The 85,130-nt window shown below is 71.5% G+C and carries 75 protein-coding genes and 3 pseudogenes (1 of these 78 only partly in view); 39 read left to right on the top strand and 39 right to left on the bottom strand.

Annotation, left to right across the window (positions count from 1 at the left end; genetic code table 11):
* Positions 1-134: 134 nt before the first annotated feature.
* On the top strand, positions 135-1,058 hold the full coding sequence (locus ABZ876_RS29030) for a permease (protein WP_361787447.1): 924 nt from the start codon (positions 135-137) through the stop codon (positions 1,056-1,058).
* Entirely contained in the window at positions 1,055-1,897 is an 843-nt protein-coding gene (locus tag ABZ876_RS29025) for a TIGR03943 family protein (protein WP_361787427.1), read from the top strand. The genes ABZ876_RS29030 and ABZ876_RS29025 overlap by 4 nt, the downstream gene beginning before the upstream one ends.
* A gap of 43 nt (positions 1,898-1,940) precedes the next feature.
* Here ABZ876_RS29025 and ABZ876_RS29020 read toward each other — a convergent pair whose 3' ends face one another.
* On the bottom strand, positions 1,941-2,522 hold the full coding sequence (locus tag ABZ876_RS29020) for a helix-turn-helix domain-containing protein (protein ID WP_361787425.1): 582 nt from the start codon (positions 2,520-2,522) through the stop codon (positions 1,941-1,943).
* 302 nt (positions 2,523-2,824) lie between these two features.
* On the opposite strand from ABZ876_RS29020, the gene ABZ876_RS29015 reads away from it, so the two are divergent.
* Positions 2,825-4,276 (top strand): MFS transporter, encoded by a 1,452-nt coding sequence (locus tag ABZ876_RS29015; RefSeq protein WP_361787423.1) that lies wholly within the window; start codon positions 2,825-2,827, stop codon positions 4,274-4,276.
* 144 nt (positions 4,277-4,420) lie between these two features.
* On the opposite strand, the gene ABZ876_RS29010 is transcribed toward ABZ876_RS29015, so the two are convergent.
* Positions 4,421-5,035, bottom strand: a complete 615-nt coding sequence (locus tag ABZ876_RS29010) for a DNA polymerase ligase N-terminal domain-containing protein (protein WP_361787421.1) — start codon at positions 5,033-5,035, stop codon at positions 4,421-4,423.
* A gap of 190 nt (positions 5,036-5,225) precedes the next feature.
* Between ABZ876_RS29010 and ABZ876_RS29005 the strand changes: the two genes are divergently transcribed.
* Positions 5,226-5,681 (top strand): RpiB/LacA/LacB family sugar-phosphate isomerase, encoded by a 456-nt coding sequence (locus tag ABZ876_RS29005; protein WP_361787419.1) that lies wholly within the window; start codon positions 5,226-5,228, stop codon positions 5,679-5,681.
* A 128-nt stretch (positions 5,682-5,809) separates the two neighbouring features.
* Here ABZ876_RS29005 and ABZ876_RS29000 read toward each other — a convergent pair whose 3' ends face one another.
* Together ABZ876_RS29000 and ABZ876_RS28995 are read right to left on the bottom strand one after the other, a co-directional pair.
* The gene (locus tag ABZ876_RS29000) at positions 5,810-6,334 is read right to left on the bottom strand and encodes a hypothetical protein (RefSeq protein ID WP_361787417.1); all 525 of its coding nucleotides are present in this window, start codon (positions 6,332-6,334) and stop codon (positions 5,810-5,812) included.
* 171 nt (positions 6,335-6,505) lie between these two features.
* A complete protein-coding gene (locus ABZ876_RS28995) occupies positions 6,506-7,300 on the bottom strand; it encodes a CDP-alcohol phosphatidyltransferase family protein (RefSeq protein WP_361787415.1) in 795 nt (264 codons plus the stop codon).
* Positions 7,301-7,409: 109 nt separating this feature from the next.
* On the opposite strand from ABZ876_RS28995, the gene ABZ876_RS28990 reads away from it, so the two are divergent.
* From ABZ876_RS28990 to ABZ876_RS28970, 5 genes and pseudogenes are all read left to right on the top strand, one after another.
* Positions 7,410-8,390 (top strand): FAD-dependent oxidoreductase, encoded by a 981-nt coding sequence (locus ABZ876_RS28990; protein ID WP_361787412.1) that lies wholly within the window; start codon positions 7,410-7,412, stop codon positions 8,388-8,390.
* 174 nt (positions 8,391-8,564) lie between these two features.
* Positions 8,565-8,963: a 6-carboxytetrahydropterin synthase gene (locus ABZ876_RS28985; RefSeq protein ID WP_234515841.1), complete on the top strand. Its 399-nt coding sequence runs from the start codon at positions 8,565-8,567 to the stop codon at positions 8,961-8,963.
* Positions 8,960-10,174, top strand: coding sequence for a glycosyltransferase family 4 protein (locus ABZ876_RS28980; protein ID WP_361787409.1), 1,215 nt, complete (start codon positions 8,960-8,962; stop codon positions 10,172-10,174). The genes ABZ876_RS28985 and ABZ876_RS28980 overlap by 4 nt, the downstream gene beginning before the upstream one ends.
* Entirely contained in the window at positions 10,171-11,112 is a 942-nt protein-coding gene (locus ABZ876_RS28975; RefSeq protein ID WP_361787406.1) for a class I SAM-dependent methyltransferase, read from the top strand. Before ABZ876_RS28980 ends, ABZ876_RS28975 begins: the two co-directional genes overlap by 4 nt.
* Positions 11,109-12,170: pseudogene (locus tag ABZ876_RS28970) on the top strand (lysylphosphatidylglycerol synthase transmembrane domain-containing protein); the annotation flags it as partial. The gene ABZ876_RS28975 and the pseudogene ABZ876_RS28970, both read left to right, overlap by 4 nt.
* 278 nt (positions 12,171-12,448) lie before the next feature.
* Here the strand turns inward: ABZ876_RS28970 and ABZ876_RS28965 are convergent.
* Complete coding sequence (locus ABZ876_RS28965; protein ID WP_361787403.1) at positions 12,449-13,240, bottom strand: creatininase family protein; 792 nt, start codon at positions 13,238-13,240, stop codon at positions 12,449-12,451.
* A 122-nt stretch (positions 13,241-13,362) separates the two neighbouring features.
* Between ABZ876_RS28965 and ribA the strand changes: the two genes are divergently transcribed.
* The 5 genes from ribA to ABZ876_RS28940 all read left to right on the top strand — a co-directional run bounded on the left by ribA (position 13,363) and on the right by ABZ876_RS28940 (position 18,526).
* Complete coding sequence (ribA, locus tag ABZ876_RS28960) at positions 13,363-14,052, top strand: GTP cyclohydrolase II (protein WP_361787400.1); 690 nt, start codon at positions 13,363-13,365, stop codon at positions 14,050-14,052.
* A gap of 131 nt (positions 14,053-14,183) precedes the next feature.
* Positions 14,184-15,161 (top strand): ornithine cyclodeaminase family protein, encoded by a 978-nt coding sequence (locus ABZ876_RS28955; protein ID WP_361787397.1) that lies wholly within the window; start codon positions 14,184-14,186, stop codon positions 15,159-15,161.
* Positions 15,158-16,315 (top strand): FAD-binding oxidoreductase, encoded by a 1,158-nt coding sequence (locus tag ABZ876_RS28950; protein ID WP_361787394.1) that lies wholly within the window; start codon positions 15,158-15,160, stop codon positions 16,313-16,315. Before ABZ876_RS28955 ends, ABZ876_RS28950 begins: the two co-directional genes overlap by 4 nt.
* On the top strand, positions 16,312-17,367 hold the full coding sequence (locus ABZ876_RS28945) for a saccharopine dehydrogenase (RefSeq protein WP_361787391.1): 1,056 nt from the start codon (positions 16,312-16,314) through the stop codon (positions 17,365-17,367). Before ABZ876_RS28950 ends, ABZ876_RS28945 begins: the two co-directional genes overlap by 4 nt.
* Complete coding sequence (locus ABZ876_RS28940; protein WP_361787388.1) at positions 17,360-18,526, top strand: saccharopine dehydrogenase family protein; 1,167 nt, start codon at positions 17,360-17,362, stop codon at positions 18,524-18,526. Before ABZ876_RS28945 ends, ABZ876_RS28940 begins: the two co-directional genes overlap by 8 nt.
* Before the next feature lie 75 nt (positions 18,527-18,601).
* Here ABZ876_RS28940 and ABZ876_RS28935 read toward each other — a convergent pair whose 3' ends face one another.
* Positions 18,602-19,828 (bottom strand): serine hydrolase domain-containing protein, encoded by a 1,227-nt coding sequence (locus tag ABZ876_RS28935; protein WP_361787385.1) that lies wholly within the window; start codon positions 19,826-19,828, stop codon positions 18,602-18,604.
* 149 nt (positions 19,829-19,977) lie between these two features.
* Here ABZ876_RS28935 and ABZ876_RS28930 point away from each other — a divergent pair, with 149 nt between their 5' ends.
* A complete protein-coding gene (locus tag ABZ876_RS28930; RefSeq protein WP_361787382.1) occupies positions 19,978-20,415 on the top strand; it encodes a PPOX class F420-dependent oxidoreductase in 438 nt (145 codons plus the stop codon).
* 865 nt (positions 20,416-21,280) lie between these two features.
* On the top strand, positions 21,281-21,688 hold the full coding sequence (locus ABZ876_RS28925) for a preprotein translocase subunit TatB (RefSeq protein ID WP_361787379.1): 408 nt from the start codon (positions 21,281-21,283) through the stop codon (positions 21,686-21,688).
* Positions 21,689-21,789: 101 nt separating this feature from the next.
* On the opposite strand, the pseudogene ABZ876_RS28920 reads toward ABZ876_RS28925, so the two are convergent.
* A pseudogene (locus ABZ876_RS28920) lies at positions 21,790-22,001 on the bottom strand (IS5/IS1182 family transposase); the annotation flags it as partial.
* Between the two features lie 163 nt (positions 22,002-22,164).
* Entirely contained in the window at positions 22,165-23,085 is a 921-nt protein-coding gene (locus ABZ876_RS28915) for an NAD(P)-dependent oxidoreductase (RefSeq protein WP_361787445.1), read from the bottom strand.
* Between the two features lie 115 nt (positions 23,086-23,200).
* Between ABZ876_RS28915 and ABZ876_RS28910 the strand changes: the two genes are divergently transcribed.
* From ABZ876_RS28910 to ABZ876_RS28900, 3 genes are all read left to right on the top strand, one after another.
* Entirely contained in the window at positions 23,201-23,806 is a 606-nt protein-coding gene (locus tag ABZ876_RS28910) for a TetR/AcrR family transcriptional regulator (RefSeq protein WP_361787376.1), read from the top strand.
* 114 nt (positions 23,807-23,920) lie between these two features.
* Positions 23,921-24,331 carry a VOC family protein gene (locus tag ABZ876_RS28905; RefSeq protein WP_361787373.1) on the top strand — a complete coding sequence of 137 codons (411 nt, stop codon included), beginning with the start codon at positions 23,921-23,923 and terminating at the stop codon, positions 24,329-24,331.
* 50 nt (positions 24,332-24,381) lie between these two features.
* Positions 24,382-24,732, top strand: coding sequence for a VOC family protein (locus ABZ876_RS28900; protein ID WP_361787370.1), 351 nt, complete (start codon positions 24,382-24,384; stop codon positions 24,730-24,732).
* On the opposite strand, the gene ABZ876_RS28895 is transcribed toward ABZ876_RS28900, so the two are convergent.
* The 14 genes from ABZ876_RS28895 to tkt form a co-directional block, all read right to left on the bottom strand.
* Positions 24,689-26,800 carry an NACHT domain-containing protein gene (locus tag ABZ876_RS28895; protein ID WP_361787367.1) on the bottom strand — a complete coding sequence of 704 codons (2,112 nt, stop codon included), beginning with the start codon at positions 26,798-26,800 and terminating at the stop codon, positions 24,689-24,691. The two genes, ABZ876_RS28900 and ABZ876_RS28895, sit on opposite strands and share 44 nt — an antisense overlap.
* A gap of 9 nt (positions 26,801-26,809) precedes the next feature.
* Positions 26,810-27,277: a hypothetical protein gene (locus ABZ876_RS28890; protein ID WP_361787443.1), complete on the bottom strand. Its 468-nt coding sequence runs from the start codon at positions 27,275-27,277 to the stop codon at positions 26,810-26,812.
* A 64-nt stretch (positions 27,278-27,341) separates the two neighbouring features.
* On the bottom strand, positions 27,342-28,007 hold the full coding sequence (locus tag ABZ876_RS28885) for a TetR/AcrR family transcriptional regulator (protein WP_361787365.1): 666 nt from the start codon (positions 28,005-28,007) through the stop codon (positions 27,342-27,344).
* Between the two features lie 117 nt (positions 28,008-28,124).
* Positions 28,125-29,588, bottom strand: a complete 1,464-nt coding sequence (locus ABZ876_RS28880; RefSeq protein ID WP_361787362.1) for a membrane-associated oxidoreductase — start codon at positions 29,586-29,588, stop codon at positions 28,125-28,127.
* A 333-nt stretch (positions 29,589-29,921) separates the two neighbouring features.
* On the bottom strand, positions 29,922-31,298 hold the full coding sequence (locus tag ABZ876_RS28875) for a hypothetical protein (protein WP_361787359.1): 1,377 nt from the start codon (positions 31,296-31,298) through the stop codon (positions 29,922-29,924).
* A complete protein-coding gene (locus ABZ876_RS28870; protein ID WP_361787356.1) occupies positions 31,291-34,158 on the bottom strand; it encodes a peroxidase family protein in 2,868 nt (955 codons plus the stop codon). The genes ABZ876_RS28875 and ABZ876_RS28870 overlap by 8 nt, the downstream gene beginning before the upstream one ends.
* Positions 34,159-34,504: 346 nt before the next feature.
* Complete coding sequence (locus ABZ876_RS28865) at positions 34,505-34,960, bottom strand: TerB family tellurite resistance protein (protein WP_361787353.1); 456 nt, start codon at positions 34,958-34,960, stop codon at positions 34,505-34,507.
* 61 nt (positions 34,961-35,021) lie between these two features.
* Positions 35,022-35,648, bottom strand: a complete 627-nt coding sequence (locus tag ABZ876_RS28860; RefSeq protein WP_361787350.1) for a histidine phosphatase family protein — start codon at positions 35,646-35,648, stop codon at positions 35,022-35,024.
* A 6-nt stretch (positions 35,649-35,654) separates the two neighbouring features.
* Positions 35,655-36,536 carry a phosphogluconate dehydrogenase (NAD(+)-dependent, decarboxylating) gene (gnd, locus tag ABZ876_RS28855; RefSeq protein ID WP_361787441.1) on the bottom strand — a complete coding sequence of 294 codons (882 nt, stop codon included), beginning with the start codon at positions 36,534-36,536 and terminating at the stop codon, positions 35,655-35,657.
* Positions 36,537-36,552: 16 nt separating this feature from the next.
* The gene (gene pgi / locus ABZ876_RS28850; RefSeq protein ID WP_361787347.1) at positions 36,553-38,202 is read right to left on the bottom strand and encodes a glucose-6-phosphate isomerase; all 1,650 of its coding nucleotides are present in this window, start codon (positions 38,200-38,202) and stop codon (positions 36,553-36,555) included.
* Positions 38,195-39,130 carry a glucose-6-phosphate dehydrogenase assembly protein OpcA gene (opcA, locus tag ABZ876_RS28845; RefSeq protein WP_361787344.1) on the bottom strand — a complete coding sequence of 312 codons (936 nt, stop codon included), beginning with the start codon at positions 39,128-39,130 and terminating at the stop codon, positions 38,195-38,197. Before opcA ends, pgi begins: the two co-directional genes overlap by 8 nt.
* Entirely contained in the window at positions 39,127-40,830 is a 1,704-nt protein-coding gene (zwf, locus tag ABZ876_RS28840) for a glucose-6-phosphate dehydrogenase (protein ID WP_361787341.1), read from the bottom strand. Before zwf ends, opcA begins: the two co-directional genes overlap by 4 nt.
* Positions 40,827-41,972 carry a transaldolase gene (tal, locus tag ABZ876_RS28835; RefSeq protein ID WP_361787338.1) on the bottom strand — a complete coding sequence of 382 codons (1,146 nt, stop codon included), beginning with the start codon at positions 41,970-41,972 and terminating at the stop codon, positions 40,827-40,829. The genes zwf and tal overlap by 4 nt, the downstream gene beginning before the upstream one ends.
* A gap of 19 nt (positions 41,973-41,991) precedes the next feature.
* Positions 41,992-44,067, bottom strand: a complete 2,076-nt coding sequence (tkt, locus tag ABZ876_RS28830; protein ID WP_361787335.1) for a transketolase — start codon at positions 44,065-44,067, stop codon at positions 41,992-41,994.
* A 146-nt stretch (positions 44,068-44,213) separates the two neighbouring features.
* Between tkt and ABZ876_RS28825 the strand changes: the two genes are divergently transcribed.
* Complete coding sequence (locus ABZ876_RS28825) at positions 44,214-45,101, top strand: AraC family transcriptional regulator (RefSeq protein WP_361787332.1); 888 nt, start codon at positions 44,214-44,216, stop codon at positions 45,099-45,101.
* Positions 45,102-45,179: 78 nt separating this feature from the next.
* Here the strand turns inward: ABZ876_RS28825 and ABZ876_RS28820 are convergent, their stop codons facing one another.
* Complete coding sequence (locus ABZ876_RS28820; protein WP_361787329.1) at positions 45,180-46,583, bottom strand: glycoside hydrolase family 16 protein; 1,404 nt, start codon at positions 46,581-46,583, stop codon at positions 45,180-45,182.
* A 253-nt stretch (positions 46,584-46,836) separates the two neighbouring features.
* A pseudogene (locus ABZ876_RS28815) lies at positions 46,837-47,197 on the bottom strand (histidinol-phosphatase); the annotation flags it as partial.
* A gap of 344 nt (positions 47,198-47,541) precedes the next feature.
* On the opposite strand from ABZ876_RS28815, the gene ABZ876_RS28810 reads away from it, so the two are divergent.
* Positions 47,542-48,882, top strand: coding sequence for a 6-phospho-beta-glucosidase (locus ABZ876_RS28810; protein WP_361787326.1), 1,341 nt, complete (start codon positions 47,542-47,544; stop codon positions 48,880-48,882).
* Positions 48,883-48,928: 46 nt separating this feature from the next.
* Here ABZ876_RS28810 and ABZ876_RS28805 read toward each other — a convergent pair whose 3' ends face one another.
* Positions 48,929-50,614, bottom strand: coding sequence for a carbohydrate binding domain-containing protein (locus ABZ876_RS28805; protein WP_361787323.1), 1,686 nt, complete (start codon positions 50,612-50,614; stop codon positions 48,929-48,931).
* A gap of 146 nt (positions 50,615-50,760) precedes the next feature.
* Positions 50,761-51,888 carry an ATP-grasp domain-containing protein gene (locus tag ABZ876_RS28800; protein WP_361787320.1) on the bottom strand — a complete coding sequence of 376 codons (1,128 nt, stop codon included), beginning with the start codon at positions 51,886-51,888 and terminating at the stop codon, positions 50,761-50,763.
* 338 nt (positions 51,889-52,226) lie between these two features.
* Between ABZ876_RS28800 and ABZ876_RS28795 the strand changes: the two genes are divergently transcribed.
* Both ABZ876_RS28795 and ABZ876_RS28790 read left to right on the top strand, forming a co-directional pair.
* Entirely contained in the window at positions 52,227-53,135 is a 909-nt protein-coding gene (locus tag ABZ876_RS28795) for a metallophosphoesterase (RefSeq protein ID WP_361787318.1), read from the top strand.
* Positions 53,080-53,763 (top strand): 4'-phosphopantetheinyl transferase superfamily protein, encoded by a 684-nt coding sequence (locus ABZ876_RS28790; protein WP_361787315.1) that lies wholly within the window; start codon positions 53,080-53,082, stop codon positions 53,761-53,763. The genes ABZ876_RS28795 and ABZ876_RS28790 overlap by 56 nt, the downstream gene beginning before the upstream one ends.
* A gap of 10 nt (positions 53,764-53,773) precedes the next feature.
* On the opposite strand, the gene ABZ876_RS28785 is transcribed toward ABZ876_RS28790, so the two are convergent.
* Both ABZ876_RS28785 and ABZ876_RS28780 read right to left on the bottom strand, forming a co-directional pair.
* Positions 53,774-54,868 (bottom strand): glutamate--cysteine ligase, encoded by a 1,095-nt coding sequence (locus ABZ876_RS28785; RefSeq protein WP_361787312.1) that lies wholly within the window; start codon positions 54,866-54,868, stop codon positions 53,774-53,776.
* A gap of 143 nt (positions 54,869-55,011) precedes the next feature.
* Positions 55,012-56,475, bottom strand: coding sequence for an ornithine decarboxylase (locus ABZ876_RS28780; protein ID WP_361787309.1), 1,464 nt, complete (start codon positions 56,473-56,475; stop codon positions 55,012-55,014).
* A 181-nt stretch (positions 56,476-56,656) separates the two neighbouring features.
* Here ABZ876_RS28780 and ABZ876_RS28775 point away from each other — a divergent pair, with 181 nt between their 5' ends.
* The gene (locus ABZ876_RS28775) at positions 56,657-57,847 is read left to right on the top strand and encodes an amidohydrolase (protein WP_361787306.1); all 1,191 of its coding nucleotides are present in this window, start codon (positions 56,657-56,659) and stop codon (positions 57,845-57,847) included.
* Between the two features lie 26 nt (positions 57,848-57,873).
* On the opposite strand, the gene ABZ876_RS28770 is transcribed toward ABZ876_RS28775, so the two are convergent.
* Complete coding sequence (locus tag ABZ876_RS28770) at positions 57,874-58,095, bottom strand: hypothetical protein (RefSeq protein WP_361787303.1); 222 nt, start codon at positions 58,093-58,095, stop codon at positions 57,874-57,876.
* A gap of 448 nt (positions 58,096-58,543) precedes the next feature.
* Here ABZ876_RS28770 and ABZ876_RS28765 point away from each other — a divergent pair, with 448 nt between their 5' ends.
* From ABZ876_RS28765 to ABZ876_RS28755, 3 genes are read left to right on the top strand one after another with little or no spacing between them, the layout of a single operon-like run.
* Positions 58,544-59,122: a toxin-antitoxin system, toxin component gene (locus ABZ876_RS28765; protein ID WP_361787300.1), complete on the top strand. Its 579-nt coding sequence runs from the start codon at positions 58,544-58,546 to the stop codon at positions 59,120-59,122.
* Positions 59,123-59,125: 3 nt separating this feature from the next.
* Positions 59,126-60,157: a DUF6545 domain-containing protein gene (locus tag ABZ876_RS28760; protein ID WP_361787297.1), complete on the top strand. Its 1,032-nt coding sequence runs from the start codon at positions 59,126-59,128 to the stop codon at positions 60,155-60,157.
* A 55-nt stretch (positions 60,158-60,212) separates the two neighbouring features.
* Positions 60,213-61,406, top strand: a complete 1,194-nt coding sequence (locus ABZ876_RS28755) for a DUF6545 domain-containing protein (protein ID WP_361787294.1) — start codon at positions 60,213-60,215, stop codon at positions 61,404-61,406.
* A gap of 7 nt (positions 61,407-61,413) precedes the next feature.
* Here the strand turns inward: ABZ876_RS28755 and ABZ876_RS28750 are convergent, their stop codons facing one another.
* Together ABZ876_RS28750 and ABZ876_RS28745 are read right to left on the bottom strand one after the other, a co-directional pair.
* Positions 61,414-61,671, bottom strand: coding sequence for a hypothetical protein (locus ABZ876_RS28750; protein ID WP_361787291.1), 258 nt, complete (start codon positions 61,669-61,671; stop codon positions 61,414-61,416).
* 266 nt (positions 61,672-61,937) lie between these two features.
* Positions 61,938-62,594 (bottom strand): helix-turn-helix transcriptional regulator, encoded by a 657-nt coding sequence (locus tag ABZ876_RS28745; protein ID WP_361787289.1) that lies wholly within the window; start codon positions 62,592-62,594, stop codon positions 61,938-61,940.
* 222 nt (positions 62,595-62,816) lie between these two features.
* Here ABZ876_RS28745 and ABZ876_RS28740 point away from each other — a divergent pair, with 222 nt between their 5' ends.
* Positions 62,817-63,485, top strand: coding sequence for a hypothetical protein (locus ABZ876_RS28740; RefSeq protein ID WP_361787286.1), 669 nt, complete (start codon positions 62,817-62,819; stop codon positions 63,483-63,485).
* 73 nt (positions 63,486-63,558) lie between these two features.
* On the opposite strand, the gene ABZ876_RS28735 is transcribed toward ABZ876_RS28740, so the two are convergent.
* Together ABZ876_RS28735 and ABZ876_RS28730 are read right to left on the bottom strand one after the other, a co-directional pair.
* Positions 63,559-64,308 (bottom strand): cache domain-containing protein, encoded by a 750-nt coding sequence (locus ABZ876_RS28735; RefSeq protein ID WP_361787283.1) that lies wholly within the window; start codon positions 64,306-64,308, stop codon positions 63,559-63,561.
* 40 nt (positions 64,309-64,348) lie between these two features.
* Positions 64,349-65,095 (bottom strand): GntR family transcriptional regulator, encoded by a 747-nt coding sequence (locus tag ABZ876_RS28730; RefSeq protein ID WP_361787280.1) that lies wholly within the window; start codon positions 65,093-65,095, stop codon positions 64,349-64,351.
* Positions 65,096-65,209: 114 nt separating this feature from the next.
* Between ABZ876_RS28730 and ABZ876_RS28725 the strand changes: the two genes are divergently transcribed.
* From ABZ876_RS28725 to ABZ876_RS28690, 8 genes are all read left to right on the top strand, one after another.
* Entirely contained in the window at positions 65,210-66,247 is a 1,038-nt protein-coding gene (locus tag ABZ876_RS28725) for an ABC transporter ATP-binding protein (protein WP_361787277.1), read from the top strand.
* Positions 66,248-66,287: 40 nt separating this feature from the next.
* Complete coding sequence (locus ABZ876_RS28720; protein ID WP_361787274.1) at positions 66,288-67,487, top strand: ABC transporter substrate-binding protein; 1,200 nt, start codon at positions 66,288-66,290, stop codon at positions 67,485-67,487.
* 10 nt (positions 67,488-67,497) lie between these two features.
* On the top strand, positions 67,498-68,388 hold the full coding sequence (locus ABZ876_RS28715) for an ABC transporter permease (protein ID WP_361787271.1): 891 nt from the start codon (positions 67,498-67,500) through the stop codon (positions 68,386-68,388).
* A 32-nt stretch (positions 68,389-68,420) separates the two neighbouring features.
* Positions 68,421-69,236 (top strand): ABC transporter permease, encoded by an 816-nt coding sequence (locus tag ABZ876_RS28710; protein ID WP_361787268.1) that lies wholly within the window; start codon positions 68,421-68,423, stop codon positions 69,234-69,236.
* A gap of 207 nt (positions 69,237-69,443) precedes the next feature.
* Entirely contained in the window at positions 69,444-69,599 is a 156-nt protein-coding gene (locus ABZ876_RS28705) for a DUF6131 family protein (protein WP_361787439.1), read from the top strand.
* A gap of 48 nt (positions 69,600-69,647) precedes the next feature.
* A complete protein-coding gene (locus ABZ876_RS28700; RefSeq protein ID WP_361787265.1) occupies positions 69,648-71,180 on the top strand; it encodes a CYTH and CHAD domain-containing protein in 1,533 nt (510 codons plus the stop codon).
* A 221-nt stretch (positions 71,181-71,401) separates the two neighbouring features.
* Complete coding sequence (locus ABZ876_RS28695) at positions 71,402-73,453, top strand: phosphocholine-specific phospholipase C (protein ID WP_361787262.1); 2,052 nt, start codon at positions 71,402-71,404, stop codon at positions 73,451-73,453.
* Between the two features lie 66 nt (positions 73,454-73,519).
* Complete coding sequence (locus tag ABZ876_RS28690; protein WP_361787259.1) at positions 73,520-74,311, top strand: phospholipid scramblase-related protein; 792 nt, start codon at positions 73,520-73,522, stop codon at positions 74,309-74,311.
* A 157-nt stretch (positions 74,312-74,468) separates the two neighbouring features.
* On the opposite strand, the gene ABZ876_RS28685 is transcribed toward ABZ876_RS28690, so the two are convergent.
* From ABZ876_RS28685 to ABZ876_RS28675, 3 genes are all read right to left on the bottom strand, one after another.
* Complete coding sequence (locus ABZ876_RS28685; protein WP_361787256.1) at positions 74,469-75,446, bottom strand: hypothetical protein; 978 nt, start codon at positions 75,444-75,446, stop codon at positions 74,469-74,471.
* Positions 75,447-75,542: 96 nt separating this feature from the next.
* Positions 75,543-76,571, bottom strand: a complete 1,029-nt coding sequence (locus ABZ876_RS28680) for a NucA/NucB deoxyribonuclease domain-containing protein (RefSeq protein ID WP_361787253.1) — start codon at positions 76,569-76,571, stop codon at positions 75,543-75,545.
* Between the two features lie 98 nt (positions 76,572-76,669).
* The gene (locus tag ABZ876_RS28675) at positions 76,670-77,386 is read right to left on the bottom strand and encodes a hypothetical protein (protein WP_361787250.1); all 717 of its coding nucleotides are present in this window, start codon (positions 77,384-77,386) and stop codon (positions 76,670-76,672) included.
* Positions 77,387-77,659: 273 nt separating this feature from the next.
* Between ABZ876_RS28675 and ABZ876_RS28670 the strand changes: the two genes are divergently transcribed.
* Positions 77,660-78,007: a LuxR C-terminal-related transcriptional regulator gene (locus ABZ876_RS28670; protein ID WP_361787247.1), complete on the top strand. Its 348-nt coding sequence runs from the start codon at positions 77,660-77,662 to the stop codon at positions 78,005-78,007.
* 251 nt (positions 78,008-78,258) lie between these two features.
* On the opposite strand, the gene ABZ876_RS28665 is transcribed toward ABZ876_RS28670, so the two are convergent.
* Both ABZ876_RS28665 and ABZ876_RS28660 read right to left on the bottom strand, forming a co-directional pair.
* The gene (locus tag ABZ876_RS28665; RefSeq protein WP_361787244.1) at positions 78,259-79,197 is read right to left on the bottom strand and encodes a DMT family transporter; all 939 of its coding nucleotides are present in this window, start codon (positions 79,195-79,197) and stop codon (positions 78,259-78,261) included.
* A complete protein-coding gene (locus ABZ876_RS28660; protein ID WP_361787241.1) occupies positions 79,194-80,111 on the bottom strand; it encodes a phosphatase PAP2 family protein in 918 nt (305 codons plus the stop codon). Before ABZ876_RS28660 ends, ABZ876_RS28665 begins: the two co-directional genes overlap by 4 nt.
* Before the next feature lie 206 nt (positions 80,112-80,317).
* Here ABZ876_RS28660 and ABZ876_RS28655 point away from each other — a divergent pair, with 206 nt between their 5' ends.
* A complete protein-coding gene (locus ABZ876_RS28655; RefSeq protein WP_361787238.1) occupies positions 80,318-80,932 on the top strand; it encodes a TetR/AcrR family transcriptional regulator in 615 nt (204 codons plus the stop codon).
* A 159-nt stretch (positions 80,933-81,091) separates the two neighbouring features.
* Here ABZ876_RS28655 and ABZ876_RS28650 read toward each other — a convergent pair whose 3' ends face one another.
* Positions 81,092-82,105, bottom strand: a complete 1,014-nt coding sequence (locus ABZ876_RS28650) for a DUF2510 domain-containing protein (RefSeq protein ID WP_361787235.1) — start codon at positions 82,103-82,105, stop codon at positions 81,092-81,094.
* 345 nt (positions 82,106-82,450) lie between these two features.
* Between ABZ876_RS28650 and ABZ876_RS28645 the strand changes: the two genes are divergently transcribed.
* A protein-coding gene (locus ABZ876_RS28645; RefSeq protein WP_361787233.1) for an AAA family ATPase crosses the window boundary here: on the top strand, positions 82,451-85,130 show its 5' portion. The gene runs 8 nt beyond the window's last position; only the first 2,680 of its 2,688 coding nucleotides appear in the window; it begins with the start codon at positions 82,451-82,453; the stop codon falls past the right edge of the window.

The following is an 85,130-nucleotide window of genomic DNA, read 5'->3' as shown; positions in this document are numbered from 1 at the left end:
AGAAAGTCGCGCAGGGAGGCGGTCTCCAGCAGCCAGTCCACCATCGGCATCACCCGGTGGTTCTCGGCCCCCTGAGGGCGCATCGCCACGACGAGGAGCCTTCGCAGGGCTGGCAGTTCACCTCCTCCCACGGACTGGTCCTGCTGCTTCTTCTGCTGGTCGTCGGGCAGGGCCCGATCCGGCGGGTGCTGGCGGCGCCCGTGATGCAGAGCTGGATGACCGTGTTCCTCGCGGTGGTCGTCCAGGCCCTGCCCTTCCTCGTCCTCGGGGTCCTGCTGTCGGCGGCCCTCGCGGTGTTCGTCCCGCCCTCGTTCTTCGCCCGCGCCCTGCCGAAGCGGCCCGCCCTCGCCGTGCCGGTCGCCGGGATGGCCGGGGCGGTCCTGCCCGGCTGCGAATGCGCCTCGGTGCCGGTCGCGGGGGCGCTGGTGCGCCGGGGTGTCACGCCCGCCGCGGCGCTGGCCTTCCTGCTGTCCGCCCCCGCGATCAACCCGATCGTGCTGACCGCCACCGCCGTGGCGTTCCCGCGCAACCCCGAGATGGTCCTCGCCCGGTTCGCGGCGAGCCTGCTGGTGGCGTGCGCGATGGGCTGGATATGGCAGCGGCTGGGTCGCACCGACTGGCTGAAGCCGCCGGTCCGCGCGTCCTACGAGGGGCGGAGCAAGGGAGCCGCGTTCTGGGGGTCCGTACGGCACGACGTGATGCACGCGGGCGGCTTCCTGGTCGTCGGCGCCATGGCCGCGGCCACCCTCAAGGCCGTGGCGCCGGCGAGCTGGCTGCGGACGGCGGCGGGCAACCCGGTGGTGGCGATCCTGGCGCTCTCGGTCCTGGCGGTGCTGCTGTCGATCTGTTCCGAGGCGGACGCGTTCGTCGCCGCGTCGCTGTCCCAGTTCTCGCTCACCGCCCGGCTGGCGTTCCTCGTGGTGGGACCGATGATCGACCTGAAGCTGTTCGCGATGCAGGCGGGCACCTTCGGACGCTCCTTCGCCCTGCGGTTCGCGCCCGCCACCTTCGCGCTGGCGATCCTGGTGTCGGTGCCGGCCGGGGCGGTGCTGCTGTGAACCGTCAGGCGCAAGCGGCCGTGCTGTTCCTGGTCGGCGGGGCCATGCTGCACGCCGGCACGACCTCCCTGTACCTGCGTTACGTCAAGGCGGGGCTCCAGCCGTTGCTGCTCGCCGCCGGGGCCGTCCTGATCGTGGCCGCGCTCGCGACGGTCTGGTACGAACTGCGCCGGCCGCGGCCGGTCCCGCGCCCTCGGGACGGGGGAGAGCCGCACGACCCCGTCCTCGGCGGTCCCGACAGCGGCCACGATGACCCCGACGGCGGCCCCGACGGCCGCCCCGACGGCGGCCACGGCCACGGCGACGGCCAGGATCACGGCCACGGCCACCGCGAGCCGCGGATCTCCTGGCTGCTCGTACTGCCGCTGTTCGCTCTGATCCTGGTCGCCCCGCCCGCACTCGGCTCGTACAGCGCCCTGCGCGCCGGAACCGCGCTCCAGCCTCCGCTGGCCTCCCCGGCTCTGCCGTCCGGTGGTGACCCGGTCCCGCTCAGTCTGGTGGACTACGCGGGCCGCGCGGCGTACGGCCACGGACACTCCCTCGGCAACCGCAAGGTGGAGATCACCGGGTTTGTGGCGCTCGACCACGGCGGTGCCCCGTATCTCGTCCGCATGGCCCTCAACTGCTGCGCCGCCGACGCCCAGCCGGTCAAGGTCGGCCTGTCCGGAAAGCTGCCGCCCGTCCTCCAGCCCGACTCCTGGCTCCAGGTCACCGGCACCTACACCGCCCGGCGCGCCAAAGACCCCGTCAACGGCGGCATCATCCCGTTCCTCGACGTCATCGAGGCCAAGCCGGTCCCGACGCCGAAGGACCCCTACGACGAGAGCTGGAACCAGTGAGGCCGGCGGCCGTGGCGCCCGGTCCTTGAGGTGAGCGGCCGGTTCAGGCCGCGGATGTCCGTACTCCGTCCAGGGCCACGGTCAGGACCCGGCCCCGCTGGGCGTCGTCCACGAAGTTCGTCGCGGTGATCCCGGCGACCATCCGGAGCAGGTCGTCGAAGCTCAGGTCCGTGCGGGCCTCGCCCGCTTTCTGAGCCCGCTCGAACAACGGGCCGCCCGCCTGGTACATGGACTCCCGGCAGGCGAGGAAGATGTCCGACTCGTCGTCCATCGCCTCGCGGATGGCCCGCTTGGTGACGGTGTAGTCCACGAACCGGCGCAGCCAGGAGGTGAGCGCCTCCCACGGTTCGCGGTCCGCCACCTGTCTGGCCAACCGGCACAGGTCGTTCACCTCGCCCGCGTACACGCTCTCGAAGAGATGCCGGCGGGTCGGGAAGTTGCGGTAGAGCGTGCCGATGCCGACGCCGGCGCGGCGGGCGATGTCCTCCAGTGACGCCTCCGCGCCGTTCTCCGCGAACGCCTCGCGTGCGGCGGTGATCAGGGCGTCGTAGTTGCGGGCGGCGTCTTTCCGGTGCGGCCGCTGGGCCGCCACGATCTCGCTGACGGGGAACGGCTGAGCCGTCACTGCGGCCTCCCTGTACGGAACCGGGTTGAAGCGGAGGAGTGCCTCCGTTACAGTGGAGGCGTACCTCCACTTTAGCAGTCGGGGAGCGTTCGGCCTGGACGCGTGCGGCCGCACGCGTCGCCGACGCCCTCGTATCCCTCGATCCGACGCCGGGCCCGCTCAGCCCGCGGCCGCCCGGCCCCCGTCCGCTCGCGACCGCACCCGCGGTCGTCGGCGTGCCCCGCGCCGCCCCGCGGCGCGACCGAGTCCGTACGACCGCGGCCCGACGACCTCGGCCGCACCCTGCCCGGAGAGGCTTTTCGATGCCACGGAAGTCCACCCGTCTCACCTTCGCCGTCCTGGCGACCGGTGCGGGCGTGTTCTCCATGTTGCAGTCCCTGATCGCACCGGCCCTGCCGACCGTTCAGCACGCGCTGCACGCCTCACAGTCCACCGCCACCTGGGTGATGACGGCGTATCTGCTGTCCGCCTCGGTGTTCACGCCGATCCTCGGCCGGATCGGCGACCTCGTCGGCAGGAAGCGCACGCTCGTCGCCGTGCTGCTGACCGTGCTGGCCGGGTGTCTGCTGGCCGCGCTCGCGCCGAACATCGGCGTACTGATCGTCGCCCGGGTGGTCCAGGGCGCCGGCGGCGCCCTGTTCCCGCTGTCCTTCGGCATCATCCGCGACGAGTTCGCCCCGCACGAGGTCAGCGGCAGCATCAGCAACCTGTCCGCCGTCATCGCCGCCGGAGGCGGCGTGGGCATCGTGGCGGCGGGCCCCATCGTCTCCGCGCTCGACTACCGCTGGCTGTTCTGGATACCGGTCGCCGTCGTCGCCGTCACCACCATGATCGCCCTGCGCTATGTGCCCGAGTCGCCGCGCCGGAGCGAGGGCCGCGTCAACTGGTCCGCCGCCGCGCTGCTTTCGGCCTGGCTGGTGTCCCTGCTGCTGCCGATCAGCCAGGCCGGCCAGTGGGGCTGGGGCTCGGCCCGGGTGATCGGTCTGCTCCTAGCGGCGGTGGTGCTCTTCGCGCTGTGGCTGTTCTCCGAGGCACGCTCCCGCGGCCCGCTGATCGACCTGCGCGTCATGAGGCTGCCCGCCGTGTGGACCACGAACGCCGCCGCACTGCTGTTCGGCGCGGGAATGTACTCGATCTGGACCTTCCTGCCCGGCTTCGTCCAGACGCCGTCCTCCGCCGGATACGGCTTCGGTGCGTCCGTCACCGCGTCCGGGCTGCTCATGCTGCCGATGCTGGTCGCCATGTTCCTCTCGGGTGTGCTGAGCGGCCGCCTGGAGCCGGTGCTCGGAGCCAAGACGCTGCTCACGACCGGTGCCGCTCTGGGCGCCGTCGCCTGCGGCTTCCTCGCCCTGTGGCACGACCGGCAGTGGCAGGTGGCCCTCGTGGCGGGTGTGTTCGGATTCGGTATCGGACTGGCCTTCGCGTCGATGGCCAACCTGATCGTCGGCAGCGTGCCGATCGAGCAGACCGGCGCCGCGACCGGTATGAACGCGAACATCCGGACGATCGGCGGCTCCCTGGGCGCCGCCGTCACCAGCGTCCTGGTGACCGGTCGCCTCCAGCCCTCGGGACTGCCCTACGCCTCCGGCTACACCCACGGCTTCGGCCTGCTGGCCCTGCTCTGCCTCACCGCGGCACTGGCCGCGCTGCTGGTACCGGCCCGGCGCGCCGCCCGGGTCACCGGTGCCCCGCGCGCGTCCGAACAGCACGGCCGCACGGAGCCGGAGCCCGCCGCGCAGGGTGCGCGCGGCTGACCCCTCCGGTCCGGTGACGCCTTCCATACGGCGTTCCGGTCCGCCGGGACCAGCGGGACGAACAGGATGCCCGGCAAGCAGGAGATCCCTTCGTCACGGCCCGGGGCGAGTGCTCCGGGCCGTGACGGCTCGGGCCGAGGCCGGTCACTTCGTCCGGCTGTCAGCGGCGACCTGGGCGAGCGTGCGGTTGCTGCACGCCGAGCGGGCGCGCCGGGGATCCGGCGTGCCGTGCCCGCCGGAGCGGGCGTGGCCCGTCCGCACCAGGAGCCAGGAGGCGTCCGCGTCGCCGCCCTTGCCGCCCCGGAAGCGGGTGAGGGCGTACTCGCCGTTCAGTTTCGCCCCGTTCAGCCGGAACGTGGCGTGGCCGCGTTCCAGCGCCTCGGCGAAGGGGACGGGCCGCCCGCGGCGGTCGTGGCTCGACGGCCGGTATGTGCCCCGGTCCCAGACGATCACGGTGCCGCCGCCGTACTCGCCCGCCGGGATGACGCCCTCGAACTCCTCGTACTCCAGGGGGTGATCCTCGGTGGGTATGGCGAGCCGCTTGTCCCCGGGATCCGTGGAGGGTCCCTTGGGGACGGACCAGGATCGCAGTACGTCGCCGACCTGGAGCCGGAAGTCGAAGTGCAGGGTGCTCGCGTCATGGATCTGCACCACGAAACGGGGTTCCGCATCGGAGGACGCGTCGCCGCCCCGGGGCTCACCGGACCGGCCGAGGTCCCGTTTGCCGCGGTACTCCCGCAGCCGATCGCCGCCGCTCACGTCCCGCTCCTCTCCGCCCACCGGCCGGCACGGCCGGATCGGCCGCGCCGGGCTGTGCCGTCTCCCGGCCCGAGTACCCCGTCGGCCGTCCTGGGCACATGCACCTGCGAAGCCGCGTCCGGGCCGTGACATGACGGCCTCCTGAGCCGCACCTGCGGGCCGTCGCCGCCGAGCGGGTAGTCTCCGGAGCATGCGGATCTCCGTTTCCTCGGACATGGACGAACCCGTGGCCCGCAGCCTGGTCGGGGAGTTGCGCGGCCGTGGCCACGAGGTACTGGTCCACGGCGCACTGCGCCCCGGCGACGACGCCCGGTGGGCGTCGTGCTCGCAGGCGGCGGCCCGCGAGGTCGCCGACGGAACGGCGGACCAGGCCGTCGTGTGCTGCTGGACCGGCACCGGGGCGTCGATCGCCGCGAACAAGGTGCCGGGGGTACGGGCGGCGCTGTGCACGGACGCCTACACGGCCGACGGCGCACGACGCTGGAACGACGCCAACGTCCTCGCACTCAGCCTGCGGCTGACATCCGAGGCGCTGCTCAAGGAGATCCTCGACGCCTGGTTCGCGGCCGAGGCGAGCGAGGACGCCGACGACCGGGAGAACGTGGCCCGGATCGGACGGCTCGACCTCGGCAGGCCGACGCCGTAGCCAACCGCGGCGGGACGAGTGCCGAAACGGACCGCCACGGGGTCCGGTGCCGTGACGGACGGCCTGCGGACCCCGCCGGGCCTGCGGTGGCGGCGCGCGACGACGGCCGGCTCCCGCCACCGCCCGGGTCAGCGGCTGCCGTTGAAGTAGGTGACGTCCCAGTGCGAACCCTCACGGGCGTAGACGTTGCCCGCGGGTGACTTGTACTGCTTCGCGTGGTCGCCGGGCCGCAGCCCGGCGTAGCGGAGCTTCCCGGTGACGTAGGCGTCCACGCACGACGTCACCTTGACGTCGACCTTGTACCCGTTGCGGTGGCTGTACGTGCCGCCGGCGTGCCCGGTCTCCGTGCCACCGGTGAGGGTCACCGCGCATCCGCTCGCCCGCCTGAAGGCGATCACGCCGGCGACGGTCGACTCGTTGATCTGCTCGAAGGAGGTGCACCTGGGGTTGTTCCGGTTGCTGCACCCGCCCGACGAGGTCCAGCCGATGCCCGCCTGCCGTAACCGCTGGGCGGCGGCCGCATGGGTGTATTTCGCGGGCGTGGCGGCCGCGGAGGGCACGGTGGCCGCGAGCAGTCCCCCGGCCAGCAGGAGGGCCGAGGCGGCGAGTGCGGCGAGGCGGCCGTGGCGTCGGTTGTCGAGGCGTCGGTTCATGGCGGTCGTTCCTCTCGTGAACGGCTCGGTGACTACGACCGCAACACTGCCCCCAGGTGCATAGCGGGCGAACTCGCACAACGGGGGCGTGAGGGAGTACCCACAGCACTCCGCATCCGCTCGCGCGCGGTCGTGCGCGCCACCACGGCGGGCGCCGGCCCGGGCGCCGGATCAGCCGCCCGCCACCAGTTCGGGCACCGGCTGCACCCTCGTCTCCCCGGCCGCAGCCGCCGCCCCCGCCAGGTCCTCGCCCCGGTCCCGTACGCTCCACAGCCACAGCACATCCCGCCCGAACGACCACACCAGGGACGCCAGCGCGCACACGACGATCCCCGCGGTCGCCGCGTACGGCAGATACCCGGACCCGGCCACCAGCAGCGCGACACCCTGCAACGCCGCCACCGTCTTGCGCGCCATGCTCGGCGGCAGCTCGCCGTTCAGCCACGGCAGCACCCGGGCCGCCGCCACGAACACGTACCGCATTCCTCCGATCAGCAGCACCCACGGGCCCAGCGACATCGACACATAGACGCTCAGCACCAGGATCAGAAACGCGTCCACCTCCATGTCGAACCGCGCGCCCAGTGCCGTCGACGTGCCCGTGCGACGGGCCACCTTGCCGTCCACGCCGTCCAGTATCAGCGCCACCGCGGTCAGGCCCACCAGCAGCGTCACCGGCGGCGAGCTCTCGAAGGAGTCCGCCACCAGCGCCGTGACACCGCCCACCAGGGTCGCCCGGCCCAGCGTGACCCGGTTGGCCGGTCCGAAGGAGCGCAGCCGGGAGCGGACCACGGCCCGGGTGAGCACGGCCCAGGTGGCGAGTGCGAACACCAGGCCCGTCAGCCAGCCGGCCGGGCCCAAGCCGATCGCCGTGCCCAGCAAGGCCAGCAGCAGCAACTGCACGGCCGCCCCCACGGTCGTCTCCTGCTGCAACAGCCTCGCGTCGTACATGTGGTTCAGGGCCACCGCTCACCTTCCGGCCAAGTGACAGATTCGATCTTCGCCGCGTACCTTGTGCGCGACTTCTCGTAATTGCGGTACGTGAAGAGTCGGCGGATCGTTCAGGAGGACGCACATGGACCTCACAGCTCGGGCCTTCTGGCTGCGCTCACCGGGGCACGGGGAGGTGCGGGACGTCGAGCTGCCGGAGCCCGCTGACGGCGACGTGCTGGTGCGCGCGCTGTACTCGGGCGTCAGCCGTGGCACCGAGACCCTGGTCTTCCGCGGCGGCGTGCCGGAGAGCCAGCACGCCGCCATGCGCGCCCCGTTCCAGGAGGGCGACTTCCCGGCCCCCGTGAAATACGGCTATCTCAGCGTCGGGCAGGTGGAGCTGGGCCCGGCCGACCTGGTCGGGCGCACGGTGTTCTGCCTGTATCCGCACCAGAGCCGGTACGTCGTCCCGGTCTCGGCCGTCACCGTCGTACCGGACGCCGTGCCCGCCCACCGCGCCGTCCTCGCCGGCACCGTGGAAACCGCCGTCAACGCGGTCTGGGACGCGGGTCCCCTCGTCGGAGACCGGATCGCCGTGGTCGGCGGCGGCATGGTCGGCTGCTCCGTCGCCGCCCTGCTGGCGCGCCACCCCGGTGTCCGCGTCCAGCTCGTCGACGCCGATCCCGCCCGCGCCGAGACGGCCCGCGCGCTCGGAGTGGGCTTCGCGCCGCCCGAGGACGCGCTCGGGGAGTGCGACCTCGTCGTCCACGCCAGCGCCACCGAACAGGGGCTTGTGAGCTCCCTGGAGCTGCTCGCCCCGGAGGGCACCGTCGTCGAACTCAGCTGGTACGGCGACCGGCGCGTCACGCTGCCGCTCGGCGAGGCCTTCCACTCGCGCCGCCTCACCCTGCGCAGCAGCCAAGTCGGCACCGTCTCGCCGCGCGCGCGGTCCGGACGCACCTACGCCGACCGCATCGCCCTCGCCCTCGAGCTGCTCGCCGACCCGGCCTTCGACGCGCTCATCACCGGCGAGTCCGCCTTCGAAGACCTCCCCGGCGTGCTGTCACGCCTCACGCGGGGCGAACTCAAGGGGTTGTGCCACCGAGTCCGGTACGCCACGGACTGAGTTCCCGCAGAGCCTTGCCGTCCGAGTTGTCCGGACTCCTGCGAAACCTTGAGGGAATTCACAGAGAACCTCTCAACAAGGAGAACGGGCAGCTGAACAACGCGCCGGGACCGGCCGTACTACACGACATGCCCCGGCAGGGGGCCAGACGCACCGCACCTGGAGGGTCGTCCGTTGTTCAGCATCACCGTCCGCGATCACCTGATGATCGCCCACAGCTTCCGCGGCGAGGTCTTCGGACCCGCGCAGCGCCTGCACGGAGCGACGTTCCTCGTGGACGCCACCTTCCGCCGCGCCGAGCTGGACGACGACAACATCGTCGTCGACATCGGGCTGGCCACACAGGAGCTGGGCGCCGTGGTGAGCGAGCTCAACTACCGCAACCTCGACAACGAGCCCGACTTCGCGAACACCAACACCTCGACGGAGTTCCTGGCCAAGGTGATCGCCGACCGCCTCGCCGAGCGGATCCACAAGGGGGCGCTGGGCGAGAGCGCCCGGGACATCGCCGGTATCACCGTCACGCTCCACGAGTCCCACATCGCCTGGGCGAGTTACGAGCGTGCCCTGTGACCGACACCACCATCGACCACGCGTCCCCGGGCTCCTTCGGCCGGACGCCCCAACCCCGGCTGAGCTACGTGCCCGCGCAGAACGCGGCCCTGAGCAACGCCGACATCATCCCCATGTCCCTGCGCACCGTGCACTTCGTCATGCCGGGTGGCGTCGACGACCCGGCCACCCCCAGCGGCGGCAACGCCTACGACCGCCGTATCTGCCTCGACCTGCCCGGCTTCGGCTGGCAGGTCGACCGGCACACCGTCGACGGCTCCTGGCCCCGGCCCGGGGCGGCCGCCCGCGCGGAACTCGCCCGGACGCTGCGGGAACTGCCCGACGGCACGGTCGTCCTCATCGACGGCCTGGTCGCCTGCGGCGTCCCCGAGATCGTCACACCCGAGGCCGAACGCCTGTGCCTCGCCGTCCTGGTGCACCTGCCGCTCGGTGACGAGACGGGCCTCGACCCGCAGACCGCGGCCGAACTCGATGCCAAGGAGCGCGTCACGCTTCGGGCCGTGCCCGCCGTCGTCGCCACCAGCGACTGGGCCGTGCGCCGGCTCGTCTCCCACCACGGACTCGCCCCCGAGCGCGTCCACGCCGCCTCGCCCGGCGCCGACATCGCGCCCCTGGCCCCCGGCACCGACGGCGTCTCCCGGCTGCTGTGCGTCGCGGCGATCACCCCGCGCAAGGGCCAGCACCGGCTGATCGAGGCCCTCGCGGCCGTCAAGGACCTGCCCTGGAGCTGCCATTGCGTCGGCGGTCTCGGCCACGACCCCGAGTACGTCGCACGGCTGCGCGCCCTCATCGACGAACACGGCCTCGCCGACCGGCTGCACCTGGTCGGGCCCCAGTCCGGCGCCGCGCTGGACGCGAGTTATGCCGCCGCCGACCTCATGGTCCTGACCTCGTACGCGGAGACGTACGGCATGGCCGTCACCGAGGCACTCGCCCGCGGCATCCCGGTCCTCGCCACCGACGTCGGCGGCCTGCCGGAGGCGGTCGGCCGCGCACCCGACGGCGGGGTGCCCGGCATCCTCGTACCGCCGGAGGACCCCGCCGCGCTGGCCGCGGAGCTGCGCGGCTGGTTCGGCGAGGCGGATGTACGGCGCCGGCTCAAGGCCGCCGCGCGCGGCCGCCGGGCCGCACTGGACGGATGGGCGACCACGGCCCGCAGCCTGGCCGCTGTGCTGGCAAGCCTGCGTAACGAGCCCCGGAGGGCGGCATGAGCACGAATACGACTCCCACCGGGCCCCAGGCGCACACGCCGCCCACGGATGCCTCCGTGCCGACGGCCCTGCCCGGCATACCGTCGCCCGGCGGCACGGAGCCCGAAGTCCCCCGGTACGCCCCGCAGTGGCTCCAGTTGCGTGAACCCGCGGACGCGGCGGCCCGGGCGCACGACCTGCTCGACCCGCTGCGGATCCGGCTCGCCAACCGGTCCGGGCGCCCCGGCGACATCGTCGTGCACGACCTGGGCTGCGGCACCGGTTCGATGGGCCGCTGGCTCGCCCCGCTCCTCGACGGCGCCCAGCACTGGATCCTGCACGACCGGGATCCGTATCTGCTGCATTTCGCCACCGTGGGCGCCCCCAAGGCGGCCGCCGACGGCAGCCGGGTCACCGTGACCACCCAGCGCGGCGACATCGGCCGGCTCACCCGGGATGCCCTGGCGGGGGCGTCGCTGGTGACCGCGTCCGCGCTGCTCGACGTCCTCACCGCCGACGAGATGGAGACGCTCGCCGCGGCCTGCGTCGGCGCCGGCTGCCCGGCGCTGCTGACGCTGTCCGTCGTCGGACGCGTGGAACTCACGCCCGAGCATCCCCTGGACGAGGAGATCGGCGAAGCCTTCAACGCCCACCAGCGGCGCGGTGACCTTCTCGGCCCGGACGCGATGCGTGCGGCCTGCGAGGTCTTCGGGCGGCTGGGCGCGAGCGTACGGGTGCGTCCGAGCCCCTGGCGGCTCGGCGCCGAGCAGGCGGAACTCACCGGGGAATGGCTGCGCGGCTGGGTCGGTGCGGCCGTGGAGCAGCGCCCCGAGCTCGCGGCGCCCGCCAAGACGTATCTCCAAGGCCGTCTGGCGGACTGCGCGGCGGGCCGACTGCGGGTCGTGGTCCATCACAGCGACGTTCTGGTCCTGCCGCAACCGACAGGAGGGGCGGGATGACGGTGCGGACGCTCGCCCCGGGGAATGCCGGGCAGGCCCGGGTCGCCGGGGAGGCGGGGCCGGCGGAGGAGGGGGCGCGCGCGGGCTCGGCCACCGCGGTCCTGCCCGCGAACGCCGCTCCGCCCGCGTCCGCCACGCCGGACGCAGGACCGGTCACGGACGAGGCGCCGTCGACCCGGCGCCGCTCCCTCATACGCGTCCTGCGCTCACACCTCGGCACGGTCGCCGGAGCCGCCATCCTCGGTGTGCTCCTGTGGCGGCTCGGCACCGGCGTCTTCCTCGACGGGCTGCGGCGGATCGACGCCCCGACCCTGCTCGCCGGGCTCGGGATCGGCGTGCTGACCACCGTGTTCAGCGCCTGGCGCTGGTGCCGTGTCGCCCGTGCCCTGGACATCGGGCTGCCGTTCGGCGCCGCCGTCGCCGACTACTACCGCGCCCTGTTCCTCAACTCGGCGCTCCCCGGCGGCGTGCTCGGCGATGTGCACCGCGCGGTGCGGCACGGGCAGAGCGCCGGTGACGTCGGTCGCGGCGTGCGCGCCGTGGTCCTGGAGCGCACCGCCGGCCAGGTGGCCCTCGTGGCGGTCGGCGTGCCGGTCCTGCTCACGATGGACTCGCCGGTGCTCGCCCAGGCCCGCCATTTCGCCGGTCTGACGATGCTGGGCGCCCTCGGCGCGCTCGCCGTGGTGGCGGCGATGCGGATGGGCCGGGCGCCCCGCCCGTCGCGCCGGACCCGGGCGCTCGGGGCCGCGCTCGCCGAGGCCCGTACCGTCCTGCTGGCCCGCGGCAGCCTGTCCGCCGTCCTGCTCTCGTCCGCCATCGTGCTCGCCGGGCATCTGCTGATGTTCCTGGTGGCCGCGCGGGCCGCCGGATCGCACGCGTCCCCGGCCACGCTCCTGCCCCTGGCGCTGCTCGCCCTCATCGCCATGGGGCTCCCGCTGAACGTCGGCGGCTGGGGCCCCCGCGAGGGCGTCACCGCCTGGGCGTTCGGCGCGGCCGGGCTCGGCGCGGACACGGGGCTGGGCGTCGCGGTGGTGTACGGCGTCCTCAGCTTCGTCGCGAGCCTGCCCGGCATCGTCGTACTCCTCGCCAGGTGGTACGCGGGACTTCGGGGTCCGCGTGCGACGACGGCGGGCGCGCAGCCGGCCGGGGACGACGCGCAGGGCCTCTCCGAGGCGCCGGAAGCACCCTCCCAGGCGCCGAAAGGACCCTCCGAGGCATCGAAGGGATCCCGAGCTCGGGGCCCGGAGCGTACCCCACACACGCTCCGTGCCCCGGTACCGTACGCTCCCTACCCGCGCTCACCTCCCGGGCCGCGCGCCCCGCTGCTGAAGCGGCGTCATACCCGCCGCGGCGCCTCGGGAGCCGCGGCTCCCGGCAGGCCGCCGGCGGGCACCTCCGAGGCGACGAGGCTGAAGTACGCCGCGAAGGAGTCGGCGAGCGTCGCGAGCAGCCGCTTCCCCTTCTCCGCGGAAGCCAGCGAAGGGCGCCCGATGACACCGGACTCCGTATAGGCCGACATGCCGAGGGTGAGGAGATGCCTGCGGTCGTCGGCGATGAAATCCGTGGTCTCGTAACCGGGCCTGACCAATTCGGGATGGCAGTGCAGAAGAATGGAGGTCTCGATTTCCCCGGCATGCATGTCGCTGAGCAGCGACGTCCGCACACCGGCCCGATCCCGGGCCGCCTCCCAGTCCTCCGGGGCCGGGAAAAGTGCCATCCGCACACCGCTGTCCGCGGATTCCTGGACGACGTTGCCGAGGACGTAATTCCCGCCGTGACCGTTGACCAGCACCAGGGCCTCGACGCCCGAACGGCGCAGGGATGCCGCGATGTCCCGTACCACCGCGTGGAGAGTGACGGAGGAAATGCTCACCGTTCCCGGCCAGTCCGCGTGCTCGTGCGAACAGGAGATCGTCACCGGAGGAAGGAGGTGAACCGGATACGCCGCGGCGACCTCGCGCGCGATCGCACAGGCCACCAGCGTGTCGGTGGCCAGCGGAAGGTAGGGGCCGTGCTGTTCGAAGCTGCCCACCGGAAGGACGGCGACCTGACGAGGGAGACCCTCCGCCCGGGACCGTACGTCCTGGGAGGTGTCCGACGGCAGCACAGCCGCGCCGCGCCCCGGCACATGTGCGGGCGCAACCGCGTCAGCCGCCTGCCGCGTCCCAGAAGTATCCGTATTTCCCGAACCGCTCATGGTTCCACGGCCTTTCGTCTCGTACCGCCTGCACTTACAGATAGGAACAGATCATGACAGACATCGACGGGGTGCCCGGCGGGAATGCCCACCTCTCGGAAGTGCCCCGAGCGGTGAATGGCCCCACCACCGGGGTCACCCGAGTCGTGAATGCCCCCTTGCCCACCAAGTACGGTGATTTCCAGGCCATCGGCTACCTCGACCACGACCGCGGCGACGAACAAGTCGCCCTGGTGTACGGCGACATCGAGGAAGAGGGCATGCTCGTCCGCCTCCATTCCGAGTGCCTGACGGGGGACGCCTTCGGCTCCACGCACTGCGAGTGCGGGCCCCAACTCTCCACCGCGCTCCGGGAGATCGTGGCCGAGGGCCGCGGCATCCTCGTCTATCTGCGCGGCCACGAGGGCCGCGGCATCGGACTGCTCGCCAAGCTGCGCGCGATGAAGCTCCAGTCGGAGGGCCTGGACACGGTGGAGGCGAACCTCGCCCTCGGGCTGCCGGTGGACGCGCGCGACTACCGGGTCGCGGCGGAGATCCTGCACGACCTCGGCGTCCGGTCCGTGCGGCTGCTCTCCAACAACCCGCGTAAGCGGGACGCGCTCCTCCGGCACGGCATCAAGATCGACGAGCAGGTGTCGCTGCTGATACCGCCCTGCGAGAACAACATCACGTATCTGCGCACCAAGCGGGAACGGCTCGACCACTATCTGCCGCACCTGGACGCGGTGGTGCACTCCTCGTGAGCGGGTGCGCGGCGGCCGCCCGGCGCCGGCCGCCGCGCACGCACCCGCCGGCGCCACCCTGCCGCACCTCGGGGTGACGTGGACCCGGACGCCCTGATGCCGTCGGCGCGGATCCCGGAAACAATCAAGGAATGACCGACGACGTCCTGCGCCTGACCGGCGAGCAGATCCTGGAACTGCTGGACACCGACCGGGCGATCCGCTCCCAGCGCGCCGCCTTCACCGCGCTCGGCGAGGGAACCGCCGAACTCCCCGGCAAGATCATGCACCCGAGCCGCTTCGACGACAGCGTCGTCTTCTCCTACGTCGCCCGTCTGTCCGCGGACACCGGGCCCGTCGCCAAGTTCGGCAGCGTGAACCCGGGCAACGCGGCCGCCGGACTGCCGACCGTCCACGCGGTGATCAATGCCCTCGACCCGGTGACGGGACAGCTGGTCGCGGTCCTGGACGGCACCGCCGTGACCGCACTGCGCACCGCCGCCTCCGGCGCCGTGGCCTTCGACGTCCTCGCCACCGCCGACAGCGCCGATCTCGGCCTGCTCGGCGCCGGCACCCAGGCACTCGCGCACGCCCGGGCCGTCGCCCGGGTACGCCCGCTGCGCTCCGTGCGCGTCTGGAGCCCCACGCCGGACCGGCGCGAGCGGGCCGCCCGCACCCTCACCGACGAACTCGGGATCCCCGTCAAGGCGGTCGCCACGGCGCGGGAGGCCGTGACCGGGCTGCCCATGGTCGCCGTCTGCACGCTCAGCCGCACTCCCGTCCTGCACGCCGCCTGGCTCACCCCCGGATGCACGGTCGTCAGCGTCGGGTCCTTCGAGCCCACGCGCTGCGAGGTCGGCCCGGAGACGGTACGACGGGCCACGGCCGTGGTGGTGGACGACCCGGCGACGGCGCGGGACCACGCGGGGCCGGTCGTGGCCGCGCTGCGGGACGGGCTGCTCGCCGCCGAGGACCTGATTCCGCTGGGCGGTGTGGTCACCGGCCGCCGGGAAGCGCGGACGAGCACCGACGACATCGTCCTGCACCTCAGTGTCGGGCTCGGCGTCCAGGACGCGGCGGCGGCCTGGGCCGTGATCGACGCCGCCCGCGGAAGGGAGCCCCGCCCATGACCCCGCACCCGGCCTCGCGCGCGAGCGTCGTCGTCATCGGCGGCGGGGTGATGGGGACCAGCGCCGCCTACCACCTGGCCCGCGCGGGCGTCGCCGACGTCGTCCTGGTCGAGCGCGACGAACTCGCCGCCGGCTCCACCTCACGGGCCGCCGGCGGTGTGCGAGCCCAGTTCTCCGACGAACTCAACATCCGGCTCGGGGCGCGCAGCCTGGAGGCGTTCGGGCGCTTCACCGAGGAGCCCGGGCAGGACATCGGGCTGCACCGGGTCGGCTATCTGTTTCTGCTCTCCACCCCCGAGGAGGTCGCCTCCTTCGAGGCCGGGGTGCGGCTCCAGAACTCCCTCGGTGTGCCGAGCCGCATGATCGACCCGGCTCAGGCGCGGCGGCTGTCGCCGCTCATCACCACGGACGGGCTGCTGGCCGCCGCGTACTCCCCCGAGGACGGGCACTGCACCCCCGAGTCGGTGGTGCACGGCTACGCCGCGGCGGCCCGCCGGCACGGCGCGAAAATCCTGCGGCACTGCGAGGCCACCGGCATCGAGCTGCGCGGCGACACGATCACCGCCGTCGTCACCGAGCGCGGCCGTATCGAGACCGACACCGTGATCTGCGCCGCGGGCGCCTGGGCGCGCGCCGTCGGAGCCATGGTGGGCGTCGACCTGCCGGTGGAGCCGCTGCGCCGCCAGATCGCCGTCACCGAGGCCGTACCGGACCTGCCGCCCCAACTGCCCATGACCATCGACTTCACCACCAGCTTCTACTTCCACACCGAAGGTCCGGGGCTCCTCGTCGGTATGTCCGACCCCGACGAGCGGCCCGGTTTCGCCACCGAGACCCACGACCGCTGGATCCCCCGGCTGTGCGCGGCGATGGAACACCGGGCGCCCGCTCTTCTCGACCTGCGCCGGACCGGCGGCTGGGCGGGCCTGTACGAGGTCACCCCCGACCACAACGCGCTGATCGGTGAGGCGGCCTCACCCTCCCGCTTCCTGTACGCCACCGGGTTCTCCGGCCATGGCTTCCTCCAGGGGCCGGCCGTCGGCGAAATCCTGAGGGATCTCTACCTGGGCCGCGTACCCTTCGTCGACGTCAGCCCCCTGAGCGTCGATCGCTTCGCCGCCGACGCCCCGCGCCCGGAGGTCAACCGCGTATGACCGCACTCCATCTGTGGCTCCGTCACGAGACCCGTACCACCGAGCGGCGCACACCCCTCGTGCCGTCCGACGCCCGACGGCTCGTCGAGGGCGGGATGACCGTCACGGTCGAGCACTCACCGCAGCGGGTCTTCCCCGCCGGGGAGTACGAGGCGGTGGGCTGCCGCCTCGCCGAGCCCGGCTCCTGGGTGACGGCACCGCGGGACGCGGTGATCCTCGGCCTCAAGGAACTCCCCGACCAGCCACCGTCACTGATTCATCCTCATGTCTTCTTCGGGCACGCCTACAAGGGCCAGCCCGGCGCCGCGGACCTGCTGCGCCGCTTCCGCGCGGGCGGCGGAACACTGCTCGACCTGGAGTACCTGGTGGACGACACCGGGCGCCGCCTCGTCGCGTTCGGCTACTGGGCCGGCTACGTGGGCGCCGCCCTCGCCCTGCTGCACCACCGCGACCGGCTGACCGCCCCGCTGGGGCCCACCTCGAAGGAGGAGCTGGACGAGCGGCTGCGGGCGGTCGCGGGCGCGGCGCGGGCCCTGGTGATCGGCGCGCTGGGACGCAGCGGGCGCGGCGCGCGGGCCGCGCTCGGCGTGGCCGGGGTCGACCCCACGTGCTGGGACCTGGCCGAGACCCGCGATCTGGACCGCTTGGCCCTGCTGGACCACGAGCTGATGGTCAACACCGTGCTCACCACGACCCCGGTACCGCCGTTCCTGACGGACAAGGACCTCGACGACCCCGGCCGACGGCTGCGCACCGTCTGCGACGTGACGGCCGATGTGGGCTCGCCGCTGAACCTCCTGCCCGTCTACGACACCCCGACCGACTGGGACCACCCGGTCCGCAGGCTGCGCGAGGAGCCCGCCCTCGACCTCATCGCGATCGACAACCTGCCGTCCCTGCTGCCCTTGGAGGCCAGTACGGACTTCTCGGCGGCGCTGACACCGCTGCTGCTCGACTTCGAGGTGGGCGGCGCCTGGGGGCGCTGCCGGGAGCGTTTCGATGCGGCGGTCCGGGAACTCCCGGCGGGGGAAGGGGAGCCGAGCGATGTCTGAGCCCACGAAGGCGCCGGTTCCGGCGAGTGGCACGGTCCACTGGATCGGCGCGGGGCTGTCCACGGGCAGCGGCTTCGCGGCGGTCTGCGACGCCGCCGCACGGGTCCGGCTGTGGCACCGGACCGAGGAGCGCGCCGCGCAGGCCCTGGCCGGGCTGGGCCTGGCGGGACGCGCCGAACCCCGCGCGCTCACCCGGTCCGCGCTGGCGGCGGAGCTGGCGCCGGGCGACGTGGTCGTCTCCATGCTCCCGGCGCCCGAACACGCGGCCCTGCTCGGCGTCTGCGTCGAGCGGCGGGCCCACTTCGCCTGCTCCAGCTATGTGTCGGACGCGGTCCTCGATCTGGTGCCGCCGGCCGCCGCGGCGGGTCTCGTGGTCCTGACCGAGGCGGGCCTCGACCCCGGCATCGACCACCTCTTCGCGCACGCCCTGATCGCCCGGGCCCAGGAGGAGATCGGCGCCGCGACGCCCGCGGAGGTGAGCCTGACCTCGTACTGCGGCGGTGTTCCCGCGGTCCCGAACGACTTCCGCTACCGCTTCAGCTGGGCTCCCCTCGGCGTCCTCAACGCGCTGCGCTCACCTGCGCGTTACATCGAGGACGGCGAGGAGACGACGGCGGCCCGGCCGTGGGAGGCGACCCGCCCGCACGCCATCGACGGCGAGACCTTCGAGGTCTACCCGAACCGCGACAGCGTGCCCTTCGTCGCCCAGTACGGCCTGCCGCCCGCCTGGAAGCCGGGGACCTTCGTCCGGGGCACCCTCCGCCTCGAGGGGTGGCTGCGAGCCTGGGACCGGGTCTTCGAGGAGCTGAAGGCGGGCGACGACACGCGCATCGCGGCCCTGGCCGCCGAACTCGCGGCCGCGTACCCCACGACGGACGAGGACCGCGACCGGGTGGTCCTGGCCGTGTCCCTCGATGTACGGGCCGGCTCGGGCAAGGCTTGGTCGGGTCGCTACCTCCTGGACGTGGAGGGCACGAAGCAGGAGAGCGCGATGGCCCGGTGCGTCTCCCGCCCCCTGGCCCTGGGCGTCCGCCACCTCCTGGCCGGCGCTCTGCCCGCGGGGCTCAACCGGGCGGCCGAGACGGCCCGGCGGTCCGAGGAGTGGCTCGCCGAACTGGCCGGGGAGGGGCTGGAGTTCAGACTGCGCACCGGAGAGTGAGCGCCGGGGGAGGGGGGCAGGGTGCCGTCCCTTCCCGGGCGTCTTTCCGTCCCCTTCCCGGGCGTTCGGAGGCCGTCAGCCGATCAGCGCCTCGTGGACGAGGCGCTTCAGCTCCGGGTAGACGGTGTGCGAGCCCGTCGGGCGCAGCTGGGTCAGGAACTGGACCGTCAAATCGTGCTCCGGGTCGACCCAGAACGTCGTGGTCGCCACCCCGCTCCAGCCGAACGCTCCCCGCGCCGCGGGCGAACGGGTGAGCGCGGGATCGGTGACGACGGAGACGCCGAGCCCGAATCCGAGGCCCGCCTTGCCGGGCACGCGATGCACCGGGCTGCCGTAGGAACGCAGGTCCGCGTCGCCGGGGAGCTGGTTGGAGACCATGGCGGCGACCGTGCCGGCGGTCAGCAGACGAGTGCCGTCCAGTTCGCCGCGGCGGCGCAGGAACTCCATGAAGCGGTGGTAGTCGTATGCCGTCGCGACCATACCGCCGCTGCCGGAGAGCAGCCGTGGCCGGCCGTGCACGGGCAGGCCCGGGACCGGGGTGATACCACCGTCCTCCGTCTCGCCGTACAGCTCCGCGAGCCGTGGCGCCTGCTCCTCGGTGAGCCACAGGCCCGCGTCCGTCATACCCAGCGGGGCGAAGATCCGCTCGGCGAGGAAGTCGTCCAGGTCCCGGCCCGAGACCACCTCCACGAGCCGGCCGAGCACATTGGTCGCCACCGAGTAGTTCCACTGGCTGCCCGGCTCGAACTGAAGGGGCAGCCGGGCATAGACCTCACATGTCCGGGCGAGGTCCGTGCCGGGCACCACGGACGACTCGATGCCTGCCTCCCGGTACAGGGCGTCGACGGGGTGCGCATGGTAGAAGCCGAACGTCAGCCCCGCCGTGTGGGTGAGCAGATGGCGGACCAGGAGGGGCCGCTCGGCGGGGCGGGTCCTCAGATCCGGGCCGGAGCCGTCGACGTACACCCGCGGCTCGGCGAAGGCGGGCAGGAAGTCCGCGACGGGCGTGTCGAGCCCGAAGCGGCCCTCTTCCAGCAGGATCAGCGCGGCGACCGAGGTGACCGGCTTGGTCATCGAGTACATCCGCCACAGCGTGTCCGTCTCGACCGGCAGCCGTTCCCTCACATCGCGGTGCCCGTAGGTGGTCAGGTGCGCCGTGCGGCCGTGCCGGGAGAGGGCCACCAGATAACCGGGCAGCCTGCCGTCGTCGACCTGGGCCGCGAAGTGCCGGTCGAGGCGGGCCAGCGCCTTCGGATCCAGGCCGACCTCGACCGGCTCCACCTCCTGACGCAGCTGTCCCATCGTTCTCCTCCGGTCTGTCCCGGTGCCTTCCCGGGTTTCCGGCTCCAACATGTCACGGTGCGCAGGGATCCGGGCCGATCGCCGTGCCGCTGCGATCCGGATCACTTCACCGGGGAATGCGCCGCTCGGTCGGGGGAGTTGACCCGGGTATGACTCAGGACGCCACGCAGAACGCGCTGCTCGCACTGCTCTCCGAGGGCCACGGCGGGGTGCTGGTCGCCCTCAAGCGCGACGGCCGGCCACAGCTGTCGAACGTCAGCCACGCCTACGACCCCGTGGAGCGCATCATCCGGGTCTCGCTCACGGACGACCGCGCCAAGACCCGCAATCTGCGCCGGGACCCCCGGGCCTCGTACCACGTGACCAGCCCCGACCGGTGGGCGTACACCGTGGCCGAAGGCACCGCCGAGCTGTCGCCGGTCGCGCAGGACCCCTACGACCGGACGGTCGAGGAGCTGGTGCGGCTCTACCGTGACATCTCCGGCGAGCACCCCGACTGGGACGACTACCGCGCCGCCATGGTCCGCGACCGCCGGCTGGTTCTGCGCCTGCGCGTCGAGCGGGCCTACGGAATCCCCCGGAGCTAGTGCCGGGGCACTGGGGCTGGATTCCTCAAACGGTGTACACATATCGGCGCCGCTGCGAGCGGGTTGGTGGTGCGGGTCTGCCCCAGACCCATGGGATCGCACGGGAGGCGCGGTAGTGGCGCACAGCGGCGCTGCTCCACTGGTTTTCGAGCGCCTCACCGGGCGGCAGTCGGTGGCGGCGGCCCGCACAACCAACCCCGCAATGTGCGGGACCGGAGCGGGTCTTCCTCGTATGCCGCGACTCGGTGCCTCGGTTCCACCGGCCGACCCATGGCGGACGGGGGGGGCGGCAGCATCCCAGCCGGTGCAGCCAGACAGCGGCGACACCTGAGTCGGAGAGGATCGACAGAAGACCCGAACGCAGTCACTCGTCGTTGGAGTGGCCAGTGCCCTCATGGAGCAGTTGGGCGCACAACTCCTCACGGGCACGGATGAACGTGGGCTCCGGCCTCCAGGCCGCTCAGCACAAGGGCTGCGCCGACTGCAAGGAATGCATTGCCCATCCCTGACGAGAACCGGTTCCCGGCGGTCGGCGAAGCCGTGGAATGAGCCCAGTTCGGCCTGCCCGCTTGCCTGGGTGCCTGTTCAAGTAATCAGTCGTTCATTCAACGAGGGGCTCACGAGGTGGACGAGTTTGCGTCGCACGTCATCGCGGACTGGATGCGGTTCAGGGGAACGAGACTTCGAAGCATCAGTCACAGCGTTTTCTCGTCATCGCCCACACGAGTGAATGGGGTGATTGTCCGAGAGTCGGCCTGGCTGTGTCTGGCAACCTCTTCAGGGACGCAGCCGGGTGTACATCCGGAGGCGTTCTGTCCACCGGCGTAGGGCCGGTAGGGCTCGTCACGTGGAAAGGGATGCATCGATGTCGAAGCTGGCTCGCATGGCCGCTGTCACCGCTGTCGCCGCGGTGTTGACGGGTGGGGCAATCGCTCCCTCCGCCTCGGCCACCTCGGCCACCTCGCACCCGTACAGCTGCTCCAACCAGGGCGGCGGACCCAACCACACGGTGAACTGCTCCGGCCTGATCACGGTCAACAACGTCCTGAACGGCACCACCGTGAACGTCCACGACGTCAATGTCCTCAACAACGCGCAGCTGAACACACTGCAGAACGCGTTGGTCAACGTCTCGGACAACGACGTGAATCTGCCCGTCACCGTCCAGATCGGAAATCTGCAAACGGCGGTCGTGTCCACCTATCTGAAGAACTTCGGAATCACGGTGCTGCCTGCCAAGGTCTCGGTATGCGCCGGCAGCGTCTGCGTCTGACCCGGCAGCGCTGACAGCACAGCACATGGTGGCCCGCCTCCCCGCACCGGCTTGCGGGGAGGCGGGCCACCCTCAGCCGATGACTGCCCGGAGTCCGATCACGGGGCGAGCCGGCGAAGCGTCAGGTTCGTACGCCAAGTTGTGGTGACCAGCAGCACGCCGTCCTCCAGCGGCAGACTCCGGGGCCGCCTTGGCGCACTGGTTCCACGCCGTCTCGTCGCAGCGCGGTGATCCGCTTGCGGGAGCTACGCGGGCTCAGCCCGCTGAACAGGGCTATCCAAGACGGCTCCGGCGCCGTAATCACACCTGTCACGACGAAATCGTTCCACCCACCGCACTCCGCCACCGTCACGACGCGGGCCGGTACTCCGTCAAAAGGGTCTCACTGCTATCTGACACGATGCAGAACCCGACCTTCTCCCAGGCGCGCACGGCCCGGGCGTTCGCCGCGGCCCGGTCAACCGTCACCCGCCTGGTTAGACCCCCGGCCGGTCCAGGACGCCCAGGGGCGGGGACGCGGAGGGACCGTTCTCGGTACGGGCCTCGATCGCCCGTAGGACGGCCACCATGTCCTCGGACCCGTACCCCTGCGTCACGGTCTCCTCGAAGAGGGCGTGGCAGGCGTCCAGGAGCGGCGAGGCGAGTCCCGCCGCACGGGCGGCCTCGGCGACCAGCCGGTTGTTCTTGAGGACGTCATGGGCCGCCGCCTGCACGGCGAAGTCGCGTGCGAGCAGCTTGGGCGCCTTCATCCGGGAGACCCCGCTCGCCATGGGGCCCGCGTCCAGGACGTCCAGGAAGAGCCGTCGGTCCAGACCGTGCCGGTCGGCGAAGTGGTACGCCTCCGAGAGACCGGTCACCAGGGTGATCAGAAACAGGTTGACCGACAGCTTCATCACCAGGGCGTTCGGTGCGGCGCCGCAGACGAACGTCTCGCGGCACATCGGCGCGAGCAGCGGCCGTACGACGTCCATCGCCGCTTCGTCGCCGGCCATCATCGCCACCAGCTGCCCGTTCTCCGCCGGCACCCGGGATCCGGAGACGGGAGCCTCCACATAGCGCCCGCCCGCGGCGCGGACCTCGGCCTCCAGGTTCCGCGAGTATCCGGGCGAGGTCGTGCCCATATGGACGACGACGCGTCCGGCGACGCGCGCGGCGAAGTCCGGGGTGCCGCGGCCCAGGGTGGAGTCGATCGCCAGGTCGTCGGCGAGCATGAGGATCACGACCTCCGCCCGCGCGAACACCTCGGCTGGGTCCGCCGCCACGGCCGCACCGGCCGCGCGCAGCGGCTCGGCGCGTGCCGGGGTGCGGTTCCAGACCACGAGGGGGGTGCCGGACCGGGCCAGGCGGAGCGCCATGGGCTGCCCCATGACTCCGAGACCGATGAAGCCGATGTGCACGATGGACCGCCTTCCGCTCCGGACCCCGGGGTCTATGACAGCGGTCATAGTAGCCAGTTCTATGACGCCGGTCATAGGGTGGCGGCCGACGAGATGTCCAGCCGGGAGGTCGACGATGGCGGCGTCCGAGCGCGGGCCGCGGGAGCGGATGGTCTTCAGCGCGGCCCAGTTGATCCGGCGCGACGGCGTCACGGCGACCGGCATGCGCGAGGTCGCCGCCCACGCGGGGGCTCCGCGCGGCTCGCTCCAGCACTACTTCCCCGGCGGCAAGGAACAGCTCGTCAACGAGGCGGTGGACTGGGCGGGCCGGTACGCGGCGGGGCGCGTCGGACGCTTTCTCGCGCAGCTGCCCGAGCCGACGCCGAGCGGGCTGTTCGCCGCGATGGTGCGGCAGTGGACGGACGAGTACGGGTCGGCCGGGTTCGCCGGGGGCTGCCCGGTCGCCGCGGCGACCGTGGACTGCGCGGAGGGACGCGACTCCACCCGGGCTGCGGCCGCGGCCGCGTTCGCGCGCTGGACGCGCCCGGTGGCCGACGCCCTGACCGGCATGGGCGTCCCGGCGGAACGGGCCGAGTCGCTCGCCACCCTTATGATCAGCGCGCTGGAGGGCGCCCTCCTGATCGCCCGGTCCGAACGGGACGTACGTGCCCTGACGGCCGTGGTGCGGGAACTGGGACCCCTGCTCGACGCGAGCGTCGCACGGCAGGCGTCGGGCGGCTGACGTGGTCCTACGCCCCGCGACGGAGGACGCACGGCCGATGGTCCGGCGATCATCGCGGTCCTAGGCTGCCGAAGGGACCCGCCCAGCCCTTCGCGTCCCCGTGAGGAGAACGTCATGCCCGTCGACGCACGCAGCCACATCCGGATCGCCCGTCCGTCCCGGGACCTGGCCGCGGCCGAGCGGTTCTGGACCGGAGGGCTCGGGCTGTCGGTGGTGTGCCGGATCGAGGGAGGCCCGCAGCCGGGTGAGCACGACCTGCTCATGCTCGGTCTGCCAGGGGCCGGATGGCACCTGGAACTCGTCCACGAGGCCGGCCGGCCGGTCGAACCCCGTCCCACCGAGGAGGACCTCCTCGTGGTCTACCTCGACGAGCCGGTCCCCGACGAGCTGGTCGCCCGGCTGGAGAAGCACGGCGGCAGGCGGGTGCTCTCCCCGAACCCGTACTGGAACGAGTGGGGCGTCACGATCGAGGACCCCGACGGCTACCGGCTGGTGCTCTGCCGTCGCGGCTGGTCCAACGCATAGGTGCGGCGTGCCGCGCCGGAAGGACCCCGCCATGCCGTTAGCCTCCGCCCGTGATCAATGGCGCGCACATCGTGATGTACTCCCGCGACGCCGAGGCGGACCGCGGCTTCTTCCGGGACGTGCTCGGCTGGCCGCACGTCGACGCGGGCCACGGCTGGCTCGTCTTCGAGGCACCGCCCGCCGAACTGGCCTTCCATCCGGCCGAGGGCGAGCCCTCGCACGAGCTGATGCTGATGTGCGACGGCCTCGATACCACCATGGCCGAACTCGCCGCGAAGGGAGTCGAGTTCACACAGCCGGCCACCGAGGCCCGCTGGGGCAGGGTCACCGCCTTCCGGCTGCCCGGCGGAGGGCACATCAGCCTCTACCAGCCGCTCCACCCGCGGGCGCACGGCCGGTGACCACACGTTCCTGCGGATGCGGGGACGGGCCGGTCCCGCTCGCCCTGTTGAGGTGGTCGCGGAGTGCCTGGTGGCGGAACTGGTAGACGGGACCCACCGCCCGCAGCAGACCCAGGCGGTGAGCATCGTCCAGGAACGGCATGAGCGGGTACGGCAGGCGACCTTGCCGGGACAGCCGGTACGTGGCGGCCGAGAACGCCAGCCAGGCGTGGTGGGGCCCCGCGAGCATCCCGGTGGTGAGCGCGATACCGAGACCCCCGATGGCGCCCGACAGGAAGCCGATCCCGATCCCGAGGAACAGTCCCACTCCCACCGCGATCGTGAGGCCGTAGGTGAGTCCGAACACGCCCGCCCGCAGCACCTCCAGCCGCCGGTCGGCCGCAAGATGGTCGGGCGGGGTCAGCGGGCCGTCCTCGGCCGAGGGGCTCTCGATCCACTCCATGAAGCCGGTGGTGAAGGCGTGGGCCAGGGCGGCCGCGACCACCAGGGCGATGAGCCGGTCGGCGGGCCGCATACCCATCAGGTACAGCAGGGATCCGAGCGGGAAGCCGAGCCCGAGAGCGAGGGTGGCATGGTGCAGCAGAGCGTGGACCAGTCCCCGGAAGCGCCCGCGCACACGCCGCCTGGCGTAGCCGGGGACGCTGTCCGCCCAGTGGCGTGCCCCCAACCAGGCCGCGCAGCCGCTGGGGGCCCCGAACATCACGCTGCCCAGGTAGCTCCCGGAGGGGAAGAAGAGCCAGGAGGCAGTCGCGAGCGCCAGGCCGGAGAGCACGGCCACGACGACGCCGAAGGCGGCGCAGACGGCGGGGCTGAGGGCGCCTGTGGTCCTGGCCAGTCCCCACCAGGGGAGGTCCGGCTTGTCCGGGGTCAGGGACGCCAGGTAGCCCAGCCAGCGTGTGATGTCCCGGGGGTCGTGGCGGCGGCTCGGCGCCGTGCGGTCGAAGGGTTCGTCACGGGGGCCGCGACGCTCGACGACGGCGGGGATCAGTGCGTCGAAGAGATGGCCGCGCAGCTCGTCCGCGTCCCGGAAGCCGTCCGGTGCGAGGAGCACGGCCGGATCGGCGTCCTCGTAGGCGGTACGGAGAAGCCAGAGGCCGAGCGGTGACGCGGCGACCTCCGCGAGCACCGCGGCCGGTACGTCGAGCGGGCGGGTGGTGCGCAGCGCGTCGAGGACCGGCTCCCAGGAGGGTTCCCGGTCGACGCGCAGACAGTGGTCCAGGTAGTCCGCCGCGGCCTCGGGGGAGAGGCGGTCGGGCTCGATGACCAGGGCGGAGGTGAAGGGCTTCCCCGGTTTCCGTACGGCCTGCTCGTACTCGGCCGTGCGGCAGGTGAGGATCAGCCGGGCGTCCTCGGCACAGGACCTGTTGAGCGCCTTCACGGCGGCGGTGCGGGCGAGCGGGGGGAGTTCGTCGAGTCCGTCCAGCACGGGCAGGACATGACGCTGGTCGACGAGTTTCCGGCAGATCGCGGGCCGCTGGGCCTTCGGGGCCAGCGTGGGGTAGTCGTGCGCCAGCCGGTGGGCGACCCAGTCGTTCAGCCGCTCGAACGTCGCGGGGTTCCATTCGGCCACCGACAGCAGGACCGGAATGGCGTCGTCGGCGTCGTCGGAACCGTCTTCGGCACGGCGCTCCAGCAGCTCCCGTACGAGTTGCACCGCCAGCGTGGTCTTGCCGGAGCCCGCCTCTCCGATGATCACCAGTCGGCGGCGCGTCATGCGCAGGAACTCGGTGACCAGCGGCTCGAGGTTCTGCCCGGTGAACCGGAGCTTCAGCGAGGACGGCGTCAGGTTCCGTGCGCCGGCCATCAGCGTGCGGTCGGTCACGGTGTGCCAGGGCACGGCGATCGCGTCGGGATCGTCGAGTTGCAGACGGTCGACGGCCTCCTGCCGCCACTGCCGGGTCACCAGGTCCGCAAGTTCCTGCCGTGCTCTGGACAGCGCCGATGCCGGATCCAGGTGCACCCCGCCGAGGATGAGCCCGGAATTGGCGAACGAGCCGTCCACGGCGATCGCCGGGCCGCTGTCCCGTACCTCCGCACGGCGCCGGCGGAATCTCCCGAGGAAGCTCATGCCCGCCCCTCAGTCCCAGCGGATACCGGTGTTGGCGTCCGAGTCCCGCGACGCGTGTGCGTCCCCGGTCCGCTCCGCGGTGATCTCGCCGCTTGCAGGGGCGCCGTCGTCCTTCGGCGCCACCACGCCGGAGTTGGCCCGGCCTCCGGGCCCGGCGACGGCATGTCCCGTGTCGGACGCCCGGATAACCAAGCGCCGTTCCGGGTCCGTGGCTCCCGCCGGGTCCGTGGCTCCCGTGGGGTCCGTGGCTCCCGTGGGGTCCGTGGCTCCCGCCGGGTCCGCGCCGGTCGGGGTCGGTCGCGCCGGGAGCGCGGCCCAGATTCCCACGCCCACCGCGGCGACGGCCGACAGACAGGACACCACCGTCGCCAGGCGGTCGGCCCGGCCCCAGCGCAGCACCGTGAGCAGTACACCCAGCCCGGCCACGGCCGCGCAGCTCACCATGAGGACGATTCGTCGAGCGTTCACTCCCCTCATCATGCTGAACGACATGACCGGCGCGGGGCGTTGACCGTAAGTGACCGCTTCTGAACGAAGGGTCTCAGTCGTCGGTGCGGTCCGCCGTCAGATACGCGATCACCATGTCGCCGAGCATCCTGCGGTAGTGCGCGCGCTGGTCCGCGGCCGCCAGGTCACGGCCGGACAGCGCCCCGAAGGTGTGTCGGTGGGCGACCCGGAAGAAGCAGAACGAGCTGATCAGAGCGTGCAGGTCGACGGCGTCGACGTCCACCGTGAACAGCCCGGAGGCGCGGCCCGCGGCCAGGATGCGGCCGGTCACCTCCAGGGCCGGCGAGCCGGTCGTGCCCAGCTCCTCCGGCGCGACGAGGTGCCCGGTGTCGTGGATGGTCTCGATGCCGACCAGGCGGATGACGTCGGGGTGAGCCTCGTAGTGGTCGAAGGTGGCCTCGGCGAGCCGGCGGACGGCCGCGACCGGATCCAGGTGATCGACGTCCAGCTCCTGTCCCGCCTGACGGATCACCGCGTACGCCCGCTTCAGGACGGCCGCGAAGAGCTGCTCCTTTCCGCCGAAGTAGTAGTAGATCATCCGCTTGGTGCTGCGGGTGCGGGCGGCGATCTCGTCGACCCGGGCCCCGTCGTACCCCGCCCGCGCGAACTCCCGCGTCGCCACGTCGAGGATCTCGGCCTTCGTGCGCGCGGCGTCGCGGGTGCGACCGCCTGGTCGTGCCGGTTCTTCGACACTGGTCATCGGGTTCCTTCGGGGAGGGGCACGTGGTCTGGCGGGTGCCCGCGATTGTAGAAGCCCGCCCGTTCCCGGACGTCTCGGCAAGAGGCCCACGCCGCTCCCGGGACTGCTGCGGGAGGCTTATGAGCGGCTGACGGTCCGGGTGACGCCGGTGACGACCGTCGTCGCGAGGACCCAACCGGTGACGATGAGGGCGTACGACAGCGCCTGGCACCAGCCGGCCGGGGCGAAGGCGCTCTCCTGTCCGAAGGAGATCACCGGCAGCAGCAGGTCGAGCGTGTAGAACACCGGGTTGAAGTCCGGCGCCTCCGACACCTTGATCGGACGGGGGTGGTGCTGGGCGTACACGACCGAGCCGACCGCCAGAAGCGACAGCAGCCAGACCGCGGCCCGCAGCGGACGGAATCCGTAGCCCACGGTGACATCCTGCATGTGCCCCCAGGCACGCCCGTACCAGGGGAGCGTGGTCCGGTGCCGGCGCTGCTTGGCGAGCTGGACCCGGCGTGCCGCACGGTCGTCGCCGACGCGGCGGTACGCGGCGGTCAGCTGCTCGTAGGCGTGCGGGACATAACCGTCCCCGTCGCGCTCGACCATGGGCAGCCGGCGCTCGGCGGGCTCGTGCGCGTTCAGCGTGACGTAGGTGAGGTTGTTCATCAGCACCTCGTCTGGCAGCACCTCCGGTGCGAAGCTCAGCACGTCGATGCGGGAGCGGCGCAGATTGAGGATGCCCTCGAGGGGTTCGCTCCGGTACAGCCAGAGTTCCCCCATCACACAACTGCTCGCGCGCAGGGCCGTGCCGCCGGGGTCGGACAGATGTGAGCGCGACAGGTCGAGCCGGCCCGCTATGCGCGCGCCGCGGAACTCCACACGGCCGCGTGCCCGCAGACGACGGGCCCGGACATCGGCGTTCGCGTCCAGCGACTCCGCGTTCAGGGCCGTGCCGCCGGGGTTGGTGAACTCGGTGCCCTCGAGGTTGACCGCGCCGGCCACCGTCGCGCCGGTGAGCCGGGTCTCGCCGTGCACCCGCAGGCCGGGCGCCCACAGGTCGTCGCCGATCGCGGCCCGGTTGAGCTTGAGCACGGGTTCCGCCGCGTCCGGCGCGATGAGTTCGGCGCCGTCCAGGAAGAGTGCGCCCGCGATCTGGGTGCCGCCCAGGCGTACGGCGCCCCGCACTCGGCAGCCGCTCAGTCTGAGGGGGCCGTCGATCCTGGAGCTGCCGCAGACGAGGGAGGGGAGCACGGAGCCGCGCAGACTGAGCTGGCGCAGCCGGGAGCCGTGCAGGTCGGGTGACTCGTCGAAGTGACAGTGAATCAGCCGGACGGCGTGGTCGACCACGCCGTAGGCGAGGTTCAGCGACTCCGTGACACGGGCGCCGGTGACCCTGAGGGCGGCGACCTCGCCCTCTTCCTGAGGGGCGCTGATCAGCAGCGCCTTCAGCACCGAGGCGCGCACCGTCCGCTCCGGGCCCCAGTCGGCTCCCGTCGCCGGATCGTCGTTCTCGTGCGTACGGAAGTCCACGGACTCCCCACGGGGAAAGGCCCGCCATATGCGCAGCTCGGCGGGCGTCAGGTCGTTGATCTCCATCAGCCGGGACTCTGGCCTGCCCCCGACGGAGTGTCAACTACCGTTTTCGGCCCGCATATCCAGCCCATCGCTGGGTGCGGCGAGCGCGCGGGGGCGGGGACTCGTGCCGGGGGACGGGCGCAGTCGGCGGATCGGGGGTACGGCGATGAGGGGGCGGCGCAGCCCAGGCCGACCACCGTGGCGACCAGCAGCGGGGGGCGCACGCCGAAGGCGGTGCCGGCCGGCCCGGGCAGCGGTGGGCGGGCGCGGGGACGGACACGGTCATGATCGGCCATGGTGACGGCAGGGCGGGCCGGTTTCAAGGTCTAGACCACCATGGTTCGCGCCGGTCGGTCACCCCGTCCCGTTCCCGTCCCACAGCTCGGCGTGCCGCCGGTGTGCCTCCGTCAGGCCGTGCCGGAAGTACCGCTCGTAGTACTCGCCCTCCACGTGATGGGCCTGGAGCCAGATGCCCGGGACGTGAAGGGCGTCGGTGTGCGCGGGGAAACGGCCGTGTGTCGTGAGGACGTACGCACAGATGTCCCTGGCGCAGTCGACGACCCGCTCGTCGTACTCACGGGCCTCGGCCAGATAGCGCTGGCCGTAGTCGTCCTTGTAGATGCGGGTGAAGACGTCCTTGTCGGTGTAGGTGCCGTCCGGGCCGAACTTCGACCTGACCACCGCGTCCACGGCGTCCGCCATGGAGGCGTACGCCGGCGGGCAGGCGGCCGCGATCAGCGGCTCGCCGTCGGGCGAGGTCAGGCCGACCGGGTGCGCGCGCAGCGTCGCGTACCGCGGCAGCGGGACGTGCCAGCGCCAGATGTCGGCGAGGCGCCAGCGCGGGGTCACGAACGTGAAGCCGAGCATTCTGCCGTATGTCCGCGAGAACTTCGGGTCGCCCAGGGCGATCTGCGGATTGAGGGAGGCGTGGATCCAGGCGCCTAGGCCCATCGCCTCGGCCGTCAGCATCAGGTTCTGGAGCAGCAGGTCCGCCTCGATCTGGGTGCGCATCGGGCCGAGCGCGCCCAGCGGCAGCTTCAGGTCCTTGTCCAGGAACCCGTTCGAGATCCACTTCCGCACCCCGGCCGGGCGGTAGAAGTTCCTGTCGTCGACCAGTGTGGGCCGGGCCCCGTCCGGCTGGGTGAGCAGATACATCAGGGCGTTGATGTACTGGTGCGACAGATCGACCACCGGGAAGAAGACGGTGCTGCCCGGCAGGTTGGACAGGAACCGGTTGGAGTCCAGGTACGCCGGGAAGTCGCGCATTCCCTCTGCGACGTCGAGGCGGTGGTCGAGCACCCGCACCTTGGCCCGGCGCGCCCGGGCCACCAGCGTCCCGGCGTCGAACGGCTCCTGCGGCGCCGGGGGCAGCGGGCGCAGGAAGTAGGTACCCGTGTCGTTGATCATGAAGAAGTGGGTGCCCTGCGCGTTGTCCGGGCTGCCCGCCGTCCGCCCCGTCATCCTGAGATTGGGCTTGGCCATGATCGGCGTCCCGTTCCGCGGGTCCTCGAAGGGCCGGTCGGGCATGGTCAGCCCGGTGGAGCCGGTCATCGCGATCAGCACCGCCTCCTCCAGCTCCGACAGAGGTTGCGGGGCGTGCGGCGAGCGGTAGGTCATGGACCCGGCGGACACCGTGGCGCCCCGGCCGACGCGATGGGTACGGCGGTGCCAGACCGTCTCCAGCAGCGGCCGGGTGAAGAGGTCCCGCAGACCGCGGGCGTCGTCAGCCATCCGAGCCTCCGTCCGCCGTCGGCCGAACCGTCCGCCAGGGCGCGAACGCGCTCGCCTCTCGCGGCAGCAGCGCCGCGAGCTCCGGGCAGTGCCGCAGGATCACGGACTTCATACCGCCCTTCTCCACCCAGTCGATGCCCAGCGGGGTGTACACCTCGGGCCGGTAGTCGACGGTCAGGAAGCGGTCCGACTGCAACCGGCGGCTGGCCATCAGGACGAAGACGCGAAACGCGGTGTCGCTGAACCCGAAGCCGGTCGGCGGGTTCTCCGCGAACAGGCCCACCACCGTGTCGATCTCGTCGACCGAGCGGTACACCTCCTTCAGCCGTGTCAACGTCTCGGCGCTGTCGGTGAGTTCCTCGAAGGAGCGGATGCGCCGCTTGTGCAGACCCGCGCGGAAGTCGTTGTAGCGTGGCACCCCGCGGCGCCGGGTGCGCACCAGGTCGACCACTGAAAGGTCGATGATCTCGCCGTCGCGCTCGAAGTGCCGGAGCGCGCGCGGGAAGTTGTGCAGGGTGATGGCGCCCGGGTGGGCGATCCCGAACGAGTACAGCGTGTTCGCCAGGCCCGTCTTGCGGATCCGCGGCTCGGCCGCGCCGCCCTGGATGTCCGCGAAGGCGACCGTCTCCAGCCGCTGCCCGAAGTGGTGCTCGCACAGCTCGAAGTCGTCGGGGATCAGCGGGTGCATGCGATAGACGGTGACGAAGTCCTCGGTCAGCGAGTACGGCGCGGTGTGGTGGTCCGGCAGCGTCCGCGGGATGCCCTTGAGGGAGTGCGCCTCGAACAGCCACAGGCCGAGCTGGTCGAGCCAGTTCCTGGGCGGGCCCTGCCAGTTGGTCCTCAGCGCGAGGTCGATGGCCTCCGTGGCGAGGATCGCCGGTGTCCACTCCACCGTGTGGATCTTGGCGATCAGCGCCGAGACCACCAGCCGCGCGGTCTGGTGGACACGCTCCTCGCCCATCGACGGGTACTGGGCGCGCAGTGCCTCGCAGACGGCGTTGTGCTCCCGCGCGAACAGCGTGTGCATCGCGCTCAGACCCATCCACCAGTTGTCCTGGAAGCCGGTGAGCGGGATGCCCTGGGGACCGACCGGGAGGTGGCCGTCCTCCAGACGCAGCCCGGCCCCGCCGTCGGGCTCGCGCAGCAGACGGGCGGTCCGCTCGTCCCCGCCGTACACCTCGGAACCGTCCCACCAGTGCGAGACGGTGTTGCCGAACAGGACCGGGGGACCGCCCCCGGGAACCTCGAGGCCCACGTTGTCGGCGAACCGCATCACCTGCTCGGCGGGCCCGCCGGGGGTGTTGTGCCAGGGCGCGCTGCCCGGCGGCAGCGGCACCTCGACGGACCGGCCGCCGGGCGCGTGGCGGCGGTGGTTGACCCAGTCGTGCACCTGGAACTGGATCCAGGCGGCCGCGAGGACGTTCAGCGAGGTCGCCGGCAGGAACCGGTCCCGGTGCAGCAGCGCGCGGCTGACCGCGACCGGATTCGGGGTGTCGAAGAGTTCGGGCCGGTAGTCGGGCTTCAGATTGCGGCCGAAGGCGGCGCCCACCGCTCCCATGCGGGGGGCGGACAGATCGCCGTAGCTGCCGTCGTACGACCGCTCCGTGCGCAGCCGCTCGGGAGGCGGCCCCGGCACCGGCTGGGCCTTCGGCGGGGCCTCGCCGGGTTCGGTGTCGATCAGGTTGCGCCGGCGCAGCGTCCTGCGCAGGAACACCAGGTTCAGCAGGCTCAGCGGCAACGGCAGCCGGTGCCAGGGCACATAGCGGTTCAGCAACCCGAAGGCCGCGCTGGCCGGCGGTGCCAGGAGCCGGTTGCGCAGCGGCTCCGGGGTCACGAAAGCGATCCCCTGCCGGTGGGCGCTGCTCGCCCGGTAGGCGGCCTTGCGGGCACGGTTGATGTTGCCGAGCGGGCGGAACTCGTCCGTGGTGTACCAGGGGTTGAAGGAGAGCGCGTCGACGCGGTCGGCGGCGGCCCGGGCCCGGGCCTCGTCCACGTCCTGACGGGGAACGGTCAGCCGTGCGACGGCTACGGCCGGCGCGTGCGTCCACTCCACCGAGGCGTCCTCGACCGGTGTGCGCCGCTCGTCCACGAACCGCTGGACGCACAGCTCGAAGACGACGTCCGTCCTCGCCAGCCGCTGCGCGATCTCACGGTGCAGGAACTCGGGGTCCTTGCGGTCGGGCGCAAGCGCGGGCGCGGTGCCCGGCGCCGGCCGCAGCAGATAGCGCACCGGCCCGGCGGCGCCCCACAGGACCGCCCCCCGGCTGAAGTAGGTCTCGGTGGCCAGGGAGGTGACCGTGCGCCGAGTGGCGGCGCGGACGGTGCGGCGCATACGGTTCGCGGTGCCGAGGCCCACCGCGAGCGGCAGCTTCACGAACAGCCCGAACGCCTTTTGCAGCGGGGTGCGGGCCCCCGCCATCGCCTTGGCGAACGCCACGAACTCCCGTGCGTCGCGGGCGTGCGAGACCGGGTGGCTGGTCGCGAGCAGATCGTGGCTCTCCCGCTCCGCCACCCGCACCCGCACGGCCGCCCCGCGCAGGTCGGGCGTCCCGTCACCCTGCCGGATACCGCTCGCGTTGGACAGCCGCACGATCGCCGGATACTCGGCCCCCGGCCGGGCGAACCCGACCCGCAGATCGGCGGGCAGGTCGTCATGGAAGCGCAGCCGGCCGTTCTCCACCGCGAGCGGCGCCTTGGCGTGGAAGGCGCGCGCCACCCCGCCGCCGAAGGCTCGGCCGTTGCGTATCTGGACCGCCATCAGCTCCTTGGCCAGGCGCTCGAACACCAGCCGTTCCGCCTCGGGACTGCCGCCTTGGTATCGCTCGTACCGCTGATCGTGCTGCTGCCCGCCTTCGGCCATCGGTCGTTTCCTTCGTGCGGAGACCTGCCCAGGGAGCCAGCACGTTATCGGCCCTGCGGGGTGTGCCCACAGCTGTGGTTCCCGCCGATGTGCGCGGTCTCTTCGCGTCTACGAACATTGCGGCGAACAGCGGTGTATGTGCTTGTCACGGTGGTGGCCGGATGCCAGTTCGGAAGCCGGGCGGACCTCGCCTTCTCCTCCGCTCCCAGCAACACCACGAGGCTCGGGGCGAGGTTGGCCGAGAAGTGACTGGTCCTCGTCGACGACAAGGCCCGGGCCACCCCGCGTGCGGACGCGGCGAGTGCCGCGGTGCGGGTGACCCGGGCCGGGGAGAGGCCGGAGGGGCCTAGAGGTCGAACTCGTGCGGCGGCAGGTCGAGCGCGAAGCACGCCTCCCGGACCACCGCCTGCTCGTCCTTGTCGAAGTTCCCGTCGGCGCCCCCGATGACGATGCCGATCTGGATCACTGCGCGGGCCTCGGCGGGCTTCTTCTTCGCCTTGCCGATCTCCTGAAGCACGCTGACCTTGCCGAAGGCGAAGTCCGCGGTCAGCTTGTTCAGATTGTCCTCGAAGCGGCGCCGCAGGTCGTCGGCCGGGAAGTTCTGCAACACCTCGTTGGTGGCGATGAGCTGGGCCACCCGCTGGCGCTCCGAGGGGTCCACGGTTCCGTCCGCCGCGGCCACGAGCGCGCACATGGCCATGCTCGCGTCGCGGAACGCGCCGCTCTTGAGATCGTTCTTCTTCGCCACGAGCTGGGTCTGCATCGTCGAGGCGGATTCCTTGATGCGGTCCCACAGGGCCATGGGAACTCCCTACGTCATCGAGGCCGGCCCGTCCCGGTGGACGGGCCGGGGCCTCGCGCTATTACAGCAACGTGGAAGGAAACTGACGGGAGGCCGCGGAAGTTCCGGTGGCGTTCCATTCCGCGATCACGGGCCGGCCGTGCTCGGTGGAGAGCCGGCCGACCGACGCCGTCTCCAGTCGCAGCAGCCGCCCCTCGGCGGCCGACAGGCCCAGGTGCCGGGCGGCCAGGACGCGCAGGAAGTGACCGTGGGCCACAAGTATCACATCGCCCTCGGCGAGGGCGGGGGCGATACGGGCCAGCACCCGGTCGGCGCGCGCCGCCACGTCGTCGGGCGACTCACCCGGATGGCCGTCCGGTCCGGGCGGCACCCCGTCGGTCCACAGGCACCAGTCGGGCCGGGAGCGGTGGATCTCGGCCGTGGTGATGCCCTCGTAGCCGCCGTAGTCCCACTCCTGGAGACCGGCCTCCGGAACGGCGCCGGACAGCCCGGCGAGTTCCGCCGTGCGTCTCGCCCGGCCGAGCGTGCTGGTGAGGGCCAGAGTGAAGGTGCGTCCGGCGAGCAGCGGGGCGAGGGACTTGGCCTGTTCCTCGCCCCGCTGGGTGAGCGGGAGGTCGGTCCAGCTGGTGTGCTGTCCCGAGCGGCTCCACTCGGTTTCGCCGTGGCGGACCAGCAGGAGGTCGCCCACGGCTCGTTACTCCTTCGTCGACTCGACGGCGTGGCCGCCGAACTGGTTCCGCAGCGCCGCGATCATCTTCATCTGCGGTGAGTCGTCCTGCCGCGAGCTGAACCGCGCGAACAGCGACGCCGTGATCGCCGGCAGCGGCACCGCGTGGTCGATGGCGGCCTCCACGGTCCAGCGGCCCTCGCCGGAGTCCTCGGCGTAGCCGCGCAGCTTCTCCAGGTGCTCGTCCTCGTCGAGGGCGTTGACCGCGAGGTCCAGCAGCCAGGAGCGGATGACCGTGCCCTCCTGCCAGGAGCGGAAGACCTCGCGGACGTGGTCCACCGACTTGACCTTCTCCAGCAGCTCCCAGCCCTCGGCGTAGGCCTGCATCATCGCGTACTCGATGCCGTTGTGGACCATCTTCGAGAAGTGCCCGGCCCCGACCCGGCCGGCGTGGACGTATCCGTACGGGCCTTCGGGCTTGAGCGCGTCGAAGACCGGCTGAAGGCGTTCGACATGCTCCTTGTCGCCGCCGACCATCAGCGCGTAGCCGTTCTCCAGGCCCCACACACCGCCGGAGACGCCCGCGTCGACGAAGCCGATGCCCTTGATGCCGAGCTCGGTGGCGTGCTTCTCGTCGTCCGTCCAGCGGGAGTTGCCGCCGTCGACCACGACGTCACCGGGGGACAGCAGGTCCTTCAGCTCGTCGATGACGGACTGGGTGGGGCCGCCGGCCGGGACCATCACCCAGACCACGCGCGGGGCCTGAAGGGTCTCGACCAGTTCGGCCAGGTCCTTGACGTCCGAGAGCTCGGGGTTGCGGTCGTAGCCGACGACGGTATGGCCCGCGCGGCGGATCCGCTCGCGCATGTTGCCGCCCATCTTGCCGAGGCCGATGAGGCCCAGCTGCATCTGTGTCATGTCAGTCTCACTTCTTCCTGAGCGTGCGGTAGGCGGCCACCAGGGCGGCGGTGGAGGGGTCGAGGCTCGGCACCTCGGCGCCCTCGGTCAGGGCGGGTTCGACACGCTTGGCGAGGACCTTGCCCAGCTCGACACCCCACTGGTCGAAGGAGTCGATGTTCCAGACGGCGCCCTGGACGAACACCTTGTGCTCGTAGAGGGCGATGAGCTGGCCGAGGACCGAGGGGGTCGGCTCGGTGGCGAGGATCGTGGTGGTGGGGCGGTTGCCCTTGAAGGTGCGGTGCGGCACCTGCTCCTCGGGCACCCCCTCCGCCCGTACCTCCTCGCTGGTCTTGCCGAAGGCGAGCGCCTGGGTCTGGGCGAAGAAGTTGGCCATCAGCAGGTCGTGCTGGCCCTTGAGTTCCCGGCTCAGTTCGTCCACGGGCCGGGCGAAACCGATGAAGTCCGCCGGAATGAGCTTGGTGCCCTGGTGGATGAGCTGGTAGTAGGCGTGCTGGCCGTTCGTGCCGGGGGTGCCCCACACCACCGGCCCGGTCTGCCACTCCACCGGATGCCCCTCGCGGTCCACCGACTTGCCGTTGGACTCCATGTCCAGCTGCTGGAGATAGGCGGTGAACTTGGACAGGTAGTGGCTGTAGGGCAGCACCGCGTGGGTCTGGGCGTCGAAGAAGTCGTCGTACCAGATGCCCAGCAGACCCAGCAGCAGCGGGGCGTTGGCCTCGGCGGGGGCGTTTCGGAAGTGCTCGTCGACGAGGCGGAAGCCCGCCAGCATCTCCCGGAACCGCTCCGGGCCGATGGCGATCACCAGGGAGAGGCCGATCGCCGAGTCGTAGGAGTAACGGCCGCCGACCCAGTCCCAGAACTCGAACATGTTGTCCGGGTCGATGCCGAACTCGGTGACCTTGCCGGCGTTCGTCGACAGCGCCACGAAGTGCCGGGCGACCGCCTTCTCGTCGCCGTCCATGGCCGTGAGCAGCCAGGAGCGGGCCGAGGTCGCGTTCGTGATCGTCTCGATCGTGGTGAACGTCTTCGACGCGACGATGAACAGCGTCTCCGCCGGGTCCAGGTCCCGTACCGCCTCGTGCAGATCCGCGCCGTCCACATTGGAGACGAACCGGAACGTCAACTCCCGTGCGGTGTAGGGGCGCAGCGCCTCGTACGCCATCGCGGGACCGAGGTCCGAGCCGCCGATGCCGATGTTGACGACGTTCTTGATGCGCTTGCCGGTGTGGCCGGTCCACTGGCCCGAGCGGACCCGGTCGGCGAAGTCGGTCATCTTGTCGAGGACCGCGTGGACCTTGGGCACCACGTTCTCGCCGTCGACCTCGATCACGGCGTCCCGCGGGGCGCGCAGCGCGGTGTGCAGGACGGCCCGGCCCTCGGTGACGTTGATCTTCTCGCCGCGGAACATGGCGTCCCTGAGACCGAACACATCGGTGGCGGCGGCCAGTTCCTGGAGCAGGGCGAGGGTCTCGTCGGTGATCAGGTGCTTGGAGTAGTCGACGAGCAGGTCGCCGACGCGCACGGTGTAGCGCTCGGCCCGCCCGGGGTCCCGGTCGAAGAACTCGCGCAGGTCGGGGTGGAGCAGCGGGCCCGCACGGTGGTCCTCCAGGGCCGTCCACTGGGGGCGTCGGGTGAGCCTGGGGCTGTCAGACATGGCCGGCGTTCTCCTTGGTGCCCTGGCCGCGCAGGGCGATGGCGTACATCTCGTCCGCGTCGAGGCGGCGCAGTTCCTCGGCGATCAGTTCGGAGGTGGGGCGCACCTTCAGCGCGAGGGTGCGCGGGGGCTGGCCCGGCAGGGTCAGGGTGGCCAGCGGGCCCTCGGGGCGGTCGATGACGATCTCGCCCTTCTCGGTGCCCAGCCGCACCGCAGTGATGACCGGTCCGCCGGTGACGATCCGCTCCACCGGCACCTGGAGCCGGACGCCCAGCCAGCGGGCCAGCAGTTCGGCGCTTGGGTTCTCGGCCTCGCTCTCGATGGCCGCGTAGGTCACCTTCGTACGGGCCTGGTCGAGCGCCGCGGCCAGCATGGACCGCCACGGCGTTAGTCGTGTCCACGCCAAATCGGTGTCGCCCGGGGCGTAGGCGGAGACCCGGGCCTTCAGGGCGTCGAGCGGGTGCTCGACGGCGTACATGTCGGTGATCCGGCGCTGGGCGAGGGCGCCCAGAGGGTCCTTGGACGGGTTGTCCGGCGCGTCCACCGGCCACCACACGACTACCGGTGCGTCCGGCAGGAGCAGCGGCAGGGCCACCGAGTCGGCGTGGTCGGACACCTCGCCGTACAGCCGCAGTACGACCGTCTCGCCGGTGCCCGCGTCCGCGCCCACCCGGATCTCGGCGTCGAGCCGGGAGGCGGTGCGGTCCCGGGGGGTGCGGGCGTGCCGCTTGATGACGACCAGGGTGCGGGAGGGGTGCTCCCGCGACGCGTCCTCGGCGGCCTTGACCGAGTCGTAGGCGTTCTCCTCGTCGGTCACGATGACCATGGTCAGGACCATGCCCACGGCGGGGGTGCCGATGGCCCGGCGGCCCTGCACCAGCGCCTTGTTGATCTTGCTTGACGTGGTGTCGGTCAGATCGATCCTCATGGCCTGCGCCAGCTCCGTCCGTCTCGTGCGAGCATCTCGTCGGCTTCTCGGGGACCCCAGGTACCCGCCGGGTACTGGGCGGGCTTGCCGTGCGCGGCCCAGTACTCCTCGATCGGGTCGAGGATCTTCCAGGACTCCTCCACCTCCTCGGTACGGGGGAACAGGTTGGCGTCACCGAGCAGTACGTCCAGGATCAGCCGTTCGTACGCCTCCGGGCTGGACTCCGTGAACGACTCGCCGTAGGCGAAGTCCATGGAGACGTCCCGGATCTCCATCGACGTACCCGGCACCTTGGAACCGAAGCGCACGGTCATGCCCTCGTCGGGCTGGACGCGGATGACGATCGCGTTCTGCCCGAGTTCCTCGGTGGCGGTGGTGTCGAACGGGGAGTGCGGGGCGCGCTGGAAGACGACCGCGATCTCGGTGACCCGGCGTCCCAGCCGCTTGCCGGTGCGCAGATAGAAGGGGACGCCCGCCCAGCGGCGGTTGTCGACCTCCAGCTTGACCGCGGCGTAGGTGTCGGTCTTCGACTGCGGGTCGATGCCCTCCTCCTGGAGGTACCCGACGACCTTCTCGCCGCCCTGCCAGCCGGCCGTGTACTGCCCGCGCACGGTGTGCCGGCCGAGGTCCTCCGGCAGCTTCACCGACTTGAGGACCTTCAGCTTCTCGGTGAGCAGCGCCTCGGCGTCGAAGGCGATGGGCTCCTCCATGGCGGTGAGCGCCATCAGCTGGAGCAGGTGGTTCTGGATGACGTCACGGGCGGCGCCGATACCGTCGTAGTAGCCGGCCCGGCCGCCGATGCCGATGTCCTCCGCCATCGTGATCTGGACGTGGTCGACGTACGACCTGTTCCAGATCGGCTCGTACATCTGGTTGGCGAAGCGCAGCGCCAGGATGTTCTGGACGGTCTCCTTGCCCAGGTAGTGGTCGATGCGGAAGACCTGGTCGGGCTCGAACACGTCGTGCACGATCGCGTTGAGCTCGCAGGCGCTCGCCAGGTCGTGCCCGAACGGCTTCTCGATGACGGCGCGCCGCCAGGAGCCCTCGGGCGCGTCGGCGAGGCCGTGCTTCTTCAGCTGCCGGACCACCTTCGGGAAGAACTTCGGCGGCACGGAGAGATAGAACGCATAGTTGCCGCCTGTGCCCCGGGAGGCGTCCAACTCGTCGACGGCGGCCCGCAGTTGCTTGAAGGCGGTGTCGTCGTCGAAGTCACCCGGGATGAACCGCATCCCCTCGGCGAGCTGCTGCCACACCTCCTCGCGGAACTCGGTACGGGCGTGCTCGCGCACGGCGTCGTGCACGACCTCGGCGAAGTCCTGGTCGGCCCAGTCACGCCGGGCGAACCCGACCAGCGAGAAACCCGGCGGCAGCAGACCGCGGTTGGCGAGGTCGTAGACGGCCGGCATCAGCTTCTTGCGGGACAGGTCACCGGTGACGCCGAAGATGACCAGACCGGAGGGACCGGCGATGCGGGGGAGCCTGCGGTCGCGGGGGTCACGAAGGGGGTTGCACCAGGCGGAGTCCGGGACCGGCCGGCCGGCCTTGGCGGGCGCGGCGCCGACCTTCGAGGCCGCGTCGGAGGCCTGGGCCTCGGCGGCCCTGGTCTCCCCGGCCCCCGGAGCCTCCGTCTGCGTCACCGTGGTTCCCTCGGCCCTCTCCTCGGCCCCGGATCCCTTCGTCTCGGGACGTTCCTTGCTCATTCCGCGTCAACCCCCTTGCTCTTCAGCGAAGCCGTGACGGCGTCCAGCAGGTCCTGCCAGGCCACCTCGAACTTGGCGACGCCCTCGTCCTCGAGTTGCTTGACGATCTCGTCGTACGAGATCCCGAGCCGCTCCACGGCGGCGAGGTCGGCGCGGGCCCGGGCGTAGCCGCCGGTCACCGTGTCGCCCTGGATGTCGCCATGGTCGGCGGTGGCGTCGAGGGTCGCCTCCGGCATGGTGTTCACCGTGCCCGGCGCGACCAGTTCGTCGACGTACAGCGTGTCCTTGTACGCCGGGTCCTTCACTCCGGTGGAGGCCCACAACGGGCGCTGCCTGGTGGCCCCGTCCTTGGCGAGGGCGCGCCAGCGCTCACCGGCGAAGATCTCCTCGTACGCCTCGTAGGCGAGCCGTGCGTTCGCGAGCGCCGCCCTGCCCCTGAGCGCGAGCGCCTCGTCCGTGCCCACCTTCGTCAGGCGCTTGTCGATCTCGCTGTCGACGCGCGAGACGAAGAAAGAGGCCACGGAGTGGATGGCGGACAGGTCGAGCCCGGCGGCCCTGGCCTTCTCCAGGCCGGCCAGGTAGGCGTCCATGACCTGCCGGTAGCGCTCCAGGGAGAAGATGAGCGTGACATTGACACTGATGCCCTGCCCGATGACCTCGGTGATGGCGGGCAGGCCGGCCTCGGTCGCCGGGATCTTGATCATCACATTGGGGCGGTCGACGAGCCAGGCGAGCTGCCTGGCCTCCGCGACGGTCGCCCGGGTGCGGTGGGCGAGGCGCGGGTCGACCTCGATGGAGACCCGGCCGTCCCGGCCGTCCGTCGCCTCGTACACGGGCCGCAGTATGTCCGCGGCGGCGCGGACGTCGGCGGTGGTCATCATGCGGACGGCCTCCTCGACCGTCACGCCGCGCTCGGCCAGGTCGGCCAGCTGCTCCTCGTACCCCTCGCCCGAGCCGATGGCGGCCTGGAAGATGGACGGGTTGGTGGTGACGCCCACCACGTGTTTCGTGGCGAGGAGTTCGGCGAGGTTGCCGGAGGCGATCCGCTTGCGGGACAGGTCGTCCAGCCAGATCGACACGCCCGCGTCGGACAGGCGCCTCAAAGGTCCCGCGGCTGCGGTTGCTTCGGTCACTGTGATCATCTTCTTTCGTGCGATCGGATCAACCGCGGGCTGCGGCGAGGGATTCCCGCGCGGCGGCGGCCACGTTCCCGGCCGTGAAGCCGTACTCGGCGAACAGTGTCTTGGCGTCGGCGGAGGCGCCGAAGTGCTCCAGGGAGACGATGCGTCCACTCTCACCGACGTACCGGTACCAGGTCAGCGCGATGCCCGCCTCGACCGCCACGCGCGCCTTCACGGACGGCGGAAGGACATGCTCGCGGTACCCCTGGTCCTGCTCCTCGAACCACTCCACGGACGGCATCGACACCACCCGGGTACCCACGCCTTCGGCCTCCAGCCGTTCCCGTGCCTCGACGGCGGGCTGCACCTCGGAACCGGTGGCGATCAGGATCACGTCCGGGGTGCCGGTGGAGGACTCCCGCAGGATGTAACCGCCCTTGGCCGCCTCGGGGTTCGGGGCGTACGTCGGCACTCCCTGTCGCGTGAGGGCGAGACCGTGTGGGGCCGGGGCGGTGGAGTGGCGCCGGAGGATCTCCGCCCAGGCGATCGCGGTCTCGTTGGCGTCGGCCGGGCGGACCATGTTCAGGCCCGGGATGGCGCGCAGGCCGGCCAGGTGCTCGACGGGCTGGTGGGTCGGGCCGTCCTCGCCCAGGCCGATGGAGTCATGGGTCCACACATAGGTGACGGGGAGCTGCATCAGGGCCGACAGACGCACCGCGTTGCGCATGTAGTCGGAGAACACCAGGAAGGTGCCGCCGTAGACGCGGGTGTTGCCGTGCAGGGCGATGCCGTTCATCTCCGCGGCCATGGAGTGCTCGCGGATACCGAAGTGGATGGTGCGCCCGTACGGGTTCGCCTCCGGCAGCGGGTTGTCCGCCGGGAGGAAGGAGCTGTTCTTGTCGATGGTGGTGTTGTTGGAGCCGGCCAGGTCGGCGGAGCCGCCCCACAGTTCGGGGATGATCGCGCCGAGGGCCTGGAGCACCTTGCCGGAGGCGGCGCGGGTGGCCACCGCCTTGCCCTCCTCGAACACCGGCAGTGCGTCCTCCCAGCCCTGAGGCAGCTGACCCGCCACGAAACGGTCGAACAGCTTCGCGCGCTCCGGCTGGGCGCCGCGCCACTCGGCGATCCGCTTGTCCCAGGCCGCGTGCGCCTCGGCGCCGCGGTCGAGGGCCCGTCGGGCGTGGGCGAGGACCTCGTCGGCCACCTCGAAGGTCTTCTCCGGGTCGAAGCCGAGGACCCGCTTGGTGGCCGCGACCTCGTCCTCGCCCAGTGCCGAACCGTGCGCGGCCTCGGTGTTCCGCGCCTTCGGGGCGGGCCAGGCGATGATCGTGCGCATCGCGATGATCGAGGGGCGCTCGGTCTCGGCCTGCGCCGCCTTGAGCGCTGCGTACAGCGCGTGGACGTCGACATCGCCGTTCTCCGCCGGTTCGATGCGCTGCACGTGCCAGCCGTAGGCCTCGTACCGCCTCAGCACGTCCTCGGAGAAGGCCGTCGCGGTGTCGCCCTCGATGGAGATGTGGTTGTCGTCGTAGAGGAACACCAGGTTGCCGAGCTTCTGGTGGCCCGCGAGCGAGGACGCCTCCGCGGAGATGCCCTCCTCCAGGTCGCCGTCGGAGACGATCGCCCAGATCGTGTGGTCGAAGGGGGAGGTGCCCCCGGGGGCGTCCGGGTCGAACAGTCCGCGCTCGTAGCGAGCGGCCATCGCCATGCCCACCGCGTTGGCGACGCCCTGGCCCAGGGGGCCCGTGGTGGTCTCGACACCGGCCGTGTGGCCGTACTCCGGGTGACCCGGTGTCTTGGAACCGTGCGTGCGGAACGCCTTCAGGTCGTCCAGCTCCAGCTCGTAGCCGGCGAGGAAGAGCCGGGTGTAGAGGGTCAGCGAGGTGTGCCCGGGGGAGAGGACGAAGCGGTCACGGCCGGTCCACTCGGGGTCCGCGGGGTCATGTCGCATCACCTTTTGAAAGATCGTGTACGCGGCGGGTGCCAGGCTCATCGCGGTGCCCGGGTGGCCGTTGCCGACCTTCTGTACGGCGTCTGCGGCCAGAATCCGGGCCGTGTCGACGGCTCGCCGGTCGAGGTCGGTCCATTCGAAGCCGTCTGCGCTTTGCGCACTCATCTTCAAGAAGTCCTCACTGGATACATGATCACTGGCGGGCCGTCGTCAAACCTAAAAGTCTGACTTTTGCTGGGAAAGGTGCTCCTGTGTCAGCCTTCGGTGAAAGTGGGACACCGGCAGCGGCACCGAGGCGGCACGAGAAGGACATGGCGGACAGAGCCACGCAAGAAGGTGACGGGATCAGGACGTACCAGTTCCCCGTCGACCTGAGCGTCTGTGGCGTCGGCATCCAGGTGGGCCCCATGGGCCCCGGCCGCACCTGGCACGAGGACGCGCCGCTGGACCGCGTCCACCGCATCGACTTCCACGTGGTGATGTTCTTCAACGGCGGCCCCGTGTCGCACATGGTGGACTTCGCCGAGTACCGGGCGCGCGCCGGTGACGTTCTGTGGATACGCCCCGGTCAGGTCCACCGCTTCTCCCGGTCGAGCGAGTACCGCGGCACCGTGCTGACCATGCAGCCCGGTTTTCTGCCGCGCGCCACGGTGGAGGCCACGGGCCTGTACCGCTACGATCTGCCGCCGCTGCTGCACCCCGACGCGGACGGGCTCGCCGGGCTCCGCGCCTCCCTGGTCCAGCTTCAACGCGAGTACGAGGACACCACCACCCTGCCCCTGAGCCTGCACACGGCGGTGCTGCGCCACTCCCTGACCGCGTTCCTGCTGCGTCTCGGGCACCTCGCGGCCAGTTCGGCCGAGGTGGCGCGCGATCACGCCGACACCACCTTCACCCGGTTCCGGGACGCCGTCGAGCAGGGCTTCGCCACCAACCACAGCGTCAGTGCGTACGCCGACGCCCTCGGCTACTCCCGCCGCACCCTGGTGCGCGCCGTCCGCGCCGCCACCGGCGAGACGCCCAAGGGCTTCATCGACAAGCGGGTGGTCCTGGAGGCCAAGCGTCTGCTCGCGCACACGGACCTGCCCATCGGCCGCGTGGGTGCCGCCGTCGGTTTCCCCGACGCGGCGAACTTCTCCAAGTTCTTCCATCAGCACACGGACACGCCACCGGCGGCGTTCCGGGCGGAGCTGAGATGACGAAGGGGGCGAGCGCACGGCCCGCCCCCTCGACGGGCAGGCGCGCGGCCCGTCCGTCGGTGCCTTCGGCCGGCGTGCTCAGTGACCGAAGTCGAACCAGTTCACGTTCACGAAGTCGTTCGGCTGGCCGCTGGTGAAGGTGAGATACACGTCGTGCGTGCCGGTGACCGCGCTGATGTTCGCCGGCACGGTCCGCCAGCTCTGCCAGCCGCCCGTGTCGGCCACCGCGAAGCTGCCGACCGGTGCGTTCGTACGGCTGTCGAGGCGTACCTCGACCAGCCCGCTCACTCCGTTCGCCGCGCCGCTCGCGACCCGGCCGCGGAACTGGGTGGCCGCCGTGGAGCCGAAGTTCACGCCCTTGTACAGGGCCCAGTCGCCGTTCGCCAGCGAGCCGATGTCCTGGCCGCCGCCGGTGTCCGTGGCGGCCTCGGGGACCACGCCCGACTGGCTGTCGTACGACTCGGCCTGGATCGCGCCGTAGGCGTCCCGGTTGCCGGACGGCGGCGGTGTGGTACCGCTCCCACCGTCGGAGGACCGGAGCACCTGTACATAGTCGACCACCATCGGGTGGCCGGGCTCGGTGCCGCTGTCCGGGCCGCCGCCGAAGGCGGCCGGGAAGCCGCCGCCCATGGCCACGTTCAGGATGACGAAGAAGCCGTGGTTCGTGGCGTTCGACCAGGTCGTCCCGTCCACCTGGTTCGCCTTCACGGTGTGGAAAGTGACGCCGTCGAGGGAGAAACGGATCTCTTCGGGGCTTGTCGAGCGGTCCCACTCCATCGCGTAGGTGTGGAAGCCCGCCTGACATGTCGTGCCGCCACAGGAGGTGGAGCTGCCGATGCCGGACGTCTCGTTGCACGGACCGCCCGGGCTGCTGCCGCAGTGCATCGTCGCCCAGTCGGTGTTGAGGCCCTGGACGTTCTCCATGATGTCCAGTTCGCCGACGCTCGGCCAGTTCTGGTAGTTGCCCCGATACGGCGCCCCCAGCATCCAGAACGCGGGCCAGTAACCCTTGGCGGCGGACCCCGTCACGTTGGGCATCTGGATCCGGGCCTGGACCCGCAGCCTGCCGCCGGCCGGGGGCTGGAAGTCGGTGCGCCTGGTCTCGATGCGGCCCGAGGTCCAGTTGCCGGAGGCGTCGCGGCGTGGGGTGATGAGCAGGTTGCCGTTGCCGTCGAGGGAGACGTTGCCGGTGCCGGACGTCATCGTCTCGACCTCGCCGGTGCCCCAGTTGGCGGGGCCGCCGGGGTAGGACGTCCCGGTGTCGTACTGCCAGTCGGCCGTGTCGACGCCGGAGCCCGCCGCGCCGTCGAAGTCGTCGAGAAAGACCTGGGTCCAGCCGGACGGGGGAGTGGGTGCGGAGGCGTTCGCGGGCAGGGTCACGGCCGTGGCGGCGGCCACGGCCACACCCATCGTGCCGAGCACGGCGACGAGGACGCGGCGCAGGGGCCGGCGTCTCGGGGGTATGCCGGAGGTGTCCTTCATGTGCTGCCTCATTCGTACGGAGTGTGGGGTGTGCGCATGCGGCTGAGAGCAGGGGGCCGGTGCGCTGCGGTCGTGAGAGCGCTCTCAACCGCGTCGCCAATGTGCTCTCCGTCACTCCGGCCGTCAAGAGGTAAAGCCGAGAAAGTCCTTTCGCGGCAAGGGAGTTCAGACGCCGAAGGGGGGAAGGCGCCCGAACGGCCCCCGTGGCTCACGGGAGCCGAGGCTCCCCGGGCTCACGGGAGCCGACGCACCGTCAGGAGCCCGTCACCTCCACGAAGGCGGGGTTGGCGTAGAACCATGTGTCGGCCCACGGGTCGCCGTCACCGGGCGTGTGCGGAAGGGCCCGTGCGGGTCGACGGAGGCGCCGAGGTAACCGGCACCGTGACGGTTGCCGTCACTGCCGCGCAGCCGGACGTAGAAGGACTCGCTCCCCGCGGTCAGCGGGCTGCGAAGGGTGTAGGTCCCCTCGCGGCCGCTGACGTCCCTGGTCTGGACGATCTTGGTGTCGGGTGCCCGCCAGGTGTCGCGGTCGGACACGGGCCCGCGCACCGTACCCCGGATCACGTCCACGTGCGCCGGACGCGGAGGATTCCCTCGGGATTGGGACGGGTGGCCCGGCCAGTTCAGCCGCACCCACGTCGGGGTGACCGGCTACGGCTACCGGGCGCGGCTTCGACTGGGCGACGGCGACCGTAGGCGGACTGTGGGACGCGCTGCTCTCCGAGGGCAATGGCGGCACAGTGGTCCGGCCAGGGTGCCATGGCCGTTGCCCACAGCGGTGTGACGAGGTCCGCGCGTATCTCCTCGCGTGTCGGCCTGCGGCCGGTTTGCGGATGGAAGTATCGATGACCAGAACCAGTGGCGGCATGGTGACGAGGTACGCGCCGGTCGCCCCGGCGACCCGGTGCTTTCTCGCGGAGGCGGGCGTCGGGGTGATCGTGGCAGGAGAGGTGCAGGCGTGAGGCTGACGATTCTGGGCGGCGGCGGGTTCCGGGTGCCGCTCGTGTACGGCGCGCTCCTCGGGGACCGCGCCGAGGGCCGGGTCACCCGTGTCGTGCTGCACGACGTGGAGGCCGGGCGGCTGTCCGCGGTGGGGCGGGTGCTGGCCGAACAGGCCGAGGGTGTGCCGGACGCCCCAGCGGTGACCACCACGACCGACCTCGACGAGGCGCTGCGCGGCGCCGACTTCGTCTTCTCCGCGATCCGCGTCGGCGGCCTGGAGGGACGCGCGAACGACGAACGGGTGGCGCTCGCGGAAGGAGTCCTCGGTCAGGAGACGGTCGGTGCGGGCGGCATCGCGTACGGTCTGCGCACCGTGCCCGTCGCCGCCGACATCGCGCGGCGCGTGGCCCGGCTCGCCCCCGACGCCTGGGTCATCAACTTCACCAACCCCGCGGGCCTCGTCACCGAGGCCATGTCCCGCCACCTCGGCGACCGCGTCATCGGCATCTGCGACTCCCCGGTCGCGCTCGGCCGCCGTATCGCCCGTGTGCTCGGTGTCGCCGACCCACGCGAGGCCTTCATCGACTATGTCGGCCTCAATCACCTCGGCTGGGTGCGCGCACTGCGCGTCGCGGGCCGTGACGAACTGCCGCGGCTGCTCGCCGACCCCGGCCTGCTCGGCTCGTTCGAGGAGGGCAGGCTGTTCGGCGCCGACTGGCTCAGGTCCCTCGGCGCGGTCCCGAACGAGTACCTGCACTACTACTACTTCAACCGCGAGACCGTTCGCGCGTACCGGGAGGCCGAGAAGACCCGCGGCGCCTTCCTGCGCGACCAGCAGGCCCGGTTCTACGAGGAGATGAGGCGCCCGGACGCCGCGGCCCTCGCGACCTGGGATCGCACGCGGGCCGAGCGCGAGGCGACGTACATGTCCGAGAACCGGGAGACCGCGGGCGCGGGCGAACGCGACGCCGACGACCTGTCCGGCGGCTACGAGAAGGTGGCCCTCGCCCTGATGAGGGCCATCGCCCGCGACGAGCGCACCACCCTGATCCTCGATGTGCGCAACCGCGGCACCCTGTCCGTGCTGGACCCCGAGGCGGTCATCGAGGTGCCCTGCCTGGTGGACGCCAACGGCGCCCACCCCGTCGCGGTGGACCCGCTGCCCGGCCACGCCACCGGCCTGGTCTGTTCGGTCAAGGCGGTCGAGCGCGAGGTGCTGTCCGCAGCGGAGTCCGGCTCACGCGCGACGGCGGTGAAGGCGTTCGCACTCCATCCGCTCGTCGACTCGGTCAACGTCGCCCGGCGGCTCGTCGACGGCTACACCGCCGTCCACCCCGGCCTCGGATACCTCACATAGCCGTGTCGGCGTGGGGGTGCCGGTCCGGGCACCCCCACGCCGACGCTCAGCCGGTGAAGCCGGCGGTGATGGACGTGAACTGCCAGGTGTTCTGGCTGATGCCGGAGCAGTTGCTGACCACGCCGCCTCCCGGGCAGGGCCGGTCGCGGTTGACCGCCCAGAAGGCGAGCCGGGCGATGTGGTGCGAGTTGGCCCAGTCGCGGATCTGGGTCCAGATCGCCGGGGTGGTGTTCTCCTGCTGGTCGGACAGGCCGTTCATGCCGGAGATGCCGATGTGGGAGTAGGCCGTCGCGTCGTCCCAGCCGAAGGTGGACTTCAGCTTGGCCTTCAGGCCCTCGGCCGCGTTCACCGTGTTGCCGTACATGTCCGAGCCGCCGCCGAAGTCGAACGGCATGACGGTGAAGACGTCGATGTTCGCGCCGAGCGACTGGGCCTGCTCGATCAGCCGGTTGCCGTAGTAGGTCGGGCCGGTCGTCGAGGTGCCGAAGGTGACGATGGTCTTCAGGCCCGGGTTGTTGGCCTTGACCGTCTTCAGGGCGGTCAGGATCCTCGCCTGCACGGCCTCGTTCTCGAACTCGTCCGAGTTCTCGATGTCCATGTCGATCGCCTTCAGGGAGTAGGCGTCGATCACCTTCTGCAGAGCCCCGGCGAGCGCGCTCGCGGAGGAGCAGTTGGCGCCGAGCTTGCTGCCCTGCCAGCCGCCGAAGGACGGGACGATGTCACCGCCGGCGGAGCGGATCTGGTTGATGGCGGTCTGGTCGACCCCGCCGGTCAGTGCGCGGTTGCCGTCCCAGGCGGGGGTGCAGCCGCCCGAGTCGAGCACGAACGCCATCGTGAACCACTTGATGCCGGTCGCGCTCATCACCGTGCTCGGGTTCGGCGGGTCGCCCCAGCCCTCGTACAGGTACGGCGCGGCCTGCTTGAAGCCGGAGCCGCCGCCGCTGCCCGCGTCCGTCGTGACCGACACGGAGTCGGAGGCCCCGGAGGTGTTCCCGGCCGCGTCCCGCGCCTTCACCGTGAAGGTGTAGCCGGTACTGGGCGACAGTCCGCCGACCGTCGCGGACGTGCCGGAGACGCTCAGTACCTGGCTGGAGCCGCTGTAGACGTCGTACGCGGCCACGCCGACGTTGTCCGTCGAGGCGTTCCACTTCAGCGACACGCTCGAGGAGGTCTTGCCGGTGGACGTCAGGCCGGTGGGCGTGGTCGGCGCCTGGGTGTCGGAGCCGCCACCGCCGCCGGGCCCGTCCAGGCTGATGTCGTCGGCGTAGTACGTGCCCTGCGCGTACCAGCCGTGGACGTAGATCGTGGCGCTGGTCTGCGAGGCGCCGGTGGTGAACGAGACGGACAGCCGGCTGTACGCCGACGGGGACGTCGTCCAGGTCGAGGCGCCGCCGTTCACACCGAGGTAGACATAGCTGCCGCGGACCCAGCCGCTGAGGGTGTACGTCGTGTTCGGCTGGACCTGGACGGTCTGGCTGCACTGTGCGTTGTCGCTCGAACTCGCCGCGCCGGCAAGGGCCTTGGAACCGCCGTGGACGGGGCTGGAGACGACCGAGCCGAGGTTGCCGGTGCACGACCAGGGGGAGAGGCTGCCCGACTCGAAGCCGGGATTGGACAGGATATTGGCCGCCTGGGCGGTGCCGGGGAGGGCGACCGCCCCGCCCAGCGCCAGGGCGGCGGAGCCGACGAGGGCGAAGAAGGCACGTCTGGAACGTCTGAGGAGTGTGCGCACGTGATCTCCCTGAAGGCGAAGTGGGGTTCGGGAGTGCAGGGCCAGTGCGGAAGGTGCGCAACCAAGTTGGTATGGACCAATCCCGGTGTCAAGGGCCGGCGTCGGAATTGGTCCAGACCGGTGCGGGAGGGAGGAAGGGAGGCCACCTACAGGGGCAGGGCCTGTGCCGCGCCGACCTCGACCGGGCCGGCCGGCACCGTGGGCGCGACCGGCGCCTGCTCCGGCTCGTCGGCCCGCTGCCGCGGCAGCGAAACGGAGCGAAGCGGCCGCGGCCCCGACACCACCGTGTAGTCGGTGCCCAGGAACGGCGGCACCACCTCGCCCGGATCCTCCCCGAGGGCCAACTGAACCGCCGCCCACGGGGCGTTGACGCCGCACAGCGCCAGCTGGTGCAGACCGCCCGCCGGGCGCGTGTTGACGTCGAGGAGCACCGGCTCGTCGCCGTACATCCGGAACTGGATGTTGGAGAGGTGGAGCAGTCCGAAGCCCTCCGCCAGGCGCCTGGCCGGCTCCAGCCACTGCTCGTGCAGCGTGAAGCCCCGGCGGCGACCGTTCTTGGTGCGGCCCACCGCCATGCGGATCCGGTGGTCGGGCCCGGTCAGGCAGTCGACCGACACCTCCGGCTGCTCCAGGCGCGGCATCACCAGCCAGTCGACGGGCTCCTCGGCCTCGCGCACCGCCCGGACGACCAGGTCCAGCGGCACATAAGGCCCCGGGAAGCCGCTCAGATGCACCATCGAGAAGGGGGCGCGCGTGATCACACGGAACCCCACCCCGCCCGCGCCCGAAGCCGGCTTGAAACACGCCTTGTGGCCCCCGGCCTCCAACTCCTCGACGGCGGCAGCCAGTTCGGCCTCGTTCGTGACCCGCCACCACGGCGGCACCGGAATGCCGATCGCCTGCACGGCCTGATACGCCGTCACCTTGTCCCGGAACACCGCGACCGCCTCGGCGGACGGCGCCAGCAGCGCCGTGCCGGCCGCCTCGAACTCGGTGCGGTGCTCGACGATCGCCTCCTGGTGCAGCCGGGGCACGAACACATCGATGCCGCGGCGCATGCACTGATCGAGGGCGTACTCCACGTACGCGGCCGGGGACAGGCCCTCCGGCTCGAGGTCGGCGGTGTCCGCCGCGGCCAGAACCGGTGAGTCGGGGTCGCCGTGCGTGGCATGGATCTCGACGGCCCGGTCGCTGGGATTTCTCCGCAGCTGATCCATGAAGAACACGTTCTCCGCGTACGTGCGGTTGAGCCAGACGCGTACGCGAGAGACCATGCATGCCACCTTTAACGGTTCGCGGGCAGGGCGGAGCAGGCCGTGCCCGGCCAGGGGAAGGGGAGGTACACCGAACCGCCGTACGCGCAAAGGCGTCCGTGGCGGACGTGTTGGGGCGATCATAGGGCCTCCCGGACCCTCCCAGGGCTACGCGCGTATTACGGATTCCCCCCGCTTCCCGGGCTGACGGAGACCGGCCGTTTCCCGGGCGATCGGGCAGTGGACAGAAGGAAACCAGCCGTTTTCCGGGGCGCCCGCGCAGCCCTCGCGGGTCGCTCTTGTCCGTCGGCGGCCCGGTGTGCTCTTGTGTTCCTGTTCGGATCTCGAAAGGGGCGAGGGTGGAGTCGACGGACGGCCGTGGACAGCTGCTCGCCATCAGCGACCTGCACATCGGATATCCGGAGAACCGCGCTCTCGTCGAGCGCATGCGGCCCACCACGGACCAGGACTGGCTCCTCGTGGCCGGTGATGTGGCCGAGACCGTCGCCGACATCCGCTGGGCCCTGGAACTGCTGGCCGGCCGCTTCCGCAAGGTGCTCTGGGCGCCGGGCAACCATGAGCTGTGGTCGCATCAGAGGGACACCGTCACGCTGCGGGGCGTCGAGCGCTACGCACACCTGGTCGCCATGTGCCGGGAAGTGGGCGTGACCACACCCGAGGACCCCTACCCGGTCTGGGAGGGGCCGGGCGGTCCGGTGGCCGTCGCGCCGCTCTTCCTGCTCTACGACTACTCGTTCCTGCCGCAGGGCTGCACGACCAAGGAGCAGGGGCTTCAGTACGCCCACGGCACCGGGATCGTGTGCACCGACGAGTATCTGCTGCACCCCGACCCCTATCCGAGCCGCGAGGCCTGGTGCCGCGCCAGGGTGGCCGAGACCGAGCGCAGGCTCGAGGAGATCCCCGACGATCTCCCCACCGTGCTGGTGAACCACTACCCCCTGGACCGGCACCCCACGGACATCCTGCGCCATCCCGAGTTCGCCATGTGGTGCGGCACCCGGCTCACCGCCGACTGGCACCGCCGCTTCCGGGTCGCCTGCATGGTCTACGGGCATCTGCACATTCCGCGCACCACCCACCACGACGGCGTGCGCTTCGAAGAGGTGTCGGTGGGCTACCCCCGCGAATGGCGCCCCCGCGCGGCACCGCCCGGAAAGCTGCGCCGCATACTGCCGATGGAGGTCCCAGCAGGTGATCGAGGAGCTGCTCCCGGGGTCGGTCGCGGTCGTGGAGGCACACGGCCGTGACGCGCTCGGCGACGGCGTCCCCCTCTACCCGGAGGAGGAGGCGGTCGTGGCGCGGGCCGTCGAGAAGCGGCGCCGGGAGTTCCGGGCCGCACGCGGCTGCGCGCGACAGGCCATGGAGAAGCTCGGTGTGGCGCCGCGTCCCATCCTGCCCGGCGAGCGTGGCGCACCGGGCTGGCCGGACGGGCTGATCGGCAGCATCACGCACTGTGAGGGATACTGCGCCGCCGCGCTGGCGCACATCGGCGACCTGGTCTCGCTCGGCATCGACGCGGAACCGCACGCCCGGCTCCCGGAGGGGGTCCTGGAGGCGGTCGCGCTGCCCACCGAGCAGACGCGGCTGCGGGCCCTCGCCCACAGCCACCCGTCCGTCCACTGGGACCGGCTGCTGTTCAGCGCCAAGGAGTCCGTCTACAAGGCGTGGTTCCCCCTGACCGGGAAGTGGCTCGACTTCCAGCAGGCCGACATAGAGATCGACCCGGGTCCCGCCCCCGGTGTGCCGGGCCGCTTCCGGGCGCGGCTGCTGGTCCCGGGGCCGGTGATCGACGGCCACCCCATGGAGATCTTCGACGGCCGGTGGACGGCGGGGCGGGGGCTGGCCGCGACAGCCATCGCCGTACCTCGTCCCTAGCGCGCCGTCCCTAGGGCGCTACCAGGGCGTCCACGATCATGCCGGTGACGGCCTCCAGGCCCCCGGTGGCCAGCGCCGTGCGCTGGAGCTCCGCGCCCGTGCCCCGCTCCAGCAGACGCCGGACCAGCGAGGTCACCTCCCGGGTGTCTCCGTACGCCTCCAGGGCGGGCTCCACGTGCTCCAGGAGCCCGTACACCACGTCGTCGGCACGGCGGCGCCCGCCGCCGATGTCGATCAGATCCTCGCTCAGCCCGTAGCGGGCGGCCTGCCACATCGCCGCCTGCACGAACTCCATGTCGCCCTCGGGCGCGGAGCCGCCCGCCGCGGCATCGCGCATGGCGGTGTCGGCGAGGGCGCGTACCAGCCCCGCGAACATCACTGCGTCGTCCGCGCGCAACTGGACGTCCAGGCAGCGGACCTCCACCGTGGGGTAGCGGTCGGACAGCCGGGCCTGCCAGTACAGCTGCCCGGTGTCGCCGATCAGCCCTGCCGACAGCAGCCGCCGCACCCGCCGCTCGTAGTCCGCCTCGTCGGCGAAGTACGGGGGGACGCCGCTGACCGGCCAGCGGTCGAAGATCAGGGTGCGCCAGCTCGCGAAGCCGGTGTCGTGTCCCGCCCACAGCGGGGAGTTCGCCGACATCGCCGTCAGCGTCGGCAGCCACAGGCGGATGCGGTTGAGCACCTCGACCCCCGCTTGCCGGCCGGGGACGGCGACATGCACATGCATGCCGTTGACCATCTGCTCGGCCACCAGCTGGGGCGCCTGCCGCTGCATCTCCCGGTAGCGGGCCTTGTCGGTGATGGGTACCGGCAGGCCCTCCGCCAGCGGCGGTGTACCGCTGGCCACGAGCCGGCAGCCGCATGCCTCGGCCGCCCCCGCCACGGCGTGCCGTAGACGCAGCAGATGCCCGCCGACCTCCTCCAGCGTGGCGCACACCGGCGTGGCCACCTCCACCTGGGCCTGGAGAAGCTCCGTCTGGACCTCGTCGTCGGTGACGAACGGCGCGAGACCCGCCGCGGCCCGCACCTTTTCCCCGCGCGCCGCCGGCCAGCCGGTGCCCAGATCGATCAGCAGGTACTCCTCTTCCACACCGACCGTTGTCATGGCCGACCTTTCCCTCCCCCGCCGCCGCGATCCGTCCCGGGAGGGCAGGCCCGCTGCTGTCCGGGCGCGCGTCCCGCCCGCCCCAGGGGTGCCGAGAACAAGTTCCGCGAGCAGGCCCGCTCAAACGGGGCCGCACGACGTGGTCAGCGCGTCGCCACCACACGCAGCGTCTCCAGCGTGGGATCCGCCGCGTCGGGGATCAGCACGCCGTGGGCGACACCGCTGCGCAGATAGTCGAGGACCTCCATGGTGATCACTTCACCGGGGGCCACCACGGGGACGCCCGGCGGGTAGGGGCTGATCGTCTCGGCGGCGATCCGTCCTGCCGCCCGCTCGGCGGGCACGTTCTCGGCAGGTCCGAAGAACGCCTCGCGCGGCGTGATGGCCTGCTCCAGTTCCAGTGTCGAGGGCTCCGGCAGGTGCACCGGCGTCTGCCGCTCCATGCCCTCGGCGTTCTCGGCCAGCGCGCGCAGGGCGTCCAGCAGGATCTTCTCGGTCTCGTCGTCGTCGGCGTGTGTGATCGAGGCGCTGATGCGGCAGGTGTCCGAGCCGCCGACATCGACGTGACGGTGGGCGCGCAGCCACTCGGCGGCCTGCATTCCGCTCACGCCGAGTCCCCGCACGTCGATCACGATCTTCAGGGGATCGTACTCGGCGGCGAGCCCCGCCTCGACGACCTCGGAGCCCATGGGCCGCAGCCCCGGCAGATCACCGGCCATGGACCGGATCCGCTCCGCGCGGTGCAGCGCGGACTCCAGAAGTTCGTGTCCCCGCTCGACCATCTGGCGTCGCCAGCCGTCGAGGGTGGCGTACACCAGGGACGAGGCACTGGTGGTGCCGAGGAGGTCCTCCCGCTGCTTGAGGACGTCCGGCGACACCCGGTCGTACTGGAGGTGGAAGACGGAACTCTGCTCGATGGCACCGCCCATCTTGTGGACGCTGGTCACCACCAGATCGGCCTCGGCGTCCATGCCCCAGGCGGGGAGAGCGGGGTGGAACGGAAGGTGGGCGCCCCAGGCCTCGTCCACGATCAGCGGGACGTCGAAGTCGTGACACACCCGCGCCACGCCCCGGATGTCCGCGCAGGTGCCCCAGTCGGTCGGCGTGATCAGCAACATGCCTTTGGCGTCCGGGTGCTCCTCGAGACGACGGCGCACGTCGTCCGGCTCCGGCGGGTGGGCGAGGTGGCGCTCCACGTCGAACTTCGGATGCACCCAGACCGGCTCCACCCCGTTGATCACGAGGGCCGCGACCACGGACTTGTGGGCGTTGCGCGACACCAGCAGCTTCTCGCCGGGGCCGGCCACGGAGATCATGGCGGTCTTCACCGACAGGGAACTGCCGCAGGTGGAGAAGAACGCCCGCTCGGCGCCGACCGCGTTCGCCATGAGTTCCTGCGCCTGAGCGAGCACGCCCTGCGACTGGCGGCGGTCGTCCAGTCCGTTGAGGGACAGCACGTCCGAACGGAAGACGTCGAGCCCCACGATGTCCGCCACCCGCGGATCGGCCCCACGGCCCTGTTTGTGGCCCGGAGGGCCGTAGGCCACGTCCCCTCGGCGCCGGAACTCCTCCAGCGCCTCCAGTACGGGAGCCCGCGAGTGATCCATCTGCTTCCCTTCCGGTCGCCCTGCGGCGTTCGGCCGCCGTCCCGGATCCGGGCGCACCGGCGGCCCGTCCCGGCGCACGTCGGGTTCCACCGGCGGGACATTCGAAACTCCGGGGTGTCGCGGTCCCGGACGGTGGAACCCGCGCTGACGTGGCACCGCATCCGGAGGCGAAGGAGGCCATGTGACCCGCACATCCGACGATGTTCACGAGGCACTGCGCGGGGCGGTGGCCCAGCGGGCCGGCGTGGTGTGGGAGGCCGCCCTCGCACTGCACGCCGATCCCGAGTACGCCTTCGCCGAACACCGGGCGGCCGGGCTGCTGACGGGCGCGCTGGCGCAGGAGGGCTTCACGGTCGAGCGCGGGGTGGCGGGGATGCCCACCGCGTTCGCCGCGCGCTCGGGCGACGGCCGCCCCACGGTCGCGCTGCTCCTGGAGTACGACGCCCTGCCCGGCCTAGGCCACGCCTGCGGGCACAACCTCATCGCCGCCGCGGGCCTGGGGGCGGCGCTGGCCCTGCACACGGTGCTGGGCGGCGCGCACGGATGCGTGATGGCCGTGGGCACACCGGCCGAGGAAGGCGGTGGCGGCAAGGCCCTCGAGGTGGAGGCCGGGGTGTTCGACGGCGTCGACGCGGCGCTGATGTTCCACCCGGGGGTGTACGACTGGCGGTACGCGCCGCTGACGGCACAGGTGCAGTACCGCGTCGCCTTCCATGGACGGGCGGCCCATCCCACGGGCAACCCGACCGAGGGCATCGACGCCCTGGCGGCGCTCGTCGAACTGTTCAACGTCCTGGCCGTGGTCGGCCGGCGCCTGCCGGAGGCCTCCCATGTGCAGGGCATCGTCACCGACGGCGGCCGGGCCACGAACATCGTCCCCGAGTACGCGGAGGGCCGGTTCGGGCTGCGGGCGCTGACCACCCGGGCGCTGGAGGACCTGGCCGAGCAGCTGCGGGAGTGCGCCGAGGGCGTCGCCCGGGCCACGGGCACCACGGCGGAGGTGGAGCGCGCCACCGTCCGGTACGAGCACTTCCGCGACAGCGACGTGCTCTCCGCGCGGTTCGCCGAGCACCTGTCCGGGAAGGGGATCGTGCTGGCTCCCCCTGCCGCCGGGGTGTACCTGGGGTCGTCGGACATCGGCAACGTCAGCGCCCGGCTGCCCGCCATCCACCCGTTCGTGGCGATCATGAACGAGGAGGGGTCCGACCACACCGCCGAGTTCGCCGAGGCGGCCGCCTCCGAGCGGGCCCGCACCGTGCTTCTCGCCGCCACGGAGGCGCTCGCGTGCACCGCCGCCGATGTCCTGCTCCGCCCGGAACTGCGCGAGGAGGCCTGGCGGCAGCACCGCGCCCGATCCGCGGCGGACCTCTGAGACCGCCGCGGCCCACGGGAGGCCGCTCAGGGACACCACTGTCCGCACAGGCGGAAGAACTCCTCCTCGGTGCCCGTGAGCCCGGCCTCCGCCAGGGCCCGGTCCGCCTCGGCCAGGGCGGCGGTCGGGACCACGGGTGGTCGCAGCGGATTCGGGGGTCCGTCGAAGGCCGCTCGAACGGTGTGGAGGAGGCGAAGATAGGCCTGTACGGCGGCGCGTTGGCGGTCGGTCAGTACGGCGGTCGGCATCGGTCGGCTCTCCCCGGATCGGCCGCGCGGCCCGGGAGGGCGCGCGGCGGTACGTGCACGGTGCACGCCCCCGTACGCGGTCGGTCGCCGCGCGTATCGGTGGCGCACCCCCAGCTTGCCGTCCGCCACTGACAATCCCGTGGCCGAAGCGGCGGGTTCGCCCGCTCAGCGGAGCCGCAACCGCCCCACGGGGCGCCGGGCAACATGCCGCAAGTGGGCCTGTTCGCACGCCCGCTGACGCCCCTGGGGTTCGATCTCGGCCAGGGCGCGGTCGAGTTGCCGGCCCTCCGAGGGATCCGCAGGATGGGTTTGTCCGGCTTGCGCGCCGTCGCCCGTGCCCTTGTCTCCGAGGCCGGTTGAGGACCACCGAGAAGTGACTACTGTGGCGACCTGGCACCGACGTCCAAGACCGGGGAGTGACGACGTGAAGACCAGGCGCGAGAAAAGGATGAAAGAGCTCAGCGCCGAACTGCTCGCCCGCCTGGACCAGGCCGCGCCGGGTGACGACGACGAGATCTTCGTGGCCCTCGGCACCATTCTCACCGGTCTGCGAGGCCGTCCGGTGGTGCTGAAGCGGACCAGCTTTCCGCCTGGCACGGCGAGCGGACTGTGGCTCGATCTCGAGGACATGGACATCGTCGCCGTGCGGATCGACACGACCAACAGCGAGCACGAGCACGTCATCCTGGGCCATGAGATCTGGCACATGTTCGAGGGACACTGCGGAGCCCACACCCCGGCGGGCCGGGCCGCCGCACGGGCGCACAGCTTCCAGGCCGGTGCCGTCGACGATGTCGTGCGCCGGCTTCTCACCTCCCGGGACGCGAGACTCGGCGGGCTCGGCGCGCCCCAGCTGGGCGTCGCAGCCCGCACCCGCTTCGACGACCGGCACGAGGCGGAGGCCGAGATGTTCGGCCTGCGGCTCGGAACCGACCTGCGCACCTTCCGCAGGACCCACTGGCGCGCCGATCTGGGCCAGGTGGCCGGACGCATCGAGGACTCGCTGGGCCGAGGCCTCTGGGTCTGAGTCGTGGACGGTCGGTTCTACTGTCTGACGGCCATGCTCCTGTGGAGCGGCCTCGCCATCAGGATTCCCCGGCTGCTGCACAGCAGGCGTGACCCGGCGCCGGTGTCGCTGTGCGCGGTCCTGCTCGCGGCCGGGATCTCCTTCACCCTGTCCGCTCCCGCCGGCGTCGCCGCCGTCAACCACCCGACGGGCATCCCGGACATCGCCGCACCGCCGGCGTACACCGTGGTGACCGCCTTCAGCGCCTCCTGCATCGTCCTGACCGTCCACTGGCGCGGCGGCGAACCGGCGCACGTGCGCCGCGCGGCCCTCGCGTGGCTGACCGCCTACGCCGCCGTCACCGTCGCCCTGTGGGTGCTGTTCGCGATCGGCGACGCACCCCTGGAACGCCGGGCCGACCTGGACACCTACTACGCCACCACCCCCGGTCTCGCGGAGATGATCACCCTGCTCAACGGTGTCTTCGGGATGGTCGAACTGGCCGCGGTCGTGGCCCGTTGGACGGGACGGCGCCGGGACACCCTGAGCACCGACCTGGCCCCCGCCGTCGCCCTCGTCACCTTCGGCCACGCCCTGCCGCCGGCCGGTCCGCGCATCGAGAGCGTCACCGCCTACGCCGGGCTCCGGCCGCTGTTCAAACTCCTGGTCGACCCCGCCGACCGGCGCTGCCGGGTGCCGCTGTCCTGGCGGTCGCTGGGCGACATCGACCTTCGTCTCACCCGGCGGGAGACCGGCATCCGCGACGGCATCTCCCCTCTGCGACCCGGCTTGGACGACCGGGTGCGCGAGCGGGCGTACAACGGGGCGATCTCCTGCGGTGCGAGCACCCCGGAAGCCGAGGCCATCGGCGCAGCCGCCATGGCCGTCGCCGCCACCCGGACCGGCTCACCCGGCGAACCCGTGCCCGGCGCCCGCGTCCCCACCGCGCTCGACGGCAACCTGCGCGACCTGGTCCGGGTCTCCCGGGCCGTCCACACCCCCATCGTCGCCGACACGCCCCGGGCGGGCGGCAGGCCGGAGAACCGAGGGACATGACCTTACGCGCCCAGACGGCACCCTGTCCGACCACACCGCCCGAAGTCGTCGCACCATGAAGGCCAACCTCGGCTTCTACGTCGCCGGCGGCCTGCTGCTCCTGGCCTGCCTGCTCAAGTTACCCGCCCTGGTCCGCGCCCGCGGCCGGGACTGGCTGCTGTCCTCGATCTGCGCCCTGCTGCTGGTGGGATCGGGCGTCCTGTTCACCTCCGCGCCGCAGACCATCATCCTGGTCAACCGGACCACCGGGGTGTCCAACTTCTCCGCCCCACTGGTCTACTGCGCGCTCACGGGCTTCTCCGCGGCCTCGGTCGTACTGGTCCTGAACTGGCGCGGCGGCACCGACAAGGGCCGTACCCGGTGCCTGTCACAGCAGATCATCGCGCTCTATCTGCTGGTGTGGGTGCTGATCGTCACCCTGTACGCGCTCGGCGACGCCCCCGTGGAACGACGCACCGACTTCGACCTGTACTACGCGGGCACGCCCTACATCCGCGAGATGATCCTGCTGTATCTCCTCGCCCACGGCGTGGCCTCCTTCACCTGCAGCCGGCTGTGCTGGCGCTGGTCGCGCGACGTGTACGGCAGCATGCGGATCGGCCTGCGTGCCCTCGCGCTCGGCTATCTGCTGCACTACGCCGGCTACGACGGGGCCAAACTCGTGGCGATCGGCGTCCGCTGGACGGGGCACGACTGGGGCTTTTTGGCCACCGGTGTCGCACCCAGCATGGGCCAGCCCAGCGCCCTCCTCGTCGCCGTCGGCTTCATCCTTCCGCTCGTCGGACGCCGCAGCGAGGACGCGGTCCGGTACTGGCAACTCGGCCCGCTCGCCAGGGCCGTCGGGGCGGTTCCCGGCGTGCCCGGCCTCGCCCTGCTGCCCCTGCCCTGGTGGACACCCGAGTTCCGACTGCGGCTGACGCAGCGTCAGACCTATATCTCGGACCGTATCGTGGCGTGCCGGGGCCATTTCGACCACCGGATTCGGGACGAGGCACACGCTGCCGCCGTCGCCCGTGGAGCGAGCGCGCAGGACGCCGACATCATCGCCGAGGCGGCGATGATCGCCGCCGCCGCCGACACCTACAGCGACGTCGGCGAGGACCCCCCGCCCGGGCAGGCGACGCTCGGGCCGCCCGGGCCGCCCCTCACGACGGGGGACCTGGCCCGGCTGTCCCGCGCCCTGCGGTCCCGCGTCGTCAAGGACATGCGGCGGCGCAGCCGTGCCGGACGCGAACAGGCTCCGACCTGACCCGTTGTCAGGGAAGCGGCCGGGACGTCCCGTCCACGCGCCGGTGCAGGACGCACACGTACGCCTCGTCGCCGCCCGGCTCGTCCAGGATGCGGTACGCCCCGTCGCGGACCTCCCCGATGTCCTTGTCGCAGTGGGCCGGGACGGACGGACCGAGAAGGATGCCGCCGAGGGCCGACCGTGCCTGCGCGGACGCGGGTGCCTCGGCGGGCAGCCCCGGGATCCGCTGCCGCGCGCCGGGCGACGCGTCCTCCAGGGCGCACACCAGCGCTTAGGTCACGGTGCCGTTCAGCAGGTCCTCGTGGCGGCCCGAGGCGAGATCCTCCCATGTCGAGCCGGGGGCCGCTCGCCGTGCCGGGCGGGAAGGCGGCCGTACGGAACCGGACGGGACGGCCGCGGCGTCGGCTCATCCCGCGCACAGCGCGGCGTGGAGGCCGGCGGGTGCCGCCGGTGCCGGGAGCGAGAGCCCGGCGGCCAACTCGCCGCGCACTCGGCGCATTCTCCTTCCGACGCCGATGGTTCTGCCCCGGCTCAGGATTCGGGCCGCTTGACGCTCTCCAGGAGCATGTCCAGCCACTCGGCGACCTTGTCGCGGTGCTGGTCGGTGGGCAGCTGGGCCGCCCGCCAGGCGATGCCGCGGACACCGTGGTCCTGAAGCAGCCGCTCCAGCGGGTCGTCGGCGGTGTCGGCCGCCGCGCGCTCGCGGTCGGCGAGCTGCTGGAGGAGCTCCTGCTCCGAGCGCTGGAGGGCGTTCGCGAGCGCCTCGGGGTCCTCGGCCGTGAGGAACCCGGCATGCACCCTGAAAAAGCGCTGAATGGCGTCGCAGTGCTCCATGGTGGGGCGCCGGTCGCCGTTGATGAGGGCACCCGCCTGCTGGCGCGACATGCCCGCGCCGTCGGCGATCTCCTGCTGTGTGTACTTGCGGCCGTTGGGCTTGACCCGGGTGCGGCGCAGCAGGTCGAGCCGTTGCAGGAAGCGCGCCTGAAGATCCGGCTCCCCGGCGGGCACTCCGCTCAGCAGGGCCTTCACCACCGGCTCCGGGACGCCGGAGGCGACCGACAGGCGCGCGACGCCGAAGACCTCCTCGTGCGGCACGCCCAGCCGGTCGGCGAGAGCGGTGACACGGGCCACGACGGCCGGCAGCAGACCCGTCGCCGTGGCGCCCGGAACCTCGAAGCCATCCGTCACCGACAGATCTCCTACGTCTCTTCTCACATCGTTCTCATGGTCGTCCGGAACCATCCGGAGATTAGCCGTTCTCTCGAACTCACATCCAGGTCTCGCCACAACTGTGGCGAGATTCGGCCGTCAACCGACGCCAAATGCCACGATAGTTGACACGGCTCGATCCGGGGCAGCAGGATCGGGGCGCCGCGTGAAGGCCGCAAGGGCAAGAGGGGTGACCTCCCGATGGCGTTTCAGGCAGGAGGGCAGCGGTCGCAGCCGCGGCCCGTCCCCGAGAGTCCGGAAGCAAGGGCGTATCTACAGGACTACGCCGCGCTGCTGGAAGCCGTCCCCTTCCCGTCCGTCGTCTTCGACCACCGCTGGGACGTCGTGCTCGCCAACACCGCGTTCGCGACGCTCTTTCGCGGGGTGGGGCCGCATCCGACGGCCATGCCCGATGACAACTTCCTGCGGTTTGTGCTCTTCCACCCGGACGCGGGCACGGTCCTCGGCGAGCACGAGTCGAGCTGGTGCCTGCCGATGCTGGCGCACTTCGCGGCGGCGGTGGAGCGGCACGGCCACGACCACGGGCTCCAGGCCATCCGCAGGGAGATCGCCCAGGACCCGATCATGGAGGCCGCCTACCGGCAGGGCCTGCCGCACTGGATCCGGGCGACCGGCCCGCACGCCATGGAGCACGACGGGGCCGTGCGGCCGCTGCTGCACCCCGACCCGCGCTGGAGTGGCGACTGCCGGGTGGTGGGGGAGACCCCCAAGACCCTTCAGTCCATGGGGTACTCGAAGCTGACACTGGTGCTGCGCGAGGCGCGCCGCCCGGCACCGGCCGGGCGCCGTCCGCGCCGCATCCGGCGCACGACGGGTCACCTCAGCGTGGTGCCCGCGCAGTCGGACTGAGCTTTTCTCACCGCCCCGGCTCCGTCGGTGTTCAGGTCACCGACGGCGCCGGGGCCCGCGGCAGTCGCCCCGATCAGCGGCCCAGGACGAGAACGAGCGGAATCCCGTCGCACGGGACCAGCCGCAGCTCGCGCCAGACCTCCGGTCGCGCCCGCTCCAGCACGGCGGCGAAGTCGGGTCCCTTGGTGAGCGATCCGGCCAGATGCGCGGGGTCGGCCGAGGCCGCAACCCGGCCCCGGGCGTTGACCAGATGCGCGGGCGTGGGCAGGGCGCGCAACAGGGGCAGCACGGCCGCCTCGAAGTGCCGCAGATAGACGTCGGCCGCGGCCACGCCCGCGAAGTGTCCCTCCAGGTGCACGGGCGCGGACAGGGTGAGGCTGTACTCGTCGGAGCAGAGGTAGTCCACGTAGGGGCCGGCCACCGCCCGCCGCCCGGTGTCACGCGGCAGCGCGAACCAGTCCCAGTGCGTGTAGTCGGAGTACGCCGAGTGTGCCGGATCCAGGTCGAGCAGCAGGGGCCGTATGTCGCCGCCGGAACCGGTCTGCCACCACTCCAGCCATGCCGGTACGTCGCTCAGCAGCCCGGGGGCCGCCACGAACCCGACCCCGGAGACCAACTCGTGCCGGGCCAGCCGGGCATGGAGCCCCGGGCGCAGCGCGGCCAGGTCCACGGTCGCGGGCCCCCGGCCGGCCACCCGTGCCAGCAGCGCCGCCGTGTCGGCGCGTGTCTGCGCGACGGCGTCGAACACCGTCTCCAACGCGGACCGGACCCGTGCCGCCACGCCCCCTTCGGGCGAGGCGATCAGTCCAGGGCTCGTGCTCATCGGCGCCCTCCCGCGCACACGGACCGAAAGCCGGCGCATCCTACAGGGCGAGGCGCAGCGCGATGAGCCGTGCCGTCGATTCCCGGACGCACGCCTCGGCCAGCTCCCTGGCCGAGTCGTGCGCCCCATTCTGCACCGCGGAGATCACGGAGCGATGACGGTCAGCCACCTCTTCGCGGTAGGCGTCGTCCCCGAGGACGAGGCACAGCAGTGCCCCGACCTCCGTCTGGAGCGCGACCTGCTCCCGGGTGAGCCGGGCGGACTGTGCGGCCGCCGCCAGCTCCACATGGAACCGCCCGTAGACCCGACTGCCCGCTGCCGCGTCCTCGGCCGCCGCGAACTCCTCCAGGGTGCGTCGCAGCGGCTGGAGGTCGTCCGGCTCGGTGCGCTGGGCGGCGAGCCGCGCCGCGGCGCCGGAGACGGCGGCCCAGTGATCGCCGAGGTCGCGCAGTTCCTCCGTGCTCCAGCCGGCCAGCCGCTGCCTGATCCGCTCCGTGGCCGGTTCCTCGGGCAGCGAGACGAAGCTGCCGCCGCCGCGTCCCCGCCGGGTGGTGACCAGACCCTGCTGGCGCAGCGCCATGAGCGCCTCCCGCAGGGTCACGGTGGACACGCCGAGCTGCCCGGCCAGCTCACTCTCGCCGGGCAGCTGCTCCCCGTCGGCGAGCAGCCCGAGTTCGATGGCGTCGCCGAGGCGCCGGACGACCGTCTCCACGCGCGCCCGGGTGTCCACCGGGGAGAAGACGGCTTTTCGCGCCCCGCCGCCCCTGTTGTGCTTCACGGCCACCACCTTGTGCGTTGACTCAACCTTTACCTTAAGGGGGTCTTGAGATTTGAACTATGAGTTCATATCTTTGCGTCCCACAGGCAAGAACGGAAGAGTGCACCAGAAAGGTTCCCGTCCATGGAGGGAAGCGCGATCCGGTTGCAGGGGCTGCGGAAGGAGTTCGCCGGAACCAACGCAGTGGCCGGGGTCGATCTGGAGATATCCGACGGGGAGTTCTTCTCGATGCTCGGCCCGTCCGGCTCCGGCAAGACCACCGTCCTGCGCATGATCGCGGGCTTCGAGAGCCCCACCTCCGGCACCATCGAGCTGGCGGGCCAGGACGTCACCGGCCTCGCGCCCTTCGAGCGCGACGTGCACACCGTCTTCCAGGACTACGCGCTCTTCCCGCACATGACCGTCGAGCAGAACGTCGCCTACGGCCTCAAGGTCCGCAAGGTGCCCAAGGCCGAGCGGATCGCCCGGGCCCGCGAGGCGCTCGCCGGTGTGCGCCTCGAAGCCTTCGGCAAGCGGCGGCCCGCACAGCTCTCCGGCGGCCAGCGGCAGCGGGTCGCACTCGCCCGCGCCCTCGTCGGCCGCCCCCGTCTGCTCCTCCTCGACGAGCCGCTCGGCGCCCTCGACCTCAAGCTGCGCGAGCAGATGCAGGTCGAACTCAAGGCGCTCCAGCGCGAGGTCGGGATCACCTTCGTGTTCGTCACCCACGACCAGGAGGAGGCCCTGACGATGAGCGACCGCATCGCCGTCTTCAACCAGGGCCGCATCGAACAGGTCGGCACCCCCGCCGAGATCTACGAGCGCCCCGCCACCGCGTTCGTCGCCTCCTTCGTCGGCACCTCGAACCTGCTCCAGGGCCCGGCGGCCGAACGGATCGTCGGCACCGCGGGCACGTACAGCATCAGGCCCGAGAAGATCCGGGTCCTGAAGGAGTCCGCCATCGCGGACGAGCCGGAGCACTCCACCGCCACCGGCACCGTCGCCGAAGTGGTCTACCTGGGAGACGCCACCCGCTTCCTCGTCGACCTCGACGCCGGTGGGCGCCTCACCGCGCTCCAGCAGAACCTCGAGACCTCCTCCGAGGACGTCGCCGCCTACCGCGGCACCCGGGTACGCCTCCAGTGGCACCGCCGCCACGCCGTCCAGGTCCCCGACACCCGCTGACCCCCCCACACCAGCCCCACCGTCACCCATGGAGAACGTCGTGCGTCTCACTCGTACCCTCCAAGCAGCGGCCGCCGTCGCGGTACTGCTCGCGGCCACCGCCTGTGGCTCGTCCGGCTCGGGCGGCTCCTCCTCGTCCACGGGCCTCAACCCGCCGGACCTGAAGGCGCAGTCGAAGCTCGGCAAGTCCGAGGGGCAGGTCAACCTCGTCGCCTGGGCGGGCTACGTCGAGGACGGCACCAACGACTCCAAGGTGAACTGGGTCGGCGACTTCGAGAAGCAGACCGGGTGCCAGGTTCACTCCAAGGTCGCGGCCAGCTCCGACGAGATGGTCAAGCTGATCAAGACCGGCGAGTACGACGCGGTCTCCGCCTCCGGCGACGCCTCCCTGCGCCTGATCGCCTCCGGCGACGCGGCACCGGTCAACACCGCCCTCGTGCCGAACTACAAGGACGTCTTCGGCGACCTGAAGCTCCAGGCGTGGAACTCCGCCAAGGGCAGGGCGTACGGCATCCCGCACGGCCGCGGCGCCAACCTGCTGATGTACAACACGGAGAAGGTCAAGCCCGCGCCGACGTCCTGGTCCGCCGTCTTCGACGACGCGCCGAAGTACAAGGGCCACGTCACCGCCTACGACTCCCCGATCTACATCGCCGACGCGGCGCTCTATCTGAAGGCCACCAAGCCCGAGCTGAAGATCAAGGACCCGTATGCGCTGGACCAGAAGCAGTTCGACGCGGCCGTCGCCCTGCTGAAGCAGCAGAACGGATCCGTCGGCGAGTACTGGGGCGACTACCTCAAGGAGGTGTCCGCCTTCAAGAGCGGCGACTCCGTGGTCGGCACCGCCTGGCAGGTCATCGCCAACCTCGCGCAGTCCGAGGGCGCCAAGGTCAAGGCCTTCGTGCCCAAGGAGGGCTCGACCGGCTGGTCCGACACCTGGATGCTCTCCGCCAAGGCCAAGCACCCCAACTGCGCCTACCAGTGGATGAACTGGATCATCTCGCCGAAGGTCAACGCCCAGGTCGCCGAGTACTTCGGTGAGGCCCCGTCCAACGCCAAGGCATGCGCCGAGACCAGCGACAAGAACTTCTGCACCACCTACCACGCGGCCGACACGGCCTACTGGAAGAACGTCGCCTTCTGGAACACCCCCATCGAGCAGTGCCTCGACGGCCGCACGGACGTCAAGTGCGTGCCGTACGCGAAGTGGGTCCAGGCATGGACCGAGATCAAGGGCTGAGGACACGACGATGACCGCCACCCTGCCGGCCGCCGGACGGACCCCCGTCCGGCGGCTCGCCGGGCTGCTGCACCGCCGCCGGCGGCTGCGGCTGTCCCTGCTGCTGACCGCGCCCCTGCTGTGGCTGGCCGTGCTCTACCTCGGCTCGCTCGGCGTGCTGTTCGTGTCCGCCTTCTGGACGACGAACTCCTTCACCTCCGAGGTGGTGAAGGTCTGGTCCACCGACAACTTCCACGCGCTGCTCACCACACCCGTCTTCCGCCAGGTGATCCTGCGCAGCGTCGGCGTGGCCCTCGCGGTCACCGTCCTGTGCGCGGTGATCGCCTTCCCGCTGGCCTTCTACACCGCGCGCGTCGCCCGGCCCCGGTGGCGCCCCCTGCTGGTGGTCGCGATCCTGACCCCGCTGTGGGCGAGTTACCTGGTCAAGGTGTACGCATGGCGGCTGATCCTGTCCCAGGGCGGCCTCGCCGACTGGATGCTGAGGCCGTTCGGGCTGGACGGACCCGGGTTCGGACTGCCGGCGGCCGTCATCACGCTCACCTACCTCTGGCTGCCGTACATGGTCCTGCCGATCCACACGGCGCTCCAGCAGCTGCCCACCGGTCTTCTGGACGCCTCCGCCGACCTTGGGGCGCGTCCCGGCCGCACCTTTCGCTCGGTCGTGCTGCCGATGGTGCTCCCGTCCGTGGCCGCCGGCTCGGTCTTCACCTTCTCGCTCAGCCTCGGCGACTACATCACCGTGCAGATCGTCGGCGGCAAGACCCAGCTGATCGGCAATCTCGTCTACTCCAACATCGAGCTCAACCTGCCCATGGCCGCCGCGCTGGGCACGGTTCCGGTGCTGGTCATCGTGCTGTATCTGCTGGCGATGCGCCGCACGGGCGCGCTCAGCAGCCTCTAGAAGTCCGCAGCCTCCAGCAGGGGTACCTCGTCATGCAACTGTCCCGCTCCACGCGCATCGCGCTGCGCATCGCCGCCGGGCTCGGCTTCGCGGTCATCTACGTCCCGCTCGCCCTCGTCCTGGTCAACTCCTTCAACCCGGACCGCAGCGCGAGCTGGCCGCCGCCCGGGTGGACCGCCCACTGGTGGTCGGCGGCCTGGGAGAACGAGGGGGCCCGCAGCGCTCTGTGGGTCTCGGTGAAGGCGGGTCTCGGCGCCACGGCCACCGCGCTGGTGCTCGGCACGCTGATCGCGTTCGCGGTGGCCCGGCACCGCTTCTTCGGCCGTGACGCCATCTCCTTCGTGGTCGTCCTGCCCATCGCACTGCCCGGCATCGTCACCGGCATCGCGCTCAACTCGGCGTTCAGCACGGTCCTGGAACCGCTCGGAGTCGGCCTCGGCCTGTTCACCGTGATCGTCGGACACGCCACCTTCTGTATCGTCGTCGTCTTCAACAACGTCGTCGCGCGACTGCGCCGTACCTCCGGCACCTACGAGGAGGCGGCCATGGACCTGGGCGCCGACACCTTCCGCGCTTTCGTGGACGTCACCTTCCCGCTGGTGCGCTCGGCGCTGTTCGCGGGCGCCCTGCTCGCGTTCGCGCTCTCCTTCGACGAGATCGTGGTGACGACGTTCACCGCCGGTCCGGGCATCGAGACCCTTCCGATCTGGATCTTCGACAACATGACCCGTCCTCAGCAGGCCCCGGTGGTGAATGTGGTGGCGGCGGTGCTCGTGGTGCTGTCGGTGGTCCCGATCTACGTCGCCCAGCGGCTTTCCGCGGACACGGCCACGGAGAGCAGGATCTAGGGAGCCGGGGCCGCCTTCCCCGGGCGGCACACCGCCGCCCGGACCCGACGGAGCGCTGGGCCCCCGGCAGGGGATCGCAAGAGCCGATCGCCCGGGTTTCGGGTCCAGGCCCGGGGGGATACCAGAAATAGGAATTATCGTTCCTTATCGGGCATATTTCATGGGGATGTGGCCAGCAGTGACAACACCCCTCGCAGGGAGGACACCATGGTCATCCTGGGGATCATTCTGCTTGTCATCGGTTTCGTGGCGAAGATCGCCATCCTCTGGACGATCGGCATCATCCTGGTCGTCATAGGAGCCATCCTGTTCCTCCTCGGCTCCCTCGGACACGCCGTCTTCGGGCGACGGCACTACTGGTGAGCGGCCGCGCACGGGTTTGACCCGCCCGATTCCGTCAACGGGCACTGTATGGCCCAGTCGAAACGAGAGACAGAACGCAAGTACGCGGCCCCTGCGGCCGACGACATCTCCTGGCCGCCCGACCTGACCGACGTGGAGACGGTCGCGTCGATGGCCGACCGGGGGATCCAGGACCTGGACGCCGTCTACTACGACACCGCGGACCTGCGGCTGGCCCGCAGCTCGGCGACCCTGCGGCGCAGGGCGGGCGGTACGGACGCCGGCTGGCACCTCAAGCTGCCCCTGGCCGGTGACGACCGCGAGGAGATCCAGGCCCCGCTGTCCGAGGAGATCCCGGATGCGCTGCGCGACCTCGTCCTCTCCAGGACCCGCGGCGCACCACTGCGGCCGGTGGTGCGCCTGCGCACGACTCGTTCCGTCCACGATCTCGTCGACCGCCAGGGCGGCACCCTCGCCGAGCTGAGCCTGGACACGGTCCGTGCCGACTCGCTGCTCGACGGCGGCGGTCACGCCGTGTGGACCGAGATGGAGGTCGAACTCGCCGAGCGAGGCGGCCCCGCACTGCTCGACCGTATCGAGAAGGTACTGGCGGAGCAGGGCGTCGACCGCGCGGAGGCCCCGTCCAAGGCGGCCCGCGCTCTGGCCGAGACGGCACCGGCCGTAGGCGGGGCCCAGGACCCTCCCCCGGAGGTCGTCCCCGGTTCCGCCGGCGAGCATGTGTACGCCTACCTCCGCGCACAGGCGCGGGCACTGGTGGAGCTGGATCCGGCCGTGCGCCGCGGCACTCCCGACGCCGTGCACCGGATGCGCGTCACCTGCCGTCGGCTGCGCGGCACTCTGCGGTCCTACCGCTCCGTGCTGGACCGCGAGGCCACCGACCCCGTACGCGGCGAACTGAAGTGGCTGGCCTCGGAGCTGGGAGCGGAGCGCGACCACGAAGTGCTCGCCGACCGTCTGCGCAGGGCCTTCCTGGAACTGCCCGGCGAACTGCTCCTCGGCCCCGTCACCGCACGGCTCACGGCGTGGGACGCGGCGCAGCGGGCCGCGGCTCGCCGACGCACGCTCGATGCCCTGGCCTCGCCCCGCTACACGGCTCTTCTGGAGCGGCTGCACGCGCTGACCACCCGTCCGCCGCTGCGCGCCAAGGCCGCCAGGCCGCCGGAGAAGGTGATGGCCAAGGCGCTGGCGAAGGAGTACGACCGGCTCCGGCGGCGCATGGCCCCCGCGCTGGAGCTGCCGCCGGGTCCGGAACGCGACGCGGCGATCCACGACGCCCGCAAGGCGGCCAAACGGCTGCGGTACGGCGCCCAGGCGGCCCGCCCGGCCCTGGGCAAGCCCGCCCGCCGTCTCGGCAAGCGCGTCAAGGCGGTGCAGAAGGTGAGTGGTGACCACCACGATGCCGTAGTCGCCCGTGACGCGCTGCGGCGCCTGGCCGTCGCGGCGCACACGGCGGGCGAGTCCGCCTTCACCTGGGGCCTGCTGCACGGGCAGGAGAGGGCCGCGGCGAGCGCGCGGGAGGAGCAGCTGCCGGGAGCCTGGCAGCGGGCCGCGCGGGCCCGGCCGGGCAAGGCCCGCCCGTGACCGCGGCACCGGAGGCCGGGCGCCCGAGGTGATCGTGTCCGCTTCGGAGGGCGGGAGCCGGGTAGGCCTCGGCGCGGGTCACATCTGTCGTACCGGCGACTTTCACATGGGGGCCATCGCACCCTTTCCTGACGTTTGGTGTGCCTGGAACACTCGCTTCGCGCAGGTTCCCTCACCAACGGGCGTCACATGCCCCGCTCAGGACAAGAGGTCACCCCGTCATGCCTCAAGTGAATCGGCGCCGCTTCCTCCAACTCGCGGGCGGCACCGCGGCGTTCGCCGCGCTCTCCAGCAGCATCGAGCGTGCCGCGGCCCTTCCCGCGCACCACCGCTCCGGGACGATCGAGGACGTCGAGCACATCGTCGTCCTGATGCAGGAGAACCGTTCTTTCGACCACTACTTCGGCACGCTGAGAGGCGTCCGCGGCTTCGGCGACCCGCGCCCGGTCACCCTTCGGAACGGCAAGCCGGTCTGGCACCAGTCGGACGGCACCAAGGACGTCCTGCCCTTCCACCCCGATGCCGACGACCTGGGCCTCGCGTTCATCCAGGACCTCCCGCACGGCTGGAACGACGGACACGCCGCCTTCAACGGCGGTAAGTACGACAAGTGGGTGCCCGCCAAGTCCGCCACCACGATGGCCTATCTGACCCGCGAGGACATCCCCTTCCACTACGCGCTAGCAGACTCCTTCACCATCTGCGACGCGTACCACTGCTCGTTCATCGGCTCCACCGACCCGAACCGCTATTACATGTGGACGGGCTACACCGGCAACGACGGCAAGGGCGGCGGCCCGGTCCTCGGCAACGACGAGGCCGGCTACAGCTGGACGACCTACCCCGAGCGCCTGGAGTCCGCCGGAATCTCCTGGAAGATCTACCAGGACGTCGGCGACGGCCTCGACGCGAACGGCTCCTGGGGCTGGATCCAGGACGCCTTCCGCGGCAACTACGGCGACAACTCGCTGCTCTACTTCAAGCAGTACCAGAACGCCAAGCCCGGCGACGCCCTCTACGACAAGGCCCGCACCGGCACCGACGCCCGCAAGGGCGAGGGCTTCTTCGACGGGCTCAAGGCCGACGTGACGTCCGGCAAGTTGCCGCGGGTCTCCTGGATCGTCGCCCCCGAGGCGTTCACCGAGCACCCCAACTGGCCCGCCAACTACGGCGCCTGGTACGTCTCCCAGGTCCTCGACGCGCTCACCTCCGACCCGCAGGTGTGGGCCAAGACGGCCCTGTTCATCACGTACGACGAGAACGACGGCTTCTTCGACCACCTGATACCGCCGTTCCCGCCGGCCTCCGCCGCACAGGGCAAGTCCACGGTCGACGCCGGCCCCGACGTCTTCAAGGGCGACGGCAGCCGCCCGGCCGGCCCCTACGGGCTCGGGCAGCGCGTGCCGATGCTCGTCGTCTCCCCGTGGAGCAAGGGCGGGTACGTCTGCTCCGAGACCCTCGACCACACCTCGATCATCCGGTTCATCGAGCGCCGCTTCGGCGTCCACGAGCCGAACATCTCCCCCTGGCGACGCACGGTCTGCGGTGACCTGACCTCCGCGTTCGACTTCTCCCGCAAGGACGCCGAGCCGGTGTCCCTGCCGGCCACGGACGGCTACCGGCCGCCGGACCGCGACCGGCACCCCGACTATGTGCCGACCCCGCCCGCGAACCCCGTACTGCCGAAGCAGGAGAGCGGCCTGCGGCCCACCCGCCCGCTCAGGTACGCGCCCGCCGTGGACGGTTCCGCGGACACCGCGGCCGGGAAGTTCACCCTGGCCTTCGCCTCCGGCCCGCACACCGGCGCCGCCTTCCTCGTCACGTCCGGCAACCGCACGGACGGTCCGTGGACCTACACCACCGAGGCCGGCAAGACCGTCTCGGACACCTGGAACTCGGCCTACTCGGGCGGCTCCTACGACCTGACCGTGCACGGCCCGAACGGCTTCCTGCGCGTCTTCAAGGGGCCGAACAGGACGGCCGGCCCCGAGGTCACCGCACGGCACACCGGAGAGGACGTCGAGCTGACCTTCACCAACAAGGGCTCCGGCACGGTCCGGCTCAAGGTCGTCTGCGGGTACGGCGGTCATGCGCAGGCGGTCACGGTACGCGCGGGAGCCACCGTGCGGCGTGCCTTCGCCCTCGGGGCGAGCAGGCGCTGGTACGACCTCACCGTCACGTCCGAGGCCGATCCCGCCTTCCTGCGCCGCTTCTGCGGACACGTCGAGAACGGGCGGCCGGGCGTGAGTGACCCGGCGATCCACGCCGGGTGACCCGGACCCGGGACCGCCGCTGCCGCCGCGTGCGGCGCGGCGGTGGTCCCGGGGTAGTGTGCCCCGGTGACCACGCAATCGAACACACCTTCAGGCTGGTACCCGGATCCGAACGGCGCGGCGGGAACCCTGCGGTACTGGGACGGCGCCCAGTGGACCGAGCACACCCACGCGGACCAGCAGGCCGCGCCCCCCGACCCCCGTGTCCTGCGTCAGGTGCGGCAGCAGGCCGGGGTCGCCCCGAGCGGAGCCGGCGGCGGCTCGCTGTTCAGCGAACCGGTCCTGGTCGTGAACCAGAAGGCCAAGCTGATCGAGCTGACGAACGAGTACAGCGTCTACGACCAGAACGGCAACCAGCTCGGTTCGGTCACCGAGGTCGGGCAGAGCGCCTTGAAGAAGGTCCTGCGCTTCGTCTCCAGCCTCGACCAGTTCATGACGCACAAGCTGGAGATCCGTGACGCTCACGGGCAGCCGCAGCTCGTGCTGGTCCGCCCCGCGAAGATCTTCAAGTCGCGGGTGGTGATCGAGCGTCCGGACGGGCAGCGCGTGGGCGAGATCGTCCAGCAGAACATGTTCGGGAAGATCAACTTCGCGATGAACGCGGACGGCCGGCAGGTCGGCGCGATCAAGGCGGAGAACTGGCGCGCCTGGAACTTCTCGATCGTCGACCACGCGGAGAACGAGGTCGCCCGGATCACCAAGACGTGGGAGGGTCTGGCGAAGACGATGTTCACCACGGCGGACAACTACGTGCTGCAGATCCACTACCAGCTGCCCGAGCCGCTGCTGAGCCTGGTCGTCGCGACGGCGCTGACCGTGGACACCGCGCTCAAGCAGGACGCCCGGGGCTGGGGCTGAGCCCGGGAACCGGCGAAAAGAGGGTGTCCCACATCGGGTTGTGACGACCGAGTCGGACACCCTCTTGACCGCACTGTAGGTGTACATCGACGGCCACTTGAAGACCTCGCCGTGGCGTGGTCGGCCACCCAGGCTGACCGTGGCCTAGCCGCTCGGTTCAGCCCGCATAGACGCCGTCTTCGCCCGCATCACGGGACCACTCGAAGAAGCTGGTGTTGCCCAGCTCCATGTTGACCACAAAGCTCTCCAGGTGGGCGGTCGTGATCCTGAACGAGGCAGCAGGATCGCCCGGCGGGTTGTCGACGGCCAGCAGCGGGAAGTCGCCCGCGGTAAGGGCCCGTTCGTCCGCGACCAGAAGAACCGGGTGGTAGGGCCAGTCGTCCTCGTCACGGTCCACCAGACTGCGCAGCTGCTCCCCGCTCAGCCCCTCATACGCACGCTTGTCGACGGCCGTTACATCGATGGGGTCGCCCCCCTCGCCCCCCTTGCCGATGAACCCGAGCAATCCCTGCCACGCGCCGGGTTCGGTGAAGCAGGTACGGACGAGCACGATCCCGCCGCTCCCGGCACGAATCTGCGGAGCGTCGGCCTCCGGGCTGTAGGCGGAGCGGGTCGGGCCGGTGTACTCGGCGGCGGGAAGTCCGGGGTATCCGCTGCCCTTGTGGACCTCCTCAGGGCCGGCGGCGGCCTTCCAGACCTGCACCAGGTACGTTTCGGGCGCGGGGTTGGTCTTGCTCGGTCGGGGACGGCGCGGAAGCGCCGCGTCCTTCACCTCTGCCCGGCCTCGCGCATGGACGCGGAGCCGGTAGGTCCCGGGGCCGTCGAAGGCCAGGTTGGTCGTGAGCGCCTTGTCGTAGCTGCCGATGAAGGCCTGCCCGCGGGCGAAGTCGGCCGAGACATCGAGTACGTCGTCCCAATCCGCCGCGTCCAGAGCGGGAGGCTCCGGGCAGATCTGGACCGTCACGTGGCACCAGCCGCGTTCGAAGCCGGTCAGGATGGTGCCGAAGTCCTGGTGGAAGCCGACGATGCCGTTGGTGATGTCGGAGTGCTCGGGGAAGGCCATGATCCCCTCACACTGGGGGTCGATCTGCAGATCGTGGTCTTCCACGTAGAGGTCTGCGGTCTCAGTCGTCACGCCTGCTTCAACTCCGTCTCGTTGTACCCGGATACGAGGCACGGGTGCCGCCCCGGAGAGGGGCGGCACCCAGGCTACTGACGCGGTGTGACAGTCCTACTTGATTTGTACGTAGTAGGCGTCGTTGCTCAGAACGCGCTGGCTCTTGTAGAAGCCGCCGAGGCGTGCGCCGGCGGTGCGGTTGTCGCTCGCGGAGATGACCCGGATGCTGCCGCGGCGCGGGTTGCCGCCCTCCTTCGTCGCGGCGAAGGGGTACTCGTCGCAGTCCTTGCCGCTCGGCGCGTGGGTGCGCCCGCACATGGCCCGACGGTGCTTGTCGATGGTCCTCTCGTCGGTGATGCGGTGCAGCGGCGAGGAGGCACCCGGGTGCCCCGTGATCGCCCGCTGCGCGTCGAGGATGTGCTGTGCGGACTCGTTCACCTTCGAGTCGGACCGGGACAGGCCGAAGACGGGCGCGTAGCCGGGGAAGACGCAGCCCGGGTTCTTCACCCGCCTGGTGTTGTCCCGCGACCAGAAGGTGTCGTCGCAGCGGAACTTGGCGGACTTGTAGCCGCCGGTCCCGATGGTGTAGCCGGGCTTGGTGAAGGTGAACCGGTAGGAGGCCGGGTTGCTGAGCTGCTTGTGCTTCTTCACACTGGCCGAGTAGCTGACCGTGCCCTTGTGAGCCGGTCCCAGCCTGGATCCCTGCGGGAACTTCACGCTGGTCTTCACGCCCTTGCCGGCGCCGACCGCGACGCTGACGCTGATCCCGGAGGCATTGACGAGCCTGGCCTTGCCGACGGTGAAGCTCTCACCCCATTTCAGCTTGTTCGTCTTGAGCGTCATGGAGTGCTTGACCTCGAAGGTGGCGTTGCCGACCGGCCTGCCGTTGCGCAGCACGTCCACGCGGGCGCTGACGTCCAGACACATGCTGGTGCGGGTGATGGTGATGTAGCCGATCCTGCAGCTGACCCCGGCCGCGTTGACGTGAACGGTCTTCACGGCGTTCACCTTCATCCCGCTGAGCGAGTTCACCGCGGGAGCCGGCTGAGCGGTCGCGGGGTGAGCGGCCGTCAGTCCACCGACGAGCAAGGCGGCGCCAGTGACACCGAGCAGTCCGGTTTTCATCCGCGTGCGCAGATTCATTCCGTTCTTCCTTCGCCTAGATGGTGCGGAGCAGGAACGGGTGCGGCACCGCGGTGACCAGCGGGTGCCGAACCCCGTCCTCACGGGGGAAGTGAGGACTAGCCGTTGGTGAGAGACGCCGCGAAGTAACGATTCGTCTTGACGGCAACAGCCGCCGCACCTTGCTCTTTGACGACCTTCTTCGCGCCGAACGCCTTCACCTGGGGCTTGGCCGTCCAGGTGACCGAACCGCGGGTGACGGCACCCTTGGAGGCGGCACGGGCCGGACCGGCAGTGATCGCGACAGCCGCGTTCACGTTCTTCAACTCGGCCGTCGTGACGGCCTTCTTCGACTTGCCCTCGCCCTGGGTGGCGCCCTTGACCGTGATGGTCTCGGTGGTCACCGGGATGTTGAAGATCCGCTCCGACACGGAGAAGCGCACCGTCAGCGTCCCGGCATCGTCCTTGGCGATACGGGTGGTGACGTCGGTGACGAACGCGATGTCCTTGTCGTACGGGGCGACGGTGTGCAGCGGCATGCCGAAGCTGCCTTTGACCTGGTTCCGAAGCGCCTCGTAGACGTCCCGGTTCTCCAGGTGGCGCAAGAACTTCCGCTGCTGCCTCGGCGTCAGTCCGGCGAACTTCACGGCCGTATCACGGCCACCCTTCGCCCAGTTCCTCTTCAGGTACGCCTGGTAGGAGCCGACGGTGAGGTGAGCGGGCTTCTGCGCCGTGGCCCGCACGCTCACCACGGTGTCGGTCCGGGCGGGCTGCGCCTGGGCGGCGGCCGGGGCCAGGACGGCGACACCGGCAGCGGTCGCGACAGTGGCGGCCATGCGACCCATGGTGCGGTTGCTCACAGTGTTCCCCTCGTTGCTTCCCTGTGGCTGTCAAGGAGCCTAGGAACTCGAACACTTGAGGGAAATTGTCTCTTGGGGCAACGCACGAACAGACCCCTCACCTTCGGGCAACGCCCTTCGGGAATGGTCAAGTTGGCACGAGTTAAGGGCATGAGTGACCGGTTACGGCCCGGGTAGGTTGGGGTTCGGTCGCTGCCGCAACCAGGCCACGGGGGTCTGCTGGAAACGCTGCGACCAGGAAGGGCCGACATGACCAAACGGTCCGACGCGGGAGACACGGCCTGCCCCTATCGGCGCACCGGGCACAGTCCCGAGCCCCGCGTATGGCTGCTGGAGAGCCTGACCGCAAGAGAAAGAGAGGTGTTCCTGCTGCTGGGGACGGGACAGGGCAACCGTGAGCTCGCCCGGGAACTGGGCATCGCAGAACGCACGGTGAAAGCGCACATCGCAAACATCGTGGCAAAGCTGGGACAGCAGACGCGGACACAGGCCGCGATCGTCTCCGCCCTGGCCCACGGATCACTGTGCACCGACCCGATGTGCTCGCGGCGCCTCGGCCAGATCCCAAGTCAGCGGCGCACGCCGTCTGTCGCGTGAGGCGGTGAACAGCCACCTCTTCTGAGACGGCGCCCCGCCGGCACACCGGTTCCGGGCCGGTGCCACCATGATCGCACCACCGGCCCGGAGCCGGCCCTGCCGCCCACCGGCCCGGCCTGCTCGGCCTGGCGGACGGGAGAAGCCCGGATCAAGACGGTGAGACAGCTGATCGAATCGGTCAACGACACCCTCGAAGGCCGGCTCGACCGCAACAGCACGGCGTCCGCACCATCGAAGGCGTCGGTACTCGTCTAACGCACCGAGCCCAGGGAAGGCCCGTAGGGGACCGGTGCCGTGTGGTCCGGGTCCCCGCGGGGTGTGTACGGCACGGCATCCCCCGCCGCCGGGGCGGGGGATGACCGCGACAGTGTCACCACGCCCCAGGACGCCAGAGCCACGCCCGCCACGGTCAGCAGCAGCCCGGCCGCGCCGCCCTGGAGGTGTTCGCCGAGGAGACAGAGGCCGATCACCGCGGCCGCCACCGGGTTGGCAAGGGTCACCACCGCGAGCGGCGCGCCGAGGCCGTCCCGGTAGGCCGTCTGGGACAGCAGCAGACCGCCCGTCGCGAACGCCGCCACCAGCAGCGCCGCCACGACGACCTGCGCACCGAGCACCGGCTCCGACCGGTCCGTCGCCGCCACCGTAACGGTCTGGGTCAGCGCCGAGGCGACACCCGACGCGAAGCCGGAGGCGGTCGCATACCGCAGGCCGGGGCGGGCCGCCCCGGTCGGGTGCAGCCGGGAGTGGGGGAGGGCCAGTGCACCGATCAGAGCGGCGGTCGCACCCGCCACGGCCAGTGCCTGCGGAAGGCTCAGTACGTCGTCGGGCTCGGGTCCGGACGCCGTCACCAGCAGTGCGGCCAGACCGATCAGGGTCAGGGCCGTGCCCCGCCACTCCTGTGCGCCGACCCGGCGTCCCGCCGCCCGTGCTCCGAGCGGCACAGCGGCGACCAGGGTGAGCGCGCCGAGCGGCTGGACCAGGGTCAGCGGGCCGAACTTGAGGGCCGCGACATGCAGCAGGGCGGCGCAGGCGTTGAGCATCACCGACCACCACCAGGCGCCGTGGGTGAACAGCCGCAGTGCGCCCACGCCCGGGGCGCGGGTGGCAAGCCGCTCCTGGGCCACGGCTGCGGCCGCGTAGGCCACGGCGGAGAACAGGGAGAGGACGACGGCGAGGAGCGCGGCGCTCATCGGCCCGCCCCCACCAGACCGGGGCCCTCGGCCGCCGAGGGCCCGACGGCCGGCGTGTCCCTCGAGGAGGCCGGGAGCCGGGGGGACGGCGTGTCGTTCCGGGGCGTCGAGCGCTCGGCGGCCGTCGCGGGTTCGGCCGGCCTCGGCGCGGGCACGGTGCGCGGTGCCGCCGTGGACACCTCGTCCGAGGCCGGCGCCGGTGTGCGGACCACCGCCAGCGCGAGTCCGAGCAGCACGCTCGCCACGATCGCGTCGAGCCAGTAGTGGTTCGCCGTGCCGACGATCACGACGAGCGTCAGCAGCGGATGCAGCAGCCACAGCCACCGCAGGCGGGACCGGGTGGCCGCGATCAGGCCGATCGCGACCATCAGGGCCCAGCCGAAGTGCAGCGACGGCATGGCGGCGAACTGGTTCGCCATCGAGTCGGTCTCGGGCTCGGCCCCGTACACGGTGGGGCCGTAGACCTGCCCGGTGTCCATCAGGTGAGCCACGTCCAGCATCCGCGGCGGGGCCAGTGGGAACGTCAGGTGGAGTGCCAGCGCGGCGCCGGTGACCAGGGCGAGGACCCGCCGGGCCCATACGTAGTGGGCGGGGCGCCGTATGTACAGCCAGACCAGGAAGGCGGCGGTGGCCGTGAAGTGGACGGCCACGTAGTAGAGGTTCGCGGCGCGGACGGGGGTGTCGCCGTGCAGCAGCGCGGACTGCACCGCCCCCTCGCCCGGCAGATGCAGGGTGCGCTCCCAGTGCCACACGCGGTGCGCGTCGGCGTAGGCCTCGGCGGTGTGGCCGTTCGCCAGCCGCCGGCCGAACTTGTAGACGAGGAAGAGCCCGGCTACCAGCAGGAGCTCACGGAGGAGGGGCGGCCGGCGTATCGCGGCTGCCCCTTCTGTTTCAGGCTCGGTTCGGGAATCCATCCCCCGGCCCCTTCGCTGACTTCTCTTGCGTCCGGTGGTGCGTGGTGAGCCCAGGAAAGGGTCCACTCGACAGACGAGTGGATCCTGTCCAAGGCTCATCGATACGTCAGTGTACCGATACGTTTGCGTACCGGTACACTCGCGTATCGATATACTGGTGTGAAGCGGCCCACGGGCCGGGACTACGACGGAGGAGGAACCACGCCATGACGTCGCAGGCAGCGAACGCACCGGAGACGGTTGCCGCCTCGCGCCGCTCCAAGCTCACGCCCGAGCGCGAGCAGGAGTTCTTCGACGCCGTGCTCGAACAGATCCGTGAATGCGGCTACGAGTCGGTCACCATGGAGGGCATCGCCGCCAGCACGCGGTGCAGCAAGTCGACGCTGTACCGGCAGTGGAAGACCAAACCCCAGTTCGTCGCCGCCGCCCTCAGGTCCAACCGCTGTGTGCGGATCGCCGGCGTCGACACGGGTTCCCTCGCCGGGGACCTGCGCGCCGCCGCACGGGCCGCGGCCGCGTGGTCCAGCCGCGACACCAAGCTGGTCCAGGCCCTCGGCCCCGCCGTCATGCAGGACCAGGAACTCGCCCAGGCGCTGCGCGAGGCGATCGTCGAGCCAGAGATCAAGGCGCTCCAGGAGATCCTGCGGCGCGGGGTGGAACGCGGCGAGGTGCGCGCCGACCACCCTGCCCTCGAATACATCCCCGCCCAGCTGCTGGGTGTGCTCCGCGCCCGCCCGATGCTGGACGGCCAGTACGCGGACGAGGAGTACCTCGAGCGTTTCGTCGAGGCGGCGGTACTCCCGTCGCTGGGAATCACCTAGAGACCGGGCCGCCGTCCGTGGGATGACCGGACGCCGGCCTGATCGCGCCGCACCGTGGGGACGGGGGCGGCGCGCACCCCGGCCGGGTGGGGCTCCTCTTGAGCGGAGGGGAGCCCCACCCGGCCCCGTCACGAGTCCGGCCGGGGCCGTGGCGCCGGTTCAGACGTTCTGTCCGTCGCCGCGCGTGGACGCCGCCTCGATGCCCTCGGCGACCTTGTCCAGGACGGACGGCTTCGGCGCGTTCGAGCCGATGTCGATACCGAACCGGACGACGACGAGCCGTCCGGAGCCGGCGGGCGAGGGGAACACGAGCGACTCGACATAGCCGTCCGCACCCTTGCCGGTCACCGCCTTCCAGCGGACCATGTAGCCCTTCTGCCCGGCCACCGTCACCGCCTTCGAGGCGAGCTCCTGGTGCGAGGTGATGCCACCGTAGGACGTGCCGCCGTAGGACTCCTCGGCGTTCTTGGCGATGTCCTGCTTGGCCGCGGCCTCCGCCGTGGTGGCCGTCAGCCCCTTCGACTTCGCGGACGCCGAGTACGCCCCGCCGGTGTTGCAGGTCTTCGAGGTGTCACCGGGGCACTTGTATTGGCCGTTCGCCTGGATCGCCGCCCCTCCCCCGATGGTGCCGCCGCGCCAGCCGTCCGGCACGGGGATGCCGATGCCGTTGAACGGATCGATGGCGTACCCGTCCCCGGTCCCCGGCTGGCCGGACCGGCCGGGTGCGGGCGTCGGACCGTCCGAGCCCCCGGAGCCGCCCGGCCCGCCGGGGCCGCCGAAGGGTCCGCCCTGGCCCTCCCGACCGCCGAATCCGCCCGGGCCCCCAGGCCTTTGGGCACGCGAGGAGTCACCGCCGCCGTCGTGCGCGGTGAGCGCGTAGACACCGCCGCCTATGCCCGCCAGGACCGCGACCGCCGCCGCCACGGCTATCCCGGTCCGCAGCCCGCGCCGAGCCGGAGCGGGCGGAGGGGCCGGATACGGCACGGCCCCGAACGGTCCGCCCGGATACGCGCCGACGCCCGGCGGCTGCGCCGGCGGACCCCATGCGGCGGCCTGACCCGCAGGACGGGTCCGGTCCGTCCACGCCCTGCCGTCCCACCAGCGTTCGGTGGCGGGCCCGTCACTTGTCTGCCCCGGGTCGGCGTACCACCCGGGAGGAGTCAACTGCGTCATGGAACCACCGTAGGAGGCATGCGTGAAAGAGGGATGAGAGCCCCCGGCCGGCCGGCGGCCCACGGAGCGGAATGCGGCCCGGGACATGACGGATCGCCCAGCCCGCGCCCGGTCCGCACCGCCCGTCCCGGTTCCGGCGGACCGTCAGCGTCCGCTCGGGGGCCGGTTTTAAGAGAAGTTGACCGGCGGCGCCCTTCCCCGGCTGGTCGGCGGCCCTTCGCGTCGTCCCAGGACATCGCGCGTCACCCATCACGGCAACAGGTGCCCCGACCCGCCTCCGCCGAAGCCCGGGGAGGGCTAGGCTCGAGCCTGTACGTCGTTTGGGCGACCTGGGGAGGTACCGGGATGACGGAGGCACGGCCCGGCACGGCCGCCTCGGCTTCCCTGTGGGAACGCGACGCGGAACTTGCCGTCGTCAGCGAGGCTGTGGACGCCTTACGCGACGACACATCGCCCTCCGCGTCGGGGAGCCTGCTGGTGTTCGGCGGGGAGGCCGGCATCGGCAAGACCGCGCTCCTCACCGAGACACGCCGCATCGCGGAGCGGCGCGGCTGCACGGTGTGGTCGGCGCGTGGCGGCGAGACCGTCACGTCCGTCCCCTTCAATGTCGTACGGCAACTGCTCCAGCCCGCGCTCCTGTCCCTGATGCCGGAGGAGGCGCGGGAGTATCTGGGCGACTGGTACGACGTCGCCGGCCCCGCCCTCGGGATAACGGAGCCGGGTGAACGGCAGGCCGACCCACAGGGTGTGTGCGACGGCCTGGTCGTCGCCGTCTCCCGGCTCGCCAAACGGGAATGGCCCCTCGTCCTGCTCATCGACGACGCACACTGGGCCGACCAGGAGACCCTCCACTGGCTCGCCGCCTTCTGCGAGCGTCTGGACGACCTGCGCGTGCTGGTCGTGGTCGCCCTCCGCCCCGGCGAGGTCACCGGGGCCAGCGCCCGTCACCTCGACACGATCGCCGCGGCCGCCCGCCACCCGGTCAACACCCTGAGCGAGCTCACGCCCGAGGCGACCGCCGGACTCACCCGTGCCTCCCTCGGCACGCACGCCGACGCCCCGTTCTGCCGCGAGGTGTGGGCCGTGACCGGCGGCAATCCGTACGAGACCGTCGAACTCCTCGCCAAGGTGCAGGACAGCCAGCTGGAACCGGTCGAGGCGTCCGCCGCGGAGCTGCGCGTCCTGAACCGCTCGGCGCGCGGCAACGGCCTCGTCGCCCGCCTGGAGAGCCTCGGCATCGAAGCCACCCGTTTCGCCTGGGCCGCGGCCATCCTCGGGACCGGCATCACCGTCGACCTGGTGGCCCGGCTCGCCACCATGCGCCGCGAGGACGCCCTGCGCTGCGCCGAACTCCTCGGCGCCGCCCGCATCCTGGCCGAGCCCGATCCGGCGGGCCGTCAGGTGGCCGAGGGGGAGCTGGAGTTCGTGCACCCGCTGATCGCCAGCGCCGTCTACCGCTCCATCCCCGACGGGCTGCGCACCGCGATGCACGGCATCGCCGCACAGGTCGTCACCGACTCCGGACTCGGCGCCGCGGCCGCCTCCCGCCACCTCCTCGAGGTCCATCCCGACGACGACGAGGAACTCGTCGAGCAGATGCGGGAGGCAGCGCGCGAACACCTCGCCGTCGGCGCCCCCGAGGCGGCTCGCCGCTGCCTGGAGCGGGCTCTGCTGGAGCCACCGCTGCCCGAGGTCCACCCGCATGTGCTCTACGAGCTGGGCTGCGCCATCCTGCTGACCTCACCCGCCACCACCATCGACTACCTCCAGGCGGCCCTCGCCATGCCCGGGCTGGAGGGAGACGTGCGGGTCAGCGCCGTCTACCGCCTCTCCCAGGCCCTGCTGCACAACGACCAGCTGGACGAGGCGGTCCGCACCGTCGACGCGGAGGCCGCCCGGCTCGAACCCGGCCCCTCCCGGATGCGGCTACAGGCCGTGCACTACATGTGGGAGGGCGTCCACGCGGCCGAGGAGGACTCCCCGGACCGCTCACAGGAGCTGGCCGAACTCGCCCGCACCTGCACCGGGAAGGACAACTCCGAGCGGGCCCTGCTCATCCTGCGCGGCTTCGACGCGATGACCCACGGCGAGAACGCCGAGGAGGTCGTGGAACTGTGCGACCGCGCCCTCGTCAACGGCCGCCTCGCCCCCGGGCTCGGCTGGACAGACACGGAGTGGGGCATCGAACTGCTGCTGATGCTGGGCAGCGCCTACGCCTACACCGACCGCCTCGACCGGGCCGAAAGCCTGTTCACGGAGGCCCTGCGCGCATACGAATCCGCCGGGTGGAGCGGCGGCCACCTCGCCCTGGCCCACGCCTATGTCGGACTGGCGCACCGCAGGAGGGGCCGCCTGAGGGAGGCGGAATCCTCCCTGCACGCTTCCCTGCGCCTCGCCGAGCGCGTCGGCCGCGGACTGCCCCTGTACTGGTCCGCGACGTGCGGACTCGTCGACACCCTGCTCGCCCGCGGGCATGTCGAGGAGGCCTGGTCGATCGCCGAGCGGTACGGCTTCGCGCCGCCGTACCCCTCCACCATCGTGCTGCCGGACACCCGCTGTGTCCGCGGCCGGCTGCTGCTCGCCGTCGGCCGGACCGAGGAGGGCGTGGGCGAGCTGGAGGCCGCCGAGAAGGCGGCCGCCGGGCGCGGGCACAACACCGTGCTGGCTCCCTGGGCCGGCGACCTCGCCCGCGCGCTGGCCAACGACGATCCGCGCCGTGCCGCCGAACTCGCCGTGACCTCCCGCCGGCAGGCGGAGCTGTTCGGCACCGACACGGCCATCGGTGAGGCCCTTCGCGTGGCCGCCGCCCTGGAGACGGGCCAGCGTGCCACCGCGCTGTACGCCCGGGCGGTGACGTATCTGGAGGCGTCACCCTGCGCCTACGAGCACGCGGCGGCGCGCGTCGAATACGGCCTCGCCATCCGTTCGGCACCGGAGTTGAGGAGAGGGCTGACGCTGGCCCGTGCCTGCGGAGCCGACGGGCTGGCGGCCCGGGCACAGGAGGCACTGGAGGGCGACCGGGGGC

It is taken from the genome of Streptomyces sp. NPDC046931 (assembly GCF_040644655.1).
Lineage (GTDB): Bacteria > Actinomycetota > Actinomycetes > Streptomycetales > Streptomycetaceae > Streptomyces.
The sequence above is the reverse complement of the archived record's forward strand: the minus strand, read 5'-3'. Positions and strand labels throughout refer to the sequence as shown.

Bases quoted from the DNA above. Each gene is read 5' to 3' on its own strand.
- ABZ876_RS29015 (WP_361787423.1), top strand. From the start codon at position 2,825: ATGCCACGGAAGTCCACCCGTCTCACCTTCGCCGTCCTGGCGACCGGT.
- ABZ876_RS29005 (WP_361787419.1), top strand. From the start codon at position 5,226: ATGCGGATCTCCGTTTCCTCGGACATGGACGAACCCGTGGCCCGCAGC.
- ABZ876_RS29000 (WP_361787417.1), bottom strand. From the start codon at position 6,334: ATGAACCGACGCCTCGACAACCGACGCCACGGCCGCCTCGCCGCACTC.
- ABZ876_RS28990 (WP_361787412.1), top strand. From the start codon at position 7,410: ATGGACCTCACAGCTCGGGCCTTCTGGCTGCGCTCACCGGGGCACGGG.
- ABZ876_RS28975 (WP_361787406.1), top strand. From the start codon at position 10,171: ATGAGCACGAATACGACTCCCACCGGGCCCCAGGCGCACACGCCGCCC.
- ribA (WP_361787400.1), top strand. From the start codon at position 13,363: ATGACAGACATCGACGGGGTGCCCGGCGGGAATGCCCACCTCTCGGAA.
- ABZ876_RS28955 (WP_361787397.1), top strand. From the start codon at position 14,184: ATGACCGACGACGTCCTGCGCCTGACCGGCGAGCAGATCCTGGAACTG.
- ABZ876_RS28950 (WP_361787394.1), top strand. From the start codon at position 15,158: ATGACCCCGCACCCGGCCTCGCGCGCGAGCGTCGTCGTCATCGGCGGC.
- ABZ876_RS28945 (WP_361787391.1), top strand. From the start codon at position 16,312: ATGACCGCACTCCATCTGTGGCTCCGTCACGAGACCCGTACCACCGAG.
- ABZ876_RS28940 (WP_361787388.1), top strand. From the start codon at position 17,360: ATGTCTGAGCCCACGAAGGCGCCGGTTCCGGCGAGTGGCACGGTCCAC.
- ABZ876_RS28935 (WP_361787385.1), bottom strand. From the start codon at position 19,828: ATGGGACAGCTGCGTCAGGAGGTGGAGCCGGTCGAGGTCGGCCTGGAT.
- ABZ876_RS28930 (WP_361787382.1), top strand. From the start codon at position 19,978: ATGACTCAGGACGCCACGCAGAACGCGCTGCTCGCACTGCTCTCCGAG.
- ABZ876_RS28925 (WP_361787379.1), top strand. From the start codon at position 21,281: ATGTCGAAGCTGGCTCGCATGGCCGCTGTCACCGCTGTCGCCGCGGTG.
- ABZ876_RS28910 (WP_361787376.1), top strand. From the start codon at position 23,201: ATGGCGGCGTCCGAGCGCGGGCCGCGGGAGCGGATGGTCTTCAGCGCG.
- ABZ876_RS28905 (WP_361787373.1), top strand. From the start codon at position 23,921: ATGCCCGTCGACGCACGCAGCCACATCCGGATCGCCCGTCCGTCCCGG.
- ABZ876_RS28895 (WP_361787367.1), bottom strand. From the start codon at position 26,800: ATGAGCTTCCTCGGGAGATTCCGCCGGCGCCGTGCGGAGGTACGGGAC.
- ABZ876_RS28890 (WP_361787443.1), bottom strand. From the start codon at position 27,277: ATGAGGGGAGTGAACGCTCGACGAATCGTCCTCATGGTGAGCTGCGCG.
- ABZ876_RS28885 (WP_361787365.1), bottom strand. From the start codon at position 28,007: ATGACCAGTGTCGAAGAACCGGCACGACCAGGCGGTCGCACCCGCGAC.
- ABZ876_RS28880 (WP_361787362.1), bottom strand. From the start codon at position 29,588: ATGGAGATCAACGACCTGACGCCCGCCGAGCTGCGCATATGGCGGGCC.
- ABZ876_RS28875 (WP_361787359.1), bottom strand. From the start codon at position 31,298: ATGGCTGACGACGCCCGCGGTCTGCGGGACCTCTTCACCCGGCCGCTG.
- ABZ876_RS28870 (WP_361787356.1), bottom strand. From the start codon at position 34,158: ATGGCCGAAGGCGGGCAGCAGCACGATCAGCGGTACGAGCGATACCAA.
- ABZ876_RS28865 (WP_361787353.1), bottom strand. From the start codon at position 34,960: ATGGCCCTGTGGGACCGCATCAAGGAATCCGCCTCGACGATGCAGACC.
- gnd (WP_361787441.1), bottom strand. From the start codon at position 36,536: ATGCAGCTGGGCCTCATCGGCCTCGGCAAGATGGGCGGCAACATGCGC.
- pgi (WP_361787347.1), bottom strand. From the start codon at position 38,202: ATGTCTGACAGCCCCAGGCTCACCCGACGCCCCCAGTGGACGGCCCTG.
- opcA (WP_361787344.1), bottom strand. From the start codon at position 39,130: ATGAGGATCGATCTGACCGACACCACGTCAAGCAAGATCAACAAGGCG.
- zwf (WP_361787341.1), bottom strand. From the start codon at position 40,830: ATGAGCAAGGAACGTCCCGAGACGAAGGGATCCGGGGCCGAGGAGAGG.
- tal (WP_361787338.1), bottom strand. From the start codon at position 41,972: ATGATCACAGTGACCGAAGCAACCGCAGCCGCGGGACCTTTGAGGCGC.
- tkt (WP_361787335.1), bottom strand. From the start codon at position 44,067: ATGAGTGCGCAAAGCGCAGACGGCTTCGAATGGACCGACCTCGACCGG.
- ABZ876_RS28825 (WP_361787332.1), top strand. From the start codon at position 44,214: ATGGCGGACAGAGCCACGCAAGAAGGTGACGGGATCAGGACGTACCAG.
- ABZ876_RS28820 (WP_361787329.1), bottom strand. From the start codon at position 46,583: ATGAAGGACACCTCCGGCATACCCCCGAGACGCCGGCCCCTGCGCCGC.
- ABZ876_RS28800 (WP_361787320.1), bottom strand. From the start codon at position 51,888: ATGGTCTCTCGCGTACGCGTCTGGCTCAACCGCACGTACGCGGAGAAC.
- ABZ876_RS28785 (WP_361787312.1), bottom strand. From the start codon at position 54,868: ATGACAACGGTCGGTGTGGAAGAGGAGTACCTGCTGATCGATCTGGGC.
- ABZ876_RS28780 (WP_361787309.1), bottom strand. From the start codon at position 56,475: ATGGATCACTCGCGGGCTCCCGTACTGGAGGCGCTGGAGGAGTTCCGG.
- ABZ876_RS28770 (WP_361787303.1), bottom strand. From the start codon at position 58,095: ATGCCGACCGCCGTACTGACCGACCGCCAACGCGCCGCCGTACAGGCC.
- ABZ876_RS28765 (WP_361787300.1), top strand. From the start codon at position 58,544: ATGAAAGAGCTCAGCGCCGAACTGCTCGCCCGCCTGGACCAGGCCGCG.
- ABZ876_RS28755 (WP_361787294.1), top strand. From the start codon at position 60,213: ATGAAGGCCAACCTCGGCTTCTACGTCGCCGGCGGCCTGCTGCTCCTG.
- ABZ876_RS28740 (WP_361787286.1), top strand. From the start codon at position 62,817: ATGGCGTTTCAGGCAGGAGGGCAGCGGTCGCAGCCGCGGCCCGTCCCC.
- ABZ876_RS28735 (WP_361787283.1), bottom strand. From the start codon at position 64,308: ATGAGCACGAGCCCTGGACTGATCGCCTCGCCCGAAGGGGGCGTGGCG.
- ABZ876_RS28725 (WP_361787277.1), top strand. From the start codon at position 65,210: ATGGAGGGAAGCGCGATCCGGTTGCAGGGGCTGCGGAAGGAGTTCGCC.
- ABZ876_RS28715 (WP_361787271.1), top strand. From the start codon at position 67,498: ATGACCGCCACCCTGCCGGCCGCCGGACGGACCCCCGTCCGGCGGCTC.
- ABZ876_RS28710 (WP_361787268.1), top strand. From the start codon at position 68,421: ATGCAACTGTCCCGCTCCACGCGCATCGCGCTGCGCATCGCCGCCGGG.
- ABZ876_RS28705 (WP_361787439.1), top strand. From the start codon at position 69,444: ATGGTCATCCTGGGGATCATTCTGCTTGTCATCGGTTTCGTGGCGAAG.
- ABZ876_RS28700 (WP_361787265.1), top strand. From the start codon at position 69,648: ATGGCCCAGTCGAAACGAGAGACAGAACGCAAGTACGCGGCCCCTGCG.
- ABZ876_RS28695 (WP_361787262.1), top strand. From the start codon at position 71,402: ATGCCTCAAGTGAATCGGCGCCGCTTCCTCCAACTCGCGGGCGGCACC.
- ABZ876_RS28680 (WP_361787253.1), bottom strand. From the start codon at position 76,571: ATGAATCTGCGCACGCGGATGAAAACCGGACTGCTCGGTGTCACTGGC.
- ABZ876_RS28675 (WP_361787250.1), bottom strand. From the start codon at position 77,386: ATGGCCGCCACTGTCGCGACCGCTGCCGGTGTCGCCGTCCTGGCCCCG.
- ABZ876_RS28670 (WP_361787247.1), top strand. From the start codon at position 77,660: ATGACCAAACGGTCCGACGCGGGAGACACGGCCTGCCCCTATCGGCGC.
- ABZ876_RS28665 (WP_361787244.1), bottom strand. From the start codon at position 79,197: ATGAGCGCCGCGCTCCTCGCCGTCGTCCTCTCCCTGTTCTCCGCCGTG.
- ABZ876_RS28660 (WP_361787241.1), bottom strand. From the start codon at position 80,111: ATGGATTCCCGAACCGAGCCTGAAACAGAAGGGGCAGCCGCGATACGC.
- ABZ876_RS28655 (WP_361787238.1), top strand. From the start codon at position 80,318: ATGACGTCGCAGGCAGCGAACGCACCGGAGACGGTTGCCGCCTCGCGC.
- ABZ876_RS28650 (WP_361787235.1), bottom strand. From the start codon at position 82,105: ATGACGCAGTTGACTCCTCCCGGGTGGTACGCCGACCCGGGGCAGACA.